The sequence below is a fragment of the Mycobacterium sp. 236(2023) genome (assembly GCF_029623955.1).
In the GTDB taxonomy this organism is placed as follows: domain Bacteria; phylum Actinomycetota; class Actinomycetes; order Mycobacteriales; family Mycobacteriaceae; genus Mycobacterium.
In genome coordinates this window covers 1-115,343 of sequence record NZ_JARSBP010000006.1, presented here as the reverse complement: position 1 = coordinate 115,343, position 115,343 = coordinate 1, and the positions used below count along the sequence as shown (strand labels likewise).

The following is a 115,343-nucleotide window of genomic DNA, read 5'->3' as shown; positions in this document are numbered from 1 at the left end:
GCCGAACGGCGTCCTCGTCACCCCAAGCGATCAGCGCATCGAACAGCCGGTCGCTCACCGAAGAGAGCTCGTCTTCGGTGAAACCGAGCCGCAGCAGGTTGTTCGCATAGTTCGGCAGCGCCAAGTAGGAGCTCAGGAAGGTGGTTCCGATCTCGCGGGCCTTTTCACGATCGTCGGTCAGCAACACCGTCTGCTCGGGCAGCAGCAGGGGAGCCTCTCCGAGGATCTCCCGCGCCTGCCTGGTGTGCTCGGGCGTGGCCAGGTACGGATGCGCACCGCCGGCCCGGCTCGCCGACAACTCCAGCATCTTCGGGCCCAGCGCGGCGAGCACCCGGTTGCCGTTCGGCACCGGTGTCGGTGACGCGTCGATACCGTCGAGGAACGCTTTGGTGGCGGCCAGCGGCTTGCGGTAGGTGCCCGGACCCTTGGCATCGATCAGCGGGGCGTGGCTGCAGCCGATGCCGAGCAGGAACCGCTCGCCGTGCGCTTCGGTCAACGTGGCATACCGGGCGGCGACGTCGCCGGGCTCGTGCATCCAGAGGTTGAGGATGCCCGTCGCGATGGTCGTCTTCTCGGTTGCGGCCAGCAGGTTCTCGACCGAATCCAGCACCGGGCCGCCGACGTCGGGGATCCACAGGGCGGTGAAGCCGAGCCCGTCCAGTTCGGCGGCGGCCTCCGCGGCCTCCTCCGGATTTCCGTATCGCAGTTGCGAACTCCACAGACCGACACCCGACAGGTTCATGTGTCTACTCATACCGTGCCGGGTCGTGGGGGCGCTACGGTCGTGCCCATGGCATTCGATCCCGGCGCCGTGGCCCGCGCGTTCTCCGAGCACCGCTTCGACGACGCGCTCGGTCATCTCGCCACGGGCGTCAAGTGGACGATCGTCGGCGGCATGGTCCTGGAAGGCGCCGACGCGGTCCGGCGAACGTGCGAGGACACCCTGGAGAGCTTGAAAGGCACCTCCGTCGAATTCGACCGGCGGGTCGTGGCAGCCGGTGACGACGTCGTCGCCGTCGACACGGTCGTCCGCTACGTGCGCCCCGATGGCGTCACTGCCGTCGCCAGCTGTGCCATCTACGAGTTCGCCGATGAGCAGATCACGGCGATCACGTCGTACGCGGTCGAGGTCGACCCCGACGATCCCGGGGCGCAGCCACCGCCGCACGTGTGACCGAATTCGCTCACAGGAATTCCACAGCGCGCGCCGGGTACGCCACTGTGAGCAAAGTCGTTGTGCCAGGATGTGGGGCATGCGACCAGGGTTAGGACAGGCTAAGCACACGTCGCCGGCATGGCTGACGTGGGGCTGAACAGCACCCAGCCCCCCGCTCCGATCGCCATCGTCGGGATCGGCTGCCGCCTGGCGGGCGACGTCGCCACGCCCGAGGACTTCTTCTCGTTCCTGCTCGCAGGCCGCAGTGCCGTCTCACAGGTGCCCGCCGAGCGCTGGGAACCGTACGTGCACCGGGATCCCCGCAACGCGGCCGTCCTGCGGGAGACGACGCCGTGGGGCACCTTCCTGGACGACCTAGCCGGCTTCGACGCCGAGTTCTTCGGGGTCTCCCCACGCGAAGCCGAACTGATGGACCCTCAGCAGCGGCTCGCGCTGGAGGTGTCGTGGGAGGCGCTCGAACATGCGGGCATCTCGCCGCGATCGCTGGCGGGAAGCGACACCGCCGTTCTGATGGGCGTGAACTCCGACGACTACGGCAAGCTCATCATGGAGGATCTCGCCGGCATCGAAGCGTGGACGGGGATCGGAACATCGCTGTGCGGAGTGGCCAACCGGGTATCGCATCTGCTCGATCTGAGAGGCCCCAGCGTCGCGCTCGACGCGGCGTGCGCGGCCTCACTGGTCGCCGTCCACCAGGCCTGCCAGCTGTTGCGCGACGGTGAGACGTCGCTGGCGCTCGCGGGCGGAGTGAGTGCCCTGATCGGCCCGGGGCTGACCCGAGTGCTCGACGTTGCGGGCGCGACCGCCCCCGACGGCCGCTGCAAGACCTTCGACGACGCCGCCGACGGGTACGGACGAGGCGAGGGCGCCGGTGTCGTCGTGCTCAAACGACTCGGCGACGCGGTCCGCGACGGCGATCGGGTGCTGGCGGTGGTGCGCGGCGGCGCGGTCGCCCAGGACGGCAGAACCGTCGGGATCATGTCGCCGAACGGCGAAGCGCAAGAAGACCTCTTCCGGCTGGCGTGCCGGGCCTCCGGTGTCGAGCCGTCCAGCGTCGACTACCTCGAAGCGCACGGAACCGGCACTCCCACAGGCGATCCCGTCGAGGTCGGAGCACTGGCGGCGGTCTATGGTGCCGGCCGCGACGTGCCGTGTGCCGTCGGCTCGGTCAAACCCAACGTGGGACACCTCGAAGGTGGTGCCGGTGTGGTCGGCCTGATCAAGGCGACCCTCGCCCTGCACCACGAGACCTTGCCGCCCACCGCCGGGGTCAAGAACCTGACCACCGCCATCGATTGGGCCCGCAGCGGGTTGCGAGTGCCGACCGAAGTGGAAGCGTGGCCACGCGGGGTGCGACCGCGCCGAGCGGCGGTGTGTAGCTACGGCTACGGCGGGACCATCGCACATGTCCTCCTCGAAGAGGCGCCCGCCGCGCCGGTTCTCGAACGTGGATCTGGGTCAACGTCTTTCATTCCGCTCTCGGCCCGTTCGGAGGCGAGGCTCGCTGCGCAGGCCGCGGCCATCTCCCGGAGACTGCGTGCCACCGACAGCTCAGTCGACGAGGTGTCGGCCACGCTGTGGACCCGCCGCTCGCACGAAGCGGTCCGGGGTGCGGTGGTGACCGACGGGCTCGCGGGCGACCGGCTGTCGGCCATGACCGCTGATGTCCTCGATGCGATGGCAGCACAGATCCGCGATCCTCGCGTCGTGACGGGGTCCGTCATCCCCGGCGCGGAAAGCGGTGCAATGTGGGTGTTCTCGGGCCACGGGTCACACTGGTCCGGGATGGGCCGCGAATTGCTGTCGACCGAACGCGCATTCGCCGACACGATCGACGACGTCGACGAGGTCTTCGCCAGAGAGCTCGGCTTCACCGCCCGGGAGGCGCTGACGTCTGAGGTCCTCGGCGACACCGACCAGGTTCAGGCGCTGACCTTCGCGATGCAGGTCGGCATTGCCGCCGTGTTGCGGCAGCGCGGAGTGACGCCCGCCGCGGTGATCGGCCACTCGGTCGGTGAGGTCGCGGCGTGTGTGGTGGCAGGCGTTTTCGACCTGGCGCACGGGGCGGCCATCGCTTGCTATCGGGCGCGTGGCTTCCGCACCGTCATGGGCGACGGCGCAATGGCTTTGGTCCGGTTGCCCTTCGACGAGGCGGCCCGGCGCCTCGAGGGCCGTACCGACGTGGTGGCCGCCATCAGCGCTTCGACCGAATCCACCGTCGTGTCCGGCACGACCGCCGCGGTCGAGGAGGTCGTCGAGCAGTGGACCGCCGCCGGGATGACGGTGCGCCGCGTCAACACCGACGTGGCTTTTCACAGCCCGGCCATGGACGGGCTCACCGATGAGCTGGCGCGTCTGGTCGGCGAACTTCCACCGCCGGGGACGGCGCGGGTGCCGCTCTACACGACCGCGCTGGAGGATCCGAGATCGGAAGCGCCTCGGGGGCCCGGCTATTGGATGATGAACTTGCGCGGGCGGGTGCGCTTCGCCGAAGCGGTCCAGGCTGCCGCCGAGGACGGGCACCGGCTGTTCCTGGAAGTCTCCGCGCATCCCGTGGTGTCCCACTCGGTGGTCGAGACGTTGCTCGGAATGGGTGTCGACGACCATGCAGTGGTGCCGGTGCTGCGGCGCGATCAGCCGGAGCGCCGCGCGGTCGGCGCCGCGGTCGCGGCGCTCTACTGCCACGGTGCGCCGGTCGCGCACGGACTGACGACACGGACCCCGTGGTCCGCGGACCTGCCGGGCACCCAATGGCAGCACCGCCGCTTCTGGCGCAGACCGACTCCGCCGCCCGGCATCCGCGCGCTGCACGACCCCGCGTCCAACACGCTCCTCGGCGGCGCCATCGACGTCACCGGCGAGGTCCCTGCACGTGTCTGGCAGACCCGGCTGGACATGACCAACCGCCCCTACCCGGGCGATCATCCCGTCCAGCAGACTGAAATCGTCCCTGCCGCAGTGCTTCTCAATACCTTCCTGACCGCCGCCGGTTCGGGTCTCACCGACGTGCGCTTGCGCACGCCGGTGCCGCCGGGCCGCACCCGTGACATCCAGGTGGTACTGCAGGACCGGTCGCTGCGGATATCGTCGCGGCTCGCCGACGGTGACCAAGCCGGTGACCCCGCAGGTGGCTGGCTGACGCACAGCAGCGCCGTCGCCGCGACGGACGAGAACTCCGGCGGCGATCTCGAGGGCGAGTGCTACGAGTTGATGGGTAGCGGTGTCGACGAGCACACCTGGGCGCGGTGCTCCGAGCAACTGCCACCGGGGCATGTCGTCGACACACTTGCCGGTGTCGGCGTGGCTGCGATGGGATTCGGCTGGCAGGTCCTCGACATGCGCCGCGGCGACGGCGAACTGCTGTTGCGGGTGGCCGCCGAGGCGGACGGCTCGCTACCGGCGACATGGGCCGGGTTGCTCGACGCGGCGACCTCGGCGGCGTCCACCGTGTTCGGCGGACCCGCCCGGCTGCGGATGCCCTCCAGGATCGACCGGGTACATGTGTGCGGTGAGCCCCCGGCCGTGGCACTTCTGCACGTGCGTCACCGCCAAGGAACCACAGCGGACGTGTCGATCGCCGACGAATCCGGCGCGGTTCGCGCCTCGATCACGGCGATGGCCTTCGAAGAGCTGGAGAATCCCGCAGGTAACGATCTGTCGCGGATGCTGCACCACGTCGCGTGGCATCCGGCGGCGGTGGGTGCCGAGTTGCCGACGGCTGTCGCGGTGGTCGGCGGCAACAGCGACGAGATCAGGTCAGTACAAGGCGATCTCGACACCGCGGGTGTGCCCAGCGACGCCTATGCCGACGTCGATCAACTCCCCGAGTCGCTCGGGCGCGGGACAATCGTGCTTATGCTGCCGCGGGCCGACGCGCTGCCCGAGACGTCCGCAGTGCATGTCCTGAATGCTCTGAAAGCGCTGCACGACAGAGGTTCTCAGGCCAGACTGTGGGTGCTGACCCGTCACGTCCACGAGGGCGCCAACCTCGTCCACGCGCCGCTGTGGGGGATCGCCCGCGTCGCAGCCGCCGAACACCCTCTGTTGTGGGGTGGCGTGCTCGACCTCACCGACGACCCGCTGCCCGCGACAGTGTTGGCATCCCTACCCGGTCACGGCGTGGTCGTGGTCCGCGACGGTCACGCCATGACGGCCCGGTTGACGCACGCGCGACCCGCGGCCGGGCCGCCGATGCGCTGCACGCCCGGTGGGACATACCTCGTCACCGGAGGCACCGGCGCTCTGGGGCTGCGGATCGCACAGCGTCTCGCGGACCTCGGTGCGCGCCGCCTCGTTCTGCTGTCACGGTCGGGTATGCCGCATCGCCAGCAGTGGACCGCGGACAACCAGAGTGAGGCGGTCCGTGCGGTGTCGGCGCTCGAGGAGCGCGGTGTCACCGTGCACGTCGCACCGATCGACATCGGCGCCCCCGATGCCGGTGACCGGCTGCGCACTGTCCTGCGGGACATGCCGCCCGTACGAGGAGTTGTCCATGCGGCCGGCGTGGAAGCCGGTGCGCTGCTGATCAATACGTCGGCAGCCGACATCCGGACCGCGATGCGGCCGAAGGTCGCGGGCACGCTCACGTTGCACGACATGTTCCCGCCGGAGCAACTGGACTGGATGATCCTGTTCTCGTCGTGCGGCTATCTCGCCGGCTTCCCGGGTCAAGGTGCCTACGCGTGCGCCAACGCCTTCCTCGACGCGACCGCACGGCACCGCCGCGGGCTCGGCGACCGCACGGTCAGCGTCGCGTGGACGGCGTGGCGGGGACTCGGAATGGGATCGGCGTCGGGATTCGTTGCGGCACAGCTTGAAGCGCTCGGCATGGGCACCGTCGGTGCCGACGACGCCCTGCGGGCGCTGGACTCCGCGATGCGGGGTGACGAACCGAACGTCGTTGTCCTGCCAATCCTTCCGGAGGCGGCCGCCGTGCCGATGTTCGCCGACGTCGCACCGTCTGGAGACTCCGGAACCGACAGCGGCGTGGCGCCGGTGGGGCCCGGTGACGCCGACCTCGACGAATGGGTTGCCGGCCAGGTGATCGACGCGGTGGCCGCCGAACTGGGGCTGGTGACCGACGACGTCGACCCGAGACTGCCGCTCGTGGAGAGCGGCGTCGACTCGATCATGACCGTCGCGCTGCGCCGGGCACTGGAGAAGCGCACCGGTCTGGCATTGCCCCCGACGCTGCTGTGGGAGCACCCGACCGCCGCCGCCGTCACGGACCGGATCGTCGAACTTCTCACGGTGCAGGGCCACGCTGCCGGCCGCAAGGCCGACGTGTCCTGAGGTTCGTCAAGAATCCTTCAAGAATCTGACGAGTTCGCTGCTCCACCCTTCTCTCATCACCCGCACGAACGCGGGAACAGAGCAAGAGGAGCTGAGCATGAACATCACCAGTCTTGCGCGTGCCGCGCTGGTCGCAGGCGCTGTCACCGGCGCCTCGATCGGCCTGGCGGGCAACGCATGCGCCGCGAACCCTGCGCACACCACGGCACCCGTGTCGTCCATCGTCGCCCCGAACGTCTTCCAGCCCGCACCCGTGACCGCACTGGGTTCCTGGCGGGGAAAGAAGGACGACGACGGCGGCGATGACGGCGGCGGCGACGTCGGTGGGGGAGACGACGGCGGCGACTACTCGTCGGCGCCCGACGTCTCCGACATCGACCCGGGCCCCGACGTGTCGGACGTGCAAGACGATCCGGCACCCGAGGATGACGCCCCGGACGTGTCCGAGGCGCCGGATGTCGATCCGGCACCGGAGGCGCCGGACGTCGATCCCGCACCGGTGGCGCCCGAGATCGATCCCGCGCCGGAAGCCCCGGAGGCGCCGGAGACGCCTGCTCCCGAAGCTCCCGAGACGGACCCCGCGCCAGCACCTCCCGCCGGTCCGGACGCGGGGCTGGACAGCCCGCCGGTCGACGTCGACCCGACGTCGGTCACGGGTTCCGACATCGCGACGATGACCAGCAGCATCTTCGGCAGCTCGACCACGAGCTCCTCGTGGACCACCGGGGTGTCGACGTGGAACTCGAGCTGGCTCAGCTACAGCACGGCCGGCCAGCCCATCCTGTTCAACTCGTTCGCGACGCCGATGCAGGTCGTCTACACCTACGGCGGCTCGCCGTGGACGGTCACCATCCCGCCGCGGCAGCGCGCAGTGCTTCCGGTGACCACGCCGGGTCAGTACGGCTTCACCGCACTGACCCGCGGCCCGTCCGGAGCCGTCAACACCGTGACGGTCGGCAACTTCACCGGCGGCGGGCCAGCGCCGCACGGCCCCGCTCCGCAGCCGCAGCGCAACGTCTGGGTTCAGCTGACGTACTCGACGGGGACGTCACAGCCGTTCCGGGTCACGACGCTGACCGACCTCGGTGAGGACTCCGCGGTCGGTGGGCACCGGGTGCTGATCGACGGCACAGTGTCGGCGTGGGGTGACTGGTCGAAGAACGCGGACGGCAGCCAGCAGTTCGAGGTGACCAAGACGGATCAGTTGCCTGGTTTGTCACCTCCGGCGGAAGCGCCGCTGCCCGGCTACAACGTCGCTCTCGCCGCAAGCGAGTCCGCCACGAAGTCCGGCGTCATGAAGGTCTTGCCCTGGGTCGCTCTCGCGGCGGGTGGTCTGGGGCTCGGCTCGGTCGGAGGTGCCCTGCTCATCGGGCGCTGCCGTCGGGCCGGGGGCAGCCAGCGGTAGGGGCTGCCGGAGCTGGGGGCGTGGGCGCAATGTCCACGCCCCCAGTCTTCGTTCACAATTGGACCCATGACGGATCCTGGCCTCGACTTCGGGGTGCTCGGGCCGATGCGAATGACCGCCGGCGGCGCCGAAGTTCCGGTGGGGACCCCGAAGCTGCGCGCCGTGCTCGCGATGCTGGTGATCAACCGCAATCGTCCGGTCGCCGTCGATTCGCTGATCGATGCGGTGTGGCAGGAGTCGCCTCCGCCCGGAGCTCGCGCCAGCCTCCACTCCTATGTGTCGAACCTGCGCAAGCTCGTCGCCGGCGTCGGCGCAGATCCGCAGGGCACACTGGCCAGCGCGCCCCCGGGATATCGGCTCACCGTCGCCGACGGCGCATGCGATCTGGGACGGTTCAACACGGAGAAGGCTGCCGGTGTCCACGCCGCGGCCGCAGGTGATTTCGAGCGCGCAGCCAGGCATCTGGCCGCCGCGCTCGCGCAGTGGCGCGGACCGGTGCTGGAAGACCTGCGGGGCTTCTCGTTCGTCGACCAGTACGCGACCGCGCTGCACGAGGACCGCCTGACCGCGGCCACGGCCCGCGCCGAGGCCGAACTCGCGTGCGGGCGGGCCGGGCAGATCATCGGGGAGCTCGAAATGCTGGCCGCCGACAACCCCTATCGAGAACCCTTGTGGGCGCAGCTGATCAGCGCCTACTACCTCGACGAACGGCAATCCGAGGCGCTGGCGGCCTATCAGCGGCTCAAGCTCGTGCTCGCCGACGATCTGGGCATCGACCCGGGACCGACGCTGCGGGCCCTGCACGACAGGATCCTGCGACAGGAACCGCTCGACGTGAAGATGGCGGCCCAGAAGACCGCCGTCGGCGTCAAGACCGTCCTCGACCAGCACACCCAGATCGACAGTGGCTCAGCGACGGCCTGGCTTGTCGATTCGGCGGGTCTGCGGCACCCGCTGAACTCGGTCGCGACCCGCATCGGCAGAGCGCCCGACAACGACATCGTCGTCGACGATCCGAAAGCGAGTCGCGCGCACGCCGCGATCATCGACACGGGCACCGGCTACGCCGTCACCGACCTGCGTTCGGCCAACGGTGTGGAGCTCGCAGGGGTGCGGGTCCGGGGCAGCGCGGCCCTGGCCCGCGGTGACGAGATCCGCATCTGCGGGCACGTCTTCACCTTCGAATTCGGGGTGACCGCCGTAACGTAGGGGCGACGCGGCCCACCGGTGGCCGCTCGACGAGAGGCGGCTATGGACAACCTGCGGGTGGGCACCCGGCTGGGTCCATACCAGATCAACCGCCTCGTCGGCCGTGGCGGCATGGGCGAGGTGTACGAGGCCGAGGATACGGTCAAGGGACGCACCGTCGCGCTGAAGTTGCTGCCCGAATCCCTTTCCCACGACCCGGCTTTCCGTGAGCGGCTGCAGCGTGAGGCGCGTGCCGCGGGCCGGCTGCAGGAACCCCACGTGGTGCCGATCCACGACTTCGGCGAGATCGACGGCCACCTCTTCGTCGACATGCGGCTCATCGACGGGATCGATCTGCGTACCGTCCTGCACACCGGTGGGCCGATGGAGCCGGCGCGCGCGGTGTCGATAATCCGGCAGGTGGCAGGGGCGTTGGACGCCGCGCACGCCGCGGGGATCACCCACCGCGACGTCAAGCCCGAGAACATCCTCGTCACCTCCGATGACTTCGCCTATCTCGTCGACTTCGGGATCGCGAGCGCCACCACAGATCACTCGCTCACCGAATTGGGCGCTGCGATAGGCACTTACGCCTACATGGCACCCGAGCGGTTCAGCTCGAAGCCGGTCGATCACAAGTCCGACGTGTACTCGTTGGCGTGCGTGCTGCACCAGTGCCTGACCGCAGCTCAGCCCTACGTCGCCCAGAGCATCAGCATGATGATCACGGCGCATCTCATCGATCCGCCGCCACGGCCCAGCCAGATGCGTCCCGGTGTGCCGCCTGCGTTCGATGACGTCGTCGCCACAGGCATGGCCAAGACCGCCGAGGAGCGCTACGACTCCGCAGGCGCACTGGCGCGCGCCGCGGAGTCTGCGCTCGGTGTTCGGTATGAGCCGACCGCGCGGGTGCTGCTACCCACCGAACAGGCGCCGCCGCCCGCGGCACCCGCTCGCGACAGACGTCGTCCGCTGCTCATCGCAGGCGGCATCGCGACCGCGGTGCTCCTGGCGGGCGGTGCCGTCGGAGCCTGGCTGGCGTTGCGGTCACCGGACTCGGCATCGGCGATGTCGTCGACGCTGACGCTGACGCGGACGGTGACCAACGCACCGCGGCTGCCGCTGAGTACCACCAGCGCCTTCACGCCCGCCGAACGGCAGCTGATGGAGATGTTGCCCGACCCGGCGGCTTGCACGCCGAACAGAAAGTGGGACAACGCGATTGCCGCGTTCGACTGCAAGCCCACCGAGAGCGGAGACGGACATGAGGGCGCGACTTTCGCGCTCTACAGCGACGTGGACCGGCTCAAGGACGACTTCACGTCGGTCACCGGGGACGACGAGCTGACCGCCTGCCCCGGCACCGACGGCTCGCCGACGAACTGGGATTACAACAGCGGTGATCCCGACGCCTCCGAGGGCCTGCTGGCATGCGGAGACTTCCAGGGCCGAGCCGACATCGTCTGGACGAAGACCTCGGACCTGATTCTGGGCACCGGGCAGGGCAACAACCTGGACGACCTCTACAAGTGGTGGGTCGGCGTCGCCTGACGGCACATCAAGAATCCTTCAAGGATCTGCCGAGCCCCGGCCGTGATCCTTCTCCCATGAAGAACTCCCGCCTCACCGTCCGCTCCGTCACCGCCGCGGCATTGATCGGTGCCGCCCTGGCCGGTTTCGGCGGCGGGGTCGCCAACGCGGCCGACAACGCCCCCGGGCTCTACGGCAACCCCGATCAGGCCACCAAGTACTGGGTGAGGCAGACGCTCGACGACTGCTCGCTGATGGCGACTGCCGACGTGGTCGGGCAACTCACCGGCGACCAGCCGTCCGAAGACGAGATCGTGGCGCTCGCCGGGGCGACGCCGAGCGCTCACCACGACGGTGTGATCTATCTGCCGCCGGCCAACCCCGACGACCCGGACTCCGGCAACGGCACCGACTCGCACGACCTGCCCATCCTGCTGGCGCATTACGGCATCGGGGCGGTGTACACCGACGACGACGTCGCCGACGCGACGGGCGTGCCGACCGGGATGGACGCGCTCGAACACGTCCTCGGCGCCGGCAAGAAGGTGATCGCCGGAGTGAACGCCGAAACCATCTGGGACGAGCACGGCGACCGCACGATCGGCGATCATGACCTCGTCGTCACCGGTGTCGACACCGACGCACGCATCGTGCACCTCAACGACAGCGGAACCGATGACGGCGCCGACGAGCAGGTGCCGATCGACGTGTTCGAGACCGCCTGGCAGGCCAGCGGCCACGACATGGTCATCACCGGCTGATCACGCGCGGCGGGCCGCGCAATCTGACTACTGAGCGACGAGGCGGGCCACCAGTTGCTTCTTGTCGACCTTGCCGACCGCCGTGGTCGGCAAGGACGGCAGCGGGGCGAGGACGTCGGGACGCGCGTGCTTCGACGCTCCACGCTCGTCGAGGAACGCGTTGAGCTCGGCGAGGGTGACCGGCTTTCCCTGGAAAACGACTGCAGCGCAGATCTTCTCGCCAAGGTATTCGTCGGGCAAGGCGACCGCCGCGGCGGCGTAGATCGCGGGATGGGTGTGCAGGTGATCCTCGAGGTCGGTCGCCGAGACGGTTTCCCCGCCGCGGTGGATGACGTCCTTGATGCGGCCGACCACCTCGACGTAGCCGGCTCTGGGCCCGTCGGTGAAGATCCGGACGCGATCCCCGGAGCGGTAGAAGCCGTCGGGCGAGAACGATCGCGCATTCGCGTCGTCGGCGCGGTAGTAGCCGTTGAGGGTGTACGGCCCGCGCACCAGCAGCTCGCCCTCGTCGCCCGGCGCCACCTCGTCGCCGTTCTCGTCGACGACCCGCATCTCGTCGTGCGGTGACATGGGCCGTCCCTGGGTGTTCACCACCACGTCCTCGGGATCACCGGGCCGGGTGAAGTTCAGCATGCCCTCGGCCATGCCGAAGATCTGCGACATCCCCGGGGTCAGCCGCTCCAGGATGAACCGGGCCTCGTCGGGGCTCATCCGGGAACCGCCGACTTGCACGAATCTCAGCGAGGTCGGCAGTACCGGCTCCCAGTCGCAGGCCTGCGCCCAGACTTTGGCCAGCGCGTTGACCAGCCCGGTGACCGTGATCGTGTACTTGTCGATCAGCGCGAACGCGTTCTCCGGGCTGGGGTCGGCGGTGAACACGGTGGTGGCGCCGACGGTCATCGAACCCAGCAGGCCGGGGCAGGCCAGCGGGAAGTTATGCCCGGCCGGCAGCGCGACCAGGTAGGCGTCGTCGCCCGTCATCTCGCAGACCTGCGCGCACGTGACAGCGTTGTAGACGTAATCGTCGTGGGTGCGCGCGATCAGCTTGGGCAAGCCGGTGGTGCCCCCCGAGACGAGCAACAGGGCGGGCAGCGACGGGTCGACGGCAGCCCGCTCGACCGGTGCGCCGTCGAACTCCGTGATCGAGGACCAGGCCGTGAACGGCCCGGCGTCCCCGTCGACGATGACGTGGCGCAGCGAGGCGTGCTCGGCGGTGAGCTCGGTGGCCATGTCGCGGTAGTCGAAGCCTGCGGCGGTGTCGGGCACGATCAGCGCGACGGCGCCGCTGACCTCGGCGAAGTGGCCGAGTTCAGCGGTCCGGTGTCCGGGCAGGCACATCACCGGGACGGCTCCGGCGCGCAGCAGCGCGAAGAGCGCGACGGCGAACTGGCAGGAGTTCGGCAGCTGCAGCAGTACCCGGTCACCTGCGGCGATGCCGAGGTGGGCCAGCCCGCCGGCCGCACGATCGGCGAGCTTGTCCAGGTCGGCAAACGTGTACGAGCGCTCGGCGTCGATGATCGCGGGCTTCGCCGGCCATGTGGTCGCGGCGTCACGCAGGATCGAGTCCAGGGGACGACCCGTCCAGTAGCCCGCGCGCCGGTACTCGTCGGCCCGGTCGGCGGGGAACGGGACGAACCCGCGCACCAGGTCCAGCTGGTCTAGTCCGGTGCCCGCTCCGGTCTGGTCGTTACTGCCGTGATCGGACAGGAATCCCGTGCTCATCAGTCAATTCGCCGCTCTGGGTAGGAGTTTTCGGTGACCCGAATATAGGGTAGCCTCCTCGAAGTTAGGGCAGCCTGCACTTAATCAGCCTGGCTGCGAGGAGGTTGGTGGGTTTGGCGTCGACGACTGCAGAGTCGGTCCGTGACGAGGTTGCTGAGCTCCTCGGTGTGAGTCCGGCCGAACTCGACCCGCAGGCCGATCTGATCGCGTCGGGGCTCGATTCCATCCGGATGATGTCGCTGTCCGGGCGCTGGCGCAGGCAAGGCATCGACGTGGGTTTCGCCGCGCTGGCCGCCAACCCGACTCTGGCGGCCTGGTCCGAGCTGGTCACCGATCGCGCCGCCCCGGCCCCCGAGATCGTGGCGCCGGCCCCCGGCAGCACGCCCCCCGGCGAGGACGCCTTCCCGCTCGCCCCGATCCAGCACGCGCTGTGGGTCGGGCGCAACGACGACCAACAACTCGGCGGGGTCGCGGCGCACCTTTACATCGAGCTCGACGGCGACGGCGTCGACCCGGCACGGCTCACCGCGGCCGCCGCGAAGCTCGCCGCGCGCCATCCCATGCTGCGGGTGCAGATTCTGCCGGACGGCACACAACGCATCAGCGACCGCGAACTGCCCGTCACCGTCTACGACTTGCGGGACCTCGACCGGGACGCCGCCGAGGAGCGGCTCGAAGCGATCCGCCACGAGAAGTCGCACCAGATCATGGCTGGCGAGGTGCTCCAGATCTCGTTGTCACAGCGTCCCGACGGGCGCACCCGGCTGCACGTCGATCTCGACATGCAGGCCGCCGACGCGGTGAGCTACCGCAACTTCATGTCGGATCTCGCCGAATTCTACGGCGGTGCAGACCTTCCCGATCTCGGCTACACCTATCGCCAATACCGAGAAGCATTCACGGCGGCCAGCGCCGAAACCGACGAGGACCGGCAGTGGTGGGCCGAGCGGATCCCCGAACTGCCGGAAGGTCCTGCCCTCCCGCTGGTTCCACGGTCCGAGCAGGCCGACCCGCAACGCGGTGTCCGGCGCTGGCACATCTTCGACGTCGCCACCCGCGATGCGCTGTTCGCCGCGGCCCACAAGCGAGGCATCACCCCCGCGATGGCGGTGGCGGCCTCGTACGCGGGCACGTTGGCACGGTGGTCGACGAATCGCCGATTCCTGTTGAACCTGCCGATGTTCGGACGCGAGCAGTTCCACCCGGACGTCGACAAACTGGTCGGCGACTTCACCTCGTCGCTGATGCTGGATGTCGACCTCACCGGCGCGGACACCCCGATCGCGAGGGCGCGCGTGCTGCAGGAAACTCTGCACGCCACCGCCCGGCATGCCAGCTACTCCGGGCTGTCGGTGCTGCGCGACCTGACCCGCCACCACGGAACACCCATCCTGGCCCCGATCGTCTACACGAGTGCACTCGGTCTCGGAGATCTGTTCGCGGGCAAGGTCACCGAACACTTCGGGACGCCGGTGTGGACGATCTCGCAGGGTCCTCAGGTCCTGCTCGACGCGCAGGCCACCCCCGTCGCCGAGGGGTTGATGATCAACTGGGACACCCGGGAGGACGCCTTCCGCCCGGGTGTCGCCGACGCGATGTTCGCCTATCATCTCGCCGAGCTCGAACGCCTCGCTGCTGACGAATCTGCCTGGGATGCAGTAGATCTTCCTGCCGTCACGCGCGAGCAACAGGCGGCGCGCGACGCTGCGAACGGGGTCACCGACGCACCGAGCGGCGATGCGCTGCACGACGGATTCTTCCGCCGCGCAGACACGCAGCCCGACGCCCCCGCCGTGTTCAGCAGCGACGGCGACCTCACCTACGGCGAACTGCGCGGGCGCGTGCTGGCCGTCGCCGCCGCGCTGGATGTCGCCGGCGTCCGGCGTGCCGATGCGGTTGCGGTGATGGGGCCCAAGAACTTCGAGCAGATCATCGCGCTGCTCGCGATCTCGGCGATTGGCGCGGTCTACGTGCCTGTGGGTGTGGACCACCCCGGCGACCGCGCCTCCCGCATGCTGGCCAACGGCGGTGTACGGATGGCATTGGTGTGCGGCGACGAACCGCCGAACACGATGGCTGCACTGACGGTCCAGGAAGCGATCAGGGTCGGCAGCCGCGCCTCCGGCTTCACGCCGCCCACCGTCGAACCCGCCGAGCTGGGCTACATGCTGTTCACCTCGGGGTCCACGGGCGAACCCAAGGGCGTCGAGATGTCACACGACGCCGCCATGAACACCGTCGAGTTCATCAACGGTCACTTCGAGATCGGTCCGTCCGACCGCTGCCTCGCACTGTCCACCCTCGAATGTGACCTCTCGGTCCTCGACATCTTCGGCATGCTGCGTGCCGGCGGCTCGATCGTCGTCGTCGACGAGGAGCACCGCCGCGATCCTGACACCTGGGCGCGCCTGATCGAGCGCCACGGCGTCACCGTGCTGCACTTCATGCCGGGCTGGCTGGAGATGCTGGCCGAGGTCGACGGCGATCTGTCGTCGGTGCGGGTGGTGCCCACCGGCGGTGACTGGGTGCGCCCGGAACTGGTGCGCGCACTGCGAAAGCGCGCCCCGCACATGCGTTTTGCCGGACTCGGCGGAGCCACCGAAACCGCCACCCACAACACGGTGTGCGAGGTCGGTGACATCCCGGCAGATTGGTCGTCGGTCCCGCTCGGGGTTCCCCTTCCGAACAATGCGTGCCGGGTCGTCGGCGCCGACGGGCACGACTGCCCCGACTGGGTGCCGGGAGAGTTGTGGGTCGGCGGACGCGGCGTGGCCCGTGGCTACTGCGCCCGACCCGACCTGACCGCCGAGCGCTTCGTCGAACACGACGGCAAGACCTGGTACCGCACCGGTGACCTCGTCCGGTACCAGACCGGCGGGATCATCGAGTTCGTCGGACGCACCGACCACCGCATCAAGATCAGCGGTTACCGCGTCGAGCTCGGCGACGTCGAGGCCGCGCTGCGCGGACTGCCCGGAGTGGATTCCGCTGTCGCGGCAGCCGTCTCTACCGAAGGTGGTCGCGACGTGCTCGCCGCCCTCGTCAGCGGCGAGGCTGGTGCGGCCGCGCTGGAGCCAGCGAAGATCGCCGCGGCGCTGTCGGAAGTCGTTGCACCGCACATGGTCCCGCAAATCATCGTGACCGCCGACCAGGTCCCGTACACCCTCGGTGGCAAGCTGGATCGCGCCGCGGTCGCGGCCGTCCTCAAGGATGCCGACGTCGTCTCCGGTGTCGGCTACCGTGCTCCCGCCACACCGCTGGAGGCCGCGCTGTGCTCGATCATCGGTTCGGTGCTGGGGCGCCAACAGATCGGTGCCGACGACGACTTCTTCGCCATCGGTGGGGACTCGGTACTCGCCACCCAGGTCGTCGCCCGCCTACGCACCTGGCTGGACATCCCCGGCGCCGCCGTCGCGGACATCTTCGCCACCCGCACTGTCGCCGCGCTGGCTGCGCGGCTCACCGCCGGCGATGTTCAGAGCGGCAGGCTGAACGAGGTCGCCGAGCTGTTCCTCGAAGTGTCGGGCATGGACAGCGCGGAGGTAGTCTCCGCGCTGGAAACCACACCATGATCGGTGAGCAGAGCCAACTCCGACTGACACCGTGGATCAAGAGGTTCCCCGGTGAAAGGGGCACCTCCACCATCGTCTTCCCGCACGCCGGCGGCGCCGCAGCGGCGTATCGCAACTTCGCGATCGCACTGTCGGGCAAGGGAGTCGACACCTATATCGTGCAGTACCCGCAGCGCGGGGAACGGCTCGCGCATCCGGCTCCGGACACGGTCGCCGACCTGGCGGCCGAGATGCTGGCCGCGGTCGACTGGGCTCTGCTCGGCCCGTTGCGGCTCTTCGGTCACTGCATGGGAGCGCTGGTCGGTTTCGAGTTCACCCGGCTCGCAGCACAGCGAGGCGTCGTCGTCCGCGAACTGTGGGCCTCGGCCAGCCAGGCGCCGTCGACCGTCGCGGATTCACGACCCGCGCCGGAGACCGACCGCGAGATCCTGGCCGACATCGTCGACATGGGTGGCACCGACGCCCGCCTCCTCGATGACGAGGACTTCCTCGAACTGCTCCTCCCCGCCGTGCGGGCCGACTACCGAGCCTTCAACAGATACACCTGTGAGCGAAAGACACGCATCGACGCCGATATTCACGCCGTCGGCGGCGCCCGCGACCACCGCGTCGCCGAGGATCTGCTGCGGCAGTGGGAATTCCACACCGACGGCGTGTTCACCTTCACACAGTTCGACGGCGGCCACTTCTACCTCGACGACCACCTCGACGACATCGCCGAACTGGTGAGTTGCACATGACCGCTCGACGTGACGAGCCTTCCCCCGTCGCTCCGCTGCGCTCCGCTCGCCCAGACGACCCCGTCGTCATCGTCGGCATGGCCATCGAGGCGCCGGGAGGGGTCGAGAACACCCACGACTACTGGACTCTGCTCTCCGAGCAGCGTGAAGCGCTGACCCCTTTCCCCGACGACCGGGGTTGGTCGCTGCGTGACCTACTCGACGGGTCCCGCCGGGACGGCTTCAAGACGATCCACAATCTCGGCGGATTCCTCACCGGCGCGGGCGCATTCGATGCCGAGTTCTTCGGGATCTCCCGGCGCGAAGCGATCGCGATGGACCCGCAGCAGCGGGTCGCGCTGCGCACCACCTGGCGAGCACTGGAAAGCGCGCAGATCAACCCCGACGACCTCGCCGGTCACGATGCAGGCTGCTACATCGGCGCCTCCGACATGCGGTACGGGCCCGAGATGGACCAGTTCTCGCATCACTCCGGCCATCTCATCACCGGAACCTCCCTCGGCGTCATCTCCGGCCGGATCGCCTACACGCTGGGCCTGGCCGGCCCCGCAATGACCATCGACACGTCCTGCTCGTCGGCGCTGTCCGCGCTCCACGTCGCAGTGCAGGCGCTGCGGGCAGGGGAATGCGACCTGGCGGTGGCCGGCGGAGTGTGCGTCATGGGCTCGCCGGGTTACTTCGTCGAGTTCTCCAAACAACACGCGCTCTCCGACGACGGCCACTGCCGCCCTTACAGCGCGCACGCCAGCGGCACCGTCTGGTCGGAGGGTGCGGGAATGTTTGTGCTGCAGCGTAAGTCTGCGGCGTTACGCGACGGGCGGCCGATCCTGGCCGAAATCCTGGCCAGCTGCGTCAACTCCGACGGCAGATCGGTCGGGCTCACCGCACCCAGCCAGGAGGCGCAGGCGCGGCTCTTCGCGCGTGCGATCGCCACCGCGGGCATCGACGTGAACAGCGTCGGCATGGTGGAGGGGCACGGCACCGGTACCCGTCTCGGCGATCGCACCGAGCTCACCTCGCTCAACACCACCTACGGCGCGGGAACGCCGGGAACCGGACCGCTGCTCGGTTCGGTCAAGTCCAATGTCGGACACGCCCAAGCCGCCGCGGGTGCGCTCGGGCTCGCCAAGGTGCTCCTCGCCGCCGAGCACGCTGCCGTGCCTGCCACGCTGCACGTCGACGAGCGCAGCCACGAAATCGACTGGGAATCCACCGGACTGCGCCTGGCCACCAAGCTGACGCCGTGGCCGGCGTCCTCGGATGCACGTGTGGGTGCCGTGTCGGCGTTCGGGATGAGCGGCACCAACACCCACGTCGTCGTCGCTGTCCCCGAGGCGCAAGGCAGGGCGGCGTGATGTCGGCCGGGCCTCTGCCCGACGGTCGCATCGCGTTCCCGCTGAGCTCGCACGCGGACGATCTCGTTGCCGACGATGCGCGAGCCATCCTCGATTACCTGCGGCGCGAGCAGTGCACGCCCGCTGACGTCGCCGCCCAGCTGGCCGCGACACGACGCGTGCGCCGCCATCGCACCGTGGTGCGGGCGCGCGACACCGACGAGCTCGCCGACGCGCTGGTCGCGGTGGCCGCCGGGCGCGAGCACGCGCTGGTGTCGTCCTCTGCGCGCCGCGATCCGGGCCGCACCGCATTCGTGTTTCCGGGCCAGGGTGGCCAATGGCCGTCGATGGGCGCCGAGGCCTACCAGCGGGTGGCGGCCTACCGCACCGAAGCGGACCGCCTCGACGCGGCGTTCCGCGCCGCCGGGTTACCGTCACCACTGCCCTTTCTGACCGCGCCGAACCTGCAGACCCCGTCCCACTTCGTGCTTCAGGCCGCGCAATTTGTGCACTCCGTGTCGCTGGCCGCGGTGTGGCGGGCCTACGGCGTGCTGCCCGACGTCACGATCGGCCACAGCCTCGGCGAGGTGGCCGCAGCCTTCGTGAGCGCCGCCATCACCCTCGACGACGCGGTGGCCGTGCTGGTGGCGCGCGCCGCCGCGATCGCGAGCATCCCGGGTGAGCACGGCGTCGCGGTCCTGGGCCTCGACCCGGCACAGGCCGGTGACGTCATCGCGGCCACCGATGGATGGCTGGAACTTTCCGCCGTCAACGCGGCTGCGACAGTGGCGGTTTCCGGGGACCGAGCCGCGATCGAGGCCATCGTGTCGGCTGTTCGTGATCGCGGACAGTTCGCGCGGGTGCTGGCGATGAGCTTTCCCGCCCACACCACCGCGATGGAACCGCAGCGCGAAAGCTTCCTCCGGCAGCTGCCGTCCGCGGTGTTCGCCGACTCGCCCGTGCAGTTCATCGGGTCGGCCACCGGGGGCGTCGTCGAGCCCGGTACCGAATTCGGCGAGTACTGGTATGCCAACCTGCGCAACACCATTCGCTTCGACCGGGCCGTGCAGACGGCGATCGGTGCGAACGTCGGCACCTACATCGAGATGTCGGCGCATCCGTCACTGCTCTTCGCGATCGAAGACGGCATCGAACGCACGGAATCCGACCGGTCGGCCGTGCTGCTCGGGTCCGGGCATCGCGAGCGGTCAGTCGTCGAGACCCTCACCGAAAGCATCACGGCGGCGGCGGTGGCCGATCCCACCTACCGATGGGCTGACCTACTGACCGGCGCGCGGACACCGTTGCGGGGATTCCCCGGGGCGCCGATGCGGGCCGAGCACCTGTGGGCATCCGCCGAGCCGCTACCGCCGGTGGCCGGTATCACCGTGACGACCGAGAAATGGCGACAACGCAACCGCCGGTTGCCCTCCCGCGTTCGGTCCGTCGCCGTCGTCGACATGGGAAGTGCGACACCGTGGACCGCCGAGGTCCGAGCCGCCGTCGAGCAGCACCCGGACGCCACGCTCACCGATGTCGCCGACGCCGAGGTGCTCGTCGCGATCACTCCGAGGACGGACCGCGCCGGCCTGTCCGATGCGATCGACCACGGGCTGCTCGACTACGCGGGCAACCTCGGTGCCAGGTGCCGCGATGTCTGGCTGCTCACCGCCGGCGCCGAACACGTCGGCCCCGACGATCCCGTCGCCGACCTCACGCAGTCCGCGCTGGCCGCGATGCACCGCTGCATCGGTTTCGAGCACCCGGACCAGAACTTCCACCACCTCGATGTCCCGGCCGACGGCGCGGCCCAGACCCTCCCGACGGCGATCGGCGCGATTGTCGGCGACACAGGCGAACTCGCGGTGCGCGCCGACGGGTCGGTGTACGGCCGCGTCCTCGGCGACGATGCACCGTCGGCGCCGCCGTGGCCCCTGGGTTCCGGCATCCTCGACAACGTCGTCATCACCGGAGGGTCCGGCGCGATCGGGCTGAGCTACGCCCGATACCTCGCCGCCAACGGCGCGAAACGCATCGTGCTGCTGAGCCGCCGCGGCGTCACTCCCGCCCTGCTTGAGGAACTCGCCGCCGAGGTCGTCGCGCCCGCATGCGACATCAGCGACCCGGCACAACTCGCGGCGACGGCGGCCCGGCACGCCGAGGGCGAGGCGACGCTGGTCATCCACGCGGCAGGGACGGCCACCTTCGCCAATCGGACCGACGTCACCGGCGCCGACCTGACGGACATGACGGCGGCCAAGATCGGCGGGCTGGAGACACTGACCGAGGTGTGGCCGCTGCGCTCCGACGCCCGAATGGTGTTGTGCTCGTCGGTGACCGGGGTCTGGGGCGGCAAAGGCGTCGCGGCCTACGCGGCGGCCAACCGGATGCTCGACGTGACGGCCGCCCGGTTACGTGGGGCCGGGCACAACTGCACCGCCGTGCGCTGGGGCCTCTGGGAGGGCAGCGGAATCGTCGACGCCGCAGAGATCGCCAGGGTCGAACGCGCGGGCCTGCGGCAGATGAAGCCCGACGCGGCAGTCGAAGCCAGCCTGTACGACCACGTGTCGGACCCCCTGGTGCTGTCGGCAGACCCGGAACGGCTACGAATCCTGTTCGGCGACAACAGCAAAGAAGACGGCACCACTGCCGAACCCGGCGCGGCCGTCGAGGAGCCGATGGAGCCGCCCACCGCGGTGCGCAGTCAGCTGGCGGTCGTGCTGAACGTCGACGCCGCCGCGCTCGATCTCGACTCGTCGCTGTTCGACATGGGTGTGGACTCATTGCTCGCACTGGATCTGCGAAAGCGCTTGAAACGACTCACCGGGAAAACTGTCCCGTTGGCGACGCTGCTCGGCGGGATCACCGGCACCGACCTCATCGCCGATCTATCAGAGAAAGTGGACTCTTCGAGTGACTGACATCGACATGGGCACGCAACTGGACGAGCGGCGCCTCGAGTTGTTGCGCCGGAAGCTGTCCGAGCGGGGCCTGGCCGCCGCCAAAGACGACAGCGGCGACGACGCCGACGACTCCGTCACGCTCACCGAAGGTCAGCTGCGGATGTGGTTCGTCCATGCCGCCGATCCCAGCGGCGCTCTGCTCAACGTCTGCTTGTCGTACCGGATCACCGGCGATGTCGACACTGCCAGGTTGCACGATGCCGTCAACGCCGTCGCGCAACGGCACAGCGTCCTGCGGACGACCTACCGCGCCGACGAATCCGGCTTTCCCGAGCCGAGTGTCCACCCGGACCTGACGCCGGGCTGGGCCGAGCACGATCTGTCCGAGCTCTCCGAACGGGCCAGGCAGCTGCGCCTCCAAGTGCTGGCGCAGCGAGAGTTCGCCACGGCATTCGACCTCGGCGCGGAATCGCCACTGCGTATCACCGTGATTCGCACCAGCGCAACAGAACTCGTCATGCTCCTGGTCGCACACCACATCGCCTGGGATGACGGCTCGTGGGAGGTGTTCTTCGCCGACCTGACCCGCGCCTACACGGGCGAAGCCCTCGAGGCCGCGCCCCGCGCGGCTGCCTTCCCGTCCTCTTCCGACGAGGAGGATGTCGCGTACTGGCGCGGGGTGATGGCGAATCCGCCGGAACCGCTGGAACTTCCCGGCCCGACGGGGTCCGCCATCCCGACGAGTTGGCGTTCCCAGCGCACCACGCTGCGCCTCGGCGCCGACGTCGCCGAACGTGTCGCCGCTGCTGCAGACGCCGCGGGGGCGACACCGTATGCGGTGCTGCTCGCGGTCTTCGGCGTGCTGGTGCAGCGGTACAGCCACGTCGACGACTTCCTGGTCGCCACACCGGTTCTCAACCGCACCGGTGACACCGAGGACGTGATCGGCTATTTCGGCAATACGGTCGCCATGCGACTGCGGCCTCAGTCGGGGATGACGTTCCGCGAGTTGCTCGGTCAGACCCGCGACACCGCGATCGGCGCCTTCGCCCATCAGAGGGTGGGACTCGACCGGATGGTCCGTGAGCTCAACCCCGACCGCCGCCACGGCGCGGAGCGGATGACGCGCGTGAGCTTCGGCTTCCGCGGACCCGACCGGTTCGGCTTCACCCCGCCGGGCGTCACGTGTGAGAGGGCTGAACTCCGTTCGCATCTGACGCATCTGCCGTTGGGGATGATGGTCGAGTTCGACGCCTCGCTGATCGACCTCGAACTGGAGTACCTGGTCGAGATCATCGACCCGGCCCTGGCCAAACAGCTCATGGATCATTACGCCGTCCTGCTGGCCAGTGCGCTCGACAACCCCGACACCGCGTTGAGCGCGCTGCAGCTGATGAGCGCCGAGGACACGTCGTGGCTGCGTGAGGTCTCCTACGGTCTGGATTTCACCACTCCTGCCTCGACCATCAGCGACCTGGTGCAGGCGCAGGTCGAGCGCACCCCCGACGCCACGGCCGTCGTGTACGAAGGACGCCATTACAGCTACCGCGAGCTCAATGAAGCCGCCAACCGGGTGGCCCACTGGCTGATCGGGCAGGGCATCGGTGCCGAGGACCGCGTTGCCGTTCTCATGGACAAGTCTCCCGAACTGGCGGTGACAGCGCTGGGGGTTCTCAAGGCCGGCGCGGTCTATCTGCCGATCGACCCCACCTATCCGCAGGACCGGCTGGACTTTATCCTCAGCGACTGCGACGCGAAAATCATTGTGCGCGAGCCGCTCACGGATCTCGACAGTTATCGCAGCGACAACCCCGGCGACGCCGACCGGGTGCGGCCGGTCAGCCCCGACAACACGGCCTACCTGATCTACACCTCGGGATCGACCGGATTGCCCAAAGGCGTGCCGGTGCCGCACCGGCCGGTCGCCGAGTACTTCGTGTGGTTCAAGGGGGAGTACCAGGTCGAGGAGAACGATCGGCTGCTGCAGGTCGCCTCGCCCAGCTTCGATGTGTCGATCGCCGAGGTCTTCGGCACGCTGGCGATGGGTGCGCGCCTGGTCATCCACCGCCCCGACGGCCTCAACGACATCGGCTACCTGACCGATCTGCTGCGCAACGAGGGCATCACGGCAATGCATTTCGTGCCGTCGCTGCTCGGCCTGTTCCTATCGCTGCCCGGTGTCAACCAGTGGCGCACATTGCAGCGCGTGCCGATCGGCGGTGAGGCGCTGCCCGGCGAGGTCGCCGACAAGTTCCACGCGACGTTCGACGCGCTGCTGCACAACTTCTACGGCCCCACCGAGACGATCATCAACGCGACCCGCTTCAAGGTGGAGGGCCGGCAGGGCACCCGGATCGTGCCCATCGGCAAGCCCAAGATCAACACGCAGATCCACATCCTCGACGATGCGCTGCAACCCGTTCCGGTCGGATCGATCGGCGAGATCTACATCGGCGGAACCCATGTCGCCAACGGCTACCACCGCAGGCCCGGGCTGACCGCCGAACGTTTCGTCGCGGACCCGTTCACCCCCGGTGCTCGGATGTACCGGTCCGGCGACCTGGCACGGCGCAACGCCGACGGTGACGTCGAGTTCGTCGGGCGTGCCGACGAACAGGTCAAGATCCGCGGGTTCCGTATCGAACTCGGGGACGTGGCCGCCGCGATCACCGTCGACCCCAGCGTCGGTCAGGCGGTCGTGGTCGTCAGCGACCTGCCCACCCTCGGCAAAAGCCTCGTCGGATACCTCACGCCCGCGGACGGTTCGACCGTGGACGTCGAGAGGATCCGGGCCAGAGTCGCCGCGGCACTTCCGGAATACATGACGCCTGCGGCGTATGTCGTCGTCGACGCGATCCCGATCACCGCCCACGGCAAGATCGACCGGACGGCGTTGCCCGAGCCGGAGATCCTGGCCGTCACCGAATTCCGGGAGCCTGCAGCCGGAACCGAGCGACAGCTGGCCGACGTGTTCGCCGAACTGCTCGGCCACGAGCGGGTCGGTGCAGACGACTCCTTCTTCGACCTGGGGGGGCATTCGCTGCTGGCGACCAAGCTGGTCGCCGAGCTGCGTTCCCGGTTGGGCGTCGATGTGGGAGTCCGCGACATCTTCGAGAACGCGACCGTCGCCCGCCTCGCCGTGCACATCGACACGCTCGCCACCGCCGCCGACGGCACCCTGAGGCCGGCTCTCGTGGCGACCCCGCTCGACGGTCCCGCGCCGCTGTCGTCGTCGCAGCTGCGGTCCTGGTTCGGATACCGCATCGAGGGGCGGAGCCCCATCAACAACATCCCGTTCGCGGCACGCCTGTCCGGCCCGTGCGACGTCGACGCGTTCGTCGCCGCGATCCGCGACGTCGTCGAGCGGCACGCGATCCTGCGCACGACGTACCGCGAGATCGACGGTGTGCCCTACCAGATCATCAATCCCGCAGGCGATGTCGAAGTGCGGCGTGCCAGCGGCGACAGCGAGGAGTGGCTGCAAGACGAACTCGACCGCGAGCGCAAGCATGGGTTCGACCTCGAAGAGGACTGGCCGATCAGGGCTGCGGTCCTGAGTTTCGGTGACGATCACGTGCTGTCGGTGGTCATCCACCACATCGCGGGTGACCACTGGTCCGGCGGCGTGCTGTTCACCGACCTCGTGACGGCGTACCGGGCGCGCAAGCTCGGTGAGCGTCCCGGCTGGGGACCACTGCCCGTGCAGTACACCGATTACGGCGCGTGGCAGGCCGAGCTGCTCGGCGACGACGCCGGCATCGCCGAGCCCCAGCGGGAGTACTGGACCCGCCAGCTCGACGGTGCACCGGTGGAAGCCGGCCTGCCCCTGGACTTCTCGCGTCCCCGGCTGCCCAGCGGCAAGGGCGACGCGGTCGAGTTCACCATCGACGGTGCGACGCGCGACAAGCTCGCCGGCCTGTGCCGCGACCTCGGCATCACCGAGTTCATGCTGCTTCAGGCGGCCGTCGCGGTCGTGCTACACAAGGCGGGTAGCGGGCCCGACGTTCCGCTCGGCACCCCGGTCGCCGGGCGCTCGGAGGCCGAGTTGCAGCAGCTCGTCGGCTTCTTCGTCAACTTCGTCGTACTGCGCAACGACCTGAGTGGCAACCCGACGCTGCGTGAGGTGTTGGCGCGCGCCCGCGACATGGCGCTCTCTGCGTATTCGAACCAGGACGTGCCGTTCGAGCAGATCGTCGAGGCGGTCAACCCGCCGCGGACGCTGTCGCGCAACCCGCTGTTCCAGGTTGTCGTCCACGTCCGCGAAGAGCTTCCGCAGCGGCAGATGATCGACGCCGAGACCGAGTTCACCGTGCTGGAGCCGACATTCGACATCGCGCAGGCCGACCTGTCGCTGAACTTCCTCGCCAGCGAGGCCGGGTACCGCGGCTACCTCATCTACCGTCCCGAGCTGTATGCGCGGCGCACCGTCGAGCGTCTGGCCGGCTGGCTCGATCGGGTGGTCGCCGCATTCGCCGACACCCCGGACCGCACGCTGCGCGATGTCGAGATCGCCTCGCCCGGTGAGACGCAGCGGATCGCGGGGGAGTGGAACAAGGGCGCCCAGGTGCACGTGCTGGACAGCGAGTCGGTGCCGGTTCCCGTGGGGGTGTTCGGCGACCTGTATCTCGGTGGTGGCCCGTTCGCGGGCCCGGGGCTCTACCGCACCGGCGATCGCGCCAGATGGTCGGACGACGGCACGCTGGAGATCGTCGCCGGCCAGTCGATCGTCGTCGGTGAGGCGGCGGCGCCGGTCGAGTTCGAGGCACCCAGCACCGACACCGAACGCGCGCTCGCGGTCTTGCTGACCGACCTGCTCGGTGCCGACGACGTGGGACGCCACGACGACTTCTTCGGTCTCGGCGGCGACAGTGTGCTCGCCGTCCAACTCGCCGCCAGAGCCCGTGACGCGGGCCTCGACCTCACCGCACGGATGGTGTTCGAGCATCCCGAACTCGCCGCTCTCGCAACGGCCGTGGAGGCCGGCGCCGGGGACAGCGATCAGCGGGAAGACGTCCACCACGCACCGATGTCGGCGTCCGGGCTCTCCGAGGACGAGCTCGCCGCACTGACCGCGTCGTGGAGCAACGTCGCAGACGAGCCCCGATGAGAGACGTCCCGTGACGCGTGCCGCGCCGAAAGCCGACAAACCCGCCATCGAAGACGTCATGGCGCTCAGCCCGCTGCAGCAGGGGCTGTTCTCGATGTCGACGCTCACCGACGACGACACGACGGTCGACCCGTACGTCATCGCGATGGCCGCCGATGCCGTCGGGGTGTTGGACGTCGCGTTGTTGCGCGAGTGCGCGGCGACACTGCTTGTGCGGCATGCCAATCTGCGCGCCAGCTTCGTCCACGGCAACCTGAGCCGAGCGGTGCAGGTGGTGCCGACGCGCGTCGAACTCCCGTGGCGGCACGTCACCGTCACCGACGATGACGAACTCGACACTGTCGAATCAGCCGAACGGACACGGCCGTTCGACCTCGCCTGCGGCCCCGTGATCCGCTTCCTGCTCATCGAGGCGCCCGCGCGCTGGCGTTTCGTCGTCACCGCGCACCACATCCTGATCGACGGCTGGTCGCTGCCGTTATTCATGGGTGAGCTGCTCACCCTCTACCGGGCCGGTGGCGACGCTGCCGCGCTGCCGGAACCGCCGCGGCCCTACCGCGATTACATCGGCTGGCTCGCCGGCGTGGACCAGGACGCCAGTCGCCAGATGTGGCGCAGCCACCTTGCCGGGATCGACGGCCCGACGCTGCTCACGCCGGCACTGACGGCGACCGCGCCGACGGGCCGGCCACAGCTGACCGAGGTGCGTCTCGACACCGACGCCACCCGCGCGCTCGTCGAGGCCGCCCGAGCACGAGGCGTCACCGTCAACACTCTGATTCAGATGGCCTGGGCCAGTGTCGTTTCGGTGATCACCGACCGCCGTGACGTGACGTTCGGGGTGACCGTGTCCGGGAGGCCCAGTGAGCTGGCGGGTGTCGAGCGGATGGTCGGCCTGTTCATCAACACCGTGCCGCTGCGGGTGCGACTGGACCCCGCCATAACGGTGCGTGAGCAGTGTGTCGCGGTCCAGCGGGAGGCGGCCGTCCTGCGCGACCACGGCTACCTCGGCCACTCGGAATTACGCGCTCTCGCCGGCGTCGGCGAACTGTTCGACACGCTGTTGGTGTACGAGAACTTCCCGCCGGGTGGGCTGGTCGGACAAACCGAATTCGAGGCCAACGGAGCAACATTCACCCCGTCGGCGCTCGAGAGCCTGTCGCACTTCCCGGTCACGATCGCCGCGCACCTTGCCGGTGACGAGCTGACCGTCTTCGTCGAGGTCATCGACGGTGCGCTGGGACAACTGCGCCCCGCCGACCTCGGCAGACGGGTGCTGCACACCGCGCAGCGGCTGATCAGCCACTGGGATCGCCCGTTGCGAGATGCGGGAATCCTGCTGCCCGACGAAGAAGAAACCACAACGGTCACGGCATCTCTCGAAACACCATCCGCCGGCGGTATCCACGCCCGGTTCACCGAGATCGCCGGCAGCAGGCTCGGTTCGGTCGCACTGACCTGGAGCGCGGGTTCGCTCACCTACCGCGAACTCGACGAGGCTGCCGACCGCGTGGCCGCGGCGCTGAGTGATGCCGGAGTGAGCGCGGAGACACCGGTCGCGGTAAAGCTCTCCCGCGGACCCGACTACGTCATCGCCATGTTCGGGGTGCTGAAGGCCGGCGGGGTGATCGTGCCCCTCGACCCCGGGATGCCCAAGGACCGGATCGCCGACATCCTCGACCAGGCGGGCGTCCAACTGACGATCGACGACGTCTTTCTGGCCTCGCTTCCCGCGGCGCCCGCGGCCGCATTCCGGCCCGTGCCTGCGCCGCTGGACCAGGCCGCCTACATCGTGTTCACATCGGGCACCACCGGCCGCCCCAAAGGTGTCGTCGGAACGCACGCTGCCGTCCTCGCCTACGCCGACGACCACGCCGCACACGTTCTGCGGCCCGCAGCCGACCGGGTGGGGCGTCCGTTGCGGGTCGGGCACGCCTGGTCGTTCACCTTCGATGCCGCCTGGCAGCCGCTGGCGGCGCTTCTCGACGGCCACTGCGTGCACATCGTCGGCGACGAATCTCAGCGAGACGCCGAGGCTTTGGTCCACACGATCGGCCGGTTCGGCATAGACTTGCTCGACACCACCCCGTCGATGTTCGCGCAGCTGTACGACGTCGGGTTGCTCACCACCGTTCCGCTCGCGGTTCTCGCACTGGGCGGGGAAGCGGTCAGCGCGTCGACATGGCGGCTGATCGGTGACGAATGTGCCCGCACCGGGATGTCAGCCTTCAACTGCTACGGCCCGACCGAGACCACGGTAGAGGCCGTGGTTGCCGCCATCGACCGATACGAGCGCCCGTCGATCGGGCGTCCGACCCAGACCACACGGGCCTATGTCCTCGACGCGTGGCTGCGCCACGTGCCCGACGGGGTGGCGGGCGAGTTGTATCTTGCCGGGCAACAGCTCACCCGTGGCTATCTCGGGCGTTCCGCGGAAACCGCGCGGCGTTTCGTCGCCGACCCGTTCGTGGCGGGGGAGCGGATGTACCGCACCGGTGACGTGGTTCGCCGGGGCTCCGACGGTGGTCTGCAGTTCCTCGGCCGCGCCGACGACCAGGTCAAGATCCGCGGTTTCCGCGTCGAACCGGGTGAGATCGCGGCGGTGCTGTGCGGCCATCCCGATGTCGCCGACGCGCACGTCGTCGTCGGCCGGCGGGAGCGGCACGTCCGGCTGACGGCCTATGTCGCCTGCGGAGTGCATCGTCCCGAGATCGCCGACTTACGCGCTCTGATGGCAAAGCGGTTGCCGCACTACATGGTTCCGCAGCACATCGTGGTCCTGCCCGAGCTGCCGCTGACCGCTCACGGCAAGATCGACGACGCCGCGCTGGCCGCGCACGCCGTCGAGGAGGCGCCGTCGGTCGCCCCCGAGACGCCGACCGAGGCCGCGCTCGTCGAGCTGCTCACCGAAGTCCTCGACGGCGACGACGTCGGAGTGACGACGGACTTCCTGGAGATGGGGCTCGACAGCATCGTGGCGCTGACGCTGGTGCACGCCGCACGCCGTCGCGGCATCGAGATGCGCGCCCGGCTGATGCTGGAGTGCAACACCATTCGCGAGCTGGCTTCGGCGATCGACGCCGGCGGACACCGCCATGCGCCGGCTCCGATGACGGCGGACCGGTTCGGGGAGGTAGCGCCCGCGCCGATCATGTCCTGGATGTACGAGTGCGGGAACTTCCGCCGTTTCACCCAGAACGTGCTCATCGCGCTGCCTGCCGATATCACCGAACAGCGCCTGCTGCAGATCCTGCAGGCGCTGCTGGATCGGCACGACATGCTCCGGTCGGTGCTGGACACCGGGGACGGCGGGTACCGTCTGCGTACTCGACCACCGGGCGCGGTGGGCGCCCGCGATGTGCTCGTGGCCGCCGACAAATCTGCCGAGGACGCTATCGGTACCGAAGTCGTTGCCGCACTGGACCGTATCGATCCCGAATCCGGGTCGATGGTGCAGGCTGTGTGGTTCCGGCAGGGCCCGCCGGTGCTCGCCCTCTGCGTTCACCACCTCGCCACCGACGTGGTGTCGTGGTACGTCATCCTCGGCGCGCTCGCCGGCATCGACGCCGAGATCGTCGCCGGGCGCACGCCGGAACAGGCGGCCGAGTACACCACCTACCGGGAGTGGACGAGGCTGCTGCACGAGCGTAGCGGGACCGAGGCCGTGCTCGCGCAGCGTGAGTTCTGGACCGGACAGTTGGATGCGCCGGACCCGTTGCTGGGCAGTCGCTCTCCGGATTCGCAGCACGACACCTGGGCTTCGCTCGAATTGACCGATGTCGTCACCGACGCCGCCGCCACGCGTGAGATCCTGGCCGGTCTCGACGGCGCGGGAATCGAGATGCGCGATTTCCTGCTCGCCGCACTGACCTTGACGCTGACGTCCTGGCGTATCGAACGGGGGCAGAAGGCCTCCGACGGCTCGTTGATCGCTCTCGAAGGCCATGGCAGGGAAGATCTGCTCATCGACCATGTCGACACGTCGGCAACCGTCGGATGGTTCACCTCGGTGTACCCGGTGCGGCTCGGCGCGGGCGAGGGCGCTGTCGACGTCGACACGATCGGGGGCAACCCGGCCGCCGCCCGGACGTTGTTGAAGACTGTCACCGAAGAGGTTGGCGCGGTACCGAATCGGGGCCTGGACTACGGGCTGCTGCGCTACGTCAGGCCCGACGGCGGGCTGGCCCATCTGCCTCATCCGCAGGTGGAGTTCAACTACATCGGCCGCCACGACCTCAGCGGTGACGCCGTGCCCACGGACTGGTCGTTGATCACCGACGCCGCGCTCAATGCGCACATGCCCGCGGCGGCGGAACCCGATCTGCCGCTGCGCTATACGTTCGACGTCATCTCGGTGGTCACCGACGGCCCGCACCTGCGCACCAGCTGGCGGTGGAGCCGGTTGCTGTCGAGCGCCGCCGAGGTCGACCGGATCACCGATCTGTGGCGCCAAGCCGTCACCGTTCTCGGAGAGGCGCTATGACAGCGAACCCGGCGACATCACGCCCGACACCCACGCTCGCCGTGATCGGCGCCGGGCCTAAGGCGATCTCGGTGGCCGCCAAGGCCGCCGAACTCCGCAAGATGGGCGTCAGCGTGCCCGACGTGGTGGCGATCGAGCGCAGTACGGTCGCCGCCAACTGGCAGGCAGTCGGAGGCTGGACCGACGGTCAGCACCGGCTCGGCACGGGTCCGGAGAAGGACGTCGGATTCCCGTACCGTTCGTCGCTGGTCCCGCGCCGCAACGCCGAGCTCGACGACCGTATGACGCGACACAGCTGGCAGTCGTATTTGATCGCGAGTGCCCAGTTCGCCGAATGGATCGACCGCGGAAGGCCCGCCCCGACCCACTGGGGGTGGAGCCGCTACCTGCGCTGGGTCGCCGACAACATCGGCATGTCCGTGATCCACGGTGAGGTGCAACGCATTTCGGTCGACGATCACCGGTGGGCGCTGGTCACACCGCAGCAGACGGTGCACGCCGACGGCGTCATGATCACCGGGCCGGGGCAGGCCCAGCGCTCGATCCTGCCGCACGATCCGCGGGTGTTCTCGATTGCGCAGTTCTGGGAGCGCGCCGCTCGCCCGGACCTCATCGTCGCCGAACGGGTCGCCGTCATCGGGGGTGGTGAGACGGCCGCGTCGATGCTCAACGAGCTATTTCGGCACCGGGTTTCGACGATCACCGTCATCTCCCCGTCGGTGACCCTGTTCACCCGCGGCGAGAGCTTCTTCGAGAACACGTTGTTCTCCGACCCGACTGACTGGTCGAGTTTGACGGTCACCGAACGGCGCGACGCACTGGGCCGGACCGACCGTGGGGTGTTCTCGGCGCGTGTGCAGGACGCGCTGCTCGCCGACGACCGCATCCGCCACCTTCGCGGCAGGGTTGCCCACGCCGTCGCCCGGGACCAGCGAATCCGGTTGACGCTCAGCTCGAATCGTGGCGGAGAGGCCCTGGAGACGGTCCACGGTTTCGACCTCGTGATCGACGGCTCCGGCGCGGATTCGATGTGGTTCGAGCCGCTGTTCAGCCAGGACGCCCGCGACCTGATCGAGTTGGCCCTGCGCGCGCCGCTGTCGGGCGACTCGCTGCAGGAGTCGATCGGCCACGACCTGTCCGTCACCGGCGTGACTCCAAAGCTGTTCCTACCCGGCCTGTCTGGCCTCATGCAGGGCCCCGGCTTTCCGAACCTCAGCTGCCTGGGGCTGCTGTCCGACCGGGTACTGGGCGCCCGATATCCGAGGGCCGAAAGCCCCACCGACCACCGATCGACGAGGAGAAGCAATGAGCACGAATCCGTTTGACGACGAGAACGCCACGTTCTTCGTGTTGGTCAACGACGAGGAGCAGTACAGCCTCTGGCCCGTATTCGCCGATGTCCCCGCCGGGTGGCGCGTGGCGTTCGGCGAGAGCGCCCGCGCGGCCTGCCTGACCTACGTCGAAGAGCAGTGGACGGACATGCGTCCGCGCAGCCTGCGCGAGGCGATGGCCTGACGGGCCGCGGGACTCAGACCGGCTGGTCCATGTCGAACACCCGGGCGTGCAGCACCGTGCGGTTGCGCAGCGCCGCCCGCACGGCACGGTGCAGGCCGTCTTCGAGATAGACGTTGCCCCGCCACTTCACCGCATGTGGGAAGAGGTCGCCGTAGAACGTCGAATCCTCGGAGAGCAGCCGGTCGAGCGCCAGCACGGTGGTCGTCATGACCAGTTCGTCGAGCCGGATCTGGCGGGGCGGGATCTGCGCCCACTGCCGGTGCGACAGTCCGTGGTCCGGGTAGGGCCTGCCGTCGCGAACCCCTTTGAAGATCATCGAACGCGCCTTCGCTGCTCTTTGCCCCACCGTTATTTTGCTCGGAACGGTTAGGTTAACCTGCCCGGCCCGACGCCGCTTTGCCACCACGTGTCGCTCGGTCGATCGTGCTGTCGGCGCTCACCGTAAAATGAACGCGACTGACACGGGTCTATTTCAGGTGGTGAACAGTGGGCAGCGCGGACGAGCGTCGATTCGAGGTTTTACGTGCCATCGTCGCCGACTTCGTCGCCACCAAAGAACCGATCGGCTCCAAGACCCTCGTCGAGCGTCACAACCTCGGAGTTTCCAGCGCGACGGTGCGCAACGACATGGCTGTCCTGGAGGCCGAGGGCTACATCGCGCAGCCGCACACCAGCTCCGGCCGGGTGCCGACGGAGAAGGGTTACCGCGAGTTCGTCGACCGGCTCGACGACGTCAAACCGATGTCGGGTGCCGAACGCCGCGCGATCCTGTCGTTCCTGGAGTCCGGCGTCGACCTCGACGACGTGCTCCGCCGCGCGGTGCGGCTGCTCGCACAGCTGACCCGTCAGGTGGCCGTCGTCCAGTACCCGATGCTGTCGACCTCGTCGGTGCGCCGCCTCGAAGTGGTGGCTCTGACCCCGGCCCGGTTGCTTCTGGTGGTCATCACCGATTCCGGCCGCGTCGATCAGCGCATCGTCGAACTGGGTGACGCTCTCGACGAGACGCAACTGGCGCAGCTGCGCGACCTGCTGGGTCAGGCGCTCGAAGGTAAGCCGCTGACGGCGGCCTCGATCGCGGTCTCGGATCTGGCGTCGCACCTCAACGGTCAGGGCGGGCTCGCCGACGCGGTCGGCCGATCAGCAACGGTGCTGGTCGAAACACTGGTGGAGCACACCGAGGAGCGCCTGCTGCTCGGCGGCACGGCGAACCTGACACGCAACACCGCCGACTTCGGTGGTTCACTGCGCTCGGTGCTGGAGGCGCTCGAGGAGCAGGTCGTGGTGCTCCGGCTGCTGGCGATGCAGCAGGAAGCGGGCAAGGTGACGGTGCGCATCGGTCACGAGACCGAGGCCGAGCAGATGGCCGGCACCTCGGTGATCAGCACCGCATACGGCAGCTCGGGCAAGGTGTTCGGCGGCATGGGAGTGTTGGGGCCCACACGAATGGACTATCCGGGAACCATCGCCAACGTCGCCGCGGTTGCTCTCTATATTGGCGAAGTCTTAGGTAACCGCTGACCTGATCGGTCAGGCGGGAAAGGTTGAGCGTGGCACGCGACTATTACGGGCTGCTCGGAGTGAGCAACGGTGCAAGCGATGCGGAGATCAAGCGCGCGTATCGCAAGCTCGCCCGCGAACTGCACCCCGACGTCAACCCCGACGAGGGCGCCCAAGCCCGCTTCCAGGAGATCAGTGTCGCCTACGAGGTGCTCAGCGATCCCGAGAAGCGGCGCATCGTCGACCTCGGCGGCGATCCGATGGAGTCCGCGGGTGCGGGTGCAGGCGGGTTCTCCGGATTCGGCGGGCTCGGCGACGTCTTCGAGGCGTTCTTCGGTGGTGGCACCGCCTCGCGCGGTCCGATCGGGCGGGTGCGTCCCGGCTCCGACTCGCTGCTGCGGATGCGCCTCGATCTCGCCGAGTGCGCGACAGGCGTGACCAAGCAGGTCACCGTCGACACTGCCGTCCTGTGCGACCTGTGCCACGGCAAAGGCACGCACGGAAACTCGAGCCCGACCGCGTGCGATACGTGCGGTGGCCGCGGTGAGGTGCAGACCGTGCAGCGGTCGCTGCTGGGTCAGGTGATGACGTCGCGACCGTGTCCGGTCTGCGGCGGCGTCGGCGAGGTCATCCCGAACCCGTGCAACCGGTGTGCCGGGGACGGCCGGGTGCGTGCCCGCCGGGAGATCAGCGTCAAGATCCCGGCAGGCGTAGGCGACGGCATGCGGGTGCGGCTGGCCGCGCAGGGCGAGGTCGGTCCAGGTGGTGGCCCGGCGGGGGATCTGTACGTCGAGGTGCACGAGAAGCCGCATCCGGTGTTCGTCCGCGAAGGTGACGACCTGCACTGCACGATCTCGGTGCCGATGTATGACGCCGCGTTGGGCACCACCGTGTCGGTGGACGCGATCCTCGACGGACCCATCGACATCACGATCGGCGCGGGCACCCAGCCGGGCTCGGTCACCACGCTGCGCGGCCACGGTATGCCGCATCTGCGCTCCGGCGTCCGCGGCGATCTGCACGCCCACATCGACGTGGTCGTGCCGTCGCGGCTCGACCACGAGGACATCGAACTGCTGAGCACCCTGAAGGAACGCAGCCGCGACTCCGCCGAGGTGCGCAGCGCGCAGGCCACGAGCGCCGGATCGCAAGGCGGCGGCCTGTTCTCCCGGCTGCGCGAGACGTTCACCGGGCGTTAGATTCGAACGGAAGTCCGTGCGCAGTCTCTTCTTCGTCGACGCGGTTCCCGCGATCGGTGAGACCGCCGTCGTCGACGGCGACGAGGGACACCATGCGGCGACGGTGTGCCGCACCAGGGCGGGCGAGGAACTCGACCTGGCCGACGGCGCCGGCACCGTCGCACACTGCATCGTCGAGGACGTGGCGAAGGGCCGGCTGACCGCCCGCGTGCTGGACCGTCGGTTCGTCGAGCCGCCCACACCGGCCGTCACCGTCGTCCAGGCGCTACCCAAATCGGATCGTTCGGAGCTCGCCGTCGAACTCGCCACCGAGGCGGGCGCCGACGCGTTCGTCGCGTGGCAGGCCTCGCGCTGCGTGGCCCGCTGGGACGGCGCCAAGGTCGACAAAGGACTGCGCCGCTGGGCCGCCGTGGCGCGGGCGGCCGCGCGCCAGTCCCGCAGGGCCTACATCCCGGCCGTCGAGGGCGTCGTGACCACGCGGGAGCTGTCCGAGTCGACGCGCTCCGCGTCACCCGGGTCTGTCCTCGTGCTGCACGAATCGGCGACCCGGCCGCTGGCCGACGCGGTCGCGGGGACACCGGAGTCGCTGACGCTGATCATCGGACCCGAGGGCGGCATCTCCGACGATGAACTGGCCGCTCTCACCGACGCCGGCGCGGTGGCGGTGCGGCTCGGGCCGTCGGTGCTGCGCACGTCGACGGCGGCGGCGGTAGCGCTCGGAGCGCTCGGCGTTCTCACTCCCCGCTGGCAGTAGCCGACACCCCCCGGGGGTAGCACCCCGGTCGAAACTTAGATAGGTTAGCCTTCCCTCCGGAAGACGCAAGACCAGTTGCCTCCGGCGCTGCCCATCGAGAAGGACTCCCAATTCTCACCCGCGTGACCCGTGCATGGATACCTCTGGTCCTGGTGCTCGTCCTGGTCGTCGGAGGCTTCGCCGTGTGGCGCATCCGCAACATCTTCGGCTCCCACCAGCTACCGACCTACGCAGGCAGCATGTCCTCGGACTCCAACAAATCCGATCCGAAGCGAGTGCGCTACGAAGTCTTCGGAAATCCCGGAGCCACCGCCGACATCAACTACATCGACGCCGAAGGCGACCCGAACCAGATCGTCGGCGCGGCATTGCCGTGGTCGGTCGTCGTCGAGACCAACTCGCCGGCCATGGTGGGAAACGTTGTGGCACAAGGTGACGGCGACTTCATCGGCTGCCGGATCTCGGCCGACGACGTCGTGAAGGACGAACGCACCGCGTACAACTACACGGCCTACGTCTACTGCTTCACGAAGTCCGCATGAAACTCACTGCCACCACCCGCGAATCGCTGCGGGAACCCACCTTCCTCGCGCGGCTGATCCGTCGGCTCTCGGTCCCGATCATCCTGGGTTGGCTGCTGCTGGTGGCCGCGCTGAACCTGCTGGTGCCTCAACTCGAGGTCGTCGCCGCCCAGAACGCGGTGTCGATGAGCCCGAGCAACGCCCCGTCGATGCAGGCCATGGCCGACATGGGCCGGCTGTTCGGGGAATCGGAATCCGACTCGATCGCGCTGATCGTGCTGGAAAGCGACCAGCCGCTCGGCGACGACGCGCACGCCTACTACGACCAGCTCATCGCCAAGCTCGAGGCCGACCCCGACCACATCCGCAACATCCAGGACACCTGGGGCGACCCGCTGACCCAGGCCGCGGCGCAGAGCAGCGACGGCCGGGCCGCCTACGTGACGCTCTATCTCGCGGGCAACATGGGCGAGACGGAGAGCAACGACTCCGTCGCCGCCGTCCGCGGGATCGTCGACAGTCTGTCGCCGCCCGACGGTGTGCTGGTGCACGTGACGGGCCCCGCCGCGCTGACCGCCGACGTGAACATCGCCGGTGAGAGCAGCATGGCGCTGATCCTGATGGTGACGTTCGCCGTCATCATCGTGCTGCTGCTGTTCTTCTACCGCTCGATCACCACCGTGATCCTGCTGCTGATCATGGTCGGCGTTCAAATGTCGATCGCCCGCGGTGTCGTGGCCGCGCTCGGCCACTTCCAGATCATCGGGTTGTCGACGTTCGCGGTGAACCTGCTGATCTCACTGGCCGTCGCGGCAGGCACCGACTACGCGATCTTCCTCGTCGGCCGCTATCAGGAGGCGCGCTCGTCGGGCGCCACCCACGAGCAGGCCTACTACGAGATGTTCCACGGCACGGCACACGTCGTGCTGGGCTCCGGCCTGACCATCGCCGGCGCGATGTACTGCCTGTCGTTCACCCGCATGCCCTACTTCCAGAGCATGGGTGTGCCGTGCGCGGTGGGCATCCTCGCCGGTGTCGCCGTCGCCCTCACGCTGGGCCCGGCGATCGTGGCCGTCGGCAGCCGCTTCAATCTTCTGGAACCCAAGCGCGCCATGCGGATCCGCGCCTGGCGGCGCATCGGGACAATGGTCGTCCGCTGGCCGGGGCCGATCCTCGTGGCGTCGCTGGCGCTCGCCCTGATCGGCCTCGCCGCGCTGCCTGGGTACAAGACGAGCTACGACGACACCCGCTACATCCCGGAGTCCATCCCGGCGAACGCGGGCCTCAAAGCGGCCACCGAGCACTTCTCGCTGTCGCGGATGAGCCCCGAAGTGCTTCTCGTCGAGGCCGACCGCGACCTGCGCAACCCGTCCGACTTCCTCATCCTCGACCGGCTCGCCAAACGGGTGTTCGGCGTCGAGGGCGTGGCCCGCGTGCAGGCCCCGAGCCGCCCGGACGGCGCGCCCATCGCGAACACGTCGATCCCGTTCCTGATCAGCATGCAGGGCGTCGGTCAGCAGCAGAACATGAAGCTGATGAAGGACCGCATCGCCGACATGCGGGGCCAGGCCGACGACATCGCCAAGACCATCGCCACGATGAAGACGATGTACGCGTTGATGACGAAGTTCTCGACCATCACCACGGACATGATCGACGACATGACGGACATGCGGGACACCGTCCACCAGATCCGCGACATGGTCGCCACCTTCGACGACCAGTTCCGGCCGATCCGCAACTACTTCTACTGGGAACCGCACTGCTACAACATCCCGCTGTGCTGGTCGTTCCGGTCGCTGTTCGACTCGATGGACGGCATCAGCGTCATGACCGACACCTTCGACACCGCAGTCCAGAACATGGACGAGATGAAGAAGCTGCTGCCGCAGATGCTCGCGACGTTCCCGCCGATGATCGAGACCATGGAGAACATGCGTCAGATGATGCTGACGACGTATGCCACCATGGGCGGCTTCTACGACCAGATGGACGAGCTGACCCGCAACTCCACCGACATGGGCAAGGCCTTCGACGAGGCCAAGAACGACGACTCGTTCTACCTGCCGCCCGAGGTCTTCGAGAACGAGGACTTCAAGCAGGCGATGAAGAGCTTCTTCTCACCCGACGGCAAGACGGTGCGCATGCTCGTCGCGCACCGCGGTAACCCCACCACCGACGACGCACTGCAGCGGGTCGAACCCATCAAGATCGCGGCGATCGAGGCGCTCAAAGGCACGCCGCTGGAGAACGCGACCATCCAATTGGGCGGCACCGCGGCCACGTTCAAGGACATGTCCGACGGATCGCGCTACGACCTGCTGATCGCGGTCATCTCCGCGATGTGCCTGGTGCTGATGATCATGCTCGTGCTGACGCGCAGCCTGGTCGCCGCGCTCGTCATCGTCGGCACCGTGACGCTGTCGCTCGGCGCCTCGTTCGGCATCTCTATCCTGATCTGGCAGCACATCATCGGCATCGAACTGCACTGGATGGTGCTGGCGTTGTCGATCATCGCGCTGATCGCCGTCGGGTCCGATTACAACCTGCTACTCGTTTCACGCTTCAAAGAAGAGATCCCGGCCGGCATCAAGACGGGCATGATCCGTGCCATCGGCGGCACCGGCAGCGTCGTCACGGCGGCGGGCGTCGTGTTCGCGCTGACCATGGCATCGATGGTGGTCAGCGACCTGCGGATCATGGCACAGGTGGGGACGACGATCGGGTTGGGGCTGCTGTTCGACACGTTCGTCGTGCGCGCGTTCATGATGCCGGCGATCGCAACCCTGCTCGGCCGCTGGTTCTGGTGGCCGCTGGTCGTGCGGTCACGTCCGCTGCGGCAGCCGGCACCGGTCCCGGTGGAGACGGGCCCTAACTAGTTGGGCGGCGTGGGTCGGCAGGGCTAAACTGGGCTTTCGTAAAAGCACCCTCGGACGGAACCCAGAAAGCAGGCAGAAAACCACACGTGGCGCCCCGCGAAAATGCAGGCCAGGAAGCATCTGGTTCTCAGGTCCGCAGCAGCATTACGGTTCCGCCCGAATACGTCATGGGCCTCCTGGGATCCTCCGATGAGAATCTGCGCGCCCTGGAACGGCTGCTGTCCGCCGACATTCACGCCCGCGGCAACGCGATCACCATCTCCGGCGAGCCCGCCGACGTGGCGCTGGCCGAGCGGGCGATCTCCGAATTGATCGAGGTGGTCGCCAGCGGGCAGACCCTCACAGCGGACGCGGTGCGCCACAGCGTGGCGATGCTGACCGGAACCGTCGAAGAGTCGCCGGCAGAGGTGCTGACGCTCGACATCCTGTCGCGGCGCGGCAAGACGATCCGGCCCAAGACGCTCAACCAGAAGCGCTACGTCGACGCGATCGACGCGCACACCATCGTGTTCGGCATCGGTCCGGCCGGCACCGGCAAGACCTACCTGGCGATGGCCAAGGCCGTCAACGCACTGCAGACGAAGTCGGTGAGCCGGATCATCCTGACCCGCCCGGCGGTGGAAGCCGGTGAGCGCCTTGGCTTCCTGCCAGGGACGCTGAGCGAGAAGATCGACCCGTACCTGCGGCCGCTGTACGACGCGCTGCACGACATGATGGATCCCGAGCTCATCCCGAAACTGATGAGCGCGGGCGTGATCGAGGTGGCGCCGCTGGCGTACATGCGCGGCCGCTCGCTCAACGATGCGTTCATCATTCTCGACGAGGCGCAGAACACCACGGGCGAGCAGATGAAGATGTTCCTCACCCGGCTCGGCTTCAACTCCAAAATGGTTGTCACAGGCGATGTTACGCAGGTCGACCTGCCAGGAGGGGCGCCGTCCGGGCTCAACACGGCGATGCGCGTCCTCGGCAACGTCGACGACATCCACTTCGCCGAACTCACCAGCGCCGACGTCGTCCGGCATCGGCTCGTGTCCGAGATCGTGGACGCCTACGCACGTTTCGAGGAGCCGACGATGATGAATCGGGCCCAGCGGCGTGCGTCGGGCCCGGGACGTCCACGGCGGTAACAGGACTGAGAAGCAATGACTATTGAGGTGTCCAACGAATCGGGCATCGACGTTTCCGAAGCCGAACTCGTCAGCGTCGCCCGGTTCGTCATACGCAAGATGGACGTCAACCCTGCCGCCGAACTGTCGATGGTGCTCCTCGACGAGGCGGCGATGGCCGACCTGCACGTGCGCTGGATGGATCTGCCCGGGCCCACTGACGTGATGAGCTTCCCGATGGACGAGCTGGAGCCCGGGGGACGTCCTGATGCCCCCGAACCCGGCCCGTCGATGCTCGGCGACATCGTGCTGTGCCCCGAATTCGCTGCCAAACAAGCATCCGACGCGGGCCACACGCTCGGCCAGGAGCTGGCTCTGCTCACCGTGCACGGAGTGCTGCACCTGCTCGGCTACGACCATGCCGAGCCCGACGAGGAGAAAGAGATGTTCGCGCTGCAACGCGAGCTGCTCGAGGAGTGGGTGGCAGAACAGGTCGAGGCGTATCACCTCGACCGCCAGACCGAGAAGGACCGTCGCCTGCTCGACAAATCCCGGTATTTCGATCTGAACCACGGCGACACTCAGTGAGCAATATCGGGCAGCTCATCGGCGCGATCGTGCTGGTGGCCTTCGGTGGGCTGTTCGCGGCCATCGACGCCGCGCTGAGCACCGTGTCGATCGCCCGTGTCGAGGAACTGGTTCGCGAAGAGAGGCCGGGAGCGGTACGGCTGGCCCGCGTCATGGTCGACCGGCCCCGCTACATCAACCTCATCGTGCTGTTGCGCATCGCATGCGAGGTCAGCGCCACCGTGTTGATGGCCGCCTACCTCGACGACTACACCGGCGTCAGCCTGGGCCTCATGGCCGCCGCGGCGATCATGACGGTGGTCAGCTTCGTGGTGATCGGGGTCGGACCGAGAACGGTCGGAAGGCAGAACGCCTACCCGATCGCGTTGGTGACGGCGCTTCCGCTGCAAGCGATCTCAGTGGTCCTCACGCCGCTGAGCCGGTTGCTCGTGTTGCTCGGTAACGCTCTGACCCCGGGCCGAGGATTCCGCAACGGGCCGTTCGCGTCCGAGATCGAGCTGCGCGAGGTCGTCGACCTGGCTCAGCAGCGCGGAGTCGTCGCCGACGACGAACGTCGGATGATCCAGTCGGTGTTCGAACTCGGCGATACGCCCGCGCGCGAGGTGATGGTGCCGCGCACCGAGATGGTGTGGATCGAGAGCGAGAAGACGGCAGGCCAGGCGACCTCGCTGGCGGTGCGCAGCGGGCATTCCCGCATCCCGGTGATCGGAGAGAACGTCGACGACGTCATCGGCGTGGTCTACCTCAAAGACCTTGTGCAGAAGACGTACTACTCGAACAACGGCGGCCGCGGCACCAAGGTGTCGGAGGTCATGCGCAAGGCCGCGTTCGTCCCCGACTCCAAGCCGCTCGATGCGCTGCTGCGTGACATGCAACGCGACCGCGTGCACATGGTGCTGCTGGTCGACGAATACGGTGCCATCGCGGGTCTGGTGACGATCGAGGACGTGCTGGAGGAGATCGTCGGGGAGATCGCCGACGAATACGACACCGATGAGGTGGCGCCCATCGAGGACCTGGGGGAACAGACCTACCGCGTGTCGGCGCGACTGGCGATCGAGGATCTCAGCGAGCTCTACGACCTGCAGTTCGACGAGAACCTCGACGTCGACACGGTCGGTGGTCTGGTCGCCCTGGAGCTGGGCCGCGTTCCGCTGCCCGGCGCGGAGGTGCAGTGGGACGGTCTGCGGCTGCGCGCCGAGGGTGGCCCCGACCCGCGGGGCCGCGTCAGAATCGGCACGGTGCTGGTCAGCCCCGTCGAACCTGAACATACCGACGAGGACGAGAAGGACACCGATGACTGAGTCACAGGTTTTGAGCGATGAGGACGCCAAGCTGGTCGTGCTCGCCCGTGGCGCAATGGGCCGGGCCGAAGCCGGCAGCGGCGCCGCGGTGCGCGACCTGGACGGCCGTACCTACGCGGGAGCTCCCGTCGCCCTGGACGCGCTGGAGCTGACCGCATTGCAGGCCGCCGTCGCGGCAGCGGTCTCCAGCGGCGCGGTGGGCCTCGAGGCCGCCGTGCTCGTCGGAGGTTCCGCGGACGACGCCGGTGTCGCGGCGGTGCGGGAACTGTCCGCGGACGCCGTGGTCATCGTCACCGACCGTGCGGGAAACCCCGTATGACGGACGGGGTCGAATTCCGTTCGGGTTTCGTGTGTTTCGTCGGCCGGCCGAACACCGGCAAGTCCACGCTGACCAACGCTCTGGTGGGCACCAAGGTGGCCATCACGTCGAACCGGCCACAGACCACCAGGCACACCATCCGCGGCATCGTGCATCGCGACGACTTCCAGATCGTCCTCGTGGACACCCCTGGTCTGCACCGGCCCCGCACGCTCCTGGGGCAGCGGCTCAACGAACTGGTCAAGGACACCTACTCCGAGGTCGACGTCATCGGTATGTGCATCCCTGCCGACGAGAAGATCGGACCGGGGGACCGCTGGATCTACGAGCAGATCCGCGCGGTTGCGCCGCGAACCACGCTCATCGCCATCGTCACCAAGATCGACAAGGTGTCCAAGGATCGCGTCGGTGAACAGCTGCTCGCCGTCAGCGAACTGGTCGGCCCCGACGCCGACATCGTTCCGGTGTCGGCGACGTCGAACACCCAACTCGACGTCCTCGTCGACGTGCTCGTGTCGAAACTGCCGCCCGGGCCTGCGTTTTACCCCGACGGGGAGCTCACCGACGAGCCTGAAGAAGTCCTGATGGCCGAACTGATTCGGGAGGCGGCGCTCGAAGGCGTGCGCGACGAGCTGCCACATTCGCTGGCCGTCGTCATCGAGGAGGTCGAAGAGCGACCGGACCGGGACGACCTGATTGATGTGCGCGCGATCCTCTACGTCGAACGCGACTCGCAGAAGGGCATCGTGATCGGCAAGGGCGGTGCGCGGCTGCGTGAGGTCGGCACAGCCGCACGTACGCAGATCGAGAAGCTGCTCGGCACCAAGGTCTACCTGGATCTGCGCGTCAAGATCGCCAAAAATTGGCAGCGCGACCCGAAACAGCTCGGCCGGCTGGGCTTTTAGAAATGAAGTAGCCGCCTACCCTATCCGCCTCGCCCCGCGCGCTCGAGAATCCGTACACGGAGCATCGTGCGAGGAGGACGTCATGGGGGCTTGTCGGTATGTCGGTCGCGGACAAAGCGGGCCGAGAGTTCGGCGCACGGCGATACGGGCGTCGGCTGGGGTATCCCTGCTCGCCGCAGTGGCCGCCGTTGTACCGATGGCGGTTTCACCGAGCCCGCCTGCCGTGACACTGTCTGCGGACACGACGGCTCTGCTTGTCTGCGGAACGACGTGCCCAACCTGGGACGATGCCGGTGTTCAAGCGATCATGGACAACTTCATCACACCGACCCAGCCGGGCCGTGACATCACACCCGTCGCGGTGAAGACGCCCGAGGAGTTGTGGCCGCTCACCGGAATCTTGCGCCTGCTCGGTTTGGTGGCCGGCGACCCCAACATCTTCGGTCCCGGCGGGCCCGCTTGGCCCGATGAGCCCTGGTGGAAGCTCACCGGGTTCTTCGACCGCACAGGTAACCAGTCCGTCGAGGCCGGGGCAGCTGAGCTGGAGGACGCAATGCTTGCGCACCCCGGCGATGATCTGGTGATCTACGGCTTGTCGCAAGGTGCGGGCGTGGCGCTGACCGTGAAGAAGAGGCTGGCCGCGCAGTACCCGGACGGGACGGAAGCACCCAACGTCGACTTCGTGCTTCAGGGGGATGTCAACGTACCCAACGGCGGCCTGCAAGCCCGGCTTCCTGGTCTCTACATCCCGATTCTGGATTGGACGTTCACCGGACCCGAACCGACCGACACGCAGTTCGACACGGTCGTGATCTCCAGGCAGTACGACGGCTTCTCCGACTTCCCGCTCTATCCGCTCAGCGTCATCGCCGACGTGAACGCCCTCCTCGGAATCGTGTTTCTGCACACACGACCGTTCGATGTGAGCCTGCCGGAGGACCCCACGGAATCGCTGGCATACCAAGGTACACATGGGGATTCGAGCTATTACTTCTTCGAGTCGCCGGACCTGCCCTTGTTCGCGCCGCTGCGGATGCTGGGCGTGCCGGAACCGTTCATCGACGTCGTCGAACCGTTCTTCAGGGTTCTCGTGGAGCTGGGCTATGACCGCAGCATCCCGATCTGGGAGCCCACCCCTGCGCGGCTGTTTCCGAAGCACGACATGGTGACGGTGCTGGCCGACCTCGGCGACGCCGTCGAAGAGGGTGTCGACAACGCGCTGGCGCTCATCGGCCTGCCGCCGCTCGGCAAGACGACTTCGACCTTCGAGACGTCCCTGGCTGTTGAACCGTACTTGGCCGATGAGACGACGATGGCCAATGAGCCGGATACCGACGAAGCTGCGACAGTCGAGGAAATAGAGGAGCAGGACGCGCAGGCCTCGCCGGGCGCCGAACCGGCAAGCGATGCAGAGGTTGACGAGACGAAAAGCTCTGCGGGAGAAGAAGAGTCGGATGCTCAAGTCGCCGAGACTTCTGATGCCGACCTGACGACGCCTGAGGGGTCGTCGGCAGCGACGGAAGCGTCAGAGCCTGCCGACGAGCCGTCGGACAGCGGCGAATGAACGCCCGCGACCCGAAACACTGTGGGCGGCTGGGCCTTTAGCCTGCGATTCGGGCGTAGTTGGACAACGTGACGTTGGCGAAGTGCGCCGAAATCGCGCCGGGACGCTACCCCGGCTGGCCGTAGACCGCGACCACAACGGAGCGGTCGAAGGCGTTCTCCGACCAGACCCCGATCTGCGTGTTGGCACAGTTCGACATGATCGCCATGTAGTCCGGCCGGTAGTACCACTGGTTGAGAATCTCGATGCCGCTGATGGCCAGGGCCGGGTTGATCGCCACGGTCTCGGCGACCGTGCCGACGAAGCCGGCGTTGTTCGCGCGGACCTGGGCGGTGGATCCGTCGGAACCGATGTCACCGTTGAGGGCACGGTTGTTCAGCACATCTCTGGCATGCCATTCGGCGGCCAACTGCAGTTGCGGGTTGATCTTGAGATCGGTCTCGCAGCCGGCCTTGTGCTGGATCGTGTAGACGTTCACCGCGACACTCTCGTTGAGGCGCCGGTTGTCGGCCTGAGCCGCCGGCATGCCCGCGACCGCGGCGCCCACCAGCGCCACCGCCGGCAGCGTGCGCACAATCCTGTTCACGGTCACAGCCGGGAGATTACGCGACCTGGCCGCTCACCGAGTCCGGAGCTGTCAGATTCGGGGCGGGCACCGGCGGCGGAGCAGGAGCCCACCAGTTCTCCGGTTGATGCGTCGCCCAGCCGTTGATCGCCTCGAGCGCGGCAGCCAGCGACACGAGCAGCGGTTCGCTGTTCTCGGGCCCCATGAGCTGAACCCCGATCGGAAGGCCGTCGGAGGTGAAACCCGCGGGCACATTGATCGACGGCCAGCCCAGTAGATTCCACGGCCACGTCACCGGGCACGCCTGAATCATCATCCGGTCGGTCGCCATTCCGCTGAGCTGGTCGAACGCCTCCACCCTGGGCGGTGGCAGAGCTGTCGTCGGGGCCAGGACGACATCGGCGAGGTTGAAGATCCATCCCATGCGCTGCTGCGTGGCGGCTTCGTGGGCGCGGGCTTTACGCAGCGTGTTCTGCGACAGCAGCCACCCCATCCGGGCGTTGGACTGAGTGCGTTTGTCCCACGTGGCGCCGCGGCCGAGGCGGTCCATCCACTCGGGAATCCCGGATGTGGAGCGGGACAGGAAGTTCCACGACATCCGCAGGTTGTAGTCCGGGTCGGCGGCGACGATGGTGTGGCCGAGTTGGACCAGCTGGTCGGCGACGTCCTCCAGCGCCGAGCGGATCTCGGGGTGCAGGCGGGCGCGGAAGCCGGTGAACGGGAACTTCGTCGACATCGCGACCCGCAGTGGCCCGGGCGCCCGCGACACATAGTCGGACACTTGCACCGGCGGCGGGGTGTGCAGGTCACCGGCTGCGTTCCCGGACGCCGCGTCGAGCACCAGCGCCGCGTCGGACACGGTGCGCGCGAGGACACCGTTGACGGTGATGCCGTTGAACGCCTCCGGCAACGGCCACGTCGAGATGCGTCCACGCTGCGGTTTGATGCCGACCAGATGCGTCCACGCCGCGGGGATGCGCACGCTGCCTGCACCGTCGGAACCGATCGCGGCGGCGACGAGCCCGGCGGCCACCGCTGCGGCGCTGCCACCCGAGGAACCACCCGGGGTGTGGTCACGCGACCACGGGTTACGGGTGTGGCCGAACGCGGGCCCGCTCGTGAACGGCCACTGGCCGAGTTCGCACGTGTTGGTCTTGCCGACGATCACCGCGCCCGCGGCACGCAGCCTGCGCACCACCTCGGCGTCGGCGGTGGCGTCGGGAAACTCCCCGTCGGCTCCGAAGCGGGTCGGTACGCCGGCGACGTCGACATCGTCCTTGACGGCGATCGGGATGCCGAGCAGCGGCTGTTTGGACACGTCGGCGCCCGCGGCGCGTCGGCGATCGGCCTCGGCCGCGTCGGCGAGCGCCTTTTCGGTGAACACGACCCGGAACGCGTTGAGGGTGGGCTGGCTGGCCTCGATCGCGGTCAGTGACCGCCGCACCAGGTCAACGGATGTGGCGTTGCCACTGGCGAGCTGAAACAACTGGTTGCCCACTGTGGGTATCAGCGCTGTGGGCAATCGGGCGGGGGAACGGCGGGGAGGGGAGGAGTCGACCATCACTTACAACAATATCGGCGCTGCGGACCGGAAAACGTCCCCCGGGAGTGGGAGACTGGCCCGATGCGTCTGTACCGGGATCGAGCTGTGGTGCTTCGCCAGCACAAGCTCGGTGAAGCCGACCGGATCGTGAGTCTTCTGACTCGCGATCACGGCCTGGTGCGGGCGGTGGCCAAAGGGGTGCGGCGCACCCGCAGCAAGTTCGGCGCGCGGCTGGAACCGTTCGCGCACATCGACGTTCAGCTTCACCCCGGCCGCAACCTCGACATCGTCACCCAGGTCCAGGCCATCGACGCGTTCGCCTCCGACATCGTCAGCGACTACGGCCGCTACACCAGTGCCTGCGCAATGCTGGAGACCGCCGAGCGCCTCGCGGGAGAGGAGCGTGCGCCGGCGCCCGCGCTGCACAAGCTGACCGTTGCCGCGCTGCGTGCCGTCGCCGACGGCACCCGTCCCCGCGAACTCCTCCTCGACGCCTACCTGTTGCGCGCGATGGGTGTCGCGGGATGGGCGCCTGCTCTGACCGAATGCGCGCGGTGTGCCGCGCCGGGACCGCACCGGGCGTTTCACGTCGCCGCGGGCGGAAGCGTGTGTGTGCATTGCCGTCCGTCCGGATCGGCGACGCCGCCGCAGGGGGTGCTGGACCTGATGGCTGCCCTCTACGAGGGCGACTGGGATCACGCGCAGCTCTCGACTGCGTCGCACCGCAGTCAGGCGAGCGGGTTGGTCGCCGCCCATCTGCAGTGGCACCTCGAACGTCAGCTGCGCACGCTGCCGCTGGTGGAGCGGGTGGCGCATATGCCGGGTCAGACCATCAGGCAGGATATGGCGCATGGCAACCAAACGGAAGAGCAGCTACCCACAGCTGCCCCCGGCGCCTGACGACTATCCCGTCTTCCCGGACACGTCGACCTGGCCGGTCGTCTTTCCCGAGATCCCGGCAGGTACGAACGGGAAGTTCGCCCGCCCGCCGCAGCACACGTCCAAAGAAGCTGCGCCGCAGATCCCGGCCGACCAGGTGCCCAACCACGTCGCGGTGGTGATGGACGGTAACGGCCGGTGGGCCACGCAGCGCGGGCTCGGCCGCACGGAGGGCCACAAGATGGGCGAGGCGGTCCTGATCGACATCACCTGCGGCGCCATCGAGATCGGCATCAAACACCTCACGGTGTATGCGTTTTCGACGGAGAACTGGAAGCGCAGCACCGAGGAGGTGCGGTTCCTGATGGGCTTCAACCGCGAGGTGGTGCGCCGCAGGCGGGAGAATCTCAATGACATGGGTGTGCGGATGCGCTGGGTCGGTTCGCGCCCGCGCATGTGGAGCAGCGTCATCAAGGAATTCGACATCGCCGAGCAGATGACCGTCGACAACGACGTCATCACCATCAACTACTGCGTGAACTACGGCGGTCGTACCGAAATCATCGAGGCCACACGCGAACTCGCACAGCAGGCGGTCGACGGCAAGGTCAAGCCCGGGCGGATCAGCGAAGCGCAGTTCGCCAAGCATCTGCATCGCGCCGACATCCCCGACGTCGACCTGTTCATCCGGACGTCGGGGGAGCAGCGGGCGAGCAACTTCCTGTTGTGGCAGGCCGCCTACGCCGAATATGTCTTCCAGGACAAGCTCTGGCCGGACTACGACCGTCGCGACCTGTGGGCCGCCTGCGAGGAATACGTCCACCGCAACCGGCGCTTCGGTCGCGCGTAGGACACCGATGGAACTTTCGGAGCGACTGGCGGTCGTCCTCGCCGAGATCCTGCCCGTGACACGGGAGGACGACGGTGCGTTGACGGTGCAGCACGACGCGACGTTCGCGTCGCTGCGGGTGGTGACCATCGCCGAGGATCTCGATCTGGTGTCGCTGACGCAGGTGCTGGCCTGGGATCTGCCGTTGGACAGCAAGATTCGCGCCAGAGTGGCCAAACATGCCCACGACACTCTGCTGGGCACGGTGTCTCTGGTGGAGAAGAGCGGTGCCGTGAAGGGCAATTCGAAGAAGACCGGTGACGTCCTGTTGCGCTACAACTTTCCGGCGGCCGGTCTGACCGATGACGCGCTGCGGACGCTGGTCCTCATGGTGCTGGCGACCGGCACCGATGTGCGGAACGCGCTGACCGCCTAGGGTCGATGTCATGCGTATCGCCATGGTCATCGTCGGCGTCGTCGTCGCTCTGTTCGGTCTTCTGTTCGCGCTTCAGGGTTTCGGCGCGGTGCAGGGCAGTCCGATGAGCAGCACCACCACCTGGTCGGTTCTGGGACCGCTCATCGCGATCGGCGGTTTGCTGATCGCGCTCGTGGGCTGGCGCGGGATGAAGAAGCGCTAATTGCCCGCGGCCGCGCAGCCGCTGCACACGCCGAAGATCTCGATGGTGTGCCGGATGTCGGAGAAACCGTGGCTAGCGGCGACCTCTGAGGCCCAGTTCTCGACGTGGTCACCCTGGATTTCGACCGTCGAACCGCAGATCCGGCAGACCAGGTGGTGGTGGTGATCGTCTGAGCAGCGCCGATATACCGATTCGCCGGTGTCGGTGCGCAGCGTGTCGAGCACGCCGGCCGCCGCCATCTGCTGCAGCGTGCGGTAGACGGTGGTCAGGCCGACGCCCTCGCCGCGCTGGCGGAGGTCGTCGTGCAGTTCCTGGGCCGAGCGGAAATCGCTGGTCTTGTCCAGGAGTGCGCGAATTGCGGCCCGTTGGCGCGTGGCGCGGCCTTCGGCGGTCATTCGGTGTCCTCGGCGGCGTGCGTCACCGCGGCGACCACGATGTCGGTCAGATGATGATCAGCCAAGCGGTACAACACTTCTCGGCCCGACCGAGAACCCTCGACGACGCCGGCCGACTTCAGGATGCGCAGGTGCTGGCTGACCAGTGGCTGGGGTACGTCGAGGCTGTCGACGAGTTCGTGGACGCACCGCGCGCCTTCGCGCAGCTGCAGCACGATCGCGATGCGTATCGGTGCGGCCAGCGCGCGCAGCAGATCTCCGGCGGTGTCGAGGACCGCGCGGGACGGCAGTTCGACAGCTGACGCGCCACCGTGGTCATGGACGTCCGACGAATCGGCCATACTGGAAACGGTTTTCATTAGGTACCACGATACATGCGCAACCATGCATGTCAACTGGGGATATCGTTCGAATCGCCGTCTCGGCCTCGCTACGCTGTCAACCCGTGGCACCCTCGATCATCGATACCGTTGCAAACCTGGCGAAACGTCGTGGCCTCGTCTTCCAATCCGGCGAGATCTACGGCGGCACCAAATCTGCCTGGGACTACGGGCCACTGGGTGTCGAGCTCAAGGAGAACATCAAGCGCCAGTGGTGGCGGTCCGTCGTCACGGGCCGCGATGACGTCGTCGGCCTCGACAGCGCCATCATCCTGCCGCGCCAGGTGTGGGTCGCCTCCGGCCACGTCGCAGTGTTCAACGACCCGCTGGTCGAGTGCCTGAACTGCCACAAGCGGCACCGGCAGGACCACATGCAGGAGGCGTACGCCCTCAAGAAGGGCCTTGACGATCCCGATTCGGTGCCGATGGACGAGATCGTCTGCCCCGACTGCGGAACCAAGGGTCAGTGGACCGAGCCCCGCGACTTCAACATGATGCTCAAGACCTACCTCGGACCGATCGAGTCCGAGGAGGGCCTGCACTACCTGCGCCCCGAGACCGCGCAGGGCATCTTCGTCAACTTCGCCAACGTGGTGACCACCGCGCGCAAGAAGCCACCGTTCGGTATCGGCCAGATCGGCAAGAGCTTCCGCAACGAGATCACCCCGGGCAACTTCATCTTCCGCACCCGCGAGTTCGAGCAGATGGAGATGGAGTTCTTCGTCGAACCGGACTCGGCGAAGGAGTGGCACCAGTACTGGATCGACACCCGCTTCCAGTGGTATGTCGATCTGGGCATCAACCCCGAGAATCTGCGGCTCTACGAGCATCCGCTGGAGAAGCTGTCGCACTACTCGGCGGGCACCACCGACATCGAATACAAGTTCGGCTTCACGGGCAACCCGTGGGGTGAACTCGAAGGCATCGCCAACCGGACGAACTTCGACTTGTCCACGCACTCAGAGCATTCCGGCGTCGACCTGTCGTTCTACGATCAGGCCAACGATACGAGGTACGTGCCGTACGTCATCGAACCGGCGGCCGGCCTGACCCGCTCGCTGATGGCGTTTCTGGTCGACGCCTATCACGAGGACGAGGCGCCGAACGCCAAGGGCGGCGTCGACAAGCGCACGGTGCTCAAGCTCGATCCGCGACTGGCGCCGGTCAAGGCCGCGGTGCTGCCGCTGTCGCGGCATGCCGACCTGTCGCCCAAGGCGCGCGATCTGGCTGCCGAGCTGCGGAGGTCGTGGAACGTCGAATTCGACGATGCGGGCGCCATCGGCCGGCGGTACCGCCGCCAGGATGAGATCGGCACCCCGTTCTGCATCACGGTCGACTTCGATTCGCTGGAGGATCAGGCCGTCACGATCCGCGAGCGCGACGCGATGACGCAGGAGCGGGTGGCGCTGTCCGAGGTGTCCGACTACCTCGCGGTGCGCCTCAAAGGCTGCTAGAAGCGGCCTCCGCCGCCGCTCCAGCCCCCACCGCCGCCGCCACCGCCGAAGCCGCCGCCGAAACCGCCGCCACCCAGGCCGCCACGCATCGCGCCGGACAGCAGGTTGCCGATCAGGATGCCGCCGATCACGGCGCCCATCTGACCGCCACCGCCCCCGCCGCCGTACGGGCCATTGAAGTGTCGTTGCGCGGCAGTGACGTCTGAGTTGGCCAGCGACTGCGCCTGTGAGGCCAGCATGGCCGCACCGTTGGCGTGGGCGATGGCCTCACTGAGGTTCGTCTCACGCTTGTCTCGTGCGGCCTGCAGTTGACGCACCGCTTCGGCCAGCCGGGTTCGCGCCTCGGGGCCGATCGCGCCGCGCCGGGTGTCGATGTAGTCCGAGACCGCGCGCACCCGGGACTGCGCGGTGTAAAGGGCCTGGTCGAAGGTGCGGCTGAGCCGTTCGGCGGTCTCGCGTTCCTGGATGACGTCGGCGAGCAGCCGATCCAGCTCGGCGTCGGCCTGCGCGAGCCGCGTGAACGCTCCGAGAGGATCTGCGCTGCCGTCGCTCTGCGCATGCGACACCGCCTGCACCGCAGCATCTCTGGCTGCACTGAGATCATCGGCGACCGCGAGATTGCCCTTCGCCAGTTGGGCGCCGGCCTGGCTGATGCCGTTCTGCGTGTCGGCGATCGCGGCGGGAAGACCGGCCACCGCCCGGCTGATATCGGTGGACGCGGTATCGACGGCGTCCAGCAGCGTGCGGGCCTGGCCGAGCGCGGCCTCCGCGGCATGAATGGCGTCGACCAGCCCAGCCTGGCTGCCCGCGGGCCGCGCGACCAGGGTGCGCGCCGTGGAGATGCTCTGCTCGGCGAATTGCAGTCGGTGTTTGGCCTCGTCGATGTTGTCGGCCACCGAAACGAGTGCGGTCTCGGCGAATTGCGACTTCAGTCGACTCAACGTCTGTTCGGCGGGCGCGGTCCGGGTGGTCAGATCGATCATCTGCTGGGTCAGGGTGTCCAACCGGGTCGGGGCATTGATGACCAGATCCCGCAGCGCGGCGAACGCCTCGCGCTGCGCTTCGAGCTCCTGATCGGCTTTCGCGGCGGACACGATGACGCGGGTCAGCAGGTCGCGCCGCTGTTGCGGCGTCTCGGGGACCGCGTCGTCGAGGATGTGGCGCACGTTGAGCGCCTGTGTCAGCGTCGTCCGCGCATTGGTCACCGCGCGCGTGAACGCGGCGGTGTCCTGCTCGCCGAATTCGTCGACGGCGATCGCGAGTTCGCTCTCGCTGGTGCGCAATTCGTTGTCGACGTCGACGACGATCGCCTTGCTCAGATCGTCGAGGGCGTCCAGCGGTACCGACGCCAGGGCGTTGGGGTCGGCGGGGTCGACGCGCTTGGCCGCCTCGAATTCGGCCGCCCGGCGTTGGCGGCGGCGTCGCCGCGCCCACAGCCACAGGACGACGACGGCCACGCCGAGCAGCCCGAGCAGGATGAGCAGCGCGAGCCACGACATCCCGCCACCGGATGACGATCCCGAGGGTGCCGAGCGGATCCCGTCTGCGGCGGCGACGGCGGCGCCCGCGAAATCGTCGTTGCGCAAAGCGGGTTCGATGACATCGGTCTGCAGGGCCGCTGCCGCGCTCTGCGACATGACGGATGAGTGCACCTGGAAGGCGTAGGCGCGTTCCTGCGTCGCTATCGCCAGCAGTGCGTCGCGGTCGCCGAAGTCGCTGAGCTGCATGGTGGTTCGCGCCCAGCCGGCAGCGCTCTGACCGAACGCGTCGACGTAGACGACCCACAGCCGGACCCGTTGCCCGTCGTAGAGCTGCGTCAGTGCGTCCTCGACCTGGATGAGCTGTTCGGGTGTGAGCACCTGCGCGCGGTCGGTCACGTAATCGGGCACGCGGAACGGCGGCTCGGCCGTAGCCCCCGGCGCGCAGAGGAGTCCGACGGTCAGAACGGCGAGCAGCATGCTGAACAGGCGGGCGACACGCATGACCGCCAATCTAGTGCGGCGCAGTCGCAGTGCCGCGATTACCGGGCGATCCGCCCTGGCAGACTGTGCTGCGGTGTCCACTGATCTCACGCAACGTGATCCCTACAGCGAGTTCGACCGCCGGCGTCTGGTGGTCGAGCCGGCGAAGGCTGCCGCGTTGCCGGGCACCGGTACCGAGCACCGCACCGATTTCGCCCGCGACCGCGCCCGCGTCCTGCATTGCGCGGCGCTGCGCCGTCTGGCCGACAAGACCCAGGTGGTCGGTCCCCGGCAGAGCGAGACGCCGCGCACCCGGCTCACGCATTCCCTCGAAGTGGCTCAGATCGGCCGCGGCATGGCCGTCGGGCTCGGCGCCGACCCTGATCTGGTCGATCTGGCCGGGCTGGCGCACGACATCGGCCATCCGCCGTACGGCCACAACGGCGAACGCGCCCTCAACCAGCTCGCCGACGCGTGCGGCGGATTCGAGGGCAATGCGCAGAACTTCCGCATCCTCACCCGGCTGGAACCGAAAGTCCTAGGGCGCGAAGGCCACAAAGAACGAAGCGCAGGCCTCAACCTGACCCGGGCCGCACTCGACGCCGTGACGAAGTACCCATGGTTCCGCCCGCCCGAGGGCGGCAAGTTCGGGTTCTATACCGACGACGCCGATGCGGCGGCCTGGGTGCGCGGTGACGCGCCCGACCGGGCGTCGTGTCTGGAGGCCCAGATCATGGACTGGGCCGACGACGTGGCCTACTCGGTGCACGACGTCGAAGACGGCGTCATCTCGGGGCGCATCGACCTGCGGGTGCTCGCCGACGACGACGCGGTGAACGCGCTGGGACGGCTGGGCCAGTCCCACGGCATGGGCGGCGGCCTGGCCGCGGCCGACCTCGTCGAGGCCGCCGAGCGGTTGTCGGTGCTGCCCGCGGTCGCCGCCGTCGGCAAGTACGACGGCACGCTGACGGCATCGGTGGCGCTCAAGACGATGACCAGTGAGCTGGTGGGACGGTTCGCGTCGTCGGCGATCGCCGCGACGCGCCACGTGTCCGGCCCCGGCCGTCTGGTCCGCTACCGCGCCAATCTGGAAGTCCCCACGGTGGTCCGGGCCGAGGTCGCGGTGCTGAAGATCCTGGCGCTGCAGTTCATCATGTCCGACCCGGCACACCTGGATGTGCAGGGGCAGCAACGTGACCGCGTCGAGGCCGTCGTCGACTTCGTGCTCAGCGGCGCGCCCGCCACCCTCGATCCGCTGTTCGTGCCGGAGTTCAACGCGGCGGCCGACGACTGCGCGCGGCTGCGGGTCGTCATCGACCAGGTGGCCTCGATGACCGAAGGTCGGCTGGAGCGGCTGGAACCCGCGTAATCAGGTTCGCCGCTGGCTCTAGACTGGCCGGGTGGCGGCCGAAGTGACTCGAGGGCGGGGCAGGATCCCCGATCGGGACATCGCCGCCATCCGTGAGCGCGTCAGCATCGAGGACGTCGTCGGTGATTACGTCCAGCTGCGCCGCGCCGGTGCGGACTCCATGAAGGGGCTGTGCCCCTTCCACGACGAGAAGTCGCCGTCGTTCCACGTCCGCCCCAACCACGGCCACTTCCACTGCTTCGGCTGCGGCGAGGGCGGCGACGTCTACGCCTTCCTGCAGAAGATCGAGCACGTCAGCTTCGTCGAGGCCGTAGAGCTACTCGCCGATCGCATCGGCTACACCGTCACCTATACCGGCGCGTCGAACACCAACGTCCAACGGGATCGGGGGAGTCGCAGCAGGCTGCTCGCCGCCAACGCGGCCGCGCAGGAGTTCTACGCCGAGCAGTTGCAGAGCGAGGAGGCGGCACCGGCGCGGCAGTACCTGCAGGAGCGCAACTTCGACGCAGCTGCCGCCGCCAAGTTCGGCTGCGGTTTCGCCCCGTCGGGGTGGGAGACGCTGACAAAGCACTTGCTGCGCAAGGGATTCGAGTTCAAGGAGCTCGAGGCCGCCGGATTGTCGCGCGAGGGGCGGCGCGGGCCGATGGACCGCTTCCACCGCCGCCTGCTGTGGCCGATCCGTGCCAGCGGTGGCGAGGTGATCGGCTTCGGTGCGCGCCGGATCTTCGACGACGATCCGATGGAAGCCAAGTACGTCAACACCCCGGAAACGGTGCTGTATAAGAAGTCTTCGGTGTTGTTCGGCCTCGACATGGCCAAGCGCGACATCGCCAAGGCGCACCGCGCGGTCGTCGTCGAGGGCTACACCGACGTCATGGCCATGCACATGGCCGGCGAGACGACGGCCGTCGCTTCGTGCGGCACCGCGTTCGGCGACAGCCACCTGGCGTTGTTGCGGCGGCTGATGATGGACGACAACTGGTACCGCGGTGAGTTGATCTTCGTGTTCGACGGTGATGCCGCGGGGCAGGCTGCCGCGTTGAAGGCGTTCGACGGGGACCAGCAGGTGGCTGGGAAGTCGTTTGTCGCCGTCGCCGCCGACGGCATGGACCCGTGCGATCTGCGGTTGAAGTCCGGAGACGGGTCGCTGCGCGATCTGGTCGCGCGGCGCATCCCGATGTTCGAGTTCGCGGTGCGCAGCCTGATCCCCGCCGGGGACGTCCTCGACAACGACCCGCAGGCCAAGGTCGACGCGCTGCGCCAGTGCGTGCCGCTGGTGTCGAGAATCCGCGATTACGCGCTGCGGGACGAGTACGCGCGCCGTCTCGCAGGCTGGACCGGCTGGAACGACGAGAGCCAGGTGCTCAACCGTGTCCGCGAGGAAGCGACCAAGCGCGGGATGCCGGACAGGTCCCGCAGGCGCGGCGCCGCGGCCGAGCAGGCATCGCGCGGGTCGGCCGCGCCGGTCCAGGGGACAGCGCGTCCCGACCCCGCCGATCCCACGCTGTGGCCGCAGCGGGAGGCGCTGAAGTCGGCGCTGCAGTTCCCGGCCCTGGCGGGTCCGGTGTTCGACTCGTTGACCGCGGAGAGCTTCACCCATCCCGGCTATACGGCGGTGCGCGCGTCGATCGAGGCTGCCGGCGGCACGTCGTCGGGGATCACCGGCGCCCAGTGGATCGAGGCGGTGCGCGAGCAGACGTCCTCTCCGCAGGCGGCCAGCCTCATCAACGAACTGGGCGTCGAGGCCATCAATGCCGACGACGAGAAGCTGCCCCGGTACATCGGCGGCGTCCTGGCCCGGCTGCAGGAGGTGTGGATCGGGCGGCAGATCGCCGAGGTCAAGTCGAAGCTGCAGCGCATGTCGCCGGTGGAGCAGGGTGATGAATACCACTCGCTGTTCGGTGACCTGGTGGCGATGGAGGCCTACCGCCGCAGCCTGCTGGAACAGGCCAGCGGTAACGACCTGACTGCGTGATCGCGATAGGCAGGTTATGGTTGAGGCGCTTGGGTTCCGAGCTGTGTTTCCGTTGGGGAGAAGGTGAGCTTTACGTGCTGGTGAACAAGATCCAGACCAACAAGTCCCGGGTGATCGCGGGGGCCATCGCGGCCGCTGCCGTCGCTCTCCCGCTCTACGTGTCCATGAGCACGGCCGACACCGCTGCAGAAACCACCGCGGCACCTCGCTGCCTGGCGTGGTTCGGCAACCAGGCCGACGGCAACTGCCTGTCGTACTCCAACGGCAGTGGCGTCTCCGTCGGATCCCCGAACGTGGGAATCGGTTACGGCGGCGGCTACGGCGTGTGGGGCGTTCAGACCAGCCCGCTGCTGCCCGGCACCACGATCAGCCAGCCGATCGGCTAGCCCTTCTTCTTCGCCATCGACTCCGGCTCCAGAACTTCGGTGCCGGAGTCGATGCGTGTCAGCTTCACCATCGCCGGATCGGGAGACACCCGTTCGGCGATTTTTCGTCGTCCGGCCTCGATGACGGCCTTGGCGGCGGGGCTGCCGGTGACGGCTTTGTAGGTGCCCTGGATCTGCTCGAAACGCCGCCTGCCGGCCTTGGTTCCCAGCACGTAGCCGGCAGCAGCTGCGGCGACATACCCGATCACAGGGGCCCTCCAGAGGTTCGAATCGACGATGGGTTCGGTGTCTATCCTGCCTCATTTCAGGTACTGGCGACGGACCCGGAGGCGCATTGGCACTTGCGCGCCGACGTGCGCTAGAGTGCTCTCTGGTTCGCGGCAAGCCGCCGTGGGCAGTGCAATCCCCTGTAGCTCAATTGGCAGAGCATTCGGCTGTTAACCGGAGGGTTGGTGGTTCGAGTCCACCCGGGGGAGCGTCAGTACCAGCGCCGCGACCCAAGGTCGCGGCGCTTTTTTTCTGGCGCGGCAACGGTTTTCGCAGGCGCATGCTCGGGCCGCTTATTCTTGGGGCATGCGTCTTCACACCAGGCCCGTGGCGCTGGTCCTGCTGATCCTCGGGCTCGTGGTCGGTGGGTGCGGATCGAGCACGCCTGAGCCGGCATCGACCAGTTCGGCCGCCGCCGCCGACTGCGGGCCCGGCCCCTCGGCGCAGGACGTGGAGGCCGAGTTCGCCTTGCTGCCGCCCGGCCCGTGGCGCGAAGCGTCGCGCGGTCACGCCGCCGACTGCCAGCTGCAGTGGGTCGTGGTCACGTCCGGCGACCAACCCGACAGCGCGCAGCAGGTGTTGTTCTTCGACGGCCCCGCTCCTGTCGGTTCACCGACGATGGAGCCGCGGCCCTACATCACCGTTACGGCTCAGGGTGAGCACGACGCCGTCGTGCAGTACCAGTGGAAGCAGGGTCAGGACGAGCCCTGCTGCCCGACCGGCATCGGTTCGGCCCGGGTCACCCTCGAAGACGGCAGGCTGACGATTCTGGATCCGATCCCGAACGAGTGATCAGATGACGCCCGCGCTGGTGGCGTCCTTGCGCTTGTGCTCGTCGGCGTCCGGAATGTGCTCCGGGTGCAACATCTCGGCGTAGCGCAGCTGTTCGGGGATGCCGAATCCGTCGACGAGGAGCTCGGCGTGGGGGCGCAACCTGCGGCACCGGTCGTTGATGCCGCGCGTCACGGCCTTGGCGCGTTCGGTGGACAGGAAGCGGTGCTCGACGAACCACGCCTTGTCCTCTTCGATCACTGACAGCGCGTACAGGTCGCAGACCAGCCCGAGGACTTCGCGCGCCGTCTTGTCCTGGCAGGCGTCGATGCCCGCCACGAACGCCTCCAGGATGATGCGGTCGATGTGGGCCTGCGCCACGTGCAGCACGTGATCCTGGACGGAGTTGAAGGAGTCGAACGCGCTCATCTCCTTGGACTTGCTCTGCAGCCGACGGGCCACCGAGGCCAACATGTACTCCTCGCGGTCCTCGAACATCTTGACCTGGGTGCCGCGGTTGAAGAGGCTGCCTTCCTCTTCGTTGTCCTCGCGGGTATCCAGGATGGTCTGCATGATCGTCTGCGCCGCAGTGCGTTTCATCACCCGCTCACCGGCGAAGTTGGCGGCGAAACGCACCCAGTCCACGGGGCTCATGCCCTTGATGTCGTCGGCGTAGGCGGTCAGCAGCTCCTTGGCGACCAGCTGGAACAGGACGTGGTTGTCGCCCTCGAAGGTGGTGAACACGTCGGTGTCGGCCTTGAGGGCGATCAACCGGTTTTCGGCGAGATAGCCTGCGCCACCGCAGGCTTCGCGCGCTTCCTGGATGGCGCGGGTGGCGTGCCACGTGTTGGCGGCCTTCAGGCCTGCGGCACGCGATTCCAGCTCGCGCTGCTCCTCGGGATCGGGATCGTCGGCGGTCTGCAGTTCATGGCAGCGGGCCACCAGCTCGTTCTGCGCGTACTGCAGCGCATAGGACTTGGCGATCAGCGGGAACAGCCGGCGCTGGTGGACGAGGTAGTCCATCAGCAGCACTTCACCACCGTCGGGATCCTCGAACTGCCTGCGCTCCAACGCGTATCGGGTCGCGATGTCGAGCGCCACCCGAGCGGCGGCACCTGCGCTGCCGCCGACGGTGACCCGGCCGCGGATCAGCGTTCCCAGCATCGTGAAGAAGCGCCGGTTGGGGTTCTCGATGGGGGAGGAGTAGGTGCCGTCTTCGGCGACGTCAGCGTACTTGTTGAGCAGGTTCTCGCGGGGCACCCGGACTTGGTCGAACTGGATGCGGCCGTTGTCCACGCCAGGAAGTCCGCCCTTGTAGTGGCAGTCCGAGGTCGTCACGCCGGGCAGATCCTCGCCCTTGTCGTCGCGAATCGGCACCACCAGGCAGTGCACCCCGTGCTTTTTGCCGTCGGGAGTGATGAGTTGCGCGAAAACCGCTGCCACCCGGGCAGTTTGGGCCGCACCGCCGATGTAATCCTTCCGCGAGGAGGGGGTGGGCGAGTCGATGACGAACTCCTGGGTCGCCGGATCGTAGGTCGCCGTCGTCTCCAGGGATTGCACGTCGCTGCCGTGGCCGGTCTCGGTCATCGCGAAGCAGCCGAGCAGGTCCAGGTCGATCAGCTTCTTGACGTAGGCCTCGTGGTGACGTTCGGTGCCGAGATTCTCGATCGCACCGCCGAACAGGCCCCACTGCACGCCGGCCTTGACCATCAGGGACAGGTCGCTCATCGCGAGCATCTCGATCTGGGTGACCGCGGCGCCGACGTCGCCGTTGCCGCCGTGTTCTTTCCTGAACCCGTCTTCGGCGGCCCCGCGGGAGGCCATGATCCGCAACTGCTCGCCCACCTTGGTGCGGGCGATAACGGTGTTCGGGGTGTAGTGCGGCCGGAAGATCTCGTCGCTGAGTTCGAGTCGTACGCGGTTCTTCACGTCCCGGAAACGGCCGTCGAGAGAATTGCGCAGATGCTCCGCCGTGGTGGTCATGTCACGACGGTAGCCGCAGACGGGGAACCGCAAACTGTGATGTCACAAACCTGGGAGAACCTGAGTGCCCAGCCGCCCGCGGGGGTGTTCAATCGTCACCATGACGCAGCGCGCCGAGAGGCCCCTCTCGCCGACCGGCAGACCTCACGTCGCTGACCACAAGCACTCCGATGTGAGCGGAGGGTGGCTGCGGGCCGCGACATTCGGTGCGATGGACGGTCTGGTGAGCAACACCGCGCTGATCGCCGGTGTGGCGGCGTCGGCAAGTGCGCACACGGTGGTCATCAGCGGCATCGCCGGACTGCTGGCCGGGGCGTTCTCGATGGCCTTGGGGGAGTACACATCGGTCACGACGGCCAACGAGCAGATCGAGTCCGAGGTCAAAGTCGAGAAGCGGGCGTTTCGGAAACACCCGCAGGCCGAGCGCGCCGAGTTGGTGTCGATGCTCACCGAGATGGGGATGACGCCGGAGACGGCGACGAAGGCCACCGACGAGATTCACCGGGACGAGACGAAGGCGATGAACTTCCATCTCGTCCAGGAGCTCGGGGTGGATCCGCGGGAGAAGCCGTCGCCGTATGTCGCAGCGATCTCGTCGTTCCTGATGTTCGCGACGGGTGCCATCATCCCGCTGCTGCCTTACCTTCTCGGGTTCGAGTCGCTGTGGGCCGGGCTGGCGTGTGGCGGCGTCGGGCTCCTGCTCGCCGGTGGTGCGGCGGCGAAATTCACCAGCCAGCCTGTGGCCATCGGAGCGTCGCGTCAGTTGGTCCTGGGCTTGGCCGCCGTCGGCGCGACGTATCTCGTTGGGCACCTGATAGGTGCCGCGGTCACCGGCTGATCAGCTGTCGCTGCCGACCGTGACGGCGGTGGCTTCGTCGTTGAGCTCGTCGAGTTCCGATTCGGGGGCGTCGACCTGGGTCAGATGGCCACGCACGCCGAACAGGACGACCGCCGCCAGCAGCACTGCGCCGGCACCGACCCAAAAGGGGAGGTGCACGCTGACGCGCTCGCCGAGAACGCCGGCCAGCCACGGAGCCACCGCGGCGCCGCCGAATCGCATGAAGCTGTAGGCCGCAGACGCCACGCCGCGCTCGACAGGCGCAGCCTTCATGACGGTTTCGGTGATCAGCGTGTTGTTGACGCCGATCCAGAGTCCGGCGACGACGACGCAACCCGCCAGGACGGCCTTGTTGTCCGTGCCGAGTGCCATCACGACGAGGGTCGCCGTCATCAGCAGCAGGTTGACGACGAGCGTGGGCACGGTGCCGAAGCGGTGTTGCAGCCGGGGGGCGACGACCACCGAGGTGAACGCCAGCGCGAGGCCCCATCCGAAGAAGATGAAGCCGATCTCGTGGGCGCCCATGTCGAGGGGGAACGGGGTGAAGGCGAGCAGGGTGAAGAAGCCGAAGTTGTAGAGCAGGGCGGTCACCGACACTCCGAGCAGCCCGCGGTGGCGCAGCGCGCGGAACGGGTCGGCGAGTGTGGTGGCTCGCGTGGCCGGCGGCGTGGCGGGCAGAAGGAACGCGGTCACGACGAGGGCGACCGCCATCAGCGCGGAGACGCCGAAGAACGGGCCGCGCCACGAGATCGAGCCGAGGACGCCGCCGACGAGCGGTCCGACGGCGATGCCGAGCCCCAGCGCCGCCTCGTAGAGGATGATCGCCTGCGCGACGGAGCCGCGGGCGGAGCTGACGATGGTGGCCAGGGCGGTCGCGATGAACAGGGCGTTGCCCAGTCCCCACAGCGCGCGCCAGCCGACGATGCCCATGACGCTGTCGCTCAGTCCGGCCAGGCCGGCTCCGGCGATGATGATGACCAGCCCGAGGAGCAGGGTGCGCTTCGGCCCGATGCGGCTGGACACCACGCCGGTGATCAGCATCGCGACACCCATGACGGCCATGTAGCTGGTGAACAGCAGCGACACCTGCGACGGCGAGGCGTTCAGGTTGTCGGCGATCGGTTTGAGGATCGGGTCGACGAGACCGATGCCCATGAAGGCGACGACAGAAGCGAACGCGACGGCATAGACCGCCTTGGGTTGGGAACGAAGCATAGGGGAACTATATAGAAAATCTATGAATCAGCTCAAGTCGAGGCCAGAATCGGCTGAGAATTTCGACGTCAGCGAGCCGCGACGGCCGGGGTCGCGGCGTCTTCGATCAGCCGCTGCATGATGACGACGGCCTGAGTGAGGCACGCGCGATCGGATTCGGAGAGGCGCTCCAGATATGGGTCCACGGCGGCGCCGCGGTCGGCGCGCGCCTGGCGCAGCGCCGCAACCCCGTTGGGTGTGATCCGGATCAGCACGGCGCGGGCGTCGTTCGGGTCGGCGGCGCGCGTGACCATGCCGGCGTCTTCGAGTCGACGGACCTGCGTCGTCATCGTCGGCTGCGAACAGTGGTCGAGGGCGGCGAGATCCGAGATACGCGCCTCGCCCCGGTCGTCGATCGTGGACAATAGACGTGCCTGCGCGAACGGGACCGGCATCCGCAGCCGCTGGTTGGCCAGCCGGTTGATCCGGGCCACCACGGCGAGCAGGTCTGAGCCAAGTGTCGACGACATCCGCCCATGATTACATAGCTTTACTATGTTTTCAACGAACGGCGTGAAGTGGTGTCAGTCACAACCCGGTGCCCGCGAGTGCTCTCAGGCGACTGGCAGAATCGAGAAATGAACTCGGCCGGCCCGGAGAGCGCGCCTCGACGGACTGGACGACTCCAATCGGTCGAGCTGGCCCAGGCCGCCGTCATGGCCGCGCTCTGCGCTGCGATCGCCATCATCGCCGTCGTCGTCCCGTTCGCCGCCGGCCTGTCGCTTCTGGGAACCGTCCCCATGGGCCTGCTGGCCTACCGCTACCGGCTGCGGGTGCTGCTTGCCGCGATGGTGGCCGGGGGGCTGATCGCCTTCCTCATCGCCGGCATGGGCGGTTTCATGACGGTCATCAACTGCGCCTACATCGGTGGACTGACCGGCATCGTCAAGCGGCGGGGTCGCGGCACGCTGACAGTCTTCTCCTGTGCCCTGGTCGCCGGCGCCCTGTTCGGCGCGCTCATCGTCGCCGCCCTCGCCGTTCTGAGCCGGCTGCGTCACCTGATCTTCGAATCGATGACCGCCAACATCGACGGCACCGCCGCGATCCTCGAACGCATCCCGGGCCTGCAGCCGGTCGCCGAGCGCCTCACCCGGGACTTCGCGACTGCGCTGCAGTACTGGCCACTGTTGTTCTTCGTCTCCGGCATCGTCTCGATCACGTTCGTCAGTCTCGTCGGCTGGTGGGCGCTGTCGCGCGTCATGACGCGCCTGATGGGCGTCCCCGACGTGCACAAGCTCGAGGCCTCGGCCGACGGCGGGGCCGTCGCGCCGATCCCGTTGCAGCTCACCGATATCCGCTTCCGCTACCCGCACGGGGACAACGACGCGCTCGGACCCGTGTCGCTCGCCGTGCAACCCGGCGAACACATCGCCGTCACCGGCGCCAACGGCTCCGGTAAGACGACCCTGATGCTGGTCCTGTCGGGCCGCGAACCGACCGCAGGGACGATCGAACGTCCCGGTGCGGTGGGGCTCGGCAAGCTCGGTGGCACCGCGGTCGTCATGCAGCACCCCGAAAGTCAGGTGCTGGGCACCCGTGTCGCCGACGACGTCGTCTGGGGCCTGCCGCCGGGCACCGCCACCGACGTGGACCGACTGCTCGCCGAGGTCGGCCTCGACGGGATGGCCGAGCGCGACACCGGTGGTCTCTCCGGCGGCGAACTGCAACGGCTCGCCGTCGCCGGGGCGCTGGCCCGGGAACCGTCGTTGCTCATTGCCGACGAGGTCACCAGCATGGTCGACCAGGACGGGCGGGACGCCCTGATGTCGGTGTTGTCGGGGCTGACGACACGACACCGCACCGCGTTGATTCACATCACGCACTACAACGACGAAGCCGATGCTGCCGATCGCACGGTGGCGCTGGCCGGCAACGGCGGGGCCGCCGACAACACCGACATGGTGCCGACGGCGGAGGCTCCATCCGCCACGACTGCGCCCGACACTCCGCGCGGTGCGCCCGTCCTGGAGGTCCGCGGTGTCGGCCACGAGTACGGCACCGGAACCCCTTGGGCGAAAGCAGCTTTGAGCGGACTCGACTTCACCGTCCACGAAGGCGACGGCGTCTTGATCCACGGTCTCAACGGCTCGGGAAAGTCCACACTGGCCTGGATCATGGCCGGATTGACGGTGCCCACCTCCGGCACGTGCCTGCTCGACGGCAAGCCGGTGTCCGATCAGGTTGGTGCCGTGGCCATTTCCTTCCAGGCGGCACGGCTGCAGCTCATGCGCAGCCACGTCGCGCTGGAGATCGCCTCGTCGGCGGGCTTCTCCAAATACGACCAGGCGCGGGTCACCGAGGCGCTGAACATGGTCGGCCTGGACCCGACGCTGGCGTCGCGCCGGATCGATCAACTCAGCGGTGGGCAGATGAGGCGAGTGGTCCTCGCAGGCCTGCTGGCCCGCTCACCGCGCGCGTTGATCCTCGACGAACCGCTGGCCGGGCTCGACGCGGCGTCGCAGCGCGGACTGCTCCGCCTGCTGGAGGACCTGCGTCGTCGGACCCGCCTGACCGTCGTCGTCATCTCGCACGACTTCGCCGGGCTGGAGGATCTGTGCCCCCGGACCCTGCACCTGGAGAACGGCGTCCTCGCAGCGGCGCCCACGACAGCCGGAGGCATGTCATGACCGCGGCTGCCGCACCGCGCAAACCTCGCAGGCAGGTCGTCCTGCTGCGGCCGGTGCCGGGCCGCACCCTGATGCACGAGCTGTGGGCCGGCTCCAAGCTGCTCATCGTCGCGGCGATCGGCGTGCTGTTGACGTTCTACCCCGGCTGGGTGCCCATCGGCGCCGTGGCACTGCTCGTCGTCATCGCCGCGCGTATCGCCCACATCCCGCGAGGCGTGCTGCCGTCGATCCCGTCCTGGCTGTGGTTGCTGCTCCTTCTCGGCGCGGTCACCGCGACATTCGCCGGCGGCTCCCCGGAGATCACGCTCGGTTCCGTCACGCTGGGCCTCGGCGGACTGCTCAACTTCCTGCGGATCACCGCCTTGTCGATCGTGCTGCTGGGTCTCGGCGCGATGGTGTCATGGACCACAAATGTGGCCGAAGTGGCTCCGGCGGTGGCCAAACTGGGCCGTCCGCTGCGGCCGCTGCGGGTGCCGGTCGACGACTGGGCGGTCACAGTTGCGTTGGCGCTACGGGCTTTTCCGATGCTGATCGACGAATTCACCACCCTCTACGCCGCGCGCAGACTGCGGCCCAAAGAAACTGACGGCAACCGGCGCGCCCGTGGCCGTCAGCTGGCTTCCGAACTGATCGACATGCTCGCCGCCGCGATCACCGTCGCGCTGCGCCGCGCCGACGAGATGGGTGACGCGATCACCGCGCGCGGCGGGGCCGGACAGATCTCCGCCGTTCCGTCCGGGCCCAAGCGCCGCGACTGGGTGACCTTCGCCGTCGTCGCCCTCGTGTGCGGCACCGCGCTGGCTTTGGAGCTGACCATCCTGGGCACGAGCGGAATCCGGCGCTGATCTACGGTGTGAAGGCGTGAGCGCCCGAACGATCGACGCGGATTTCCTCGCGCTGCCCCGCCACTCACTCGCCGAGGCTGCGCTGACAGCCGCGCGACAGGCGGGAGCCAGCTACGCCGACTTCCGCATCCACGCCATCACCACCGAGACGATCCAGATGCGCGACGGCGCGCTCGAAACCGCGGTCACCGACTACGAGATCGCCCTCGCGGTTCGGGTGATCGTCGACGGCACGTGGGGGTTCGCCTCCCACGCCGAGCTGGACACCGTGGCGGCCGCCGACACCGCGCGGCGGGCGGTGCGGGTGGCGACGACGCTGGCGCCGCTGAACGCCGAACGCATCGAGCTGGCACCAGAGCCGGTCTACCGCGACGTGACCTGGGTGTCGAACTATCGGATCGACCCGTTCGGCATTGCGACGCAGGACAAGATCGCGGTGCTGGAGGACTATTCCGGCAGGCTGCTGGCTTCCGACGGGGTGGACCATGTGTCGGCGTGGCTGCATCTGGCGAAGGAGCAGACATTCTATGCCGACACCTTCGGCTCCTCGATCACCCAGCAGCGGGTGCGGGTACTTCCGCGGTTGGATGCGGTCACTGTCGACGCGGCGGCCGGATCGTTCGAGACCATGAGCACGCTGGCCCCGCCGACGGGTCGGGGTTGGGAAGCTGTCGTCGGCGACGAGGTCTGGGACTGGGCGGGCGAGCTCGCCGAGCTGCCGTCGCTGCTGGCCGAGAAAGCCAAGGCACCCAGCGTCGTTGCCGGGCCGACCGACCTCGTCATCGATCCGACCAACCTGTGGCTGACCATCCACGAATCCATCGGTCACGCCACCGAATACGACCGCGCGATCGGCTACGAAGCCGCTTACGCGGGAACGTCGTTCGCGACACCGGACAAGCTGGGCCGGATGAAATACGGGTCATCGGTGATGAACGTGACCGCCGACCGCACCGTCGCCCACGGGCTGGCGACGATCGGATTCGACGACGAAGGCGTGCGGGCACAGAGCTGGGATCTGGTGCGCGACGGGCTGTTCGTCGGCTACCAGCTCGACCGGGTGTTCGCTCCTCGTCTCGGGGTCGGGCGGTCCAACGGTTGCTCGTACGCCGATTCCGCACACCATGTCCCCATCCAGCGGATGGCCAACGTCTCGCTGCAGCCGGGAGCTGAGGACATCAGCACCGACGAGTTGATCAGCCGGGTGTCCGACGGCCTCTACATCGTCGGCGACAAGAGCTGGTCGATCGATATGCAGCGCTACAACTTCCAGTTCACCGGGCAGCGCTTCTTCCGGATCAAGGACGGCAAGCTCGACGGTCAGGTGCGTGACGTCGCCTACCAGGCGACCACCACCGACTTCTGGGGATCCCTGGAAGCCGTTGGGGGACAGTCGACCTGGCGCTTGGGCGGGGCTTTCAACTGTGGCAAGGCGCAGCCCGGCCAGGTCGCCGCGGTCAGCCATGGCTGCCCGTCAGCGCTGTTCCGGGGAATCAACGTGCTCAACACGCGCGAGGAGGGCGGGCGATGATCGGCGCACAGATGGTCATCGACGTCGCGCTGGCCGAGGCACGAAGGTTGGGCAGAGCCGACGAGACGATCGTCGTGGTCGCCGACCGCGTCGACGCGTCGTTGCGCTGGGCCAACAACACGATGACCACCAACGGCGAATCGACCAGTCGCACGACCACCGTCATTTCGATTGTGCGCAAGGGGGATAACGCCCATGTCGGGTCGGTGCGGTCCAGCGCCGTCGACCCGGCCGTCGTCACCCAACTGGTGGCCGCCTCTCAGGACGCCGCTGCGACTGCGCCGCCCGCCCGAGACAGTGCCCCGGCGCTGCCCGGAAATGACGCGCCGACGGATTGGGACGCCCCCATCCCGCGCACCGGGGCCGAGGCTTTCGGCGGCGTCGCAACGGCACTCACCCGCGGCTTCGGCAGCGGGGACACCCTGTTCGGCTACGCGCGCCACATCCTCGAGACGACGTTCGTCGCGACCTCCTCTGGCCTGCGGCGCCGCTTCACCCAGCCGAACGGTTCGGTGGAGATCAACGCCAAGCGCGGCGGCGCCAGTGCGTGGGCGGGCGTCAGCACACCCGACTTTGTCGACGTGCCAACGGATTCGATGCTGGAGGAACTTTCGACGAGGCTGTCCTGGGCAGACCGCACCGTCGACCTTGCCGCCGGGCGCTACGAGACGATCATGCCTCCCTCGACCGTGGCCGACATGATGATTTACCTGACGTGGACGATGGGCGGCCGCGGCGCGCAGGAGGGCCGCACCGCGCTGGCCGCACCGGGGGGCGGTACCCGGGTCGGGGAGAAGCTGACATCGCTTCCGCTGACGCTCTACTCCGATCCCGGCGCGCCCGGCCTCGAGTGCACCCCGTTCGTCACGGCGACGAGTTCGTCGGAACGGACCTCGGTGTTCGACAACGGCCTCCCGATCGAGCGGCTCGACTGGATCCGCGACGGCGTCATCAACGCGTTGGCCTATCCGAGGGCGGCGGCCGCCGAATTCGGGGCGCCGGTGGCGATCGGCGCGGACAACCTGCTGATGACCGGCGGCTCGGCGAGCCTGCAGGAGATGATCGCGAGCACCGAGCGGGGGCTGCTGCTCTCGACGCTGTGGTACATCCGGGAGGTCGACCCGTCCGTACTGCTGTTGACCGGGTTGACCCGAGATGGCGTCTACCTGATCGAAGACGGTCAGGTGACGGCCGCGGTGAACAATTTCCGCTTCAACGAGAGCCCGCTGGACCTGCTGCGGCGCGCCACCGAGGCCGGCGTCAGCGAGGCGACGCTGCCCCGCGAATGGGGGGACTGGGCGACCCGGGCGAAGATGCCGTCACTGCGAATCCCGGACTTCCACATGTCGTCGGTGAGTCAGGCGCAATAATCGCGGGATGACCGAAGAGCTGTCCAAGCGGTTGGCGCGGCTGGTCGCGCTCTCCTCGGGAGACGAGCGTGCCGACGCGATGATCAGACTGACGTGCGGGCGGGCGCTGTCACTGGCGCCGTTGCCGTCGCCGGCCGATCTGCCGGATGGGCGCACCGACGAAGAAGCTGTGCTGGTGGCGTTCGCGGAGCAGTTCACGGTCGATGTCACGGGGATCGGCGACAACCAGCGGGCATGCTTCGTGGAAGCATTCGGTGACAACGCTTTTCGGGTCGTGGTGGCGATCTTTCTCGCCGACTTCGTGCCGCGGGTGTGGGCCGGATGTGAAGCGCTGGGCCTGGGGAAGCCTGGGTTCACGGCCGACGTTAAGTTCGACAGAGAGACCGACCCGGTGGGCAAGCTGCTGGGTGGCTTCGTGCCCGCGGTGGCGCGACTGCACGAGGTGGATCCGGTGACCACCGAAGTAGTGCGATTGCGTGGGGCGGAGGCGCACAACTGCAGGCTGTGCAAGTCGCTGCGGGAGGGGCACGCCCTGGATGCGGGCGGTTCTGAGGACATGTACGTGCAGATCGCCGATTATGAGTCGGCTGCCGATCTGACGGAAGCGCACAGGGCGGCGTTGCGGTACGTCGACGCGCTGGTGTGGACACCGTCGAGAATCGAGCCCGATGTCGCCGACGGGATGCGCAAGCACTTCTCGGAGAAGCAAATATTCGAGATCACGCTCGACGTGATGCGCAACGCGTGCAACAAGATTGCCGTGTCAATGGCGGCGGACGAGGCTCGGGTGGCCGAGGGCACCGAGCGCTACGAGGTCGACGAGCAGGGGCAGACGATATTCGCCTGACCGGGCGTGTGGGACCATGGTTGCCGCGCGTTGCGCGCTGGGGCGGTAGCTCAGTTGGTTAGAGCCGGGGACTCATAATCCCTTGGTCGCGGGTTCGAGCCCCGCCCGCCCCACTTCGAGGCTGTTTTGCGTCCGGCCGGACCGCGAATGTGCGCTCAGGGCGGGTTTTGGACCGAATGTCCGCCCTCACCGCACACTCGACGTGAAGGCGCCGCACACGCAGGCAGTGTCCGAATTGTCACGGCGGAGACGTGCGTGGCGGGCTACGATCGTCCCGCCGCCTACACGGCGGTGAGCTCTCGAAACTGTCGGGGATCGTTGTGGAAGTTACTGATTCACGCGCCACGGTGATACTTCCCGCCTTCTGTGCGGCACCGTTCCTGCCGCGCGCGGTCCGCAGCGTGATGGACCAGACGCATGACGACTGGGAACTCATCGTGGTCGCCGACGACGACACGGATTATGCCACCGTGCTGGCCGCCTGCGGGATCGACGACCCGCGGATCCACTTCGCGTCCACGGGTCGTCTCGGAGCCGGCCCGGGAACAGCCCGCAACGTCGGACTCGACGCATCCCGCACCTCGTTGGTGGTCACTCTCGACGCCGACGACACTCTCGATCCCCGCTCGCTGGAACGAATCCTGCCGCATGCCGCCGTCCACGGCGCCGCCTACAGCGACATCCGCATCATCTCGGACGACACCGGTGAACCACTCATCAACCTGGACCGGCCGATCGCGGCCGGCCTGGTCGCGCTTGAAGAAATCCTCACCAGCCGAATCCATACCTACGCCTTCACTGCGTTCGATCGAACCAAGGTGCGCGCCCGCTGGCCGGAAGGACGGGTTGGCTGGGAGGACGTCTGGTTCTGCGCCGCCTGTTTCGACGATCTCGACGCGATCTATCACCTCGACGAACCGTGCTACGTCTACCGCCGTCGATCCGGATCAACCAGCACCCAGTCGGGTGCCGCGGACTATTTCCTACAGTCCGCCAGAGAGTTGCGCCGCCGATTGGAAACCGTTGCCGCACCGGATATCCGAAGTTCTGCCACCCGGGTGACGCTGGTCCAGTATCTGCGGGGCCGCGAACACCTGGAAGCCCGCTTCCTCGACGAGGAGGCTGCTGGGCGCGCTCACAAGTTCCTCGACTTCGTCGCGGACCACCGCGACCAGTTCTATCGACTCGACCCTGAGGTGCCCGTGCCATGACGCCGACCACCCGCATCGATCTGTTCAAAGAAGAGATGAAGTTCTCCGCCGCGCACTTCACCATCTTTTCGGCCGGTGTGCGCGAGAACCTCCACGGCCACAACTTCACCGTGCGCGTCGAGATCGACGCGGCGATCGGGCCCGAAGGCCTCGCTTTCGACTACCGGGAAGCCAAACGCAGCCTGGCGACGATCTGTCGGGGATTCAACGAGATCTTGCTGCTGCCCACTCGAAACCCACATCTGATCGTCGAGGACGGCGACAACGAGGTCGTGGCCCGTTTCGGCGACGAGCGCATGGTGTTCCTCAAACGCGACGTCTGCCTGCTTCCACTACGCAACATCAGCCTGGAGGAACTGTCGCTGCACATCCTCAACATCGTCGTGCCGACGCTGACCGCCGACTCGGAATTCGGTGTCCGGTGCGTCGCCACGAGGGTGTCCTCAGGACCCGGGCAGTCGGCATCGTCGCAGTGGACCGTTCAGTGACCGATCGCGTCGTCATCACCGGTGCCAGCCGGGGCATCGGACTCGCGGTCGCCCGCCGCTTCCTGGCGCGCGGCGCGCGGGTATGGAACCTCGCCCGAACGGCATCGCCGGATGCCGCCGTCACCGACGTCGCCGTCGACCTCGCCAATCCTGTTTTCGCCCAACACATTCCGGCCACGCTCGTCGCCCCTACCCCGACCGGGTCGCGGACCGTGCTGATCCACAATGCTTCGCGCATGGTCAACGACACGGTGGAGTCGGTCGACCCCGTCGAACTCCAGGCGATGTTCGACGTCGCAGTCACCGCGCCCTCTCTGCTCAACCGTGTTCTGCTGCCGACGATGTCACCCGGATCGGCGATCCTCTATCTGGGCTCGACTCTGTCCGAAAAGGCGGTTCCGGGATCGTTCACCTACGTCACCGTCAAGCACGCGGTCGTCGGAATGATGCGTGCCACCTGTCAGGACCTCATGGGGCGCGGCATCCACACCGCCTGCGTGTGCCCCGGTGTCACCGACACCGAGATGTTGCGTGAACACGTCGGCGGAGACCCGGCACTGCTGGCCACACTCCGAGATTTGACCGGAGCGGGACGCCTCATCGAACCCGACGAGATCGCCCGAGTCCTCGAGCTTGCCGCCGACAACCCCGTCCTCAACGGTGCTGTACTGCACGCCAACCACGGACAACGGGAACGCTGAACGAGCCTGGAACGCCCGTGAATCAGACTGTGGCGACGATGCTGTCGGCGATACTTCTGAGCGACGGTGCACCAGCATCTTGTGCGCGTTGGTTGAGGATGTCGCGTGCCTGCGCAGCGTCGACGTGCAATCGTTCCATGAGTATGCCGGTGGCGTGACCGATGGTTTCGCAGTCGGTCAACCTCGACTTCAACTCCGATCTCGTACTCTCGGCCAGCAGCACGGTCGTTGCGTAGGCGGCCAGCGTTGCCCCGATCGCCTCGTCCTCCACGTTGAAAGTTCCCGCGGCGCGGCCGTAGAGATTAAGGGCGGCCGCCGAGTGCTGCGGTGCGGACAACTGGAAAGTCAGGACACTGTGGACGCCGGCGCGGATCGCGGCCTGCGTGAAATGCGGCCATCGATCTTCAGTGGTGAGGTTCGGCCCGCGGACGACCGCGTCGTCGATGGCAGCCTCGACGCACGGGCCCTGCTTGTGGCGCATCTGAACTGCGTCAAGGTCGGTGACGAAATCGGCCGTCGGTGCGACACAACGAAAGTCACCACCGTCGATGAGCATGACGTCAGCCCATTCGGCGCCTCGAATAAGCGTTACTGCGGCGGTGGTGACGGTGGTGAGTATGTTCTCGATGTCGAGGCCCTTGGTGTCCGCTGCGAGTAGGGTCATCGCCGCGCGGATGAGTTGTCGGTATTCGGCGAGATCAGGCATCGCGGCCATTCACCGGCAATGGCTCACAATTGATCGCCATCGTTCCACCCCCTGGAACACTGCAACTTTCGAGGCCATGTCAGACGTTGGCCTTTGCTAGCAGTGCCCGCGATCGGCCAGTTCGAAACCTCGCGCGTTCCTACACGGACTTCGAGTTCACCTCTTGCGGGGTGATTCTGAGGGCCACTCGGGCCTTGCGACCTTTGGTGAAGATGGCCTCGATCGTGGTGATGATGTGAAATTGCAGGCCATACTTTCGCCGGATGAGCTCCTCGGCCTTCGACACCGCGGCCGGTGACTCCTCCACCACGGCGGTGCCCAGCAGCTCAGGGTCGACCGGGTCGACGTTGCCCATCCGGCCGGAACGAATCACGACAACGCGCGGGTCGCGGCGCACCCGTTTGACCTTCCACGCATCCGACGGCGTCCACACGACGAGGTCGGCGCCGTCGGAAGCGATCCACATCGCCGACCCCACCGGGGTTCCGTCCCGCTTGTAGGTCACCAGCGAGACGAACTTCGTTTCGCCGAGTTGGTTCGCCAACTCCGCCGCAGTGTCAGGCATGTTCTCGTCCTATTCGTCGAAGAGTCCGTCGAGGGCCTTGTGTTCGAGGCCAACCCACCGATTCACTTGGCGCCGAACATCTTCGACTTCTTCCTCGGCCAGGTGGTGGGCGCCTTCGGCAGTGATGCGGCAGATGTCCATGGGGCCGCCGACACTCGGCGACGACGCATCCAGGGCGTCGAGCACGCGTAACGCGGCCACCACTCCATAGTCGACGTCACGTTCGGTCATGCCGAAGTGTGCCAACAGCGCATGGGCCTGCTGGGCCATCGCGGCCCCGCTCCCGACTGCCTGGAAGCCCGTCTCCTCGTGGTGGCCGATGAGGCCGTTGGGGTCCACGTCGATGATGAACGGAGCGTCACCCACGTAGCCGGCGGCAAGGACGTAAGTCGCCGGCGTTCCGGCGGCTTCCTGGCCAGGAACCTCGGGGATGAAGTTCTCGTAGTGGTGCTTGAGGATCGGCAGGATGCGGGCCTGGAGCGCATGTCCGACGTCCTTGGACTCCAGGATCGAGTCCGGTTCGGCGGTGAATACCTGCTCTATGTCGTAGAGCACCGCGCGTGAGCCGCTACCGCCCCACGCGGCGTGCGCCCCGAGGGTGTGCAGCTTCTGCGCGGGGTACGTCAGCCCCCGGCCGGGATCGGTGATCTGTGAATCCGACGCCAGGACGACGCCGTTGGCGCACCGCAAGGCAAGGACAACGGTCATGGCAGTCTCGACGAGTCGCTCACGCCACGATGGTCTCACGGCTTAGCCGTAGCAACCCTGGCCGCCGGAGAGCCCAACGGATGGGCAAGTGCCGCACGCGTGGCGTCCGAAGGGGTTGTGAATGCGCCTCTCTTAGCTGGTCGCAAGGGCCACTGTGGCTGGACTTCCTGCGAGTGTCTGCAAAATCGCAGTCACCTGCAGGTACAGGTAGATGAATCCGCAAATATTTGTTGGTGATTCCCATAGCAAACTTGCTGCCACCATCGTAGTATCCGATCGGCCGGGGTTCATTACCTTGGAGTCAATATTTGATCGTTGGGGGAGCAGCTATGCCGGAGCAGGCGTCGTCGTGCCATTTTGATGCAATCGGATCCGAGGAGAACGGCACCGCCAAGCGTCCGCGGCGCAAGTCCGGCGCGCATCGGCGCAGGCGCGCCGACGATTACCCGGTGCGGCGGTGGCTGCAGCTCGGCGCGATGTCGGTCGGTGTCGGCACAGCGGCCATCGGGTTCTCGGTGCTAGGTCCGCAGGTGAGTGCCGCAGTGGCGGATACCGGCGATTCGAGTGTGTCGTCGTCTGCGGACTCGGGCTCGTCTGCGAGCGGCTCTGACTCCGCCTCGCCGACCTCGAAGCGCGACGCCAAGAGACCCGGCAACGACGATTCGAACGAGAGCAGCGCCGCTGACGGCGACGATGACGACGCCGCGGCGGCTGCCGAGGACACCGACGACGACAGTGACGCCGACGGTTCGGATGCCAAGGACTCGTCTGACTCCGTAGAAGACTTTGACACCGTAGGAGACTCTGGCTCCGTAGAAGACAAAGACGCGCAAGATGATTCGGCGCCCGACGCCGAGATAGACGAGGCCGCCGAAATCGACGAGCCCGTCGCGCAGACCGCAACCGTTACGCGGGCTGCAGTGCCGAATGCGGCTGCGTCACCGCAGGATCAGTTCTGGCGGATCTTCTTCGGTAACGGAACGGCAGAAAACCCCAACGGCGGGATCATCAGCGGCAACGGCTTCGACTGGACCGCCGAAACATGCGCCGCCGCAACGCTGTGCAACGGCGGCCGAGGCGGGATTTTCGGCGACGGTGGTGACGGCTGGAACGGCGGCAAGGGCGGCAACGCGGGCTGGTTCGGAGACGGCGGCAATGGCGGAAAAGGTGCGACCGGCATCAACGGCGGAGACGGCGGCGACGGCGGTCGCGGCGGTCTGATTCACGGCGAGGGCGGTGAAGGCGGCGACGGAGCGCAAACCGTCGCGGGATCTTCCGGTGGCCGCGGTGGTTCAGCGGGCTTGGCAGGCAAGGGCGGTGAGGGCGGCAACGGCGGCACATCGACCAATGGGTTCAACGGTGGTGCTGGAGGCCGGGGCGGTAACGGCGGAACGTTCTGGGGTGACGGCGGTGCCGGCGGCAAGGGCGGAAACGCCATCACGCACGGTCTCACCGGCGGCGAAGGCGGTCGCGGCGGCGACACCGGCTTCCTCTCAGTGTCCGGCGTCGCCGGAAGCGGCGGCATGGGTGGCGGCGCGACGTTCGGCGGTCGCGGCGGTGACGGTGGAAGCGGCGGACTGTTGGCCGTGTATGCGACCGGCGGTGAAGGCGGCGAAGGTGGTCTGAGCCCGTTCCAGGGCGTCGGTACCGACCACGGCGGCAATGGCGGCAATGGCGGTACTGGTGGACTGCTGTTCGGCAACGGTGGCGTGGGCGGTAACGGCGGATCCGGTGGCGGCAACGGCGGAAGAGGCGGCGACGCAAGACGTTTCTCGCTCATCGGTGTAGGCGGTCGAGGCGGCGACGGCGGAGAAGGCCAGACGGGAATCCCCGGGTTCAACGGTATTACCGGCGCACCTGATGGGATGACCGGCCAGGTCGGAGGTGAGGGCGGTGACGGCGGCGCCGGGGGTTCAGGTAGCTGGATCATCGGTCGTGGCGGTGACGGCGGCCAAGGTGGCAAGGGCGGTAAAGGTGGCCAGGGCGGCAAGGGTACCTTCATGGCGACCGTCGCTTCAGGCAACGGCCGAACCGGGGCCAGCGGTGGCGACGGTGGTGCCGGTGGTGCCGGTGGCGCGACCGGGGGAGCCGGTGGTGAAGGGCGCATCTTCTTCTTCGGACAGTCGAACGGCGCGAACGGTATCAGCGGCGCAGGCGGCGACGGCGGTAACGGCGGCATAGGCGGCTGGGGTGGCTACACCAGGGATGCGAACGCGGTCGGTGGTGTCGGCGGTGCCGGAGGCAAAGGTGGTGCCGGCGCAAGCGGTGGTACCGGCGCCGCCGGAGGCAAGGGTGGCGAAGGCGGCGCAGGCGGAACAGGATCCGACGGCGAAAGCACAGGAGGTCGCGGCGGTCAGGGCGGCGATGCCGGTGCAGGCGGCACGGGCGGCTCGAGCGCCGAGGGGATAGCCGCCGGAGACGGCGGCGCCGGAGGCAAGGGCGGTGCCGGCGGCGTCGGAGGCTCCGCTCCCAAGCCCGTTCCGGACGAAAATGGCAACGTTCCCGCAGCCACCAACCAAGGTCAGGGCGGCAATGGCGGCGACGGTGGTGCCGGCGGCGACGGTGGCGCGACGGGCGGCTCCGGTGGTGCAGGCGGAGAGGGTGGTGCCGGGGCCGCGGGCGGCAAGTCAGGCCCTGAAGCAGATGCGGAAGTCGGACTGGAGGGCGCCGACGGCGAAGCGGGAGCTGACGGCCAGGGCGACTCGGGCGCAACCGAATCAGCCAGATTCGCAGTGTCTCTCGCGGCGCTGGCCGCGGATGCTCCGGCGCCCGGGTTCGATCTGTTCCGCCAGTTGGCCTACATCTTCCTTAACAAGGCCCCGACCATGGATCCGTCAACGGGGGTCCACGACACGAAGGGTGTGGTTACCGGAAATCTCAACGGGCAGAGCAACAACGGCTTCATCCCGACCTACACCGTCACCGTGCAACCCAAGTACGGCGAGGTGGTGGTGAGCGCCGACGGGACGTACACCTACACCGCGAAGGACATCTTGGTCCCGCCGGGGATCACCGATCACTTCACCATCACGATCGACAACGGAACGTCGGCCAAGTTGCCGGGTCTGGCCGGTGTTGTCCAGGATCTCTTGCATAAGTTCGCGGTCAAGCTCGGTACTGCGGAAGCCGATACGTTCGATCAGGCGATCACCGTCAGCGTGGTCGGCAGCGGCGTTTACGGCAACACGACGAACGGCGCGGCCTACTGGATCGGCCAGAGCTACGACAACTGTGTGCTGCAAGCAGCAGCGGCAGCGGTCGCGCAGGCCACCAACAACCTGGACAAGCCGGACGAGGACAGGATGGTCTATCTCGCGAAGACGACACCCAGCGTGGAAACCCCGGGTGCGTGGATGTACCTCGGTGAGCGCACCAACGACGGCATCGGGATGCAAGACGCCGCCGCGCTCATCCAGCAGTACTTCCACGTCACAACCACGCATGCTCAATACGGAGAGTTCGACGACGACGGCAATGCGGTGACGCCGCCGACCGACGAAGAGGGGCAGCTCGCTCTCAACGAGATGATGGCGGCGTTGGTCGAAGGCAAGGCGGCGATGATTGCGTACTCCACTGCCGTCGTCTGGGGTGAGGTGGCCGGTACTCCGCTGGACGAGGACCAGAGCGTGGACAAGGCTGACCACGCCGTGGCAGTCACTGCGATCGATGCGAAGAACAGCTTCGTGTACGTCAACGACAGTTCGATGACCAACAGCGCTGGAAAGAACATCGGGAAGAACATCGCGATCCCGATGGAGATCTTCATGAGGGGTTGGAAGACAAGCGGTTACGAACTGATCACTGTCACGCCTACCGCGAAGAAGCCGTTGACCCAGGCGCAGAACGCGGCGTAGCCGTACGAAGAGTGCATTTTCGGCACTAGTGCCGAACGTGTCAGGGGTTTGGCGCCTTGCGCGTGCGTGGCCTCGCGCGCACCGCGGTCACTCCACCGCCGATGACCAGAGCCATCCCGAGGTACGAGGCTGTCGTCGGCGTGTGGTCCCACACGAGCCAGTCGATGAGGGCGGTGAAGACGATCACCGAATAGATGAACGGGCCGACCTTCTCGGCGGAGGCGTAGCGATAGGCGATGACGATGAGGATCTGCGACAGCAGCTGCGCACAGCCGAGACCGATGAGCCACGCCCATGCTGTCGCGGGAATGGGTGCCCAGTCGACGACGGCGATCGGAACCGACAGCACTGTCGACAGCAGGAAGTAGTAGAACAGGATCCTGATGACGGGTTCGGTGGCGCCGAGCCACCGGACCGCCATCATCGCGACAGCCAACAGTAATGCGCCTGCGAGGGCGGACAATTCACCGATCGAGAACCCGTGGCCCTGTGGCCGGAGCACCAGCATCACGCCGACGAAGCCGAGCCCCGCGCCGATCCACGTAGGTGCCGCGACGCGCTGCCGCGTGACCGCCCACGCGATCAACGGCATCCACAGCGGCGCACTGTAAGTGAGCAGCGTCGCGTTGGCCAGCGGTATCTGGGAGATCGCGAAGAACAAGGCATACCAGCAGGCTGTGCCGGCGACCGCGCGCAGCACGTGCAGGCCCGTCCGGCTCGTGCGCAGCGATGCCCATCCGCCGCGCAGTGCCGCCGGGATGATGAACAACAGACAGATCGCGTTCTGGAAAAGAAGCAGGACACCGGTCGAGGTGTACTGTCCCGAGACCTTCGCCAACGTACCGACCAACGCCACGCAGAAGAATGCCGCCGTGGTGAGAAGCGCTCCCAGAACCAGGTTTTCGTTCCGGTAACCCACTGCGCTATCGGCTGCCACGGTGGTCCCGTGCGGGCGTCGACCGTTTCATGACTCCGTTGAGCAGACGTGGCGAGACGATGTCGAGAGCGCGAAGGGGCACCATCTTTCGTGGCGAGATGCGCACGGGGCGGCTGCGCGCCGCGACGACCATCCACTCCGCGGCCTCGTCAGCGCTCAGGGCGGCCAACCCGTCGTAGGCTCGGGTGGGCGCGATCATCGGCGTCGCGACCAGCGGATAGTAGATGGTCGTCGACGTCACACCGGACGCCGCCAATTCGTTGTCGATGACGCGGCTCACGGCGCTCAACGCGGCTTTCGATGCGTTGTAGACGCCGAACAGTGGGGACGACTCGGGCATCACCCGCCAACTCGAGACATTGATGATGTGGCCGCCACCGCGCTCGATCATCTGCGGGGCGAGTCCTCGGATGAGCCGCAGCGGTGCGTAATAGTTCAAGGCGATGGTGCGCTCGACGTCGTGCCACCGCTCGAGCGACTCCAGCAGCGGCCTGCGGATGGAACGGGCCGCGTTGTTGATCAAGATGTCGACCGGACCGACGTCACGCACCAGAGCGTCGACGGCATCGAGGTCGGCCAGGTTCGAGAGCATGGCGACCGCGTTCCCGCCTCGCGCCGCGATCCGTGCAACCACCTCGTCGAGGAGGTGCCCGCGGCGGGCGACGGCGATCACCGTGGCTCCGTGAGCGGCCAGCTTCTCGGCGGCGGCCTCGCCGATGCCTGACGAGGCGCCCGTCAACAGGATCCGCTTGCCGCGCAACTCGACCGGATCCCGCAGGGGCGGACGTGGCAACGGTCGCATCCCGGACAGACGAAGCGCCCGCCGGATACGATGAACTGACCGCATGGCCTTCATTGTCAGAGATGGATGCCACCGCGGATGCGAAATCGACTAGTTGCCGCCCTCGGCGCGACGAATCTGCTCACCCATGTCCGTTGCCGTGAGTTTGGCGCGCAGGAACTCTGGGTTGGTAGGCAGGCTGAGGTGCAATTCGGATTCAGTGCTCACCGCAACCTCGCCGCAGTCGAGCCGGAAGTCCAGGACGTGGCCACCGCGGGTGCGCGGATCGTCGAGGAAATGCAGGTGATAGCCGGCCACCGAGATGCCCTGCCCGAGCTCGGGTGTGCGAAAACCCACCATGACACCGGAGACCCGGTCGAAAGTTGTTTCGGCCTGCCCCTCGGTGGCGGCGGTCAGCGGGGGATAGGGCTTGATCTGCTCCGTCACTGTCCTGGTGTGCAGATTCGTGAACGTTCCGGTGATCTTGACAGCATGGATCAGGTTGGCGCTGTCGAGGGCATCGTCGACGATGCCGAGCACCTGCGCTCGTGAACTGGGCTGTTCCACAGCATGTTTGGTGTTCGCATGAAATCGGGTGACGGCGCAGAACGGGGTCCTGTCAGCCGGCGACGCCTTCGTTGCGGTTCCGTCGGCGTGCAGGTGATAGCAGATGCCGTCCAGGATGACCATCTCTCCGTCGAGGCCGTTGAACGTCCCCAGCCCGAAATCTCCGTGACGGAGAATTTCGGCGATGGTCACGTCGCCGTCGTACACGCCGTCGAGAAGCGCACTGATGGTGGACGTTTGGTACACCTGCGGGATATCGAGATGTTGCCGGTGGGACAAAACCTTGATGAGCCATTGCTCGAAGTGGTCCAGGGGTGAATCGTGGGTGCTCATTCGAACTGTCCGTCGTGCAGATGTGCGGCGAGTTCCACGTTGCGGCTGTAATCCACTGGCACGTCGATCAATGTGGGACCGTCTTCGGCGAGTGCCCGGCGCAGCGTGGCGCTGAACTCGTCGAGCGATGTCACCCGGTAGCCGCGCGCGCCGAACGCGGCCGCGTAGTGGGTGATGTCGTAGTCGCCGAGTTGCACACCGGATCTGCGACCGTATTTGAGCTCCTCCTGGAAGCCCACCATGTCGTAGGTGTTGTCGCGGAAGATGATGTGCGTGAACGTCAGGCCCAGGCGGTGGGCTGTCTCCAATTCCTGTGCAGAGAACAGGAATCCGCCGTCGCCTGACACCGACACGATCTGCGTCCCGGGCCGTATCATCGCAGCCGCCATGGCCCACGGGAGCGCGACCCCCAGTGTCTGTTGGCCGTTGGAGAACAGCAGCCGGCGCGGCTCGTAGACCCGGAAGTGCCGGGCCAGGTAGATGTACACCGACCCGATATCGCAGGCAATGGTCGCTTCGTCGTCCAGTTCGTCGCGCAGGGCTAAGGTCACCGCGGTCGGATTCAAGCCGCGCCCGATGGCCGGTGCGGACGTTTCCGCATCGTCGATGGCAGCCAGATCCGCCCGCTGCCTGTCGATCTCGGCGAGGAATGTGCCGTCGAGCGTCAGGCCGCTCAGCGCTCGCGTCAGGTCGCCGACGGTTGCGGCGATGTCGCCGCACAGCTCTGTCGCCGGTTGGTAGTGATTGTCGACGATGGCCGGCATGGCGTCGATGTGCACGACCACACGCGTGGGATCGCTGTTCCACAGCGCCGGGTCGTATTCGACGGCGTCGTAGCCGATCGTCACGAGTACGTCGGCGTGGGCGACCAGGATGTCTCCGGGCTGATTGCGAAACAACCCCACCCGGCCCAGGTAGTGGTTTTCCAGCTCGCGGGAGATCACGCCCGCGGCTTGGAACGTCTCGACCACCGGTAGCCCGGTAGCGGCAACGAGTCGTCTTACGGCAGTGCAGGTTTCGGCATCCGCGCCGCGCATCCCGACCAGCAGTGTGGGCCGTCGCGCGGCCATGACGAGGTCTGCGGCGGCCCGCACGGCGTCTGCAGGGGCCGCCGAGCGTTGCGGAATCGGCAGCCGTCCGACGATATCGGCCGTGGTGGGCGCCGCGGCGACGTCGCCCGGCAGGATCACCGCGGCGGCCCCCTTCGGCTCCGTCACCGCCGCGCGGAAGGCATTGACGACTGCCTCGACGACGTTGTCGGCGTCGTTGACCTCGCCGGTGTACTTGGTGACCGCACGCAACATCGTTGCGGCGTCCATGGACTGGTGTGTCCGTTTGAGTCGATCGGCGCGTGAGACCGCTCCGCACAGCGCGACGACCGGATCCTGCTCGGTGTTGGCGGTGACAAGGCCGGTGGCGAGGTTGGTGGTGCCGGGTCCTGAAGTCACCGCGACGACGCCGGGGACGCCGGTCAGCCGGCCGACCGCACCGGCCATGAAAGCCGCGTTCTGTTCGTGCCTGCAGACCACGATCTCCGGTCCGCCGTCGGCGAGCGCATCGTAGAGCGCATCGATCTTCGCGCCGGGCACCCCGAAGACGTATCGAACTCCCTGCGCGTTCAACACATCGACGAGTTTCTGTGCGCTCCGGACGCGCCGAACGTCGTCACCGGCCACGGTCAGAGCACGCCTTCATCACGCGAATCTATCAACGCGGTTCGCTGAAGGCGTTGCCTTGAGTCGAGTGCGCTGACACAATCTCGGGCCGAGTCGCTCTGCAGGAGCGGTCTGAGCAGGGGCGAAACCATCACCGAAAGCCGCAACTACCACGACGCCGAAGAGTCGCGGCTGCGTGCGGTGCAGCGTTACCGCGTTGTCGGTGCCGCTCCCGCCGCGGTGCTCGGCCGCATCGCGGGACTGGCGGCGCGCTCACTCGGTGCCCCGATGGCGATGGTGGTGATCGTCGATCAGGACGGCCCTTCGCTGGCCGCGACGCACGGCTTCGACGCCCCACCGCACGCGATTTCCCGCGACGACCCGACCCTCGGCAGCGTCCCCGACGCGGTCACGGTGATCGACGGAGCGGTGACCGGTGGCAGCGGGTTTCTCCATGACCACGCCATCCAGTTCTATGCCGCGGCACCGATCCTGACGTTCGACGGGTATCGGCTGGGCGTCGTCGCGGTAATGGACACCGAGGTCAGGCCGGTCATCGCCGACCACCTCGTGATCCTCGAGGATCTGGCCGCCATCGTGATGGAACAGCTCGAGCTGCGACTCTCCGCGCTGGACGCCGTCGGCCTTGAGCGCCGGCTGCGTGATGCCGCGGAGACGGCCCGCGACGTCGCTCGCCGCGAACGTGACCAGGCGCAGACCGACCGCGGTATCGCCGAACGTGACCGCGACTCGATCGAGGAGTACGCCGCGGCGCTGCAGCGCACCCTGTTGCCGCCGTCGCTTCCCCATATCGACGGGCTGGCGGTGGCGTCGTATTTCCGACCGATCTCCTCTCGTCAGGTCGGCGGCGACTTCTACGACCTGTTCGGCCTCGGTGGTAATCGGTGGGCGTACTTCATCGGCGATGTCCTCGGTCACGGTGTCGACGCCGCCGTGGTGACCTCGTTGATCCGCCACACACTGAGGTCGGCGGCCCTGCACTATGACGATCCGACCGCCGGACTGCACGAGCTCAACGCCGTACTGCTCCGCGAGGTCGAACCGCGCAGGTTCTGCACGGTGCATTTCGGCACCGTCCAGCGTGCCGACGACGGCGACGGTTTCGAGGTGACGATCGCCACCGGGGGACATCAGCCGGCCTTGCTGGTGGATCCGGCCAGCGGTCTGGTCGAGTCCGTCCGGCCCCCCGACGGGATGCTCGTCGGGGCGCTGCCGGATGCGGTCTTCGACGTCTGCACCGTGACGGTGCGACCCGGGCAGAGCCTTCTCTTCTACACCGACGGACTCGTCGAGGCCCGCCTCGACGACGACCCGTTCGACGAAGCCGCGCTGACTCGGTTCGTCGCTGCGCGCGCCGGGGCGGGTCTGACGGCCATGATGGACGAGATCGCGACGCTGGCACCCAAACTGGATCAGCGCGACGACATCGCGATGCTGGCATTCGAAGTCACCGAGGAGCACACATCTTGACGATCAAATCGGCGATCGGCGCGTTGCTTGCCGCATCGCTTGTGGTGACCGGATGTCAGAAGGCCGAAGAACCCGCCCCGGCGCCGGCGTACCCGTCAGGGCCGATCACGATGACGGCCGGTGCCAACCCGGGCAGCGGGTTCGACATCACGATCCGCGCCGTTGTCGACGCGCTGGAGAAGGAGAACATCGTCGACGTGCCGCTTCCGGTGGAGAACCGGCCCGGAAACATCGGGGCCGATTTCCTCGCCACGATGGTCGAGCAGTACCGCGGCCGCGACGATCAGGTGTCGGTCACGTCGCTGTCGATGATGATGAACGAGCTGCGCGGCATCTCCGAGTACGGGTACGGCGACGTCACGATGATCGCACGCCTGATCACCGAGTACTACGTCGTGGTCACCGACTCGGGATCCAGGTACCAGACGCTCGCGGATGTCATGACGGCGATCAAGGCCGATCCCGGCGTCGTCGAGGTTGCCGCCGCCACTGACGACCAGGCCCCCTTCGACCTGCTGGTTGCGGCTGCAGGTGGTGACCCGGCGAAACTCAACTACGTCCCGTTCGAGGGTGGCGGAGACCAGACCCAGGCGCTGCTCAACAGCGACATCAGCGTGGCCATCGGGGGAGTCAGCGAGTTCGTCCAACTGGTCAAGTCCGGTGAACTCCGGGCGCTCGGCGTGCTGTCGGAGGAGAGGCTGCCCGGTTTCGACGCGCCGACGGCGCGGGAGCAGGGTTTCGACGTCACCCTGTCCAACTGGCGCGGCCTCTACGGACCGCCCGCGATGCCGGACTTCGCCGTCAAGTATTGGCAGGACGCACTCGCCACGATGGTCGACACACCCACGTGGAAACAGATCGCCGAGCGCAACCAATTCACCACCACGTTCATGGTGGGCGACGAATTCCAGAGCTTCCTGGCCGAAACCCAGGCCGACCTGAAAGCCGCCCTCGCGAGCTAGTGGACCCCGCGGGGGCGCTCACGGACGTCATGTCGCCGCCGTATGGTGGTAACACATGGACGTCTCCTTCTTGGCCTTCGAATGGACGGACACCAGCCGGCATTGGCTCATCGAGGTCCCGATCAGGATCGTCGCCTACTTCGCGGTAGCCCTGGTCATCCGGTACGTGGTACATCGCATGATCGACCGGGCAACCGCCGCCAGAGGTCGCAATGACCGTGGTACCGGTGACGAAGCCCGCAGTTCGAAGACGCCGCCGCTGGTGCGCAGACTGCGTGACCGCGTGCCGTCTTCGCCGACCAGCGAGCAGGTCATCATGCGGCGGCAACAGCGCGCCCAGACCATCGGTTCGGTGCTCAAGTCGACAGTGTCGATCGTGCTGCTCGTCTGGGTGGTCCTTGCCGTCCTGAACGTGCTCGGCGTCAACATCGCACCGTTCATCGCCTCGGCCGGTGTGGTCGGATTGGCGATCGGCTTCGGTGCGCAGAACCTGGTGCGCGACTTCGTCACGGGCGTGTTCATGCTGCTCGAAGATCAGTACGGAGTCGGTGACACCGTCGACCTCGGGGACGCGACCGGCGAGGTGGAGAGCGTCGGGCTGCGGATCACCACGGTGCGCGACATCGACGGCACGCTCTGGTACGTCCGCAACGGTGAGATCGCCCGCGTCGGCAACATGAGCCAGGAGTACGCCGTCGCCCGTATCGAGGTGCCCGTCGCTCTCGGGGCCGACATCGAGCGTGCCGAGCAGGTGGCTGTCGAAGCGGCCGAGGCGGCGGTGGCCGACGATGCCCTGTCCGGCAAGGTCATCGGCGAGCCGCAGATGCTCGGTGTTCAGGAACTGTCGCCGGATCTGATCAAACTGCGGATGACGGTCAAGGTGCGCCCGAATGCCCAGTGGGCGGTGCAGCGCCGGTTGCGCCGCGCCATCCTGCAGGCCTACGACGAGCACGGCATCGACCTGCCCTACCCGACGGGCCGCATGCAGGCGGTCGGCGAGTAGTCCTCACCAACCGTTCGACCCGGGCACTCCCTTGAACGGACCCGCGAGCCAGCTGGTGATCCATCCGCCGTAGAAGCCGCCCGGTTGGGGCACGACTTCCTCTCCGTTGACTGTGCATCGGTCGACGAGCGAGGCCATGACGGCGACCGCGCCGGTGATGTCGACGAACGCCGGCGTCGGCGCCGGGTAGGTCCACGCGGCCCGTTCGGCGACGGCGGCCGGACCGACCAGGTCGAAATAGCTCGCCTGACCCTTCCATTCACACCAGGACGACCCTGCGGCGGGACGAAGCGCGCCGTCGGCGAAGCAGCCGGGCGGCAGATAGTAGGTGGGCGGATGGCTGGTCTCCAGCACCCGCCAGCCCCGATCCGTTTCGGCGATGGTCTGACCGCCGAGTTCGACGGTGATCGAGCCGCGGAATTGTTCGAGTCTGGGCGGCCGTGGGTAGTCCCACACCGACTCTTGACCTGGACGGGGACGATCGGGAACGGGCATGGGTTCCGATTTTAGGAGAGTCTAGAAACTAGCTGTGAGGGGTGTCGACGGTGCAGGGTAGGCCCATGACCAGTGACCAGCAGCCCATTCAGGAGCGCGACACCTCGCGGACGTTCTTCGGTCACCCGATCGGGTTGACGAACCTGTTCGGCGTGGAGCTCTGGGAGCGTTTCTCCTTCTACGGAATGCTCACCATCCTCGGCTACTACCTGTACTACTCGGTGACCGACGGCGGGTTGGAGCTGCCGCAGAGCACCGCGACGGGCATCGTCGGCGCCTACGGAGGCCTCGTCTACCTCTCGACAGTTCTCGGGGGCTGGATCGCCGATCGTGTCCTGGGCATGGAACGCACGGTCTTCTACGGCGGTGTCGTCGTCATGATCGGCCACATCGCCCTTGCCGTGCTTCCCGGCCTGACCGGGGTCGGCGTCGGGCTGGTGTTCGTCGCGCTCGGTTCGGGCGCGCTGAAGGCCAACGCGTCCTCGCTGCTGGGCACCTTGTACGACAAGGGTGATCCTCGGGCAGACGGCGGATTCACGTTGTTCTATCTCGGTATCAACCTCGGCGCGTTCATCGGCCCGCTGATCACCGGCCTGCTGCAGACGCGCATCGGCTTCCACTACGGATTCGGTGCGGCCGCGATCGGCATGGCGCTGGGGCTGATCCAGTACGTCGTGTTTCGCCGCAACCTCGGTGAGCACGGCCGCGATGTACCGAACCCGTTGCCGCGCGGCGCCGTCGGGAAGACGGTGGGGGTCTTTGCGGCGGTGGTCGTCGTCGTCGCGGTCGCCATTGCGCTCAAACTCGTGACGTTGGCGAACCTGTCGCAGGTGACGACGGGCGTCATCGTCGTCGCCTCGATCGCCTACTTCGCGATCATGTTGCGCAGCCCGCACGTCGAGGCGCCGGAAAAGGTTCGGGTGCAGGCGTTCATCCCGCTGTTCATCGCCAATGCGGTGTTCTGGTCGCTGTTCCAGCAGATCTTCACGGTGCTGGCGGTGTACTCCGACGAACGGATGAACTGGTCCATCTTCGGTTGGGTGGCCCCGTCGAGCTGGATCGGTTCGATCGAACCCATCTGGATCATCGCGCTCTCACCGGTATTCGCGGTGATGTGGACCAAGCTGGGAAACCGGGCACCGACGACTCCGCGCAAGTTCTCCTACGGTGTCATCGGCATGGGGCTGGCGTTCCTGTGCTTCGTGCCGCTCGCCGGCGTCGACGGGGTGCCCGCGCTCGCGGTGCTGGCCATTCTCGGGGTGTTCGCGGTCTCGGAACTGCTGCTCTCACCGATCGGGCTGTCGGTGACGACGAAGCTCGCCCCCGAGGCGTTCCGCGCGCAGATGATGGCCTTGTACTTCTTCTCGGTGGGCCTGGGTACCTCGATGTCCGGTGTGCTCGCCGGCTACTACGACACCTCCAGTGAGGCAGCCTATTTCGGCATTCTCGGCGGGGTGGCGGTGGTGGCAGGCATCATCGTGTTCGCCATCGCTCCGTGGATCAGCAAGCAGATGGAGGGCGTGCACTAACCGGTGAGGTCGACTCGGGCCACGGTCGACAATTCGCCGTTGTCCTCAGGCTGTTCGAAGAACACCTCGGCCGTGCGCCCGTTCGCTTCGAAGCTGGCGATGGTGTTTCCGAACTGTGGTCCGCTGCGGTTCTGCCACGACATCGGCAGTTCGGGGGAGCCTGCGCGCTTTGCCCAGCGTCGCGTCAGGCGGGCTACCCGCGGGGACCATGCGATCTTGAACGCCGGCTTGACGGGTGCCGGCACGTAATTGTGGATCGGCGAGCACACCAGTTGGTGCACCCGGGTGTCGCCCGTCCCGTGGAAGTCCGCGCGGGCGGCGTAGCTGTGGTGGACGTCGCCGGAGAGCACCGAGATGGTGGCCGGTGAACCCTGGGCCGCCGATTCGATGAGGGAACTCAGGCGCAGGAACGATTGGAGGAACGCCGGCCAGTGCTCCAGATCTGCTGTCTGCCTGATCTTCTCGGCGAACTTCCCCCGCAGACCGTGCCGGTCGGCGGCGATCTCGTTGACGATCTGCAGGTCGCCGAGCGCCGGAGGGAGCAGCCAGGGCAGCGACGAGCCGATGAGCAGGTGATCGACTGCGTCGAGGTCGTCGGTGACCTGATCCTCCACCCAGCGAAACTCCCGATCGCCCAGCATCTTTCGGTCCCCGTTGTCGAGGATGCGGGCGTTGCGGGAATCCACCATGACCAGCCGGCTGCGGCCCAGATCCCACCGGAAGCTGAACCGGACACCCTTGTCCCCGTCGACTTCGTAATCGGCGCGGTCGGCCAGTTCGACCAGATGGGGCCAGCAGTCGCCCTCGGTGACCAGCACCTTCTGGTAGTCGTCGTCGGCGGCCAGTTCGTCGGGGCTGAGATTCCCGAGATGCTGATACACCCAATAGGATCCGAGCCCCGCGCGGATACGATCGCGCCACCACGGCTTGCGGTTCACCTCGGTCCGCCACGGCGCCGAGGTGTTCCAGTCGTCGCGGATGTCGTGGTCGTCGAAGATCATCGCGGTGGGCAGCGTGGACAGAATCCACCGGATCTCCGGGTCGCCCCAGGTGTGGCGGTAGAGCTTCTCGTATTCGGTGAACGTGACCACTTCGTCGGGTGGCCTGCGTTTCGACGACGACCGGCTGCCGGCGAGTTTGCGCCGCGCCTCGGGCGTGAGTTCATCGGCGTAGACCTGGTCGCCGAGCAGGAGGAGCGCATCGGGCCATTCGTGGACCGGGGTGGTTGTCAGCCGGGAGGCGAAACAGTCGAGGGCATCGAGCCCCAGCTTGTCGTCGATCTTGGGATCACCGGTCTTCGGGTAGCGGCACGACCCGAAAACGACACGCAACCGGTCGGCGGAGCGCGGGCCGCGGGTCCTGATCACGCTGGCGGGGAACTCTGACCCGGGTTCAGGCCACACCTTCGCACCGTCGATCTGTACGTCGTAGGGGGTGATGCTGTCAGGCTCCAACCCCGTCACGGCGACGAGGGCGAAATGGCACTCCTGGACCTCGAAGGTTCGCGCCGAACAGCCGTGCACCTCCACGGTCGCCGGGGCATCGGTCTGAACCCACACCACCGCGGTCGTCTCACCGACGTGCCGCAGGACCGGGCCGAGGACAAGGTTCACCGGTCCACCCTAGGCCACTACAGCCCGAGTGCCAGCGGAGTCGCCGGAGGTCCGTCGGTCAGCAACTCCTGCAACAGCTTTGGCAACGCTCTCGGCGAGAAGAGCACACCATTGGCGCGGTCTGCATCGATATCGGCCAGCGACCACCAGCGCTGTTCGAGGATTCCTTCGGTGTCGGGATGGCCGGCGGCGCCCGGTTCGAGTGCGCTGGCGGGCGTGAAGGTGTCGACGTGGATCAGGAAGAAATGGTTGACGATGCCTTCGAAGCCGTGGGCACGCATCCACGCCAAGGAGGCGGTCTGGATCCACACCAGCCGGGGCGCGTGGTCGTCCGTCAGAACCAGCCCGGTCTCTTCGTACAGTTCGCGTGCCAGCGCTTGCACCAGGGTCTCGCCTTCCTCGACGCCGCCCCCGGGTCCGGTCCAGACGGTGTACTCGTCATCGATCCGGTGCTGCGCGAGCAGGATTCGGTCACCGTCGACGAGCAGTGCGCGACACGAATCACGCAGCGGGAGAGCGGACACCCGTCGACGGTATCCGAGTGGCGGCAAGATGATTCCTACAACGATACGAAGGAGCCAAGCCCATGGTGATCGTCGCGGGACACCTCGTCGTGCAGCCTCAGGACCGGGCCGAATATCTCCGCGGGTGTGTCGGGGTCGTCGAAGAGGCCAGGCGCGCGCCAGGCTGTCTCGACTTCAGCATCAGCGCCGACCTGCTCGATCCTGGCCGGATCAACGTCTACGAACGCTGGGAATCGCGGGCCGCGGTCGACGTCTTCCGCGGTAGCGGACCCAGCGACGAGCAACAGGTATCGATGCTCTCGGCCGCGGTGTCGGAGTACGACGTCGTCGATGTCCGTGTGCTCTCCGGCGAGGACGGGTAAGCGGTGCGCTTCGACCAATTCCGGCTATAAAACTGACGGTTGCGTCATAATTCGCGCATGACTCAGGCAACCACGGATCCAGAGAACGGTCCGGGCGGAAAACACGGCGTGGCAGATCCTCCGAAGAAGGGCATCGGTGGGGCGATCGTCCTCGTCCTCGTCGTGATCCTTCTCTACGCCGGATCGGTCTTCACCTACTGGTTTTTCTCGGGCTCGGCCGGTGAGCTGGACAACCCCGACACCGGCGACGGCTCCGAGACGGTCGTGCTCGTGACGATTACCGGGATCAAGACCTTGGACAACAAGGTCGATGCGAAAGTCCTCATCATCCCCGAGGACGGGATGTTGGATCCGCGGCTCGACGTACTGACCGAAGACCTGTCGGTGCGGCTGTACCCGTGGAACACGTTGGGCGACTTGAAGTTCCCCGCCGGCGCGTCGCCCGCCGAGGTGACCACCACCATCGACGTCGGCGGTGATCCGACGACGTGGCCGCTCGACTCCTACAGCACCGACGCGATCAGCGCCGATGTGCTCGTCGGCGAAGGTGATGCACGAGAGTTCCAACCGGCGCGTGTCGAGATCGAGGCCGCGATCCAAGGCTGGAACATCACCAGCGAGACCGTTCCGCCGTCGCCGCAGTCCTATTCGGAGCCCGGCGACGAAGCTGTGCAGATCAACTTCAAGCGGGCTCTCGGACCGCTCGCTTTCGACATCGGTATCTGCCTCGTGCTGATCATGCTGCCCACGCTGGCGCTGTCCACGTCGTTGAAGGTCTTCTTCAGGAAGAAGGAGTTCCAGATGCCTTTCCTGACGTGGTACGCGGCGATGCTGTTCGCGATCGTCCCGCTGCGCAACATCCTCCCGGGCGCGCCACCGCCGGGCGCGTGGATCGACATCCTGCTCATCATGTGGGTGATCATCGGGCTGGTCGCGTCGATGCTGGTGTACGTCGTCATCTGGAACAAACGGATCGACTAACTTCGGTCGGGTGGCCGACGTCCTGTTCGTGACGATGGACGGCGGCGGGAACGTGCCGCCTCTGCTCGCGGTAGCGTCGGCCGTCGCCGCGGGTGGCCACTCGGTGCGTGTCGCCGGACATGAATGCCTGGATGCCGACGTGACGCGGGCAGGGCTGCCGTTCGCGCCGTACCGCACTGCACGACGGTGGGATTCGAGGCAAGCGCAGAGCCCGCTGAGGTGGGTGCCGATGTTCAACGACCACAACATCGCCGACGACGTCGACCGGTTGTGCGCCGAGCGGCGGCCCGACGTCGCAGTGGTCGACTGCATGTTGTTGCCCGCCTTGAAGAAACTGCAGCGGAACACCATTCGGACCGTGGTCCTCACGCACACCTTTCGTAGCTACATGAACCGGATGCACCGCTACGGCGCGGGCACCGCGGCACTGCTGTACGGCCATCGGATCACGTCGTTGTGGAACGGCGCCGACCTCAACCTCGTCGCAACGCTGGAGCGCCTCGATCCCGATGCGCGCCGTCGCAGACCGCCCAACCTGCGGTGGGTCGGGGCCGTCGTGTCCGGACGACCCGCGCAACCAGACTCCGGGTCGCCTCTGGTCCTGGTCAGCATGTCCACCAACGGGTTTCGCGGGCAGCGTGCCACCCTGGCGCGCGTCATCGAGGCGCTCTCAGGACTGCCGGTACGGGCCGTGGTGACCACGGGCGGCGTCATCGATCCTGCCGACCTGCCGTCGGCTCCCAACGTGGAGGTCGTCGGGTTCGTCGATCACGCCGATCTGATGCCGAAATGTTCGCTACTCATCGGGCACGGAGGCCACGCCACGACGCTGCGGGCGCTGGCCCACGACATCCCGGTTCTCGTCCTGCCGGCCAGCGCCCTGTCCGATCAACGGCTGATCGGTGCGGCTGTTGCACGGTCCGGTGCCGGCATTCTCGCGTCGCGATCGTCGTCCGTTTCGACGCTGAGGGCCGACATCGACGCGCTGCTGACCGAGCCTCGCTGGCGCCAGGCCGCGGCCGATGTCGGGCAGGACCTCAGAGCCGTCGACGCCGCGCGGGAGGCTGCGGACCTCATCGTTGCGCTGGCGTCATCGGTCCGGTAGCACGCACCCGGAACCTTCCCATGTCAAAGGCGTAGAAGGCGGTCGCCTGCCTTCATCGCCGGAAACTTCCGATAGTTTGCTGAGCGGTGATAGGTTCTGGCTACACGCAACGCTGGGGGTCATTGTGGACTGGTGTCTCGACTCGCGCGCGCCTCGGCGCGGGCTCTACTCCGGGATCGTTCTGGCCGGTATCGGCGTAGGGATGGTCGTCGGGCAGGGGGTCGCAGCCGCCAGTCCGTCAGAAGGTGCCGACTCGTCGCAATCCGAGTCCACGGATTCGGGCCCGGCAGACAACGACTCCGATTCGACCACCGCTGCAGATCCTGCGGAGGCGGACGCCGACGACTCGGACGCGGAGCCGACCCGGAAGAGTTTGCGTTACGGCTCCGAGGACGACACGAAGACCGAGGACGACACGAAGACCGAGGACGACACCGAGACCGAGGACAGCGCGGACGCCGAGGCGGCGGACATCGAATCTGTCGAGGAAGAGTCGTCAGCGACCACGTCCAAACCCGAGGCCACCGTCCGCAGTCTCGTCAGCGCCCGGCCCGTCACGGCTGAGAGCATCGTCACCGACGTGCGAACGTGGGCGGGACTGCGCACCGCGCAGAGCGACCCACCTGTTCCGGCTACACCGGTCTCCGCGCTCGTGGAATCGCTGTGGCTGGCGGTGCGCCAAACCCAGTACACCTGGAACAACCAGCGGCCCGTCGCCGATGTGACGACGTCGGATCCGGGCCTCGGCGGCGCCGTCACCGGCAGCCTCAACGCCGTCGACTACGACGACACCGCGCTGACCTACGTCCTGTCCTCGGGTCCCGCATACGGCCGGGTCGCCATCGACGCGCTGGGGCGGTTCACGTACGCGCCGGGCGCCGGGGCCGCCGGCCGCGCCGACAAGTTCACGATCCGCATCGACGACACATCGGGAAATCCGTTCCATGTCCACGGCCTCCTGGGGTTGCTCGGCATCGCCAAGCCGACCGAGGTGACCATCAGCATCGCCGCCACATCACCTGCGGGCCTTGGCATTCCCTCCACGCTGGACATCGACGGTCTGACGTCGCGCAGCGGGGTCGCGATCACCCCCGGGCGCACCGGCGCGGTCAGTGTCATCGACGGCAGGTTCACCGACGACGTGGTCGTCAACGCCGACGACGCGGCGGCTGTGCTGAACGCGCTGGCCCCTGTCCTCGGTGCCCCCACCGGATTCGCCGGCAGCGCGAACGTGGTGGTATCGACGGCCGGCGTCGGTGACAGTGCCGAGCACTTCTACCGGTTCACCGAAACCGTCGCAGGTGTCACCGTTCTCGGCAGCGAAGTGATCCTGGTGACCGACGCCGACGGTGACGTCACCAGCGTGTTCAATTACTACCGCGGTCTCGGCGAGAACTTCGACATCACTCCCGACTCCGCCGTGGACGAGGCGCACGAGGTTCATCTCCTCGCGAGCAGCGCCTACCTCGGTGCCGGAGCCGATCCGGCGGATATCGAATCATTCATGGCGGCAAGCACTTTCACCAACGAACTCGTCGTGTTCACCGTGACCGAAGGCGCCGACCCCGCACTCGCCTGGCGAGTGGCGGTCCGCATTCCCGACACCGGGGAACTCGTGCCGTCGGGTGCCACCTATCTGATCGACGCCGACGGTGACAACGCGGGCGTCGTCATCCTCACGGTGTCCAATGCGCAAGCCGCCGCGGTGGTCACCACGGGTAAGGATTGGCTCGGCGACACACGGACGTTCACCGTCGACACCCGAAACCTGCTGTGGTTCAGCAGCACTGAGATGTCCGACCCGGCACGCAACATCACCACGTACAAGACCTCGTACGGGTTCTTCGGGCTCGGCTCACCGGTGCTGCCCGGCAAGGTGGTCAAGCGAAGCTTCTTCAGCGGGTGGGACACCTCGGCGGTGTCCGCGCACGCGAATGCCGCCGTGGTCTACGACTACTTCAAGAACGTCCTCGGGCGGGTGTCGTACGACAACAACGGCGCCCCGATCGTCATCAGCATCAAGTACCGGCCGAGCTCGTCGCCGCTGGGCTACTCGAACGCGTTCTGGGATTCGGGTCTGAAGCAATTTGCTTTCGGAGACAAGGGATATCTTCAGGCCGACGTCGATATCGTCGCCCACGAGTACACCCACGCAGTGATCTCCGGAATCCTCGGTGCTTCAGCTCTCGACTCCGGACAGTCCGGTGCGCTCAACGAGGCGTACGCCGACATCTTCGGGGTGCTGGTCGAGGGGAGTACCGGTGCGGACCGGTGGCTCATCGCCGAGGACTCCGGCAACGGCATCGTGCGCAATCTCGCCAATCCGAGTTCCGTCACCACCTCCTACGGGGCCTACCGGAGCCGCATGAGCACGATGTACACCGGCGATGGTGACGACCACGGCGAGCACGTCAACAGCACGATCTTCAGCCACGCGGCGTACCTGATGATGACCAACGCTGCTACCGCCGCCGTGTCCGACGAGACCTGGGCCAAGGTGTTCTACCACTCGATCCCGCGGCTGAGTTCGACGGCGCAGTTCGCCGACGGTCGGGCAGCGGTGCTCAGCTCCGCCGAGGCCCTGGGCCTGACCCTGGCTCAGCGACAGGCAATCGCGTCAGCCTTCGACACCGTCGAGATCTACGGCGCCCCAGTCTCATCCATCGCCGTCTGAGCGGTCCACCAGCACTGCACCGTCCGGCCTCGCGCCGAGGGTCTGAAGATCGATCGGCACGCCCCGCGCCGTCAGCCGGATGATCTCGGCCAGCTCGCCGGGGGCGTCGCACTGGACGTAGTGGTCGGCGCCCGGCACCACCCAGTAGCGGTTTCGGCCGGGCTTGGGTTTGACGTAGGTCTGCCACACGTGGTTCGCGACGCGCAGGGGTGCCACGCCGTCGTGCAGTCCCCAGACCAGCGTGGTGTCCACGTCGATGGTCGAAAGCCGTTCCAGCCAGCCGGTCTCGTCGGCGGCGCGCTCGTGAAGGTACTTCACCGTGTCCGGCAACACCCGGATACCGTCAGCGTGGGCAAAACACTTTGCCAATGCCGCGATTTCGGGATCCGCGAGAGTGCGGCGCGGCATGAAGGTCGTCGCTCCCAGGCCCGCTGCCAGCATGTCGGGCGTGGTCGCAGCGGCGGTCGCGCGTCCGGTGGTGTCATCGAGCAGCGCGACCTGGAATGCCGTCAGATTGGCCAGCGGCAGATAGATGTTCGCGTTCGTCATGAACACGTCGCTGGGCAGGCGCCCTATGTCGTCGAGCATCCCCAGCGCGATCATCCCGATGCTGCTGCCACGGTCGTGCGTGATCATCCGGAACTCGCCGAGTCGCCAGATGTCGGTGATCGCGTGCACCAGCAGCCGTGCGTCGTCGTAGAGCGAATAGGTGTACGGTTCCGGCGGTTTGCCCGAAAGCCCGTATCCGGGGAAGTCCAGGACATAGATGTCGAACTCGGCGCTCAATTCGCGGGCCAGCCCGTAGTAGTCGACGCCCGACGTCGGGAAGCCGTGGACGCACACCAGCGCGGGGGCGCCCGGGGTCCCCGCCCGCCGGGAAAAGATCTCCACCGCAGCCCCGGCGTTGGACGGTGTCGTGGAAACCCACGAGAAAATGGTTCCGTCACGGTGCCACTCGGCGAAGATGTCCATTCGTGGAAAGCTAGCTCCCTGATCCGAGTTCAGGAGGAGTTTTGTTGCGCGGTGTGCTGGCACTTTCGGCGCCCATCGGGCTGGCGTTCATCCCGCTCGGTATGGCGTTGGGGTTCCTTGTGGTGCACGCGGGACTGGCCTGGTGGTGGGCGCCGGTGTTCGCCGCCGTCATCTACGCGGGCTCGCTGGAGTTTCTGATGGTGCACCTGGCGGCGACGGCAGCTCCGATCGTGACGGTGGGGCTGACGACGTTCGTCGTGAATTCGCGGCATGTCTTCTATGCGCTGTCGTTTCCGTTGCACCGCGTTCGCGGCTTGCTCGGCAAGGCATACAGCACGTACACGCTGTCCGACGAGGCTTATGCCGTCGGGGTCAGCCCTGAGGCGCAGGCATGGACAACCCGTCCGATCCTGTTGATGCAATTGCTGTTTCATCTGTTGTGGGTCGCCGGCGCGACGCTGGGCGGCCTCGTCGGCGAGGCGCTGCCGATCGACCGGCTCGTGGGCCTGGACTTCGCGCTGACAGCTCTGTTCATCGTGCTGGGTATCGACGCCTTCCGTCAGCGACCCGACTGGCTCACCGCGACGACCGCCGCGGGGTGTGCGGTCGTTGCGTGGCTGGTGGTGCCCGGGCAGATGCTGGTGTGCGCATTCGCCGCCTTCACCGGTGTGCTGATCGCGCGGATGATGCTGGCGCGCAGGGCCGAACGTGCCTGACAACGGTTACATCGCGCTCCTCGTCGTGGTCAGCGCCGCCGTCACGTGGGCGCTGCGCGCGCTGCCGTTCGCAGTGCTGGCTCCGTTGCGCGGCAGCGCCGTCGTCAAGTACCTCAGCGTGCACATGCCGGTTGGCGTGATGGTGATCCTCGCGATCTACACGCTGAGCACCGTCGTCGGCGACACGCCCCGTCAGGTGGGGTGGCTGGCCGTCGCGGTCGTGGTGACTGCGGGGTTGCACCTGTGGCGGCGGCAGGCGTTGGTCAGCATCCTCGTCGGAACCGCGACGTACGTGACGCTGATGTCGCTGTGGGGTTGACGGGGTCAGTCGGACGACTGTAAGTAGGTGACCAGCGCATTGGTCAGCCCGCGACGTGCCACGTCGAGGTCGGCGAACGAGCCGAGTTGACGTTCCGAGACCAGACCCCGCATCGCGCCGGGGATCAGCGTCGCGACCTCGCGAACGCGTTCCTGGTCGACGCCGAGTCCGGCGAATGCATTGCGGCAGATCTCCAGCCACGACTGACCCCACGAGAACAGTTCGGCCGCGGTCTGCGGGTAGAGCCGCTGCAACTCGGCCGGGTCGCGGGGGAGTGCGGCCCGCAGATTTTCGATGGCGCGCGAATCAGGTTCTGCCAGGCCGTCATACAGGGTGTCGATGATGCTCGCGACCCGGTCGCGCAGCGATGCGTCGGCGACGACGGAGACGAACACGTCGGCACGACGCTCGGCGCTGCGGTGCAGCACGGCAGCCCAGAAACCGTCGGCGTCACCGAATTGGTACTGCACCGCGCCCCAGGTCGCCCCGATGTCCTTGGCGATCCGGTTCGCCGACACCGAGCCTGGATCGCCCGACGCCAGCGACTTCAGCGCGGCGTTGAGCATGTTCTCGCGGGTGGCCTGACCGCGCCGGTTGGGGCGCCGGGCCGGCGCGTCGACGTCGGTCATGAAGAGAGCGTACCGAAAGTTTCGTAGAACCTACTATGTTTCTTTCATTGAGTGCTCTACGATTCGGTCCATGGCCAAACCGCCCCTGTCGATGAAGCCGACTGGCTGGTTCCAGGTTGCCTGGTCCGATGAGCTCGGCGTCGGTGATGTCCACACGATGAAGTACTTCGGCCAGGAGATGGTCGCGTGGCGCGCCGAGTCCGGTCAGGTCACGGTGATGAACGCCTACTGCGAGCACCTGGGCGCGCACCTCGGCTTCGGCGGCACCGTGCACGGTGAGGTTCTGCAGTGCCCCTTCCATGGATGGCAGTGGAGCCAGCAGGGCCGCAACGTCTGCATTCCGTACGAGGACCGACCCAACCGGGGCCGTCGCATCAAGACCTATCCCGTCACCGAGCGCAACCAGTCGATCTACATCTGGCACGACATCGAAGGCCGTGAGCCGTTCTTCGAAGCGCCCGACATCTTCAGCGGTTTCGGCGACGGGTCGACCATCGACGACTACTACCCGCAGCAGCGCCTGTTCGAGCAGGGCCACGAGATGCACCCGCAGTACGTGCTCGAAAACGGCGTCGACTTCGCGCATTTCAAGTACGTGCACGGCACACCGATCAACCCGATCTTCACCCGCCACGACTTCGACGACCCGATCTCCTACGTCGACTTCACCATCACGTTCGAAGGCGACGACCAGCAGTCCATCACCGACGTGCAATCCGGGGTCGAGGCCATCAACGCCGGTCTCGGCATCGCGGTCACCAAGAGCTGGGGCATGATCGACAACCGCACCATCTCGGCCATCACGCCGGTCGACGAATCCACCTCCGATGTCCGCTTCATGGCCTACATCGGCAAGCCGAAGGGCGAGGTACGAAATCCCGAGCGCGCCAGGGTCAAAGCCGAGGAGTTCGGCTTGGAGATCATCCGCCAGTTCCGCCAGGACATCCATATCTGGTCCCACCAGCGGTACTCGGATCCGCCCGCGCTGGCGAGCTCGGAGTTGAAGGGTTTCACCGCGATCCGCGAGTGGGCCAAGAAGTTCTACCCCGACGGCTTGGGTGGCAGTGCCGCCGAGCTGGCAGCCAAATCCGCCCACTGACCCGAAAGGCCCTTCATGACGATCACGGTGTTCCAGGTTGCGACCGGCAATGTCGGCTCCGAGATGATCAAGCGGATGGCTGATCAGCCGGACCTCGAACTCATTGGTGTGCACTGCTATTCACCGGACAAGGTCGGCAGGGACGCAGGCGAACTCGCCGGCCTCGCCCCCAACGGCGTGACGGCGACCGGGTCGGTCGACGAGATCATCGCGGCCAAGCCCGATGTCGTTACCTTCCACGGCGTCTTCCCCGACGAAGACTTGTATGTGAAGGTGCTCGAGGCGGGCATCAACATCGTCACCACCGCCGACTGGATCACCGGGTTCCACCGTGACACCAATCATCCGCACCACTCGGGCAAGCCTGTCACCCAGCTTCTCCAAGAGGCTTGCGAGAAGGGCGGTTCGACGTTCTACGGCACCGGAATGAACCCCGGGCTGAACCAGATCCTCGGTGTCGTCTGCTCAGCGGACGTCGCCGAGATCGAGAACATCACGACGATTGAGTCCGTCGACGTCTCGTGCCACCACTCCAAGGACACCTGGATCGAGGTCGGTTACGGCCAGCCCGTCGACGACCCGGCGATCCCCGGCAAGCTCAAGAAGTACACCGAGGTCTTTGCCGACAGCGTCTACATGATGGCCGACTGCTTCGACCTCACCCTCGACGAGGTGACGTTCTCCTACGAGCTGGGCGCGTGCACCAAGGACGTCGACCTCGGCTGGTACAAGCTGCCCAAGGGGTCGTTGGGCGGCAACTACATCAAGTATCAAGGCATCGTCGACGGGGTGCCGCGCGTCGAGACGCATCTCGAATGGCAGATGACGCCGCACACCGACCCGAGCTGGGATATCAAGGGCTGCTACATCACCCAGATCAAGGGCGACCCGAACATCTACAACAAACACATGATCTTCCCGAAGCCCGGCGTCGACCTCTCCGATCCCGCCAACTTCGCGTCGATCGGGATGACGGTCACCGGTATGCCCGCTCTGAACTCGATCAAGTCGGTGGTCCGGGCAGCTCCGGGGATTATTACCAGCGCCGACCTGCCACTGCGTGGCTTCGCGGGACGCTTCAAGCTGTAATGGCGAGCGTCAGGCTCTCCAGTCGGCGGACGAGCAGGCTGGGGAGCCAGCGGCCGGGTTCGATCACCTCGATGTGCGAAGTCTCACGCAGCAGGTGCTCGATCACCATTGTGGCCTCCAGCCGCGCGAGTGCGGCGCCGACGCAGAAGTGGGCGCCTCTGCCGAATGCGATGTGACCCTTGCCGTTCGGTCGATCGATGCGGAAATCATCGGGATCCTCGAAATGTCGGGGGTCCCGGTTGGCGGCACCCCACAACAGGAGGAGCCGCGACCCCGCGGCAAGGTCCCGGCCGGCCAGGTGACAGTCGTTGCGCACATGACGGTAGTGCCCGCGGAAGGGCGGTTCGAAGCGCAGTACCTCTTCGAGGAATGCGGGGATGAGGCGGGGATCCGCTCGCAATTGCTGTTGCAGATCGGGTCGGGACGCGATGATCGCAGTTGCCGAGCCGATCAGCGACGCTGTCGACTCGCCGCCTGCACCGAACAGCGTCACCATCATCATCTGCGCGGTGAGTGCATCGAGTTCGCCTGCCGCACATGAGGATGCAAGTCCACCCATCAGAGTGTCCTGATGACTGCCTTCCTCACGGGCAAATCTGTCTGCGACATAGGCGGCCAGCTGCATGGCGGCGGTGCCGGATTGGGCGAGTTGCGCTTCGCTCACCAGGCCTTCCAGGAGCTGCGTGGCACCATATCCCCACTCGGCCAACTGATCCGCATCGTGGTGGGGCACGCCCATCAGCTCGCAGACCACCATCATCGGCAGGCGGTTGGCGATTGATCCCATCCACTCGACACGGTCGTTGCGCACCTCGTCGCGCCACAACTTCGCGAGCGTGTCGGCGACGAACCTCTCCAGCTCTCGAATCCGCTTGGCTGCCAGGTGCGGAACCAAGGTCTTCCGGTGCGCCGCGTGAAGGGGATCGTCGGCGATGGCGAGGACCTGAGTGGGACCGCCGAGGACATCCATCGGGAACACGCCGACGGACCCGTCCTCGTGGTACACCATCGTGCCCGTCAGGTTCGACGAGAAGTCCTCGGTGCGCGCGACGGCCTCGTTGACCGCATCCCAGCCGGAGACGGCAAAGAAGCCCGAATCGCCCACCCGATGGATCGGCCCATCGGCATGCATGAGCGCGTAGAGGCGATGGGGGTCCTGGAGGAACTCGTCCTCGAACAACGCCAGGCCAAGATCGATCGGTCTCACGGTCACCACGTCAGGAAAAGCCGTCCCGAGCCGTCTCGTCAATGCCTCGTGCGAGATAGAAACCCCAGGCCAGAGCGCGACGGCACCGAATTCTCACGCTGGCCCTCCGAGCTGCTGCGACGCTGAGATATCGAACCGTCTGTGTCTCATAATGAGATTGTGGCGGGAGGGAATCTCGAAGGCGGGGTCGTGCAGAACGACTGGTTGCTCGGTGATCGGCGCGCCGAGGCTGCCGAGCGCATCTACGCGGCGGCCACCGAACTGATCCTGCGCGACGGCCTTGACGCGTTCGACATGGTCGCGTTGCAGGCGCGGGTGCACTGTTCGCGGGCCACGATCTACCGCCACGTCGGTGGCAAGGCGCAGATCCGTGAAGCGGTGCTCATGCGCGAAGCGGAACGGATCATCACGACCGTCCGCGCAGCCGTCGACAGCCTCAGTGGCTCCGAGCGGACCGTCACCGCGGTGGTGGTCGCCCTCGAACGCATCCGGTCCGATCCAATGGGTCAGGCGCTGCTGAGTTCAATGCGCAGCGGCGACTTGAGCTCGGTCGGCCGCTCTCCGATGCTGCCCGCGTTGGCGGCCGAACTGACCGGAATCGCCGAGGGGGATTCGTCCGCTGCCCAGTGGATCGTGCGCGTGGTGCTGTCTCTGCTTGTCTGGCCGGTGGACGACCCGGTGTCCGAACGGGAGATGATCGCGCGATTCCTCAGCCCGGCGTCGAGCGCGCCGCGGTGAGAAGCTCCTCCACTGCAACGAATTTCACCCGCGGCCGGGATGCGGCGGACCCGCGGTCGCGTTCTGCGGAGTCGATCGCACGCCAGCCGGCCCAGTTCACCGGTGATACGCCACGCTCATCCATCAACGCGCGCAGGGCATCTCGCCCGGAGACAGACCGGCTCAGTGTCCCGTCGTCGAAATCGGCGAGCAGTGCGGCCACCGTCTCCTGAGCGCAGGAGCGGTTGGTGCCGATCACGCCCTGCGGACCGCGTTTGATCCAGCCGGTCACGTAGATCCCTGGAATCGGATGCCCAGCTTCGGCGATCACCCGTCCGCGGTCGTTCGGGATCGTGCCAGTTGCCTCGTCGAACGGTAGGTCGGGCTGCGGCGCTCCGCGATATCCGATGGAACGCAGCACCAATGACGTCTCGATGAGTTCGTCAGCCGTACCTGTCACGCGCAGGCCCGTCAACCGAGCGTCACCCTCGAACGCCGCGGGCGTGCAGTGGAAACGGAAGACCACGCGTTTGTTGCCCGGTGTGGTCTCCCTTTCCGCGTACTCCTTGGCGATCGCGAGCTTGGTGACCGTCTCGATGTCATCGTCGGGCTCGGGTTCGAGATCCGACCCCTCAGGGGTGTCGATCACGACGTCGAGCCCGGGAATGTGGCCGAGTGCCAAGAACTCTCCGACCGAGAACGCGCCGGCCCGGGGGCCGCGGCGGCCGAGGATGACCACTTCGTCGATTGCGCTGTCGGCCAACGCCTCCAGTGCGTGCCCGGCGATATCGGTACCTGCGAGGTGGTCGGGACCCGTCAGCAGGACTCGGGCGATGTCGAGGGCGACGTTGCCGTTGCCGACGATCACCGCGCGGCTGCCGGACAGGTCGAAGTTGTGCGACGCGTGGTCGGGGTGGCCGTTGTACCAGCCGACGAAGTCTGAGGCGGGGTGGCTGCCGGGAAGGTCTTCTCCGACGATGCCGAGGTCGCGGGTGGCAGGCGAGCCGACGGCGTAGATCACGGCGTGGTGATGGTCGAGGAGTTCCTGATGGCTGAGGTGGGTGCCGATCTCGACGTTGAGGTGGCAGCCGAATCGCTTGTCGGCGAACACCGAGCCGAACAGGTCCACGACGGATTTCGTGTGCAGGTGGTCGGGTGCGACACCGGCTCTGATCAATCCGAACGGAGTCGGCAGTCGCTCGAAGAGGTCGACTTCGACACCGTCGACGGCGATGAGTTCCTCGGCGGCGTAGCAGGCGGCAGGCCCTGCGCCGACCACGGCGACGCGCAGTGCGCCGGATTCGACGGGGGAGTGCGGCTTGGGGTGCGGTGTCGAATCCGGTTCGAGTGGGTGGCGCTCGAAGTAGGCGGCGTTGAGCTCGCGGAAGCGCTGAAGATGCTCGGGAAGGTCTTCCTCGTAGTGGATTGCGTCCACGGGACATTCGTCCATGCAGGCGCCGCAGTCGATGCAGGTCTCGGGATCGATGTACAGCATCTCGGTGCCGCTGAACTCACCGGGGCCGCCCGCTGGGCGAATGCAGTCGACCGGGCAGACGGGCACGCAACTGGCGTCTTTGCAGCAGTTCTGCGTGATCACGTAGGCCATGACGAAACCTCCATGCTGGACACTTGTCCAGTTTAGATCAGATGCGTGGGTGGGCACAATGTGGAAGTCAATAGTGTTCTGATTCAAAATATTTAGTCGGACCTCTTCTGGCTGTGCGGGGATTGGTGTTTCCCGCGCCCAACAGAATGGCGAGTTGATTCCTCAATTAATAGACATATGTCCAGTCGGTGCGACCGCGTCGGGGCATGTGACGTTCCGAGGCATCGGCGACGCCTCATTGCTGGGGGATTTGTCCGCGCGGTCTGGTAGTGTCGAACACATGTTCGAATCGGCGGAGGCGATTGATCTGGTCTTCGCGATGGAGTTCGCCTCGCGCGGGGAGAACCGGGCAATCGCCGAACGTCTGGCGGCCGTGGCCAAGCTGTACGAGCGACGCCGGAAGGACTATGCCGAGGCGGGCTTCTGGCGTACGGATCTCGTGGTGGTCGTCGGCGCAGAAGTATCGGCGGCGCAGAACATCAGCCGGGCGCGGGCGGAACACCAGGTGAGAATGTCGGTGTCGTTGCATGAGCGCTTGCCGCGGGTGGCGACGGTGTTCTCGCGGGGCGACATCGATCTACGCATGGTCCAGACTGTGCTGAGCCGCACCGACAACGTCGAGGATGACGTGATCGGCGCCCTCGACGAGGCCATAGCGCCGAAGCTCACTCAGTGGATGCGGTTGTCCAAGAATGACTTACGCGATCGGGTGGATACGTGGGTGGCGGAGTTCGACCCCGCTGCAGTTCGTGTGCCACCGGTTGCCAAGGACAATCTGTACGTCGATATCGAGCCTGACGTACCCGGGGTGGCGGCCCTCACGGGCTCGCTCGATGCCGGCGATGCCGCAGCACTGGATCAACGGCTGGATGCGTTGGCGGCAACGGTTTGTCCCAAAGATCCACGCACGCACAACAACCGACGGGCAGCTGCCACCGGTGCGCTGGGCCGCGGCGAATCATCGCTGGCGTGCCAGTGCGGTTCCCCGGACTGCCCGGCCACGGTGGTCGGAGAATCCGCGGCGAACGTGGTCATCCATATCCTGGCCGAGCGGGCCACCGTGGACGGTGCGAGCGACAGGCCGGGATATCTGGCGGGTTTCGGAGTGCTGCCCGCCGAGAACGTCCGCGCAGCCGCCGCCACGGCGAAGCTCAAACCCGTCCATCTTCCCGACGCCGAGCCTGAGAACGGGTACCGGCCGTCGGCGAGGCTCCGGGACTTCCTGCGTTGGCGCGACCTGACGTGCCGGTGGCCGGGCTGCGATGCCCCTGTGCTGCGTTGCGACGTCGACCACACGGTGCCGTGGCCGTACGGAGTCACGCATCCGTCGTCCACCAAGCATTACTGCCGCACGCATCATGTCATCAAGACTTTCCTCACCGGCCCCAATGGCTGGCGTGACGAACAGCGACCCGACGGGACGATCGTGTTGACGGCACCCACCGGAATCGTCTACGAGACTGAGCCTTTGGGTGCACTGCTGTTTCCTTCGCTGGCCACGCCGACGGCGCCGCTGCCCCAGGGGGACAAACCCGACGAATCGCTCGACAAGTCCTCGATGATGCCGCAACGCAAGCGAACCCGAGAACAGGACCGGCAGGCCCGCATCGCAGACGAACGCCGGCAACGTATGGAGATCGACGCCGAGAAAGAGCGCCAGCATCAGGCCTGGCTCGCCGAGACCTACGAACCGCCGCCGTTCTGAGTCAGCCGGCGCCTTTGCCGTTGTCCACGCGATAGACCGCGCCGTGCACTGCCGCGGCGTCGTCGCTCGCGAGGAACGCAATGGTCTTCGCGACGTCCTCGGTCTCCATGAATCCACGCGGGGAAGCGATCCGCAGGATCAGATCCCAGTCGGCGTTCTCCGGCGCCTCGAACTCGGTGCTCTGTGCAGTCGGCATCCCGCCCGGGCAGATCGCGTTGACGCGCAGCTTCTCTTTGGTGAACTCGATGGCGAGCGCGCGCGTCATACCGACCAGTCCATGCTTGGCGGCGCAATAGCCCGCCGAGTAAACCTCGCCCTCGACGCCGGCGATCGATGCGACGTTGACGATGTTGCCGCTCGTCTCCAGAAGATGCGGAATTGCGGCGCGGCACAGGTAGAACGGGCCGTTGAGATTGACCGACAGATCGGCTGTCCAGTCGGCGTCGGTCATCGAAACGGTGTGCCGCATCTTGTGGAATCCCGCGATGTTGGCCAAGACATCGAGGCGGCCGAACTGTGCGACGCAGTCCGCGACCGCCTGCGCACACGCCTCCGACGACGTGACATCCACCGACGAGTAGGCCCCGCCGGGGATATCGGCGAACACTTCGGCCATGCGCTCGGCATCCCGTGCGATCCCGAACACCGTGGCGCCGCGCTCGGCGAACAGTTTCGCCGTCGCCGCGCCCAGACCCGCCGATGCGCCCGTGACCAAGGCGACCTTGCCGCTCAGTTGACTCATGCCCATGACTTTCTCACGGGCTCGTCACACGGCGGCGCGGGGTCTCACCGGTGGAACAGCAGCCAGCAGGGCGCGGGTGTAGTCCTGCTCCGGCGCGCCGAACAACTCATCGGCCGGCCTGTTCTCGACGACCTCACCGTGGCGCATCACCAGCACTTCGTGGCTGAGCTGGCGGATGACCGCGAGGTCATGACCGATGAGCAGGTAGGCCAAACCCAACTCGGACTGCAGGCGCGACAACAGATCGAGCACCCGGGCCTGGACGGACACGTCCAGCGACGCGGTCGCCTCGTCGAGGATCAGCAGATCCGGTTCGGCGGCCAGAGCCCGGGCGATGCTGACCCGCTGACGCTGCCCGCCGGACAGCTCATGGGGATACCGTTGCGCGAAATCAGCAGGCAACCCGACGAGGTCGAGTAGTTCCCCGACTCGGCGTTTTCGCCCGTCCTTGCCGCCCGCCAACTTGTGCACCACCAGCGGTTCAGCAATCGAATGATCCACGCGCGAGCGCGGATTCAACGATGCGAACGGATCCTGAAACACCAGTCCGATGCGTCGACGCATGGCCTTGGCCGCCGATCCTTTGGTGTGCAGGACGTCATCGCCGGCCAAGGTGGAGGTGCCCGAGTCGGGTTTCACAAGGCCCGTCAGGGCGGCGGCAACGGTGGACTTGCCCGAACCGGATTCGCCAACCAGGCCCAACGTGGTGCCGCGGCGGATCCGGAACGACACATCTTTCACCGCGTGCACCGTCGAACGGCCGACCGGTGTCGACACCGAGAACTGAACGTCGAGCCCGTCGACCACCAACAGGTCCTCCGCGTCACCGACCGGCGGCGGACCGGCCTTGTCGAGCACAGGCCGGGCCGCCAGCAGATCGCGCGTGTAGTCCTCACGCGGGCGGTCGAAGACGTCCAAAATCGGCGCCTGCTCGATCGCCTCGCCGCTACGCATCACCGTCACCTGGTCGGCGACCTGGCCGATGACGCCGAGGTCGTGGCTGATCCACACCACCGCAGTGCCGAAATCGCGCTGCAAGGCGCGGACCAGCTCGATGATCTGCGCCTGCGTCGTCACGTCGAGCGCCGTGGTGGGTTCGTCGGCGATCAGCAGCTCGGGGTCACAGGCCAGAGCGATCGCGATCATCACTCGCTGGCGCTGTCCGCCCGACAGTTGATGCGGGTAAGCATGCAGGCGCATCTCCGGGTCGGGCAGCCCGACCGCTTCCAATAGTTCCAGTGCCCGGTCCCTGGCCGCGCGCCTGGTCAGGTTGCGATGCGTCTCAAGGGATTCGGTGATCTGCCGTTCCAGTGTCAGCAGCGGATTGAGCGACGTCCCCGGGTCCTGGAAGACGAAACCGATGCGCGCCCCGTGCACGGTGCGCAGCACGGCAGGCGATGCCCCGACCAGCTGGATGTCACCGGCCAGCGTGCTCGTTCCGGACACCCGCGCCCCAGGCGCATCCAGCAGTCCGGTCGCGGCCAGCACCGTCATCGTCTTGCCGGAGCCCGACTCGCCGACGATGCCGACCGTCTGTTCACGTGCCACGTCGAACGACACCCCGTCGACGATCGTGCGCGCACCGATTTGCACACCCAGATCGTGCACACCCAGAACGGTCACCGTTCTCGCCTCCTGGCTTCGATCGTGGTGCGCTGCTTGGGATCCAGCACGTCCCGCAGGCCGTCGCCGAACAGGTTGAACGCCAGCACGATCACGAAGATCGCCGCGCCGGGGAACACAGCCATCCACCACGCCATCGTCACGAAGCCCTGTGAATCGAAGATCATCCGGCCCAGCGACGGTTGCGGCGGCTGAATGCCCAAGCCCAGGAAGGACAGTGCGGCCTCCGACAGAATCGCGAACGCCAGCGACAGCGACGTCTGCACGATCAGCGGCCCGGCGATGTTCGGCAGGATGTGCCGCCGCAGGATGTACAGATCTCCGGTGCCCATCGCCCGCGACACCGACACATACGGCTCGGTGCGAACACCGAGGGTGCTGGCCCGCGCCACGCGCGCGAAGATCGGCGTATAGACGATGCCGATCGCCAGGATGGTCGTCGTCACGCCGGGGCCGAGGATCGCGACCACCGCCAGGGCGAGCAGCAGGACCGGGAACGCAAACATCACGTCCACGACGCGCATCAGCGCGGTGTCGAGCCAGCCGCCGCGGTATCCGGCGATCAGACCGACCGCGACACCGACGATCGCCGCGAATGCGACGCTCACCACCGCGATCTGCATGGAGGCCTGGATGGCCACCAGCACCCGCGACAGAACGTCGCGGCCCAACTCGTCGGTGCCGAACCAGTGCGAACCACTCGGCGGCTGCAACGCATTCGGGACGTCGACGTCGTTGACGCCGTACGGGACGATCCAATTCGCCGTCACCGCAACGGCCGCGACGGCGACCAGCACGACGGCGCTGACCAGCGTGACGGGGTTGCGGGCCAGCAGACCCCAGGATGACAGGCGCCCGTTCTCGATCGTCGTCATCCGAGCCGGATCCTCGGGTCCACGACGGCGTACAACACGTCGACGATGAGATTGATCAGCAGGAACAGCGCCGCGATCAGCAGCACGGCGCCCTGGATCAGGGGATAGTCGCGGGCCGCGACGGCGTTGAACACCAGGCGGCCCAGACCCGGCCACGCGAACACGACCTCGACGACGATCACCCCGCCCAGCAGCGTCGCGAGCTGGATGCCGGTAATGGTCAGGATCGGGACGAGCGCATTGCGCACGGTGTGGCGGAACGTCACGACGCGCGGCGGCAGACCTTTCGAGCGGGCGGTGCGCACATAACCCATCCCCGCGACCTCCAGCACCGCCGACCGGACGTAGCGGGTCAGGATCGCCGCGGCCACCACCCCGATGGTCAGCCCGGGCAGGATGATGTGGCGCAGCCAGCCGGCCGGGTCCTCGAACAGCGGCCGGTAACCCGACGTCGGCAGCCAGCCGAGCACCGTCGAGAACAGCGCGATCAGCAGGATGCCCATCCAGAAGTCCGGGATCGAGACGCCGAACTGGCTTGTGACACGGACGATTGCGTCGCTGAGCTTGCCTTCCCGCAGCGCCGAGTAGATGCCTGCGGGCAGGGCGATCGCCAACGCGACGACGATGCCCGCGAAGCCGAGTGACAGCGTGGCGGGAAGCCGCTCCAGAAGCGTGACCGTGACGGGGTCGCCGTTGCGGAAGCTGACGCCGAGATCGCCGGTCAGTGCCGAGCCGAGGTAGCCGAAGAACTGCGAGATCAACGGCCGGTCGAGTCCACTTGCGGCGCGCAGTGCTTCGTACGCCTCAGGGTTGTAGCGGGTTCCGAGTGCGATGCGGACAGGATCTCCGGGCACGAGGTGAACGAGCGCGAACACCACGATGATCACGCCGAACATCACGACCGCCGAGTACAGCAGTCTGCGGGCGACGAACCGGGCGATGGGATGGGTCACGCCCCACCGTCCTCGTTCAGCGTCGCGGTGCGGAACCGGACCGCGCCGTCGCGGCGTGCTTCGTAGCCGGACAGTGCCGGACTCCACGCCTGGATCACCGACGGGTTGTACAGGTAGATGTAGCTGACCTCATCGGCGATCAGCGTCGCAGCCTTCGCGTAATCGGATTTCCTTGTCGACTCGTCGATTTCGACGCGCCCCGCGTCGAGTAGACGGTCGACCTCTCGGTTGGAGAACTTCTGCGCGTTGCTGGTGCCGTCGGTGTGGTGCTGGGCGTAGTAGAAGTCGTCGGGGTCGATGTTGCCGAGCCACCCCATCATCAGCATGTCGAAGTTGCCGGAATTCTGTTCGTCGAGCCAGGTCGCGAAGTCGACGGTGCGGATGTTGACCGTGATGCCCAGCGGTGCAAGGTTGTCGGCGATGATCTGAGCCGCGGTGACCGTTTCGGGATACTCGGTGGTGACGAGCATGTCGAGGTTCGATGGCTGGGCACCGGCCTCCTGCAACAATTCTCGCGCCTTGTCGAGTCCGCCCGAGCTGTACCGGTCGTACGGCGTGAACCACGGGTTGCCCTCGGGGATGGCGAGCTGGTTCTTCGCAGCGGTGCCGTAGCTGGTGGCCTGCACGATCGCATCCCGGTCGATGGCGTAGGCGATGGCCTGACGCACCCGCACGTCGTTCCACGGTTCCCGCGCCTCGTTGAGTGCGAGATACCAGTAGTCGTTGCTCGGGGTGACGGCCAGTTCCAGCGAGTCGTCATCGCGCAGTTGCGTGACGCGCTGCGGGGGCACGGAGTCGGTCCAGTCGATCTCGCCGGCCTGCAGCGCCGAGAGCGCCGTCGACGGTTCGGAGATGAACCGGAACGTCACTCCGGACACGCCCGGCGGTCCGTCCCAGTAGTTCGGGTTGGCGCCCAGCGAGATCGAGTCACCGCTTTTCTGGCCGAGGAAGCTGAACGGACCGGTGCCGACGGGATGGGTGGCGATCTGTCCGCTCTCGACGTTGGCGCGCGACACGATGGCCATTCCCTTGAAGCCGCCGAGGTTGGTCAGCATGTTCGGGGTCGGCCGGTCCAGCCGCAGAACCACCGTTGCCGGATCGGGCGATTCGACGGCGGTGATCGAGCTGAACTTGTCGGAGTTTGTCAGCTCTTCGTCGATGATCCGGCGGTACGAGAACACGACGTCGTCGGCCGTCAGCGGAGTGCCATCGTGGAACGACACCCCGGGGCGCAGGTGAAACGTCCAGGTCAGTTGGTCGGGGCTGACCTCCCAGGACTCGGCGAGCGCCGGCTGCATCTGCAGGTTCGCGTCGGGTTCAACCAGGGTGTCGTAGACATTCTCGAGAACCTCGAACGAGAAGTACGCCGACGTCTTGTGTGGGTCGAGCTGATCCGGTTCGCCGGCGATCGCGACGATCAGCGAACCGGCCGCGCCCTGCCCGAGGTCGACCCGCTCCCCGGTCGAACAACCCGTCAGAACCGTCAAGAGAGTGCATATGGCGAGAACAGCGGCACGCACCGCCGCTCTCGCCATATGCCAACCACCCCGGGATAAGTTGCAGTTGCGGGTTGTCTACCCGAAGGCCCGAACGGCAAAACGCGGTGGTGGAATACTGCCTGGCATGTTGATGCTGCGCGGTATGGCCGCGGTCGCCGTCCTGGCTGGTGCTTCCGTAGGTGTAGCCGGCCCTGCCCAGGCGGACACGCCGGTGATGCAAGGCGTCTACAACTATGTGTCCGACGGGCAGACCGGGACGTGGACGCTCTACCCGTCGTGCGTCCCGACGGTCGGCGATCTCCGGGTGAATCTCGAGCTCCCCGTCGCCTGCCAGATCCACGTCGGCCCGTCCGACGGACTGACCGGCGGCGACGCGCGGCAGGTCGGCGGCAGGTGGAGTTTCACGACGCCCAAGAACGACGGGATGGAGTGCCCGGACGGCACGACCGCACCGACGGTCGAGGTATTCACGTTCAACGAAACCTCAGGAACGCGCAGCATCTCGCACAGCGGAGGATGCGGTCTGGCGCCCTCGATCATCGACATTCCGTTCACGCTGTCGTTCAAGGAGCCGCTCCCGATCCCGGTCGATCTGTACCCGCTGATCTGTGAGCCCGGCGGCCTGCGGCGGTGCTTCTGATGGCGGGATCCGACGTGAAACGCGTGGTGATCTGGGGGACCGGCTTCGTCGGCAAGATGGTGATCGCCGAGGTGGTCAAACACCCGAGGTTCGAATTGGTGGGGGTCGGCGTCAGCAACCCCGACAAGGTCGGTCGCGACGTCGGTGAGATCTGCGGCCTCGGTAGGGATCTCGGGCTGACGGCGACCGACGACGTGGACGCGCTGATCGCGCTGAAGCCCGACGCGCTGGTGCACTACGGTCCGACCGCCGCGCGCGCCGACGCCAACATCGAGCTGATCACCCGCTTCCTGCGGGCTGGTATCGACGTGTGCTCCACGTCGATGACACCGTGGATCTGGCCGACCATGCACCTCAACCCGCCCAACTGGATCGAACCGATCACCGTGGCGTGCGAGCTGGGTGAGTCGTCGTGCTTCACGACGGGCATCGATCCCGGGTTCGCCAACGACCTGTTCCCGATGACGTTGATGGGTCTGTGTTCGGAGGTCCGCAAGGTACGCGCCTCCGAACTGCTCGACTACACGAACTACGAAGGCGACTACGACCGCGAGATGGGCATCGGCAAGCCGCCCGAGTTCACGCCGATGTTGGAGAACTCCGACATCCTGGTATTCGCCTGGGGTGCAACGGTTCCGATGATCGCGCACGCGGCGGGGATCATGCTCGACGAGATCACCACGACGTGGGAGAAGTGGGTGACGCCCGACGAACGCAAGACCGCCAAGGGCATCATCGCGCCCGGGAACGTCGCCGCAGTCCGGTTCACCATCAACGGGGTGTACCAGGGGGAGACCCGGATCCAACTGGAGCACGTCAACCGGATCGGCAACGACGCCGCACCGGAGTGGCCGTCGGGCAACGAGAACGACGTGTACCGCGTCGACATCGAGGGCACCCCGAGCATCTTCCAGGAGACGGCCTTCCGGTTCACCGACGGTTCCGGGCGTGACGCCGCGGCTGCGGGGTGCCTGTCCACCGGACTGCGGGCGCTCAACGCGGTACCCGCCGTCAACGACCTGTCGCCCGGGTGGGTCACCGCGCTGGACCTCCCGCTGATCCCCGGGGTGGGGACCATCCGCTAGGACGTGCGCTTGACCAGGACCACGTGGGCCAGCGGAATCTGCATCCGTTCCGGAGCTGCCGCCAACCGCTCGAGAACGCCGGCTTCCAGCCGATCGAAGAACTCCGTCGCCCGGGACGGCTCGCCGCCGAGGGCGGGCAGCAACGCGGGGAACACCGCGGCCCGCGCGAACCCCGCCCACTTGGTGCCGAAACCCCGTGCGTCGCCGTCGATCCGATAGCGATCCCAGAAACGGTCCTCGGCGTCGAAAACCTCGAGGTGGTCGATCGAGAGTTGTTCGAACCGCCCCGACGGGGCGAACGGCGCCGCGAAATCGGCCGCGCGGCGCCCGACCGTCGGAACGCACATCGCGGCAACCTCGTCGTCGGTGATCACCCCGCTTCCCGCCAGTTCGGCGAGCGCGTCCACCATCGCCGCCAACAACGGCCGGTAGCCGAACTCACCGTCCTCGGCGATCGCCATCGTCATCACGACCAGCCGTCCGCCGGGGCACAACTCGCGGCCGCGGAACGCGACGAACTCGTGCCAGTCATGTGCGGCCTGCCTGGCGAAGGCCGACCGAACCGACTCGTCGGAGCACTGATTGACCTGGATGTGACCATCGATGTCGCAGGGGACCCGGCTCAGCCAGTGAATCGCCCACGCGCTCCATCCCAGATTGACGCTGTTGGACGGCAGGATCTGCGAGTAGAACGATCTTCCGACCGCCGAGGCGAAAGTCGCGCGGTCCTTGGCCAGGTAGGCGTCGGGGTCGTGCTCCAGGTTGTGGAACATCTCGGTGAAGTCGTTGTCGGGACTGTCGGTGTGCGCCACCAACACCGAGTGCTCGGGGCGGGTTCGCTTGCGCAGCACAGAGATTGCGGCACCGATCGGGAGAAGCGAATTGAGTCCGTTGGATGCGCCGTAGTCGGCGACGACGATCGGTTGAGGCGGTTTGGGGATCGGTACCTCCGCCGCCGCCTTCTCGAACACGGCGATCGCCGGCGCGAGCCCGGCGGCCTGCAGCCGGTTCGCGGCGCTGTAGGAGCCGCTGTCTTTCGGCTCCGGCCGCACGACGATGCTCGACTCAGCCATCTCTGTCACGGTAGTACCCGTGCGGCAAACGCGCCGCCGAACGTGCGCTCGTGCAACCGAAGATCGCGGCGATCACCGCGGTGTGCACGCTCGTCGTTGGTGGTGGTGGCCTGATCGTGTCGTTGATGCTCGGCGTATTCCTGTTCGACGACTTCGACGCCTACGGCGAAATTCCGGTCCCCGGATCGGGCAGCCTCCATCTGCCCGAGGGCGAGGTGACGGTCAACTTCCACACCGCGGTGACCGGTAGCTCCGACGGCGGTTTCCCTGTGCCGCCGCTGCGGCTCAGCATCGGGGGCAGGACGGCCTGCCCGACCCCGGTCTGAGCCGGGCGGCAGGTTCGGTGACGTCGGTGAACAACGATGTGCGCGTGCGGGTGTGGACTCTCCAGATCGCCGAAGCCGGCGTCTACGACATCGAGACCGGCGGCACCGTCGACGGCTACATCAACCCGCAACTGGCGTTCGGCCGCGACACCTCACCGGCCTGGATGCCGTGGGTCGACGGGCCCCCGGTCGACAGCTATCAGCCCACCGACCACGGCGTGCGCGTCGAACAGCTCAAGACACTTGCCGCGCTGCGCGATTCCGGCGCGCTGACCGAGGCCGAATTCGAATCCGAGAAACGGCGCGTCCTCGAGGGGTAACGGTTCAAGCCTGATTGACCGTTCAGCTGCCGCGCGACACCCACTCGTCGTAGTGCACGATCTCGTCGCCGACGGTCGTCGTGTCGCCGTGCCCCGTGTAGACCACGGTCTCGCCCGGCAGCTTCCCGAGCCGGCCCGAGATCGACTCCAGGATGGTCGGGAAGTCAGAGAAGGATCGCCCCGTCGCGCCGGGACCGCCCTGGAACAGCGTGTCCCCGCTGATCACGGCGCCCAGCTCGGGTGCATGCCAGCACACCGAACCGGGGGAGTGTCCCGGCGTGTGCAGTGCTCGCAACTCGATGCCGCCGACCGTCAACGCCAGACCGTCGGACACCCCGCGGAAGTCCTTGTCCGGATGCGTCATTCGCCACAACACGTCATCGGCGGGATGCAGCAGAACGGGCGCGTCGAGCGCCTCACCGAGCTGCGGAGCCACCGTCACATGGTCGTTGTGCCCGTGCGTGCACACCACCGCGACCACGTGGCGGCCGTTGACCGCCTCGATGATCGGCTCGGCGGTGTGGGCCGCGTCGAACACCACGACCTCCTTGTCGTCGCCGACCAACCAGATGTTGTTGTCGACGTCCCAGCTGCCGCCGTCGAGCTCGAAGGTGCCGCTGGTGACCAGTCGCTGAATGTTGGCCATCAGAGGACCACCACGGAGCGTAGGACTTCGCCGTTGTGCATTTTGTGGAAGGCGTCTTCGATGTGGTCGAGGGTGATGCGTTCGGAGACGAATTTGTCGAGGGGGAAGCGGCCTTGGAGGTAGAGGCTGATGAGGGTGGGGAAGTCGCGTTCGGGTAGGCAGTCGCCGTACCAGGAGGATTT

At 67.2% G+C, this 115,343-nt stretch carries 95 protein-coding genes, 2 tRNA genes and 1 pseudogene (1 of these 98 running past the window's edge); 64 read left to right on the top strand and 34 right to left on the bottom strand.

Annotation, left to right across the window (positions count from 1 at the left end; all coding sequences use genetic code 11):
• A protein-coding gene (locus P9A17_RS23510; protein ID WP_278041445.1) for an LLM class F420-dependent oxidoreductase crosses the window boundary here: on the bottom strand, positions 1-742 show its 5' portion. The gene continues 119 nt to the left of window position 1, outside the view; 742 of the gene's 861 nt are visible here — the first part of the coding sequence; the start codon lies at positions 740-742; its stop codon lies off the left edge, out of view.
• A 48-nt stretch (positions 743-790) separates the two neighbouring features.
• Between P9A17_RS23510 and P9A17_RS23505 the strand changes: the two genes are divergently transcribed.
• The 6 genes from P9A17_RS23505 (at position 791) to P9A17_RS23480 (ending at position 11,353) form a co-directional block, all read left to right on the top strand.
• On the top strand, positions 791-1,174 hold the full coding sequence (locus tag P9A17_RS23505; RefSeq protein WP_278041156.1) for a nuclear transport factor 2 family protein: 384 nt from the start codon (positions 791-793) through the stop codon (positions 1,172-1,174).
• A gap of 120 nt (positions 1,175-1,294) precedes the next feature.
• Complete coding sequence (locus tag P9A17_RS23500; protein WP_278041155.1) at positions 1,295-6,469, top strand: type I polyketide synthase; 5,175 nt, start codon at positions 1,295-1,297, stop codon at positions 6,467-6,469.
• A 97-nt stretch (positions 6,470-6,566) separates the two neighbouring features.
• A complete protein-coding gene (locus P9A17_RS23495; protein ID WP_278041154.1) occupies positions 6,567-7,874 on the top strand; it encodes a hypothetical protein in 1,308 nt (435 codons plus the stop codon).
• 66 nt (positions 7,875-7,940) lie between these two features.
• Complete coding sequence (locus P9A17_RS23490; protein ID WP_278041153.1) at positions 7,941-9,083, top strand: BTAD domain-containing putative transcriptional regulator; 1,143 nt, start codon at positions 7,941-7,943, stop codon at positions 9,081-9,083.
• A 42-nt stretch (positions 9,084-9,125) separates the two neighbouring features.
• Entirely contained in the window at positions 9,126-10,613 is a 1,488-nt protein-coding gene (locus tag P9A17_RS23485) for a serine/threonine-protein kinase (protein WP_278041152.1), read from the top strand.
• Positions 10,614-10,669: 56 nt separating this feature from the next.
• Positions 10,670-11,353: a hypothetical protein gene (locus P9A17_RS23480; protein ID WP_278041151.1), complete on the top strand. Its 684-nt coding sequence runs from the start codon at positions 10,670-10,672 to the stop codon at positions 11,351-11,353.
• A gap of 27 nt (positions 11,354-11,380) precedes the next feature.
• On the opposite strand, the gene P9A17_RS23475 is transcribed toward P9A17_RS23480, so the two are convergent.
• Complete coding sequence (locus P9A17_RS23475; protein ID WP_278041150.1) at positions 11,381-13,075, bottom strand: AMP-binding protein; 1,695 nt, start codon at positions 13,073-13,075, stop codon at positions 11,381-11,383.
• A 107-nt stretch (positions 13,076-13,182) separates the two neighbouring features.
• On the opposite strand from P9A17_RS23475, the gene P9A17_RS23470 reads away from it, so the two are divergent.
• From P9A17_RS23470 to P9A17_RS23435, 8 genes are read left to right on the top strand one after another with little or no spacing between them, the layout of a single operon-like run.
• A complete protein-coding gene (locus tag P9A17_RS23470; RefSeq protein WP_278041149.1) occupies positions 13,183-16,647 on the top strand; it encodes an amino acid adenylation domain-containing protein in 3,465 nt (1,154 codons plus the stop codon).
• Positions 16,644-17,387 carry an alpha/beta fold hydrolase gene (locus P9A17_RS23465; RefSeq protein ID WP_278041148.1) on the top strand — a complete coding sequence of 248 codons (744 nt, stop codon included), beginning with the start codon at positions 16,644-16,646 and terminating at the stop codon, positions 17,385-17,387. Before P9A17_RS23470 ends, P9A17_RS23465 begins: the two co-directional genes overlap by 4 nt.
• Positions 17,384-18,742 carry a polyketide synthase gene (locus P9A17_RS23460; protein ID WP_278041147.1) on the top strand — a complete coding sequence of 453 codons (1,359 nt, stop codon included), beginning with the start codon at positions 17,384-17,386 and terminating at the stop codon, positions 18,740-18,742. The genes P9A17_RS23465 and P9A17_RS23460 overlap by 4 nt, the downstream gene beginning before the upstream one ends.
• The gene (gene mbtD, locus P9A17_RS23455; protein WP_278041146.1) at positions 18,742-21,642 is read left to right on the top strand and encodes a mycobactin polyketide synthase MbtD; all 2,901 of its coding nucleotides are present in this window, start codon (positions 18,742-18,744) and stop codon (positions 21,640-21,642) included. Before P9A17_RS23460 ends, mbtD begins: the two co-directional genes overlap by 1 nt.
• Positions 21,635-26,731, top strand: a complete 5,097-nt coding sequence (locus P9A17_RS23450) for a non-ribosomal peptide synthetase (RefSeq protein WP_278041145.1) — start codon at positions 21,635-21,637, stop codon at positions 26,729-26,731. The genes mbtD and P9A17_RS23450 overlap by 8 nt, the downstream gene beginning before the upstream one ends.
• A 58-nt stretch (positions 26,732-26,789) precedes the next feature.
• Positions 26,790-31,214: an amino acid adenylation domain-containing protein gene (locus P9A17_RS23445; RefSeq protein WP_278041444.1), complete on the top strand. Its 4,425-nt coding sequence runs from the start codon at positions 26,790-26,792 to the stop codon at positions 31,212-31,214.
• Complete coding sequence (gene mbtG / locus P9A17_RS23440) at positions 31,211-32,539, top strand: NADPH-dependent L-lysine N(6)-monooxygenase MbtG (protein WP_278041144.1); 1,329 nt, start codon at positions 31,211-31,213, stop codon at positions 32,537-32,539. The genes P9A17_RS23445 and mbtG overlap by 4 nt, the downstream gene beginning before the upstream one ends.
• Positions 32,520-32,729 (top strand): MbtH family protein, encoded by a 210-nt coding sequence (locus tag P9A17_RS23435; RefSeq protein WP_278041143.1) that lies wholly within the window; start codon positions 32,520-32,522, stop codon positions 32,727-32,729. Before mbtG ends, P9A17_RS23435 begins: the two co-directional genes overlap by 20 nt.
• A gap of 13 nt (positions 32,730-32,742) precedes the next feature.
• Here the strand turns inward: P9A17_RS23435 and P9A17_RS23430 are convergent, their stop codons facing one another.
• Positions 32,743-33,045 carry a type II toxin-antitoxin system VapB family antitoxin gene (locus P9A17_RS23430; RefSeq protein ID WP_278041142.1) on the bottom strand — a complete coding sequence of 101 codons (303 nt, stop codon included), beginning with the start codon at positions 33,043-33,045 and terminating at the stop codon, positions 32,743-32,745.
• 170 nt (positions 33,046-33,215) lie between these two features.
• On the opposite strand from P9A17_RS23430, the gene hrcA reads away from it, so the two are divergent.
• The 11 genes from hrcA (at position 33,216) to P9A17_RS23375 (ending at position 45,368) form a co-directional block, all read left to right on the top strand.
• Positions 33,216-34,247: a heat-inducible transcriptional repressor HrcA gene (gene hrcA, locus P9A17_RS23425; protein WP_278041141.1), complete on the top strand. Its 1,032-nt coding sequence runs from the start codon at positions 33,216-33,218 to the stop codon at positions 34,245-34,247.
• 29 nt (positions 34,248-34,276) lie between these two features.
• Positions 34,277-35,425, top strand: coding sequence for a molecular chaperone DnaJ (dnaJ, locus tag P9A17_RS23420; protein WP_278041140.1), 1,149 nt, complete (start codon positions 34,277-34,279; stop codon positions 35,423-35,425).
• A gap of 16 nt (positions 35,426-35,441) precedes the next feature.
• The gene (locus P9A17_RS23415; RefSeq protein WP_278041139.1) at positions 35,442-36,179 is read left to right on the top strand and encodes a 16S rRNA (uracil(1498)-N(3))-methyltransferase; all 738 of its coding nucleotides are present in this window, start codon (positions 35,442-35,444) and stop codon (positions 36,177-36,179) included.
• 122 nt (positions 36,180-36,301) lie between these two features.
• Positions 36,302-36,721 (top strand): MmpS family transport accessory protein, encoded by a 420-nt coding sequence (locus P9A17_RS23410; RefSeq protein ID WP_278041138.1) that lies wholly within the window; start codon positions 36,302-36,304, stop codon positions 36,719-36,721.
• A complete protein-coding gene (locus tag P9A17_RS23405; RefSeq protein WP_278041137.1) occupies positions 36,718-39,579 on the top strand; it encodes an RND family transporter in 2,862 nt (953 codons plus the stop codon). Before P9A17_RS23410 ends, P9A17_RS23405 begins: the two co-directional genes overlap by 4 nt.
• An 86-nt stretch (positions 39,580-39,665) precedes the next feature.
• Positions 39,666-40,709 carry a PhoH family protein gene (locus P9A17_RS23400; RefSeq protein ID WP_278041136.1) on the top strand — a complete coding sequence of 348 codons (1,044 nt, stop codon included), beginning with the start codon at positions 39,666-39,668 and terminating at the stop codon, positions 40,707-40,709.
• A gap of 15 nt (positions 40,710-40,724) precedes the next feature.
• A complete protein-coding gene (gene ybeY / locus P9A17_RS23395; protein WP_278041135.1) occupies positions 40,725-41,276 on the top strand; it encodes an rRNA maturation RNase YbeY in 552 nt (183 codons plus the stop codon).
• Positions 41,273-42,580, top strand: a complete 1,308-nt coding sequence (locus P9A17_RS23390; RefSeq protein WP_278041134.1) for a hemolysin family protein — start codon at positions 41,273-41,275, stop codon at positions 42,578-42,580. The genes ybeY and P9A17_RS23390 overlap by 4 nt, the downstream gene beginning before the upstream one ends.
• Positions 42,573-42,899 (top strand): cytidine deaminase, encoded by a 327-nt coding sequence (locus tag P9A17_RS23385; RefSeq protein ID WP_278041133.1) that lies wholly within the window; start codon positions 42,573-42,575, stop codon positions 42,897-42,899. The genes P9A17_RS23390 and P9A17_RS23385 overlap by 8 nt, the downstream gene beginning before the upstream one ends.
• Positions 42,896-43,804: a GTPase Era gene (gene era, locus P9A17_RS23380; RefSeq protein ID WP_278041132.1), complete on the top strand. Its 909-nt coding sequence runs from the start codon at positions 42,896-42,898 to the stop codon at positions 43,802-43,804. Before P9A17_RS23385 ends, era begins: the two co-directional genes overlap by 4 nt.
• A gap of 223 nt (positions 43,805-44,027) precedes the next feature.
• A complete protein-coding gene (locus tag P9A17_RS23375) occupies positions 44,028-45,368 on the top strand; it encodes a PE-PPE domain-containing protein (protein ID WP_278041131.1) in 1,341 nt (446 codons plus the stop codon).
• A gap of 106 nt (positions 45,369-45,474) precedes the next feature.
• Here P9A17_RS23375 and P9A17_RS23370 read toward each other — a convergent pair whose 3' ends face one another.
• Together P9A17_RS23370 and P9A17_RS23365 are read right to left on the bottom strand one after the other, a co-directional pair.
• Positions 45,475-45,894: a CAP domain-containing protein gene (locus tag P9A17_RS23370; protein WP_278041443.1), complete on the bottom strand. Its 420-nt coding sequence runs from the start codon at positions 45,892-45,894 to the stop codon at positions 45,475-45,477.
• Between the two features lie 76 nt (positions 45,895-45,970).
• Positions 45,971-47,494 carry an amidase gene (locus tag P9A17_RS23365; RefSeq protein ID WP_278041130.1) on the bottom strand — a complete coding sequence of 508 codons (1,524 nt, stop codon included), beginning with the start codon at positions 47,492-47,494 and terminating at the stop codon, positions 45,971-45,973.
• A gap of 63 nt (positions 47,495-47,557) precedes the next feature.
• Here P9A17_RS23365 and recO point away from each other — a divergent pair, with 63 nt between their 5' ends.
• The 4 genes from recO to P9A17_RS23345 are packed head-to-tail and all read left to right on the top strand — an operon-like array spanning position 47,558 to position 49,822.
• On the top strand, positions 47,558-48,376 hold the full coding sequence (recO, locus tag P9A17_RS23360) for a DNA repair protein RecO (RefSeq protein ID WP_278041129.1): 819 nt from the start codon (positions 47,558-47,560) through the stop codon (positions 48,374-48,376).
• A complete protein-coding gene (locus tag P9A17_RS23355) occupies positions 48,327-49,205 on the top strand; it encodes a decaprenyl diphosphate synthase (RefSeq protein WP_278041128.1) in 879 nt (292 codons plus the stop codon). Before recO ends, P9A17_RS23355 begins: the two co-directional genes overlap by 50 nt.
• Positions 49,206-49,212: 7 nt before the next feature.
• Complete coding sequence (locus P9A17_RS23350) at positions 49,213-49,620, top strand: hypothetical protein (RefSeq protein WP_278041127.1); 408 nt, start codon at positions 49,213-49,215, stop codon at positions 49,618-49,620.
• Between the two features lie 10 nt (positions 49,621-49,630).
• Positions 49,631-49,822 (top strand): hypothetical protein, encoded by a 192-nt coding sequence (locus tag P9A17_RS23345; protein ID WP_278041126.1) that lies wholly within the window; start codon positions 49,631-49,633, stop codon positions 49,820-49,822.
• Here P9A17_RS23345 and P9A17_RS23340 read toward each other — a convergent pair.
• Positions 49,819-50,217, bottom strand: coding sequence for a Fur family transcriptional regulator (locus P9A17_RS23340; RefSeq protein ID WP_278041125.1), 399 nt, complete (start codon positions 50,215-50,217; stop codon positions 49,819-49,821). The two genes, P9A17_RS23345 and P9A17_RS23340, sit on opposite strands and share 4 nt — an antisense overlap.
• Positions 50,214-50,576 (bottom strand): metalloregulator ArsR/SmtB family transcription factor, encoded by a 363-nt coding sequence (locus P9A17_RS23335; RefSeq protein WP_278041124.1) that lies wholly within the window; start codon positions 50,574-50,576, stop codon positions 50,214-50,216. The genes P9A17_RS23340 and P9A17_RS23335 overlap by 4 nt, the downstream gene beginning before the upstream one ends.
• Positions 50,577-50,605: 29 nt before the next feature.
• Here P9A17_RS23335 and P9A17_RS23330 point away from each other — a divergent pair, with 29 nt between their 5' ends.
• Positions 50,606-52,051 (top strand): glycine--tRNA ligase, encoded by a 1,446-nt coding sequence (locus P9A17_RS23330; RefSeq protein WP_278041123.1) that lies wholly within the window; start codon positions 50,606-50,608, stop codon positions 52,049-52,051.
• On the opposite strand, the gene P9A17_RS23325 is transcribed toward P9A17_RS23330, so the two are convergent.
• Entirely contained in the window at positions 52,048-54,033 is a 1,986-nt protein-coding gene (locus P9A17_RS23325) for a TPM domain-containing protein (RefSeq protein ID WP_278041122.1), read from the bottom strand. The genes P9A17_RS23330 and P9A17_RS23325 overlap by 4 nt on opposite strands.
• Positions 54,034-54,106: 73 nt before the next feature.
• Between P9A17_RS23325 and P9A17_RS23320 the strand changes: the two genes are divergently transcribed.
• The 3 genes from P9A17_RS23320 to P9A17_RS23310 are packed head-to-tail and all read left to right on the top strand — an operon-like array spanning position 54,107 to position 57,742.
• A complete protein-coding gene (locus tag P9A17_RS23320; protein WP_278041121.1) occupies positions 54,107-55,381 on the top strand; it encodes a deoxyguanosinetriphosphate triphosphohydrolase in 1,275 nt (424 codons plus the stop codon).
• A gap of 43 nt (positions 55,382-55,424) precedes the next feature.
• Positions 55,425-57,356 (top strand): DNA primase, encoded by a 1,932-nt coding sequence (gene dnaG, locus P9A17_RS23315; protein ID WP_278041442.1) that lies wholly within the window; start codon positions 55,425-55,427, stop codon positions 57,354-57,356.
• Between the two features lie 29 nt (positions 57,357-57,385).
• Positions 57,386-57,742 (top strand): hypothetical protein, encoded by a 357-nt coding sequence (locus P9A17_RS23310; protein ID WP_278041120.1) that lies wholly within the window; start codon positions 57,386-57,388, stop codon positions 57,740-57,742.
• Here the strand turns inward: P9A17_RS23310 and P9A17_RS23305 are convergent.
• Positions 57,739-57,990, bottom strand: coding sequence for a hypothetical protein (locus P9A17_RS23305; RefSeq protein WP_278041119.1), 252 nt, complete (start codon positions 57,988-57,990; stop codon positions 57,739-57,741). The two genes, P9A17_RS23310 and P9A17_RS23305, sit on opposite strands and share 4 nt — an antisense overlap.
• Positions 57,991-58,145: 155 nt before the next feature.
• On the opposite strand from P9A17_RS23305, the gene P9A17_RS23300 reads away from it, so the two are divergent.
• Both P9A17_RS23300 and P9A17_RS23295 read left to right on the top strand, forming a co-directional pair.
• A tRNA-Asn gene (locus P9A17_RS23300) sits at positions 58,146-58,218 on the top strand.
• Positions 58,219-58,315: 97 nt separating this feature from the next.
• Positions 58,316-58,801: an LppP/LprE family lipoprotein gene (locus tag P9A17_RS23295; RefSeq protein ID WP_278041118.1), complete on the top strand. Its 486-nt coding sequence runs from the start codon at positions 58,316-58,318 to the stop codon at positions 58,799-58,801.
• Here P9A17_RS23295 and P9A17_RS23290 read toward each other — a convergent pair whose 3' ends face one another.
• Entirely contained in the window at positions 58,802-60,763 is a 1,962-nt protein-coding gene (locus P9A17_RS23290) for an acyl-CoA dehydrogenase (RefSeq protein WP_278041117.1), read from the bottom strand.
• Between the two features lie 100 nt (positions 60,764-60,863).
• On the opposite strand from P9A17_RS23290, the gene P9A17_RS23285 reads away from it, so the two are divergent.
• Positions 60,864-61,601 (top strand): VIT1/CCC1 transporter family protein, encoded by a 738-nt coding sequence (locus P9A17_RS23285; protein WP_278041116.1) that lies wholly within the window; start codon positions 60,864-60,866, stop codon positions 61,599-61,601.
• Here P9A17_RS23285 and P9A17_RS23280 read toward each other — a convergent pair whose 3' ends face one another.
• Both P9A17_RS23280 and P9A17_RS23275 read right to left on the bottom strand, forming a co-directional pair.
• Positions 61,602-62,816 carry an MFS transporter gene (locus P9A17_RS23280; protein WP_278041115.1) on the bottom strand — a complete coding sequence of 405 codons (1,215 nt, stop codon included), beginning with the start codon at positions 62,814-62,816 and terminating at the stop codon, positions 61,602-61,604. It abuts the gene before it with no gap.
• Positions 62,817-62,884: 68 nt separating this feature from the next.
• On the bottom strand, positions 62,885-63,325 hold the full coding sequence (locus tag P9A17_RS23275) for a MarR family transcriptional regulator (RefSeq protein ID WP_278041114.1): 441 nt from the start codon (positions 63,323-63,325) through the stop codon (positions 62,885-62,887).
• 108 nt (positions 63,326-63,433) lie between these two features.
• Between P9A17_RS23275 and P9A17_RS23270 the strand changes: the two genes are divergently transcribed.
• The 9 genes from P9A17_RS23270 (at position 63,434) to P9A17_RS23230 (ending at position 72,475) form a co-directional block, all read left to right on the top strand.
• On the top strand, positions 63,434-65,482 hold the full coding sequence (locus P9A17_RS23270; RefSeq protein ID WP_278041113.1) for an ATP-binding cassette domain-containing protein: 2,049 nt from the start codon (positions 63,434-63,436) through the stop codon (positions 65,480-65,482).
• On the top strand, positions 65,479-66,327 hold the full coding sequence (locus P9A17_RS23265) for an energy-coupling factor transporter transmembrane protein EcfT (protein WP_278041112.1): 849 nt from the start codon (positions 65,479-65,481) through the stop codon (positions 66,325-66,327). The genes P9A17_RS23270 and P9A17_RS23265 overlap by 4 nt, the downstream gene beginning before the upstream one ends.
• Before the next feature lie 16 nt (positions 66,328-66,343).
• Positions 66,344-67,858, top strand: coding sequence for a TldD/PmbA family protein (locus P9A17_RS23260; protein WP_278041111.1), 1,515 nt, complete (start codon positions 66,344-66,346; stop codon positions 67,856-67,858).
• Positions 67,855-69,228 (top strand): metallopeptidase TldD-related protein, encoded by a 1,374-nt coding sequence (locus P9A17_RS23255; RefSeq protein ID WP_278041110.1) that lies wholly within the window; start codon positions 67,855-67,857, stop codon positions 69,226-69,228. Before P9A17_RS23260 ends, P9A17_RS23255 begins: the two co-directional genes overlap by 4 nt.
• A gap of 7 nt (positions 69,229-69,235) precedes the next feature.
• Positions 69,236-70,075 (top strand): carboxymuconolactone decarboxylase family protein, encoded by an 840-nt coding sequence (locus tag P9A17_RS23250; RefSeq protein WP_278041109.1) that lies wholly within the window; start codon positions 69,236-69,238, stop codon positions 70,073-70,075.
• 39 nt (positions 70,076-70,114) lie between these two features.
• Positions 70,115-70,188, top strand: a tRNA-Ile gene (locus tag P9A17_RS23245).
• Positions 70,189-70,422: 234 nt separating this feature from the next.
• Positions 70,423-71,286 carry a glycosyltransferase family 2 protein gene (locus P9A17_RS23240; RefSeq protein WP_278041108.1) on the top strand — a complete coding sequence of 288 codons (864 nt, stop codon included), beginning with the start codon at positions 70,423-70,425 and terminating at the stop codon, positions 71,284-71,286.
• A complete protein-coding gene (locus P9A17_RS23235; protein WP_278041107.1) occupies positions 71,283-71,774 on the top strand; it encodes a 6-carboxytetrahydropterin synthase in 492 nt (163 codons plus the stop codon). The genes P9A17_RS23240 and P9A17_RS23235 overlap by 4 nt, the downstream gene beginning before the upstream one ends.
• Complete coding sequence (locus P9A17_RS23230) at positions 71,771-72,475, top strand: SDR family oxidoreductase (RefSeq protein ID WP_278041106.1); 705 nt, start codon at positions 71,771-71,773, stop codon at positions 72,473-72,475. The genes P9A17_RS23235 and P9A17_RS23230 overlap by 4 nt, the downstream gene beginning before the upstream one ends.
• 22 nt (positions 72,476-72,497) lie before the next feature.
• On the opposite strand, the gene P9A17_RS23225 is transcribed toward P9A17_RS23230, so the two are convergent.
• From P9A17_RS23225 to P9A17_RS23215, 3 genes are all read right to left on the bottom strand, one after another.
• A complete protein-coding gene (locus P9A17_RS23225; protein ID WP_278041105.1) occupies positions 72,498-73,181 on the bottom strand; it encodes an ANTAR domain-containing protein in 684 nt (227 codons plus the stop codon).
• Between the two features lie 139 nt (positions 73,182-73,320).
• Positions 73,321-73,746, bottom strand: coding sequence for a PPOX class F420-dependent oxidoreductase (locus P9A17_RS23220; protein ID WP_278041104.1), 426 nt, complete (start codon positions 73,744-73,746; stop codon positions 73,321-73,323).
• A gap of 9 nt (positions 73,747-73,755) precedes the next feature.
• On the bottom strand, positions 73,756-74,454 hold the full coding sequence (locus P9A17_RS23215; RefSeq protein WP_278041103.1) for a proteasome protein: 699 nt from the start codon (positions 74,452-74,454) through the stop codon (positions 73,756-73,758).
• A 329-nt stretch (positions 74,455-74,783) separates the two neighbouring features.
• On the opposite strand from P9A17_RS23215, the gene P9A17_RS23210 reads away from it, so the two are divergent.
• Positions 74,784-78,308 carry a hypothetical protein gene (locus P9A17_RS23210; protein WP_278041102.1) on the top strand — a complete coding sequence of 1,175 codons (3,525 nt, stop codon included), beginning with the start codon at positions 74,784-74,786 and terminating at the stop codon, positions 78,306-78,308.
• Positions 78,309-78,348: 40 nt separating this feature from the next.
• On the opposite strand, the gene P9A17_RS23205 is transcribed toward P9A17_RS23210, so the two are convergent.
• From P9A17_RS23205 to alsS, 4 genes are read right to left on the bottom strand one after another with little or no spacing between them, the layout of a single operon-like run.
• Positions 78,349-79,245 (bottom strand): DMT family transporter, encoded by an 897-nt coding sequence (locus tag P9A17_RS23205; protein ID WP_278041101.1) that lies wholly within the window; start codon positions 79,243-79,245, stop codon positions 78,349-78,351.
• The gene (locus P9A17_RS23200; protein WP_278041100.1) at positions 79,232-80,101 is read right to left on the bottom strand and encodes an SDR family oxidoreductase; all 870 of its coding nucleotides are present in this window, start codon (positions 80,099-80,101) and stop codon (positions 79,232-79,234) included. The genes P9A17_RS23205 and P9A17_RS23200 overlap by 14 nt, the downstream gene beginning before the upstream one ends.
• Positions 80,102-80,137: 36 nt before the next feature.
• Complete coding sequence (budA, locus tag P9A17_RS23195) at positions 80,138-80,926, bottom strand: acetolactate decarboxylase (protein WP_278041099.1); 789 nt, start codon at positions 80,924-80,926, stop codon at positions 80,138-80,140.
• Positions 80,923-82,602 carry an acetolactate synthase AlsS gene (gene alsS / locus P9A17_RS23190; protein ID WP_278041098.1) on the bottom strand — a complete coding sequence of 560 codons (1,680 nt, stop codon included), beginning with the start codon at positions 82,600-82,602 and terminating at the stop codon, positions 80,923-80,925. Before alsS ends, budA begins: the two co-directional genes overlap by 4 nt.
• 180 nt (positions 82,603-82,782) lie before the next feature.
• Between alsS and P9A17_RS23185 the strand changes: the two genes are divergently transcribed.
• The 3 genes from P9A17_RS23185 to P9A17_RS23175 are packed head-to-tail and all read left to right on the top strand — an operon-like array spanning position 82,783 to position 86,037.
• On the top strand, positions 82,783-84,072 hold the full coding sequence (locus P9A17_RS23185) for a SpoIIE family protein phosphatase (protein ID WP_278041097.1): 1,290 nt from the start codon (positions 82,783-82,785) through the stop codon (positions 84,070-84,072).
• Positions 84,069-85,034, top strand: a complete 966-nt coding sequence (locus P9A17_RS23180) for a tripartite tricarboxylate transporter substrate binding protein (RefSeq protein ID WP_278041096.1) — start codon at positions 84,069-84,071, stop codon at positions 85,032-85,034. Before P9A17_RS23185 ends, P9A17_RS23180 begins: the two co-directional genes overlap by 4 nt.
• 55 nt (positions 85,035-85,089) lie before the next feature.
• Positions 85,090-86,037 carry a mechanosensitive ion channel domain-containing protein gene (locus tag P9A17_RS23175; RefSeq protein ID WP_278041095.1) on the top strand — a complete coding sequence of 316 codons (948 nt, stop codon included), beginning with the start codon at positions 85,090-85,092 and terminating at the stop codon, positions 86,035-86,037.
• A 3-nt stretch (positions 86,038-86,040) separates the two neighbouring features.
• Here P9A17_RS23175 and P9A17_RS23170 read toward each other — a convergent pair whose 3' ends face one another.
• A complete protein-coding gene (locus P9A17_RS23170) occupies positions 86,041-86,532 on the bottom strand; it encodes a DUF427 domain-containing protein (protein WP_278041094.1) in 492 nt (163 codons plus the stop codon).
• 65 nt (positions 86,533-86,597) lie between these two features.
• Here P9A17_RS23170 and P9A17_RS23165 point away from each other — a divergent pair, with 65 nt between their 5' ends.
• Positions 86,598-88,061, top strand: coding sequence for a peptide MFS transporter (locus P9A17_RS23165; RefSeq protein WP_278041093.1), 1,464 nt, complete (start codon positions 86,598-86,600; stop codon positions 88,059-88,061).
• Here the strand turns inward: P9A17_RS23165 and P9A17_RS23160 are convergent.
• Complete coding sequence (locus P9A17_RS23160) at positions 88,058-89,674, bottom strand: alkaline phosphatase D family protein (protein ID WP_278041092.1); 1,617 nt, start codon at positions 89,672-89,674, stop codon at positions 88,058-88,060. The two genes, P9A17_RS23165 and P9A17_RS23160, sit on opposite strands and share 4 nt — an antisense overlap.
• A gap of 17 nt (positions 89,675-89,691) precedes the next feature.
• Positions 89,692-90,198 carry an NUDIX domain-containing protein gene (locus tag P9A17_RS23155; RefSeq protein ID WP_278041091.1) on the bottom strand — a complete coding sequence of 169 codons (507 nt, stop codon included), beginning with the start codon at positions 90,196-90,198 and terminating at the stop codon, positions 89,692-89,694.
• 62 nt (positions 90,199-90,260) lie between these two features.
• Here P9A17_RS23155 and P9A17_RS23150 point away from each other — a divergent pair, with 62 nt between their 5' ends.
• The 4 genes from P9A17_RS23150 (at position 90,261) to P9A17_RS23135 (ending at position 95,320) form a co-directional block, all read left to right on the top strand.
• On the top strand, positions 90,261-90,560 hold the full coding sequence (locus tag P9A17_RS23150; RefSeq protein WP_278041090.1) for an antibiotic biosynthesis monooxygenase family protein: 300 nt from the start codon (positions 90,261-90,263) through the stop codon (positions 90,558-90,560).
• Positions 90,561-90,617: 57 nt separating this feature from the next.
• Positions 90,618-91,541 (top strand): DUF4436 domain-containing protein, encoded by a 924-nt coding sequence (locus tag P9A17_RS23145; protein WP_278041089.1) that lies wholly within the window; start codon positions 90,618-90,620, stop codon positions 91,539-91,541.
• 10 nt (positions 91,542-91,551) lie between these two features.
• The gene (locus P9A17_RS23140) at positions 91,552-92,646 is read left to right on the top strand and encodes a nucleotide disphospho-sugar-binding domain-containing protein (protein WP_278041088.1); all 1,095 of its coding nucleotides are present in this window, start codon (positions 91,552-91,554) and stop codon (positions 92,644-92,646) included.
• 124 nt (positions 92,647-92,770) lie between these two features.
• Entirely contained in the window at positions 92,771-95,320 is a 2,550-nt protein-coding gene (locus tag P9A17_RS23135; RefSeq protein ID WP_278041087.1) for a M4 family metallopeptidase, read from the top strand.
• On the opposite strand, the gene P9A17_RS23130 is transcribed toward P9A17_RS23135, so the two are convergent.
• On the bottom strand, positions 95,303-96,292 hold the full coding sequence (locus P9A17_RS23130) for an alpha/beta fold hydrolase (protein WP_278041086.1): 990 nt from the start codon (positions 96,290-96,292) through the stop codon (positions 95,303-95,305). The two genes, P9A17_RS23135 and P9A17_RS23130, sit on opposite strands and share 18 nt — an antisense overlap.
• A 44-nt stretch (positions 96,293-96,336) precedes the next feature.
• On the opposite strand from P9A17_RS23130, the gene P9A17_RS23125 reads away from it, so the two are divergent.
• Both P9A17_RS23125 and P9A17_RS23120 read left to right on the top strand, forming a co-directional pair.
• Entirely contained in the window at positions 96,337-97,008 is a 672-nt protein-coding gene (locus P9A17_RS23125; RefSeq protein ID WP_278041085.1) for an AzlC family ABC transporter permease, read from the top strand.
• Complete coding sequence (locus tag P9A17_RS23120) at positions 97,001-97,327, top strand: AzlD domain-containing protein (RefSeq protein WP_278041084.1); 327 nt, start codon at positions 97,001-97,003, stop codon at positions 97,325-97,327. Before P9A17_RS23125 ends, P9A17_RS23120 begins: the two co-directional genes overlap by 8 nt.
• Before the next feature lie 5 nt (positions 97,328-97,332).
• On the opposite strand, the gene P9A17_RS23115 is transcribed toward P9A17_RS23120, so the two are convergent.
• The gene (locus P9A17_RS23115) at positions 97,333-97,956 is read right to left on the bottom strand and encodes a TetR/AcrR family transcriptional regulator (RefSeq protein ID WP_278041083.1); all 624 of its coding nucleotides are present in this window, start codon (positions 97,954-97,956) and stop codon (positions 97,333-97,335) included.
• Between the two features lie 70 nt (positions 97,957-98,026).
• Here P9A17_RS23115 and P9A17_RS23110 point away from each other — a divergent pair, with 70 nt between their 5' ends.
• Positions 98,027-99,055, top strand: coding sequence for a Rieske 2Fe-2S domain-containing protein (locus tag P9A17_RS23110; protein ID WP_278041082.1), 1,029 nt, complete (start codon positions 98,027-98,029; stop codon positions 99,053-99,055).
• Positions 99,056-99,070: 15 nt separating this feature from the next.
• Positions 99,071-100,144, top strand: coding sequence for a dihydrodipicolinate reductase (locus tag P9A17_RS23105; protein WP_278041081.1), 1,074 nt, complete (start codon positions 99,071-99,073; stop codon positions 100,142-100,144).
• Here the strand turns inward: P9A17_RS23105 and P9A17_RS23100 are convergent.
• Positions 100,134-101,357: a cytochrome P450 gene (locus P9A17_RS23100; protein WP_278041080.1), complete on the bottom strand. Its 1,224-nt coding sequence runs from the start codon at positions 101,355-101,357 to the stop codon at positions 100,134-100,136. The genes P9A17_RS23105 and P9A17_RS23100 overlap by 11 nt on opposite strands.
• Before the next feature lie 153 nt (positions 101,358-101,510).
• Here P9A17_RS23100 and P9A17_RS23095 point away from each other — a divergent pair, with 153 nt between their 5' ends.
• On the top strand, positions 101,511-102,089 hold the full coding sequence (locus P9A17_RS23095; RefSeq protein ID WP_278041079.1) for a TetR/AcrR family transcriptional regulator: 579 nt from the start codon (positions 101,511-101,513) through the stop codon (positions 102,087-102,089).
• Here the strand turns inward: P9A17_RS23095 and P9A17_RS23090 are convergent.
• Entirely contained in the window at positions 102,061-103,674 is a 1,614-nt protein-coding gene (locus P9A17_RS23090; RefSeq protein ID WP_278041078.1) for a 4Fe-4S binding protein, read from the bottom strand. The genes P9A17_RS23095 and P9A17_RS23090 overlap by 29 nt on opposite strands.
• A 280-nt stretch (positions 103,675-103,954) precedes the next feature.
• Here P9A17_RS23090 and P9A17_RS23085 point away from each other — a divergent pair, with 280 nt between their 5' ends.
• Positions 103,955-105,379, top strand: coding sequence for an HNH endonuclease signature motif containing protein (locus P9A17_RS23085; RefSeq protein WP_278041077.1), 1,425 nt, complete (start codon positions 103,955-103,957; stop codon positions 105,377-105,379).
• Between the two features lies 1 nt (position 105,380).
• Here P9A17_RS23085 and P9A17_RS23080 read toward each other — a convergent pair whose 3' ends face one another.
• From P9A17_RS23080 to P9A17_RS23060, 5 genes are read right to left on the bottom strand one after another with little or no spacing between them, the layout of a single operon-like run.
• The gene (locus P9A17_RS23080) at positions 105,381-106,121 is read right to left on the bottom strand and encodes an SDR family NAD(P)-dependent oxidoreductase (protein ID WP_278041076.1); all 741 of its coding nucleotides are present in this window, start codon (positions 106,119-106,121) and stop codon (positions 105,381-105,383) included.
• A 24-nt stretch (positions 106,122-106,145) separates the two neighbouring features.
• Positions 106,146-107,744 carry an ABC transporter ATP-binding protein gene (locus P9A17_RS23075; RefSeq protein ID WP_278041075.1) on the bottom strand — a complete coding sequence of 533 codons (1,599 nt, stop codon included), beginning with the start codon at positions 107,742-107,744 and terminating at the stop codon, positions 106,146-106,148.
• A complete protein-coding gene (locus P9A17_RS23070; RefSeq protein ID WP_278041074.1) occupies positions 107,741-108,619 on the bottom strand; it encodes an ABC transporter permease in 879 nt (292 codons plus the stop codon). Before P9A17_RS23070 ends, P9A17_RS23075 begins: the two co-directional genes overlap by 4 nt.
• Positions 108,616-109,572 (bottom strand): ABC transporter permease, encoded by a 957-nt coding sequence (locus tag P9A17_RS23065; RefSeq protein ID WP_278041073.1) that lies wholly within the window; start codon positions 109,570-109,572, stop codon positions 108,616-108,618. Before P9A17_RS23065 ends, P9A17_RS23070 begins: the two co-directional genes overlap by 4 nt.
• Positions 109,569-111,107 (bottom strand): ABC transporter substrate-binding protein, encoded by a 1,539-nt coding sequence (locus tag P9A17_RS23060; protein WP_278041072.1) that lies wholly within the window; start codon positions 111,105-111,107, stop codon positions 109,569-109,571. Before P9A17_RS23060 ends, P9A17_RS23065 begins: the two co-directional genes overlap by 4 nt.
• Positions 111,108-111,195: 88 nt before the next feature.
• Here P9A17_RS23060 and P9A17_RS23055 point away from each other — a divergent pair, with 88 nt between their 5' ends.
• Positions 111,196-111,711: a hypothetical protein gene (locus P9A17_RS23055; protein ID WP_278041071.1), complete on the top strand. Its 516-nt coding sequence runs from the start codon at positions 111,196-111,198 to the stop codon at positions 111,709-111,711.
• On the top strand, positions 111,711-112,796 hold the full coding sequence (locus P9A17_RS23050; protein ID WP_278041070.1) for a dihydrodipicolinate reductase: 1,086 nt from the start codon (positions 111,711-111,713) through the stop codon (positions 112,794-112,796). Before P9A17_RS23055 ends, P9A17_RS23050 begins: the two co-directional genes overlap by 1 nt.
• On the opposite strand, the gene P9A17_RS23045 is transcribed toward P9A17_RS23050, so the two are convergent.
• Complete coding sequence (locus tag P9A17_RS23045) at positions 112,793-113,869, bottom strand: SAM-dependent methyltransferase (RefSeq protein ID WP_278041069.1); 1,077 nt, start codon at positions 113,867-113,869, stop codon at positions 112,793-112,795. The two genes, P9A17_RS23050 and P9A17_RS23045, sit on opposite strands and share 4 nt — an antisense overlap.
• Positions 113,870-113,919: 50 nt before the next feature.
• Here P9A17_RS23045 and P9A17_RS33255 point away from each other — a divergent pair, with 50 nt between their 5' ends.
• The gene (locus P9A17_RS33255; RefSeq protein WP_347403855.1) at positions 113,920-114,195 is read left to right on the top strand and encodes a hypothetical protein; all 276 of its coding nucleotides are present in this window, start codon (positions 113,920-113,922) and stop codon (positions 114,193-114,195) included.
• A 26-nt stretch (positions 114,196-114,221) separates the two neighbouring features.
• Positions 114,222-114,515, top strand: coding sequence for an SHOCT domain-containing protein (locus P9A17_RS33250; protein ID WP_347403854.1), 294 nt, complete (start codon positions 114,222-114,224; stop codon positions 114,513-114,515).
• Positions 114,516-114,537: 22 nt separating this feature from the next.
• Here the strand turns inward: P9A17_RS33250 and P9A17_RS23035 are convergent, their stop codons facing one another.
• The gene (locus P9A17_RS23035) at positions 114,538-115,161 is read right to left on the bottom strand and encodes an MBL fold metallo-hydrolase (protein WP_278041068.1); all 624 of its coding nucleotides are present in this window, start codon (positions 115,159-115,161) and stop codon (positions 114,538-114,540) included.
• Positions 115,161-115,343: pseudogene (locus P9A17_RS23030) on the bottom strand (S-(hydroxymethyl)mycothiol dehydrogenase); the annotation flags it as partial. The pseudogene P9A17_RS23030 and the gene P9A17_RS23035, both read right to left, overlap by 1 nt.

Excerpts from the sequence above, each read along its gene's own strand:
- P9A17_RS23505 (WP_278041156.1), top strand. The coding sequence starts at position 791 with ATGGCATTCGATCCCGGCGCCGTGGCCCGCGCGTTCTCCGAGCACCGC.
- P9A17_RS23500 (WP_278041155.1), top strand. The coding sequence starts at position 1,295 with ATGGCTGACGTGGGGCTGAACAGCACCCAGCCCCCCGCTCCGATCGCC.
- P9A17_RS23495 (WP_278041154.1), top strand. The coding sequence starts at position 6,567 with ATGAACATCACCAGTCTTGCGCGTGCCGCGCTGGTCGCAGGCGCTGTC.
- P9A17_RS23490 (WP_278041153.1), top strand. The coding sequence starts at position 7,941 with ATGACGGATCCTGGCCTCGACTTCGGGGTGCTCGGGCCGATGCGAATG.
- P9A17_RS23485 (WP_278041152.1), top strand. The coding sequence starts at position 9,126 with ATGGACAACCTGCGGGTGGGCACCCGGCTGGGTCCATACCAGATCAAC.
- P9A17_RS23480 (WP_278041151.1), top strand. The coding sequence starts at position 10,670 with ATGAAGAACTCCCGCCTCACCGTCCGCTCCGTCACCGCCGCGGCATTG.
- P9A17_RS23475 (WP_278041150.1), bottom strand. The coding sequence starts at position 13,075 with ATGAGCACGGGATTCCTGTCCGATCACGGCAGTAACGACCAGACCGGA.
- P9A17_RS23465 (WP_278041148.1), top strand. The coding sequence starts at position 16,644 with ATGATCGGTGAGCAGAGCCAACTCCGACTGACACCGTGGATCAAGAGG.
- P9A17_RS23460 (WP_278041147.1), top strand. The coding sequence starts at position 17,384 with ATGACCGCTCGACGTGACGAGCCTTCCCCCGTCGCTCCGCTGCGCTCC.
- mbtD (WP_278041146.1), top strand. The coding sequence starts at position 18,742 with ATGTCGGCCGGGCCTCTGCCCGACGGTCGCATCGCGTTCCCGCTGAGC.
- P9A17_RS23445 (WP_278041444.1), top strand. The coding sequence starts at position 26,790 with ATGGCGCTCAGCCCGCTGCAGCAGGGGCTGTTCTCGATGTCGACGCTC.
- mbtG (WP_278041144.1), top strand. The coding sequence starts at position 31,211 with ATGACAGCGAACCCGGCGACATCACGCCCGACACCCACGCTCGCCGTG.
- P9A17_RS23435 (WP_278041143.1), top strand. The coding sequence starts at position 32,520 with ATGAGCACGAATCCGTTTGACGACGAGAACGCCACGTTCTTCGTGTTG.
- P9A17_RS23430 (WP_278041142.1), bottom strand. The coding sequence starts at position 33,045 with ATGATCTTCAAAGGGGTTCGCGACGGCAGGCCCTACCCGGACCACGGA.
- P9A17_RS23405 (WP_278041137.1), top strand. The coding sequence starts at position 36,718 with ATGAAACTCACTGCCACCACCCGCGAATCGCTGCGGGAACCCACCTTC.
- ybeY (WP_278041135.1), top strand. The coding sequence starts at position 40,725 with ATGACTATTGAGGTGTCCAACGAATCGGGCATCGACGTTTCCGAAGCC.
- P9A17_RS23385 (WP_278041133.1), top strand. The coding sequence starts at position 42,573 with ATGACTGAGTCACAGGTTTTGAGCGATGAGGACGCCAAGCTGGTCGTG.
- era (WP_278041132.1), top strand. The coding sequence starts at position 42,896 with ATGACGGACGGGGTCGAATTCCGTTCGGGTTTCGTGTGTTTCGTCGGC.
- P9A17_RS23370 (WP_278041443.1), bottom strand. The coding sequence starts at position 45,894 with ATGCCGGCGGCTCAGGCCGACAACCGGCGCCTCAACGAGAGTGTCGCG.
- P9A17_RS23365 (WP_278041130.1), bottom strand. The coding sequence starts at position 47,494 with ATGGTCGACTCCTCCCCTCCCCGCCGTTCCCCCGCCCGATTGCCCACA.
- recO (WP_278041129.1), top strand. The coding sequence starts at position 47,558 with ATGCGTCTGTACCGGGATCGAGCTGTGGTGCTTCGCCAGCACAAGCTC.
- P9A17_RS23355 (WP_278041128.1), top strand. The coding sequence starts at position 48,327 with ATGGCAACCAAACGGAAGAGCAGCTACCCACAGCTGCCCCCGGCGCCT.
- P9A17_RS23350 (WP_278041127.1), top strand. The coding sequence starts at position 49,213 with ATGGAACTTTCGGAGCGACTGGCGGTCGTCCTCGCCGAGATCCTGCCC.
- P9A17_RS23345 (WP_278041126.1), top strand. The coding sequence starts at position 49,631 with ATGCGTATCGCCATGGTCATCGTCGGCGTCGTCGTCGCTCTGTTCGGT.
- P9A17_RS23340 (WP_278041125.1), bottom strand. The coding sequence starts at position 50,217 with ATGACCGCCGAAGGCCGCGCCACGCGCCAACGGGCCGCAATTCGCGCA.
- P9A17_RS23335 (WP_278041124.1), bottom strand. The coding sequence starts at position 50,576 with ATGAAAACCGTTTCCAGTATGGCCGATTCGTCGGACGTCCATGACCAC.
- P9A17_RS23330 (WP_278041123.1), top strand. The coding sequence starts at position 50,606 with ATGTCAACTGGGGATATCGTTCGAATCGCCGTCTCGGCCTCGCTACGC.
- P9A17_RS23325 (WP_278041122.1), bottom strand. The coding sequence starts at position 54,033 with ATGCGTGTCGCCCGCCTGTTCAGCATGCTGCTCGCCGTTCTGACCGTC.
- P9A17_RS23295 (WP_278041118.1), top strand. The coding sequence starts at position 58,316 with ATGCGTCTTCACACCAGGCCCGTGGCGCTGGTCCTGCTGATCCTCGGG.
- P9A17_RS23290 (WP_278041117.1), bottom strand. The coding sequence starts at position 60,763 with ATGACCACCACGGCGGAGCATCTGCGCAATTCTCTCGACGGCCGTTTC.
- P9A17_RS23285 (WP_278041116.1), top strand. The coding sequence starts at position 60,864 with ATGACGCAGCGCGCCGAGAGGCCCCTCTCGCCGACCGGCAGACCTCAC.
- P9A17_RS23280 (WP_278041115.1), bottom strand. The coding sequence starts at position 62,816 with ATGCTTCGTTCCCAACCCAAGGCGGTCTATGCCGTCGCGTTCGCTTCT.
- P9A17_RS23275 (WP_278041114.1), bottom strand. The coding sequence starts at position 63,325 with ATGTCGTCGACACTTGGCTCAGACCTGCTCGCCGTGGTGGCCCGGATC.
- P9A17_RS23270 (WP_278041113.1), top strand. The coding sequence starts at position 63,434 with ATGAACTCGGCCGGCCCGGAGAGCGCGCCTCGACGGACTGGACGACTC.
- P9A17_RS23265 (WP_278041112.1), top strand. The coding sequence starts at position 65,479 with ATGACCGCGGCTGCCGCACCGCGCAAACCTCGCAGGCAGGTCGTCCTG.
- P9A17_RS23255 (WP_278041110.1), top strand. The coding sequence starts at position 67,855 with ATGATCGGCGCACAGATGGTCATCGACGTCGCGCTGGCCGAGGCACGA.
- P9A17_RS23250 (WP_278041109.1), top strand. The coding sequence starts at position 69,236 with ATGACCGAAGAGCTGTCCAAGCGGTTGGCGCGGCTGGTCGCGCTCTCC.
- P9A17_RS23235 (WP_278041107.1), top strand. The coding sequence starts at position 71,283 with ATGACGCCGACCACCCGCATCGATCTGTTCAAAGAAGAGATGAAGTTC.
- P9A17_RS23225 (WP_278041105.1), bottom strand. The coding sequence starts at position 73,181 with ATGCCTGATCTCGCCGAATACCGACAACTCATCCGCGCGGCGATGACC.
- P9A17_RS23220 (WP_278041104.1), bottom strand. The coding sequence starts at position 73,746 with ATGCCTGACACTGCGGCGGAGTTGGCGAACCAACTCGGCGAAACGAAG.
- P9A17_RS23215 (WP_278041103.1), bottom strand. The coding sequence starts at position 74,454 with ATGACCGTTGTCCTTGCCTTGCGGTGCGCCAACGGCGTCGTCCTGGCG.
- P9A17_RS23210 (WP_278041102.1), top strand. The coding sequence starts at position 74,784 with ATGCCGGAGCAGGCGTCGTCGTGCCATTTTGATGCAATCGGATCCGAG.
- P9A17_RS23200 (WP_278041100.1), bottom strand. The coding sequence starts at position 80,101 with ATGAAGGCCATGCGGTCAGTTCATCGTATCCGGCGGGCGCTTCGTCTG.
- budA (WP_278041099.1), bottom strand. The coding sequence starts at position 80,926 with ATGAGCACCCACGATTCACCCCTGGACCACTTCGAGCAATGGCTCATC.
- P9A17_RS23175 (WP_278041095.1), top strand. The coding sequence starts at position 85,090 with ATGGACGTCTCCTTCTTGGCCTTCGAATGGACGGACACCAGCCGGCAT.
- P9A17_RS23170 (WP_278041094.1), bottom strand. The coding sequence starts at position 86,532 with ATGCCCGTTCCCGATCGTCCCCGTCCAGGTCAAGAGTCGGTGTGGGAC.
- P9A17_RS23165 (WP_278041093.1), top strand. The coding sequence starts at position 86,598 with ATGACCAGTGACCAGCAGCCCATTCAGGAGCGCGACACCTCGCGGACG.
- P9A17_RS23150 (WP_278041090.1), top strand. The coding sequence starts at position 90,261 with ATGGTGATCGTCGCGGGACACCTCGTCGTGCAGCCTCAGGACCGGGCC.
- P9A17_RS23145 (WP_278041089.1), top strand. The coding sequence starts at position 90,618 with ATGACTCAGGCAACCACGGATCCAGAGAACGGTCCGGGCGGAAAACAC.
- P9A17_RS23130 (WP_278041086.1), bottom strand. The coding sequence starts at position 96,292 with ATGGACATCTTCGCCGAGTGGCACCGTGACGGAACCATTTTCTCGTGG.
- P9A17_RS23115 (WP_278041083.1), bottom strand. The coding sequence starts at position 97,956 with ATGACCGACGTCGACGCGCCGGCCCGGCGCCCCAACCGGCGCGGTCAG.
- P9A17_RS23110 (WP_278041082.1), top strand. The coding sequence starts at position 98,027 with ATGGCCAAACCGCCCCTGTCGATGAAGCCGACTGGCTGGTTCCAGGTT.
- P9A17_RS23105 (WP_278041081.1), top strand. The coding sequence starts at position 99,071 with ATGACGATCACGGTGTTCCAGGTTGCGACCGGCAATGTCGGCTCCGAG.
- P9A17_RS23090 (WP_278041078.1), bottom strand. The coding sequence starts at position 103,674 with ATGGCCTACGTGATCACGCAGAACTGCTGCAAAGACGCCAGTTGCGTG.
- P9A17_RS23085 (WP_278041077.1), top strand. The coding sequence starts at position 103,955 with ATGTTCGAATCGGCGGAGGCGATTGATCTGGTCTTCGCGATGGAGTTC.
- P9A17_RS23080 (WP_278041076.1), bottom strand. The coding sequence starts at position 106,121 with ATGAGTCAACTGAGCGGCAAGGTCGCCTTGGTCACGGGCGCATCGGCG.
- P9A17_RS23070 (WP_278041074.1), bottom strand. The coding sequence starts at position 108,619 with ATGACGACGATCGAGAACGGGCGCCTGTCATCCTGGGGTCTGCTGGCC.
- P9A17_RS23060 (WP_278041072.1), bottom strand. The coding sequence starts at position 111,107 with ATGGCGAGAGCGGCGGTGCGTGCCGCTGTTCTCGCCATATGCACTCTC.
- P9A17_RS23055 (WP_278041071.1), top strand. The coding sequence starts at position 111,196 with ATGTTGATGCTGCGCGGTATGGCCGCGGTCGCCGTCCTGGCTGGTGCT.
- P9A17_RS23050 (WP_278041070.1), top strand. The coding sequence starts at position 111,711 with ATGGCGGGATCCGACGTGAAACGCGTGGTGATCTGGGGGACCGGCTTC.
- P9A17_RS23045 (WP_278041069.1), bottom strand. The coding sequence starts at position 113,869 with ATGGCTGAGTCGAGCATCGTCGTGCGGCCGGAGCCGAAAGACAGCGGC.
- P9A17_RS23035 (WP_278041068.1), bottom strand. The coding sequence starts at position 115,161 with ATGGCCAACATTCAGCGACTGGTCACCAGCGGCACCTTCGAGCTCGAC.